Origin of the sequence: Massilia endophytica (assembly GCF_021165955.1) — a bacterium.
Classification (GTDB): domain Bacteria; phylum Pseudomonadota; class Gammaproteobacteria; order Burkholderiales; family Burkholderiaceae_D; genus Rugamonas; species Rugamonas endophytica.
In genome coordinates, this window is record NZ_CP088952.1 from 4,344,634 (window position 1) to 4,459,976 (window position 115,343).

General features: G+C 62.7%; 83 protein-coding genes, 8 tRNA genes, 6 rRNA genes and 1 pseudogene (2 of these 98 only partly in view). 29 read left to right on the forward strand and 69 right to left on the reverse strand.

The window, feature by feature from the left end:
* From astD to LSQ66_RS19920, 6 genes are all read right to left on the reverse strand, one after another.
* On the reverse strand, positions 1–623 hold the start of the coding sequence (gene astD, locus LSQ66_RS19895) for a succinylglutamate-semialdehyde dehydrogenase (protein ID WP_231766917.1). 853 nt of this gene lie to the left of the window's left edge; 623 of the gene's 1,476 nt are visible here — the first part of the coding sequence; the start codon lies at positions 621–623; the stop codon falls past the left edge of the window.
* Positions 616–1,668, reverse strand: a complete 1,053-nt coding sequence (gene astA / locus LSQ66_RS19900) for an arginine N-succinyltransferase (protein ID WP_231766918.1) — start codon at positions 1,666–1,668, stop codon at positions 616–618. The genes astD and astA overlap by 8 nt, the downstream gene beginning before the upstream one ends.
* 28 nt (positions 1,669–1,696) lie before the next feature.
* Positions 1,697–2,722: an arginine N-succinyltransferase gene (locus LSQ66_RS19905; RefSeq protein ID WP_231766919.1), complete on the reverse strand. Its 1,026-nt coding sequence runs from the start codon at positions 2,720–2,722 to the stop codon at positions 1,697–1,699.
* A gap of 66 nt (positions 2,723–2,788) precedes the next feature.
* Positions 2,789–4,033 carry an acetylornithine/succinyldiaminopimelate transaminase gene (locus tag LSQ66_RS19910; RefSeq protein ID WP_231766920.1) on the reverse strand — a complete coding sequence of 415 codons (1,245 nt, stop codon included), beginning with the start codon at positions 4,031–4,033 and terminating at the stop codon, positions 2,789–2,791.
* Positions 4,034–4,204: 171 nt separating this feature from the next.
* Positions 4,205–5,146: a GlxA family transcriptional regulator gene (locus LSQ66_RS19915; RefSeq protein ID WP_231766921.1), complete on the reverse strand. Its 942-nt coding sequence runs from the start codon at positions 5,144–5,146 to the stop codon at positions 4,205–4,207.
* A gap of 18 nt (positions 5,147–5,164) precedes the next feature.
* Positions 5,165–6,082, reverse strand: a complete 918-nt coding sequence (locus LSQ66_RS19920; protein WP_231766922.1) for a DMT family transporter — start codon at positions 6,080–6,082, stop codon at positions 5,165–5,167.
* 83 nt (positions 6,083–6,165) lie between these two features.
* Here LSQ66_RS19920 and LSQ66_RS19925 point away from each other — a divergent pair, with 83 nt between their 5' ends.
* From LSQ66_RS19925 to LSQ66_RS19940, 4 genes are all read left to right on the forward strand, one after another.
* Positions 6,166–6,600 (forward strand): MarR family winged helix-turn-helix transcriptional regulator, encoded by a 435-nt coding sequence (locus LSQ66_RS19925; RefSeq protein WP_231770162.1) that lies wholly within the window; start codon positions 6,166–6,168, stop codon positions 6,598–6,600.
* A 23-nt stretch (positions 6,601–6,623) separates the two neighbouring features.
* On the forward strand, positions 6,624–6,908 hold the full coding sequence (locus LSQ66_RS19930; protein WP_231766923.1) for a hypothetical protein: 285 nt from the start codon (positions 6,624–6,626) through the stop codon (positions 6,906–6,908).
* Positions 6,909–6,992: 84 nt separating this feature from the next.
* Positions 6,993–7,829 (forward strand): HDOD domain-containing protein, encoded by an 837-nt coding sequence (locus LSQ66_RS19935; protein WP_231766924.1) that lies wholly within the window; start codon positions 6,993–6,995, stop codon positions 7,827–7,829.
* Between the two features lie 52 nt (positions 7,830–7,881).
* Positions 7,882–8,796 carry an alpha/beta hydrolase gene (locus tag LSQ66_RS19940; protein ID WP_231766925.1) on the forward strand — a complete coding sequence of 305 codons (915 nt, stop codon included), beginning with the start codon at positions 7,882–7,884 and terminating at the stop codon, positions 8,794–8,796.
* Here the strand turns inward: LSQ66_RS19940 and LSQ66_RS24750 are convergent.
* The 3 genes from LSQ66_RS24750 to LSQ66_RS19950 form a co-directional block, all read right to left on the reverse strand.
* Positions 8,789–8,917: a hypothetical protein gene (locus LSQ66_RS24750; protein WP_269449107.1), complete on the reverse strand. Its 129-nt coding sequence runs from the start codon at positions 8,915–8,917 to the stop codon at positions 8,789–8,791. The two genes, LSQ66_RS19940 and LSQ66_RS24750, sit on opposite strands and share 8 nt — an antisense overlap.
* Before the next feature lie 134 nt (positions 8,918–9,051).
* On the reverse strand, positions 9,052–9,669 hold the full coding sequence (locus LSQ66_RS19945) for a glutathione S-transferase family protein (RefSeq protein WP_231766926.1): 618 nt from the start codon (positions 9,667–9,669) through the stop codon (positions 9,052–9,054).
* Positions 9,670–9,731: 62 nt separating this feature from the next.
* Complete coding sequence (locus LSQ66_RS19950; protein WP_231766927.1) at positions 9,732–10,424, reverse strand: helix-turn-helix transcriptional regulator; 693 nt, start codon at positions 10,422–10,424, stop codon at positions 9,732–9,734.
* A 96-nt stretch (positions 10,425–10,520) separates the two neighbouring features.
* Between LSQ66_RS19950 and LSQ66_RS19955 the strand changes: the two genes are divergently transcribed.
* Positions 10,521–11,027 carry a gluconokinase gene (locus LSQ66_RS19955; protein ID WP_231766928.1) on the forward strand — a complete coding sequence of 169 codons (507 nt, stop codon included), beginning with the start codon at positions 10,521–10,523 and terminating at the stop codon, positions 11,025–11,027.
* A 48-nt stretch (positions 11,028–11,075) separates the two neighbouring features.
* Here the strand turns inward: LSQ66_RS19955 and secF are convergent, their stop codons facing one another.
* The 5 genes from secF to queA all read right to left on the reverse strand — a co-directional run bounded on the left by secF (position 11,076) and on the right by queA (position 16,656).
* Positions 11,076–12,098 carry a protein translocase subunit SecF gene (gene secF, locus LSQ66_RS19960; protein WP_231766929.1) on the reverse strand — a complete coding sequence of 341 codons (1,023 nt, stop codon included), beginning with the start codon at positions 12,096–12,098 and terminating at the stop codon, positions 11,076–11,078.
* 25 nt (positions 12,099–12,123) lie between these two features.
* Positions 12,124–13,983, reverse strand: a complete 1,860-nt coding sequence (gene secD, locus LSQ66_RS19965; protein WP_231766930.1) for a protein translocase subunit SecD — start codon at positions 13,981–13,983, stop codon at positions 12,124–12,126.
* Positions 13,984–14,047: 64 nt separating this feature from the next.
* The gene (gene yajC / locus LSQ66_RS19970) at positions 14,048–14,326 is read right to left on the reverse strand and encodes a preprotein translocase subunit YajC (protein WP_231770163.1); all 279 of its coding nucleotides are present in this window, start codon (positions 14,324–14,326) and stop codon (positions 14,048–14,050) included.
* 149 nt (positions 14,327–14,475) lie between these two features.
* The gene (tgt, locus tag LSQ66_RS19975; protein ID WP_231766931.1) at positions 14,476–15,615 is read right to left on the reverse strand and encodes a tRNA guanosine(34) transglycosylase Tgt; all 1,140 of its coding nucleotides are present in this window, start codon (positions 15,613–15,615) and stop codon (positions 14,476–14,478) included.
* A 15-nt stretch (positions 15,616–15,630) separates the two neighbouring features.
* Positions 15,631–16,656 carry a tRNA preQ1(34) S-adenosylmethionine ribosyltransferase-isomerase QueA gene (gene queA / locus LSQ66_RS19980; RefSeq protein WP_231766932.1) on the reverse strand — a complete coding sequence of 342 codons (1,026 nt, stop codon included), beginning with the start codon at positions 16,654–16,656 and terminating at the stop codon, positions 15,631–15,633.
* A gap of 68 nt (positions 16,657–16,724) precedes the next feature.
* On the opposite strand from queA, the gene recG reads away from it, so the two are divergent.
* Positions 16,725–18,785 (forward strand): ATP-dependent DNA helicase RecG, encoded by a 2,061-nt coding sequence (gene recG / locus LSQ66_RS19985; protein WP_231766933.1) that lies wholly within the window; start codon positions 16,725–16,727, stop codon positions 18,783–18,785.
* 1 nt (position 18,786) lies between these two features.
* Here the strand turns inward: recG and LSQ66_RS24755 are convergent, their stop codons facing one another.
* The 6 genes from LSQ66_RS24755 to LSQ66_RS20010 all read right to left on the reverse strand — a co-directional run bounded on the left by LSQ66_RS24755 (position 18,787) and on the right by LSQ66_RS20010 (position 23,855).
* The gene (locus LSQ66_RS24755) at positions 18,787–18,918 is read right to left on the reverse strand and encodes a hypothetical protein (protein ID WP_269449185.1); all 132 of its coding nucleotides are present in this window, start codon (positions 18,916–18,918) and stop codon (positions 18,787–18,789) included.
* Positions 18,915–20,132 (reverse strand): MFS transporter, encoded by a 1,218-nt coding sequence (locus LSQ66_RS19990; protein WP_231766934.1) that lies wholly within the window; start codon positions 20,130–20,132, stop codon positions 18,915–18,917. The genes LSQ66_RS24755 and LSQ66_RS19990 overlap by 4 nt, the downstream gene beginning before the upstream one ends.
* Positions 20,133–20,198: 66 nt before the next feature.
* The gene (locus tag LSQ66_RS19995) at positions 20,199–21,191 is read right to left on the reverse strand and encodes a Gfo/Idh/MocA family protein (protein WP_231766935.1); all 993 of its coding nucleotides are present in this window, start codon (positions 21,189–21,191) and stop codon (positions 20,199–20,201) included.
* A 30-nt stretch (positions 21,192–21,221) separates the two neighbouring features.
* Positions 21,222–22,019, reverse strand: a complete 798-nt coding sequence (locus tag LSQ66_RS20000) for a DUF3025 domain-containing protein (RefSeq protein ID WP_231766936.1) — start codon at positions 22,017–22,019, stop codon at positions 21,222–21,224.
* Between the two features lie 9 nt (positions 22,020–22,028).
* A complete protein-coding gene (gene pyrC, locus LSQ66_RS20005) occupies positions 22,029–23,078 on the reverse strand; it encodes a dihydroorotase (RefSeq protein WP_231766937.1) in 1,050 nt (349 codons plus the stop codon).
* A gap of 51 nt (positions 23,079–23,129) precedes the next feature.
* Positions 23,130–23,855: an amino acid ABC transporter ATP-binding protein gene (locus LSQ66_RS20010; RefSeq protein ID WP_231766938.1), complete on the reverse strand. Its 726-nt coding sequence runs from the start codon at positions 23,853–23,855 to the stop codon at positions 23,130–23,132.
* Between the two features lie 176 nt (positions 23,856–24,031).
* On the opposite strand from LSQ66_RS20010, the gene LSQ66_RS20015 reads away from it, so the two are divergent.
* Positions 24,032–25,297: a dicarboxylate/amino acid:cation symporter gene (locus LSQ66_RS20015; protein WP_231766939.1), complete on the forward strand. Its 1,266-nt coding sequence runs from the start codon at positions 24,032–24,034 to the stop codon at positions 25,295–25,297.
* A gap of 118 nt (positions 25,298–25,415) precedes the next feature.
* On the opposite strand, the gene LSQ66_RS20020 is transcribed toward LSQ66_RS20015, so the two are convergent.
* Positions 25,416–27,239, reverse strand: coding sequence for an ABCB family ABC transporter ATP-binding protein/permease (locus LSQ66_RS20020; protein ID WP_231766940.1), 1,824 nt, complete (start codon positions 27,237–27,239; stop codon positions 25,416–25,418).
* A 56-nt stretch (positions 27,240–27,295) separates the two neighbouring features.
* On the opposite strand from LSQ66_RS20020, the gene LSQ66_RS20025 reads away from it, so the two are divergent.
* Both LSQ66_RS20025 and LSQ66_RS20030 read left to right on the forward strand, forming a co-directional pair.
* Positions 27,296–27,736, forward strand: a complete 441-nt coding sequence (locus LSQ66_RS20025) for an acyl-CoA thioesterase (RefSeq protein WP_231770164.1) — start codon at positions 27,296–27,298, stop codon at positions 27,734–27,736.
* Positions 27,737–27,739: 3 nt separating this feature from the next.
* Entirely contained in the window at positions 27,740–29,293 is a 1,554-nt protein-coding gene (locus LSQ66_RS20030; protein WP_231766941.1) for an alkaline phosphatase D family protein, read from the forward strand.
* Here the strand turns inward: LSQ66_RS20030 and LSQ66_RS20035 are convergent, their stop codons facing one another.
* The 4 genes from LSQ66_RS20035 to LSQ66_RS20050 form a co-directional block, all read right to left on the reverse strand.
* Complete coding sequence (locus tag LSQ66_RS20035; protein ID WP_231766942.1) at positions 29,294–30,964, reverse strand: long-chain-fatty-acid--CoA ligase; 1,671 nt, start codon at positions 30,962–30,964, stop codon at positions 29,294–29,296. It abuts the gene before it with no gap.
* 13 nt (positions 30,965–30,977) lie between these two features.
* Complete coding sequence (locus tag LSQ66_RS20040; RefSeq protein WP_231766943.1) at positions 30,978–32,666, reverse strand: long-chain-fatty-acid--CoA ligase; 1,689 nt, start codon at positions 32,664–32,666, stop codon at positions 30,978–30,980.
* 162 nt (positions 32,667–32,828) lie between these two features.
* The gene (locus tag LSQ66_RS20045) at positions 32,829–33,893 is read right to left on the reverse strand and encodes an aminopeptidase (protein WP_231766944.1); all 1,065 of its coding nucleotides are present in this window, start codon (positions 33,891–33,893) and stop codon (positions 32,829–32,831) included.
* Positions 33,894–33,968: 75 nt separating this feature from the next.
* Complete coding sequence (locus tag LSQ66_RS20050) at positions 33,969–36,044, reverse strand: molybdopterin-containing oxidoreductase family protein (RefSeq protein ID WP_231766945.1); 2,076 nt, start codon at positions 36,042–36,044, stop codon at positions 33,969–33,971.
* Between the two features lie 126 nt (positions 36,045–36,170).
* Between LSQ66_RS20050 and LSQ66_RS20055 the strand changes: the two genes are divergently transcribed.
* Positions 36,171–37,385, forward strand: coding sequence for a M20 aminoacylase family protein (locus LSQ66_RS20055; protein WP_231766946.1), 1,215 nt, complete (start codon positions 36,171–36,173; stop codon positions 37,383–37,385).
* Here LSQ66_RS20055 and LSQ66_RS20060 read toward each other — a convergent pair.
* A complete protein-coding gene (locus LSQ66_RS20060) occupies positions 37,289–38,470 on the reverse strand; it encodes a hypothetical protein (protein ID WP_231766947.1) in 1,182 nt (393 codons plus the stop codon). The genes LSQ66_RS20055 and LSQ66_RS20060 overlap by 97 nt on opposite strands.
* Positions 38,471–38,477: 7 nt before the next feature.
* On the reverse strand, positions 38,478–39,383 hold the full coding sequence (locus LSQ66_RS20065) for an NAD(P)-dependent oxidoreductase (RefSeq protein ID WP_269449108.1): 906 nt from the start codon (positions 39,381–39,383) through the stop codon (positions 38,478–38,480).
* Between the two features lie 141 nt (positions 39,384–39,524).
* Here LSQ66_RS20065 and LSQ66_RS20070 point away from each other — a divergent pair, with 141 nt between their 5' ends.
* Positions 39,525–40,070 carry an acyloxyacyl hydrolase gene (locus LSQ66_RS20070; RefSeq protein ID WP_307730230.1) on the forward strand — a complete coding sequence of 182 codons (546 nt, stop codon included), beginning with the start codon at positions 39,525–39,527 and terminating at the stop codon, positions 40,068–40,070.
* Positions 40,071–40,150: 80 nt separating this feature from the next.
* Here LSQ66_RS20070 and rrf (LSQ66_RS20075) read toward each other — a convergent pair.
* The 5 genes from rrf (LSQ66_RS20075) to LSQ66_RS20095 all read right to left on the reverse strand — a co-directional run bounded on the left by rrf (LSQ66_RS20075) (position 40,151) and on the right by LSQ66_RS20095 (position 45,165).
* Positions 40,151–40,263: ribosomal RNA gene (rrf, locus tag LSQ66_RS20075) — 5S ribosomal RNA — on the reverse strand.
* Between the two features lie 103 nt (positions 40,264–40,366).
* A 23S ribosomal RNA gene (locus LSQ66_RS20080) occupies positions 40,367–43,240 on the reverse strand.
* A 169-nt stretch (positions 43,241–43,409) separates the two neighbouring features.
* A tRNA-Ala gene (locus tag LSQ66_RS20085) sits at positions 43,410–43,485 on the reverse strand.
* Positions 43,486–43,494: 9 nt separating this feature from the next.
* A tRNA-Ile gene (locus LSQ66_RS20090) sits at positions 43,495–43,571 on the reverse strand.
* Between the two features lie 63 nt (positions 43,572–43,634).
* Positions 43,635–45,165: ribosomal RNA gene (locus LSQ66_RS20095) — 16S ribosomal RNA — on the reverse strand.
* The 16S, 23S and 5S rRNA genes sit together here with 2 tRNA genes alongside, the layout of an rRNA operon.
* Before the next feature lie 365 nt (positions 45,166–45,530).
* Here LSQ66_RS20095 and LSQ66_RS20100 point away from each other — a divergent pair.
* The gene (locus tag LSQ66_RS20100) at positions 45,531–47,630 is read left to right on the forward strand and encodes a TonB-dependent receptor family protein (protein ID WP_307730231.1); all 2,100 of its coding nucleotides are present in this window, start codon (positions 45,531–45,533) and stop codon (positions 47,628–47,630) included.
* On the opposite strand, the gene rtcA is transcribed toward LSQ66_RS20100, so the two are convergent.
* The 9 genes from rtcA to LSQ66_RS20145 form a co-directional block, all read right to left on the reverse strand.
* Positions 47,608–48,636, reverse strand: a complete 1,029-nt coding sequence (gene rtcA, locus LSQ66_RS20105) for an RNA 3'-terminal phosphate cyclase (RefSeq protein WP_231766950.1) — start codon at positions 48,634–48,636, stop codon at positions 47,608–47,610. The genes LSQ66_RS20100 and rtcA overlap by 23 nt on opposite strands.
* Positions 48,637–48,639: 3 nt before the next feature.
* Complete coding sequence (locus LSQ66_RS20110) at positions 48,640–49,875, reverse strand: RtcB family protein (protein ID WP_231766951.1); 1,236 nt, start codon at positions 49,873–49,875, stop codon at positions 48,640–48,642.
* A gap of 43 nt (positions 49,876–49,918) precedes the next feature.
* The gene (locus tag LSQ66_RS20115) at positions 49,919–50,509 is read right to left on the reverse strand and encodes a Crp/Fnr family transcriptional regulator (RefSeq protein ID WP_231766952.1); all 591 of its coding nucleotides are present in this window, start codon (positions 50,507–50,509) and stop codon (positions 49,919–49,921) included.
* The gene (locus LSQ66_RS20120; RefSeq protein ID WP_231766953.1) at positions 50,499–50,981 is read right to left on the reverse strand and encodes an aspartate carbamoyltransferase; all 483 of its coding nucleotides are present in this window, start codon (positions 50,979–50,981) and stop codon (positions 50,499–50,501) included. Before LSQ66_RS20120 ends, LSQ66_RS20115 begins: the two co-directional genes overlap by 11 nt.
* 125 nt (positions 50,982–51,106) lie before the next feature.
* A 5S ribosomal RNA gene (rrf, locus tag LSQ66_RS20125) occupies positions 51,107–51,219 on the reverse strand.
* 103 nt (positions 51,220–51,322) lie between these two features.
* Positions 51,323–54,196, reverse strand: a 23S ribosomal RNA gene (locus LSQ66_RS20130).
* 171 nt (positions 54,197–54,367) lie between these two features.
* Positions 54,368–54,443, reverse strand: a tRNA-Ala gene (locus LSQ66_RS20135).
* Between the two features lie 9 nt (positions 54,444–54,452).
* Positions 54,453–54,529: transfer RNA gene (locus LSQ66_RS20140), tRNA-Ile, on the reverse strand.
* 63 nt (positions 54,530–54,592) lie between these two features.
* Positions 54,593–56,123: ribosomal RNA gene (locus LSQ66_RS20145) — 16S ribosomal RNA — on the reverse strand.
* A 320-nt stretch (positions 56,124–56,443) separates the two neighbouring features.
* On the opposite strand from LSQ66_RS20145, the gene LSQ66_RS20150 reads away from it, so the two are divergent.
* The 9 genes from LSQ66_RS20150 to LSQ66_RS20190 all read left to right on the forward strand — a co-directional run bounded on the left by LSQ66_RS20150 (position 56,444) and on the right by LSQ66_RS20190 (position 64,889).
* A complete protein-coding gene (locus LSQ66_RS20150; protein WP_231766954.1) occupies positions 56,444–57,907 on the forward strand; it encodes a B12-binding domain-containing radical SAM protein in 1,464 nt (487 codons plus the stop codon).
* Positions 57,908–57,963: 56 nt separating this feature from the next.
* Entirely contained in the window at positions 57,964–59,091 is a 1,128-nt protein-coding gene (locus LSQ66_RS20155; RefSeq protein ID WP_231766955.1) for an MlaE family ABC transporter permease, read from the forward strand.
* Complete coding sequence (locus tag LSQ66_RS20160; RefSeq protein WP_231766956.1) at positions 59,091–59,927, forward strand: ABC transporter ATP-binding protein; 837 nt, start codon at positions 59,091–59,093, stop codon at positions 59,925–59,927. Before LSQ66_RS20155 ends, LSQ66_RS20160 begins: the two co-directional genes overlap by 1 nt.
* 10 nt (positions 59,928–59,937) lie before the next feature.
* A complete protein-coding gene (locus LSQ66_RS20165; protein ID WP_231766957.1) occupies positions 59,938–60,876 on the forward strand; it encodes an MlaD family protein in 939 nt (312 codons plus the stop codon).
* Between the two features lie 8 nt (positions 60,877–60,884).
* Complete coding sequence (locus LSQ66_RS20170) at positions 60,885–61,499, forward strand: ABC-type transport auxiliary lipoprotein family protein (protein WP_231766958.1); 615 nt, start codon at positions 60,885–60,887, stop codon at positions 61,497–61,499.
* A gap of 3 nt (positions 61,500–61,502) precedes the next feature.
* The gene (locus LSQ66_RS20175; RefSeq protein WP_231766959.1) at positions 61,503–62,642 is read left to right on the forward strand and encodes a VanZ family protein; all 1,140 of its coding nucleotides are present in this window, start codon (positions 61,503–61,505) and stop codon (positions 62,640–62,642) included.
* Positions 62,643–62,688: 46 nt separating this feature from the next.
* Entirely contained in the window at positions 62,689–63,012 is a 324-nt protein-coding gene (locus LSQ66_RS20180; protein ID WP_231766960.1) for a (2Fe-2S) ferredoxin domain-containing protein, read from the forward strand.
* Positions 63,012–63,671 carry an alpha/beta hydrolase gene (locus LSQ66_RS20185; RefSeq protein WP_231770166.1) on the forward strand — a complete coding sequence of 220 codons (660 nt, stop codon included), beginning with the start codon at positions 63,012–63,014 and terminating at the stop codon, positions 63,669–63,671. The genes LSQ66_RS20180 and LSQ66_RS20185 overlap by 1 nt, the downstream gene beginning before the upstream one ends.
* Positions 63,672–63,743: 72 nt before the next feature.
* Positions 63,744–64,889, forward strand: coding sequence for a D-alanyl-D-alanine carboxypeptidase family protein (locus LSQ66_RS20190; RefSeq protein ID WP_231766961.1), 1,146 nt, complete (start codon positions 63,744–63,746; stop codon positions 64,887–64,889).
* 191 nt (positions 64,890–65,080) lie between these two features.
* Here LSQ66_RS20190 and LSQ66_RS20195 read toward each other — a convergent pair.
* The 14 genes from LSQ66_RS20195 to LSQ66_RS20260 all read right to left on the reverse strand — a co-directional run bounded on the left by LSQ66_RS20195 (position 65,081) and on the right by LSQ66_RS20260 (position 80,304).
* Positions 65,081–66,441 (reverse strand): IS3 family transposase gene (locus LSQ66_RS20195; RefSeq protein ID WP_231765893.1). Its coding sequence is split into 2 segments (ribosomal slippage): positions 65,081–65,959 and positions 65,962–66,441, totalling 1,359 coding nucleotides; the frame shifts between segments, so codons are not numbered across the junction.
* Between the two features lie 77 nt (positions 66,442–66,518).
* Positions 66,519–70,751, reverse strand: coding sequence for a DNA-directed RNA polymerase subunit beta' (rpoC, locus tag LSQ66_RS20200; RefSeq protein ID WP_231766962.1), 4,233 nt, complete (start codon positions 70,749–70,751; stop codon positions 66,519–66,521).
* A 68-nt stretch (positions 70,752–70,819) separates the two neighbouring features.
* A complete protein-coding gene (gene rpoB / locus LSQ66_RS20205) occupies positions 70,820–74,929 on the reverse strand; it encodes a DNA-directed RNA polymerase subunit beta (protein ID WP_231766963.1) in 4,110 nt (1,369 codons plus the stop codon).
* 221 nt (positions 74,930–75,150) lie between these two features.
* On the reverse strand, positions 75,151–75,531 hold the full coding sequence (rplL, locus tag LSQ66_RS20210; protein WP_231766964.1) for a 50S ribosomal protein L7/L12: 381 nt from the start codon (positions 75,529–75,531) through the stop codon (positions 75,151–75,153).
* A gap of 61 nt (positions 75,532–75,592) precedes the next feature.
* The gene (gene rplJ / locus LSQ66_RS20215; protein WP_231766965.1) at positions 75,593–76,096 is read right to left on the reverse strand and encodes a 50S ribosomal protein L10; all 504 of its coding nucleotides are present in this window, start codon (positions 76,094–76,096) and stop codon (positions 75,593–75,595) included.
* A 245-nt stretch (positions 76,097–76,341) separates the two neighbouring features.
* Positions 76,342–77,037, reverse strand: a complete 696-nt coding sequence (gene rplA / locus LSQ66_RS20220) for a 50S ribosomal protein L1 (protein ID WP_231766966.1) — start codon at positions 77,035–77,037, stop codon at positions 76,342–76,344.
* A 2-nt stretch (positions 77,038–77,039) separates the two neighbouring features.
* The gene (rplK, locus tag LSQ66_RS20225; RefSeq protein ID WP_231766967.1) at positions 77,040–77,471 is read right to left on the reverse strand and encodes a 50S ribosomal protein L11; all 432 of its coding nucleotides are present in this window, start codon (positions 77,469–77,471) and stop codon (positions 77,040–77,042) included.
* Between the two features lie 90 nt (positions 77,472–77,561).
* Entirely contained in the window at positions 77,562–78,161 is a 600-nt protein-coding gene (gene nusG, locus LSQ66_RS20230; RefSeq protein WP_231766968.1) for a transcription termination/antitermination protein NusG, read from the reverse strand.
* The gene (gene secE, locus LSQ66_RS20235; RefSeq protein ID WP_231766969.1) at positions 78,161–78,544 is read right to left on the reverse strand and encodes a preprotein translocase subunit SecE; all 384 of its coding nucleotides are present in this window, start codon (positions 78,542–78,544) and stop codon (positions 78,161–78,163) included. Before secE ends, nusG begins: the two co-directional genes overlap by 1 nt.
* A 36-nt stretch (positions 78,545–78,580) precedes the next feature.
* A tRNA-Trp gene (locus LSQ66_RS20240) sits at positions 78,581–78,656 on the reverse strand.
* A 72-nt stretch (positions 78,657–78,728) separates the two neighbouring features.
* Positions 78,729–79,919, reverse strand: a complete 1,191-nt coding sequence (tuf, locus tag LSQ66_RS20245; RefSeq protein WP_231766970.1) for an elongation factor Tu — start codon at positions 79,917–79,919, stop codon at positions 78,729–78,731.
* Between the two features lie 80 nt (positions 79,920–79,999).
* A tRNA-Thr gene (locus LSQ66_RS20250) sits at positions 80,000–80,074 on the reverse strand.
* A gap of 27 nt (positions 80,075–80,101) precedes the next feature.
* Positions 80,102–80,175: transfer RNA gene (locus LSQ66_RS20255), tRNA-Gly, on the reverse strand.
* A 43-nt stretch (positions 80,176–80,218) separates the two neighbouring features.
* Positions 80,219–80,304: transfer RNA gene (locus LSQ66_RS20260), tRNA-Tyr, on the reverse strand.
* Positions 80,305–80,514: 210 nt separating this feature from the next.
* On the opposite strand from LSQ66_RS20260, the gene LSQ66_RS20265 reads away from it, so the two are divergent.
* Complete coding sequence (locus LSQ66_RS20265) at positions 80,515–83,775, forward strand: EAL domain-containing protein (RefSeq protein ID WP_231766971.1); 3,261 nt, start codon at positions 80,515–80,517, stop codon at positions 83,773–83,775.
* Between the two features lie 4 nt (positions 83,776–83,779).
* On the opposite strand, the gene LSQ66_RS20270 is transcribed toward LSQ66_RS20265, so the two are convergent.
* Positions 83,780–85,318, reverse strand: coding sequence for a tetratricopeptide repeat protein (locus LSQ66_RS20270; RefSeq protein ID WP_231766972.1), 1,539 nt, complete (start codon positions 85,316–85,318; stop codon positions 83,780–83,782).
* A gap of 78 nt (positions 85,319–85,396) precedes the next feature.
* Between LSQ66_RS20270 and LSQ66_RS20275 the strand changes: the two genes are divergently transcribed.
* Entirely contained in the window at positions 85,397–85,825 is a 429-nt protein-coding gene (locus tag LSQ66_RS20275; protein WP_231766973.1) for a VOC family protein, read from the forward strand.
* A gap of 615 nt (positions 85,826–86,440) precedes the next feature.
* Here LSQ66_RS20275 and LSQ66_RS20280 read toward each other — a convergent pair.
* The 6 genes and pseudogenes from LSQ66_RS20280 to LSQ66_RS24865 all read right to left on the reverse strand — a co-directional run.
* Positions 86,441–86,677: a hypothetical protein gene (locus LSQ66_RS20280; RefSeq protein WP_231766974.1), complete on the reverse strand. Its 237-nt coding sequence runs from the start codon at positions 86,675–86,677 to the stop codon at positions 86,441–86,443.
* 1 nt (position 86,678) lies between these two features.
* Positions 86,679–87,500 carry an IS3 family transposase gene (locus LSQ66_RS20285; protein WP_231766975.1) on the reverse strand — a complete coding sequence of 274 codons (822 nt, stop codon included), beginning with the start codon at positions 87,498–87,500 and terminating at the stop codon, positions 86,679–86,681.
* Positions 87,497–87,829, reverse strand: a complete 333-nt coding sequence (locus LSQ66_RS20290; RefSeq protein WP_267871889.1) for a transposase — start codon at positions 87,827–87,829, stop codon at positions 87,497–87,499. The genes LSQ66_RS20285 and LSQ66_RS20290 overlap by 4 nt, the downstream gene beginning before the upstream one ends.
* A 262-nt stretch (positions 87,830–88,091) precedes the next feature.
* Positions 88,092–88,556: an Imm26 family immunity protein gene (locus tag LSQ66_RS20295; RefSeq protein ID WP_231766976.1), complete on the reverse strand. Its 465-nt coding sequence runs from the start codon at positions 88,554–88,556 to the stop codon at positions 88,092–88,094.
* Positions 88,557–88,566: 10 nt separating this feature from the next.
* Complete coding sequence (locus tag LSQ66_RS20300; protein ID WP_231766977.1) at positions 88,567–91,293, reverse strand: RHS repeat domain-containing protein; 2,727 nt, start codon at positions 91,291–91,293, stop codon at positions 88,567–88,569.
* Between the two features lie 66 nt (positions 91,294–91,359).
* Positions 91,360–91,608, reverse strand: a pseudogene (locus tag LSQ66_RS24865) (DUF7668 domain-containing protein); the annotation flags it as partial.
* A 64-nt stretch (positions 91,609–91,672) separates the two neighbouring features.
* Between LSQ66_RS24865 and LSQ66_RS20305 the strand changes: the two are divergent.
* Positions 91,673–92,823 (forward strand): IS3 family transposase gene (locus LSQ66_RS20305; RefSeq protein WP_231766978.1). Its coding sequence is split into 2 segments (ribosomal slippage): positions 91,673–91,913 and positions 91,913–92,823, totalling 1,152 coding nucleotides; the frame shifts between segments, so codons are not numbered across the junction.
* A gap of 528 nt (positions 92,824–93,351) precedes the next feature.
* Here LSQ66_RS20305 and LSQ66_RS20310 read toward each other — a convergent pair.
* The 4 genes from LSQ66_RS20310 to LSQ66_RS20325 form a co-directional block, all read right to left on the reverse strand.
* The gene (locus LSQ66_RS20310) at positions 93,352–103,041 is read right to left on the reverse strand and encodes an FG-GAP-like repeat-containing protein (RefSeq protein WP_231766979.1); all 9,690 of its coding nucleotides are present in this window, start codon (positions 103,039–103,041) and stop codon (positions 93,352–93,354) included.
* A gap of 357 nt (positions 103,042–103,398) precedes the next feature.
* Positions 103,399–104,913: an HDOD domain-containing protein gene (locus LSQ66_RS20315; RefSeq protein ID WP_231766980.1), complete on the reverse strand. Its 1,515-nt coding sequence runs from the start codon at positions 104,911–104,913 to the stop codon at positions 103,399–103,401.
* A gap of 64 nt (positions 104,914–104,977) precedes the next feature.
* Positions 104,978–106,624, reverse strand: coding sequence for a response regulator (locus LSQ66_RS20320; protein WP_231766981.1), 1,647 nt, complete (start codon positions 106,622–106,624; stop codon positions 104,978–104,980).
* A 25-nt stretch (positions 106,625–106,649) separates the two neighbouring features.
* Positions 106,650–108,218 carry a DUF3369 domain-containing protein gene (locus tag LSQ66_RS20325; RefSeq protein WP_231766982.1) on the reverse strand — a complete coding sequence of 523 codons (1,569 nt, stop codon included), beginning with the start codon at positions 108,216–108,218 and terminating at the stop codon, positions 106,650–106,652.
* 153 nt (positions 108,219–108,371) lie between these two features.
* On the opposite strand from LSQ66_RS20325, the gene LSQ66_RS20330 reads away from it, so the two are divergent.
* Positions 108,372–108,845: a chemotaxis protein CheW gene (locus LSQ66_RS20330; RefSeq protein WP_407659541.1), complete on the forward strand. Its 474-nt coding sequence runs from the start codon at positions 108,372–108,374 to the stop codon at positions 108,843–108,845.
* On the opposite strand, the gene LSQ66_RS20335 is transcribed toward LSQ66_RS20330, so the two are convergent.
* Both LSQ66_RS20335 and LSQ66_RS20340 read right to left on the reverse strand, forming a co-directional pair.
* The gene (locus tag LSQ66_RS20335; RefSeq protein ID WP_231766984.1) at positions 108,842–109,822 is read right to left on the reverse strand and encodes a J domain-containing protein; all 981 of its coding nucleotides are present in this window, start codon (positions 109,820–109,822) and stop codon (positions 108,842–108,844) included. The two genes, LSQ66_RS20330 and LSQ66_RS20335, sit on opposite strands and share 4 nt — an antisense overlap.
* A 113-nt stretch (positions 109,823–109,935) precedes the next feature.
* Positions 109,936–111,081 carry a class I SAM-dependent methyltransferase gene (locus LSQ66_RS20340; protein WP_231766985.1) on the reverse strand — a complete coding sequence of 382 codons (1,146 nt, stop codon included), beginning with the start codon at positions 111,079–111,081 and terminating at the stop codon, positions 109,936–109,938.
* Positions 111,082–111,123: 42 nt separating this feature from the next.
* On the opposite strand from LSQ66_RS20340, the gene LSQ66_RS20345 reads away from it, so the two are divergent.
* The 4 genes from LSQ66_RS20345 to LSQ66_RS20360 all read left to right on the forward strand — a co-directional run bounded on the left by LSQ66_RS20345 (position 111,124) and on the right by LSQ66_RS20360 (position 114,499).
* Positions 111,124–111,918 (forward strand): SDR family oxidoreductase, encoded by a 795-nt coding sequence (locus LSQ66_RS20345; RefSeq protein ID WP_231766986.1) that lies wholly within the window; start codon positions 111,124–111,126, stop codon positions 111,916–111,918.
* 23 nt (positions 111,919–111,941) lie between these two features.
* Positions 111,942–112,340, forward strand: a complete 399-nt coding sequence (locus tag LSQ66_RS20350) for a dihydroneopterin aldolase (protein ID WP_231766987.1) — start codon at positions 111,942–111,944, stop codon at positions 112,338–112,340.
* Positions 112,337–113,236 (forward strand): tRNA 2-thiocytidine(32) synthetase TtcA, encoded by a 900-nt coding sequence (gene ttcA, locus LSQ66_RS20355; RefSeq protein ID WP_231766988.1) that lies wholly within the window; start codon positions 112,337–112,339, stop codon positions 113,234–113,236. Before LSQ66_RS20350 ends, ttcA begins: the two co-directional genes overlap by 4 nt.
* An 81-nt stretch (positions 113,237–113,317) precedes the next feature.
* Positions 113,318–114,499, forward strand: coding sequence for a helix-turn-helix transcriptional regulator (locus tag LSQ66_RS20360; RefSeq protein ID WP_231766989.1), 1,182 nt, complete (start codon positions 113,318–113,320; stop codon positions 114,497–114,499).
* Here LSQ66_RS20360 and LSQ66_RS20365 read toward each other — a convergent pair.
* Positions 114,483–115,343: the final stretch of a M14 family metallopeptidase gene (locus tag LSQ66_RS20365; RefSeq protein WP_231766990.1), read on the reverse strand. The gene runs 906 nt beyond the window's last position; the window shows 861 of its 1,767 coding nt (coding positions 907–1,767); the start codon falls outside the window, past its right edge — the gene reads right to left on this strand; it ends in the stop codon at positions 114,483–114,485. The genes LSQ66_RS20360 and LSQ66_RS20365 overlap by 17 nt on opposite strands.

A 115,343-nucleotide genomic window follows, 5' to 3' on the forward strand; every position in this document is an offset into this window, starting at 1 on the left:
GTTTCGCGGCCGCCGTTGACCAGGTTGATGACGCCGGCAGGCACGCCCGCCTTTTCCCACAGCTGCACCGTTTTCACGGCGGTGCGCGGGGCGTATTCGCTCGGCTTGAACACCACCGTGTTACCGGCGATAAGGGCAGGCACGATATGGCCGTTCGGCAGGTGGCCGGGGAAGTTGTAGGGACCGAAAACAGCGAACACGCCGTGCGGACGGTGGCGCAGCACGGCCTCGCCGTCGGCCACCTTGTTGTGGGTTTCGCCCGTGCGCGCGCCATAGGACTGGATGGAGATATCCACCTTGTTGGCCATGGTGGTCACTTCCGTGCGCGCTTCCCACATCGGCTTGCCCACCTCCTCGGCGATCAGCAGCGCCAGCTCTTCCGCGTTTTCCTTCAGCAGGTCGCGGAATTTCGTGACGATGGCGATGCGCTCCTCCAGCGGACGGTAGGCCCACGCTTCGAAGGCGGCATGGGCGGCTTCGGCGGCCTGCGCCACGTCGGCGGCGGTGGACTCGCGGCTGGCCCAGGTCTGCTTGCCGTTGGCGGGGTTGATGGTCACCAGTTCGGCGCCGCTGCCGGCCTTCCATTGGCCGTTGATGAAATTGCTCAGTGCTTGCTCAGACATTCGCGTTCTTCCTCACGTTGAGTGACAGGGTGCGCACGGTCTCGCCAGGCTGCGTGTGCAGCAGCTTCTGCTCGACGGCGCCGAGATCGATCTTGCCGTTCGCGGGCGTGGCCTGCGTAACGATCATGCGGAAATCCTTCAGCGTGGTGTTGGACACCAGCGTCGGTTCGGGATTGGCAGGGGCGCAGGCATGCGCCACGTCGGTATCGCGCTCCACCACGGCCAGTTCACTGTCGCGGATGGCGCGCAGTTCGGACACACGGGCCTGCAGCACCGGGCCCGCGTCGAAGATATCGACATAGCCCTCGTAGTGCATGCCCTCCTGCTCCAGCAGGCGGCGCGCAGGCGCCGTGGACAGGTGCACCTTGCCCACCACGTCCTGCGCGGACTGCGGCAGGTAGGCGATGTAGAGCGGCTGGCGCGGCATCAGCTCCGCGATGAAGGACTTCTTGCCCAGCGCCGTCAGGTCGTCCACATGGTGGAAGTCCATCTTGAAGAAGTGGCGGCCCAGGCCTTCGTAGAAGGGCGAGCTGCCGTCTTCGGCCTGGAAGCCGCGCATTTCCGCAATCAGCTTTTGCGTAAACAGGTGCGGGAACTGGGCGATGAACAGGAAGCGGCTCTTCGACAGCAGCTTGCCGTTGTGGCCCTGGCGGTAGTCCGGATGCAGGAAGAGCGAACACAGTTCGCTGCTGCCCGTAAGGTCGTTCGAGAGGTAGAGCGTGTCCATCTTCGTGAACACGTTCAGCTCGCGGCTCGAATGCACCAGGGTGCCGATGCGGTAATTGTAGAAAGGCTCGGTCAGGCCCACGGCGCCCTTGATGGCGCACACGCCCGCGAGGCGGCCATTGCTGGTGTCCTCCATCACGAACATGTAGTCGCGCTGTTCGGGCGGAATGGTTTCGGCGAAGGAGGCGCAGGCCGTTTCGAGGCGCTCGCCCATCATCTTCATGTCGGGCTTGAGCGTGGTCATGCCGGTGCCGACCTGCGTGGCGAGGCTGTACAGGGCATTCAGGTCGTTGGCGTTGATGGCGCGTACAACTAGCATAGGTTTCTCGCGATAAGTGATTGCGGCATCAGATACGTACACAGGTCACGGCGTCGCCCGGCGACACGCGCAGCAGGTCCTGCACATCGGCGCTCAGGCCTATCGAGTCGCCGCCCTCCAGCGCATGGCCGCGTATGGTCACGGCGCGGAAGTTCTGCCCTGTTCCGGCAGCCACCGCATAGGTGACGTCGCCGCCGCGCGCGGGCACGGCGTTCTCCACGCGCAGTTGCATGGAGGACGTGAAGGTGCGCAGCGAGTGCTTGTGGGCCTGCAGGATCGGGCCGCCGTCGAAGATGTCGATGTATTCGTCGGCCTCGAAGCCTTCGGACGTGAGCAGGTTGAAGGCCAGTTCCCCGGATGGATGGATCTGGCCCATCGCTGCCTGCGCATCGCCCGGCAGCAGCGGCACGTAGACGGGATAGTGGGGCATGAGCTCCACGATCAGGGTGCGGTTACGCGCGCCGCCGATGGTGCGCTCGGCATCCAGGAAATCCATCTTGAAGAACTTGCGGCCCAGCGCGTCCCAGAAGGGCGAGCCGCCCTTTTCGTCCGTGACGCCGGCCAGGGGCACGAAGAAACGGTCGCCGAAGCGCTGCGGCGCGCGCACGGCGAACAGCAGGCGCGAACGGGAAAGCAGCGCCGCCTCGGGACCATGCAGCGCCTCCTCGTCCACGTAGAAGCTGGAGAGCTGGGAATAGGCCGTGAGTTCGGAGCACAGGGTCAGCGCGTGTACGCTGTGGCTGATGTTCAGGTCGCGCGAGACCTGCTGGATCACGTCGTTACGGAAGGAGAAGTAGGTGCCGTTGGAACCGGCGGACGCGAAGATGGCGGCGGTGCCGCAGATCTTGCGCGTGGCCAGGGACTCCAGCACGAACAGGTACGATTCCTCGCTTGGGATATCGACCTGGGCCGAGAACGAGGCAATCGAACGCTCGACTGCCTGCGCGATCTTCTCGCGCGTCTTGGGCAAGGTATGGACACCCGGCATGGTCACTGCGGCGAGCGATTCAAGCGCCGCAATATCCCCAAGTTCTACCGGACGGACTACATACATGGGAACTCCTTGTAATAAGAAACGCCCGGTACGCGGACCGGGCGGACAGGCCGGGAGGCGGGCCGCTTACGCAGCCTTGATCATGCCGTCCAGGGCCAGGCGCAGCAGGCGGTCAGCCTCGGCGATCTGGGCGTCGGTCACGATCAGCGCAGGCGCCAGGCGCACCACGTCGGTGCCTGCGATCAGGATCATCAGGCCTTCGGCTTCGGCGGCGCGCTGGATATCCTTGGAGCGGCCCTTGAAGGGCTCCGCCACCACGAGGCCCAGCAGCAGGCCGGCGCCGCGCACGGCGTGGAACACCTGCGGATAATCCTTCACCAGCTGTTCCAGCTTGGCGATCAGGTTCAGGCTTGCTTCCTTCACGCGCGCCAGGAAGGCGGGCTGGTTGATCGTATTCAGCACGGTCAGGGCCACGGTCGCTGCCAGCGGGTTGCCGCCGTAGGTGGTGCCGTGGGTGCCGACGGCCAGGGTCTTGCCCAGTTCATCGGTGGTCAGCATGGCGGCGACAGGGTAGCCGTTGCCCAGGGCCTTGGCCGAGGTCAGGATGTCCGGAGTCACGCCGTAGCCCATGTAGGCGAAGAGCGAACCGGTACGGCCCATGCCGCACTGGACTTCGTCGAAGATCAGCAGGGCGCCGGTCTTGTCGCACAGGGCGCGCAGCTCCTTCAGGAACTCCGGATTGCCCGGCATGACGCCGCCCTCGCCCTGCACGGGCTCCACGATCACGGCGCACACGTCGTCGGTGATGGCGGCGCGCGCGGCTTCGATGTCGTTGTACGGCAGGTGGTCGATCGACGGCGGCAGCGGCTCGAAGCCTTCGGTGTACTTGGACTGGCCGCCCACGGACACGGTAAACAACGTGCGGCCGTGGAAGGAATTCAGGAAGGACACGATGCGCGACTTGTTCGGGCCGAATTTGGTGTGGGCGTGGCGGCGGGCCAGCTTCAGCGCGGCCTCATTGGCTTCGGCGCCGGAATTGCAGAAGAAGGCGCGGTCGGCGAAAGTCGCTTCCGTGATGGCCAGGCCGAGGCGCAGCACCGGCTCGTTGGTGTAGCCGTTACCGAGGTGCCACAGGGTGTTGGCCTGGCGGGTGAGCGCCTCGATCAGGATGGGGTTGCAGTGGCCGAGGGAAGCGACGGCGATACCGGAGGTGAAATCCAGGTAATGCTTGCCGTTCTGGTCCCACAGATCCAGGCCGGATGCTCGGACTGGAACCATGTTTGCCGGTGCATAAGTCGGCACGAGGACTTCATCGAAAGTCTGCCGGGTGACAGGGCGGGTGGTTACAGACGAATCAAGCTTGGCGTTCATTGGCGAATCCCCATCGAAGTAAGAGGTGAGTAGACATTGTAAGAGGCGCGATCCTAAAACTCTTTTGAATCTGCGACAAGGTTTTTCAAAATTGCCTAAAGGTGACTCGGCGTCCCCGTCTGTCCCCAATTAGGAAATGTTTCTTAATTGGGGACAGACCCCTTTAAGAAATTAGCGGGAGGCGAGCTTGCGCTGGCGTTCTTCGCGGGGGGTGTTGCCGAACAGGGCGCCGAAGGCGGTGGAGAAGTGGGAGCCGGAGCTGAAGCCGCACATGAGGCCCACTTGCACAATGGAATGGTTGGTGTCGCGCAGCAGCTGCCGCGCCCGCTGGAGGCGCAGCTCGAGGTAGTAGCGCGAGGGCAGGCTGCCCAGGTATTGCTTGAAGAGCCGCTCCAGCTGGCGGCGCGACAGGCCCACCAGCCCGGCAATGTCGTCCGTCGACAGGGGCTCTTCGATGTTGGCTTCCATTAGCGTTACCGCCTCGGACAGTTTGGGCTGCAAGGCGCCGAAGCGGGCCTGGAGCGCTACCCGCTGCCGCTCTTCGGGGCCGCGCACGCGCTCGATGCAGAGCGCTTCCTTGACCTCGGCCTGCACTCCGGCGCCCAGCAGGGCTTCGATCAGGGTCAGGCTGAAGTCGATGCTGGCGGCGCCGCCGCAGCAGCTGAGGTGGCGGCCGTCCAGGGCGTAGATATTGGGCGTGAGGATGGCGCGCGAGGTGATGTCTTCCGTTTCCGAGTACAGCGACCACGGCAGGGCGATGCGCACGCCGCCCAGCACGCCCGCCTCGGCGAGCCACAGCACCGCGCCGCCCACCCCGCCCCACCAGTCCGCCGAACGCAGGCGTTCGACCAGGGCGCGGCTGAGCTGGGGAGCCAAAGGCGTCTGCTGCTCGTCCGCCGCCAGCAGGGCGATGTGCCACTGGGTGCTGAGGTCGGCCGCGGCCTGGCTGGGGGTGAGAATGTCGAGCTGGAGGCGCTGGCCCGCCAGGCGCTGGGCCAGCCGCAGGGGCTGCGCCAGGCCGGACCAGCCCAGGCTGTCCGCCTCGCCCGCGTTCACCAGCAGGACATGCAGCGTGGGTTCCTGGGCCAGGCGGGAGAGTTCGTCGAAGGACATGCTTGCGGTGTAAGGCGTTTACTCGGGTGCGAGCGAACTCGGGGGCCGCTCGGGGGTGTTCCATTGGCTCACTATCATACCGGAGATCAGCAGGGCCGCGCCGAGCAGGCCCGTCCAGCCCAGGGTTTCGCCCAGCCAGAAATAGGCAAAAATGGCCGCGCAGCCGGGCTCGAAGGCGTAGATCACGGCCGCCTCGTTGGCCGTGGCATGGCTCTGGCCCCAGGTTTGCAGGGAGATGATGGCGGCCGTGGCCACCACGCCCAGGTAGACGAGGTTCACCGAGTACAGCTTCAGCCCCTGCAGGATGTAGGCCCAGTAGTCGGCCCGGTCCTGGGCCACGTCCACCGGCCCGCGCGGCATTTCGCGCAGCAGTATCCAGAGCCCGGCGAAGACGGCCACCGTCATGATCTGGGCCGCCGTCAGGGTCATGAGCCGCTCGGCCTTGCGCGAGAACACTTCCATCACCTTGATGTAGACGCCGAAGCTCAGGGCCGCCAGCAGGGCCAGCGTGTCGCCGCGCCCCCAGGAGAAGCTGCCTTCCCAGCACAGGGCGAAGAGGCCCGCGACGGCCAGCGCCAGCGCCACCACGATGCGGCGGTCCGGCCATTTGCCCATGGCAATGCCCAGCAGGGGGACGACCAGTACGTTCAGGCCGCAGATGAAGGCGTTGCGGTTGGAGGTGGTGAGGGCCAGGCCTTCCACCTGGCACAGGTAGCAGAAGAAGAGCAGCACCCCGGCCAGGAAGCCATAGTGCAAGTCCTTCCACGCGGCGCGGATGACGAAGGGCAGCAGGAGCAGGCTGGCGATGCCGAAGCGGCTCAGCACGATCCAGTTGGCCGAGAGGTAGCCGGTCATGTCCTTCATGGCCGGGAAGGTGGTGCCCCAGACGATGGTGACGATCAACAGGGCAAGGATACCGCGCGCATGGGAGGGCATAGGGCTTCCGACAGTGTGTTATTTCAACAAGATTACGAATGGTAACCGAATGCGGCGGGAGTGCGCGCTATATAATCCTGCCCATGGGCGAACGCTATCTGAAAAGTATCCGCTTGCTGGCCGAGTGCATGCAGGCTTTCGAACGCCTGTCGGGACAGCATGTGCGTGAGTGTGGGCTGACCCACGCGCAGTTCGATATCATAGCCACGCTGGGAAATACGCCCGGCATGCCGTACAAGGAGCTGGGCGAGCGCACGCTGATCACCAAGGGAACGCTCACCGGCGTGATCGAGCGCCTGGAGGAGAAGGGCCTGGTCGAGCGCGAACGCAGCGCGGACGACAAGCGCTCCTTCTTCATCCGCCTCACGCCCCAGGGGGAGAAACTGTTCGCCCAGGTCTTTCCCTATGTGGTGGCGAAGGGCGCTGAACTGTTTGCTTCCGTCCAGGAAACAGAGTTCGCCGCGCTGGAGCGGGAGCTGTCCCATCTCAAGCAGGTACTGGCCCGGGCCGGCGCCTGATTTCTCTTCACTTTAAGGCAACGATGCTAAAAACTTCACTGATCGAAGGCGTAACGCCAGCCCAGTTCGACAAACAGATTGTCGGCAACCTGCTGCTCGAACACGTGGCGCCGGAGGTGGTGCGCAAGGAAAAGCTGCTGATCGGCGTGCGCAACGAGGAAGGCGATATCTACCGCCTGATCGGGGCCACCAAGCACAACAGCTTCACCAACGCCGTCGAGGAGCTGGAAGACATGGAGCTCGTGGACGAGCTGGCTACCCACGAAGGCACGCACGAAGGCTGCGACGCCATCTTCCGCGAGGCCTGAAGCATTGAGGTTTCCAATCGGCAAGTCCGCGCCCGATTAAGAAAGAAATAATGCCTTTCGGCAATAATTGCTTATAATTTCGGGATGGACCGACTGGATATCTTCAAAGTGCTCATCGCCGAGGCGCAGCGCGGCGAGATGGTGTTCCCTGCCAATGTGAACGCCTCTCTGCGCCTGCAGGAAGCGCTGGCCGACCCCGACTGCCACGTGGATCTCGCCGCGCGCCTCATCGCGGCCGATCCCCTGCTGGCCGCGCGCACGGTGGCGATCGCCAATTCCGTCGCCTACAACCGTTCCGGCACCGAAATCTCCAGCGTACGTTCGGCCGTCCAGCGCCTGGGCGTGCGCACCCTGCAAACCCTGGTCGCCGCCCTGCTCGTGCGCCAGATCGGCAGCCGCATCGAAGATTCCTCCCTGCGCGCCCGCGCCGGGCAGCTGTGGGAGCACACGGCCCATACGGCCGCCCTGGCCCAGGTGATTGCGCGCCGCGTCACCCATGTCGATCCCGATACCGCCATGTTCGCGGGCGTGGTGCATGAGGTGGGCGGCTTCTACCTGCTCTCGCGCGCCGAGGAATTCCCCGGCGTGGCGGACGGCGAGCCGGAAGAGTGGGTCATGCACGGCGAAGTGGAGATCGGCCGCCTGGTGCTGGAGCGCCTGATGGTGCCCGAATCGGTACGGCGCGCCGTGGAGGCCATGTGGACCGGCCTGCGCGCCCTGCCGCCCGAAACGCTGGGCGATACCCTGCTGCTGGCGGACGACCTCGCGCCCGTGGCCTCGCCCCTGCATACGCGCTCCGGCGCCACTTCTCCCCTGGCCGCCCGCACCATCGATTTCGTGGTGGGCGACGGCACCCTGCACGAGATCCTCGCCGAGTCGCGCAGCGACGTGCAGTCCCTGTATGCGGTGCTGATGCTTTAACGCGCGGCCCGCTTGGGCGATAATGGCGCTTTTTGCAAAACGCCACGCTCCCATGCCGATTCTCCGTTTTCTTGCAGGCCTCGCGCTTGCGTGTTCCGCCGCTGCTGCCATCGCCCAGGGCAGCATTGCCCTCGAAGGCGCGCCTTATGTGCTGGACGGGACGGAGGTGCGCACCATCCGCGCCAAGGCCCTGCAGCGCGAATACCAGGTCTTCGTGAGCCTGCCGGCTTCCTACGAGAAGAGCGGCCGCAGCTATCCGGTGGTTTTCGTCACGGACGCCAACTACGCATTTCCGCTCACCCGCGCCATCGCGGCGCGTGCGGGCAACCACGGGCGCCAGATCGAGGAGTTCATCCTGGTCGGCCTGTCCTATGCGCGCGGCGATACCCCGACCTACAGCCGCCGCCGCGACTACACGCCCACGCCCACAGCGGACAAGACCGTGACCTCCGACATGCCGGGCCGCGAACCGAAGTACGGCGAGTCGGAAGGCTACCGCCGCTTCATCATCGACGAGGTGCTGCCCTTCATCGCCCAGCGCTACCGCGCGGACATGGCGCGCAAGACGCTGATGACCCATTCCTACGGCTCCCTGCTGGCGCTGGACATCCTGTTCAACGAGCCGGGCGCCTTCGAGAACTATGTGCTCGGCAGCCCTTCCCTCTGGTTCAACAACAAGGTGATGTTCGAGCGCGAGCGCGCCTATGCGGCGAAGAACCGGGACCTGCGCGCCAACGTGTATTTTGCGGTGGGCGGCTACGAGACCCTGCGCCCGGGCCCGCGCTACAACAAGGACGACGACATGGTGCGCGACATGCGCGCCTTCATGCGCAGCCTGCGCTCGCGGAACTACCCGGGCCTGCGCATGGAGGGAGAGGTGATCCGCGACGAGGACCACCTCACGGTGGCCCCCATCATCATCACCCACGGCCTGCGCTGGGCGCTGCCGGGCAAGGATATCAGGTAAGGCTGCTGCGGCCGCAAGGCGGCTGCGCCGGCCGGTACTTGCAGACCAGGCGCATCGGGCAGGGGCGCTGGCAGGCCGCTGCGCCTTGCTGCACCAGGGGGATGACAGGTGGGTTTTGCATCTTCTCTCCGGACAAAAAAAATGCCCGCTCGAGAGCGGGCCAAGTCCAAAACTAGGGATGTCCTGAAAGAGACGGTTCCATAGTAAGCGCAGGACCTGGCGCGCTCTGTGCGCTAGCTAACATAAAGCAAATAATTACCAGACAGGGTTGGTGTGCTGCCAGACGGGCAGCTGCTGCACCCTGGCGAACCAGCGCTGCACGTTCGGATACTGGGTCACCGGCACGCTGGCGCGCTCGGTGTACATCAGGGGCGCGGCCACCGCGTAATCGGCCATGGTCACCGTATCGCCCACCAGCCATTCGCGGTGGGCCAGGTGGCGGTCCAGTACCTCGGCGAGCGGGGCCAGTTCGGCGCTGCCCCGCGCCAGCTCGGCAGCGTCAGGCCCCGTGCCTTCCACGAACTTCTTCCATACGTTCTCCCAGGTAAAGACGGCAATCGCCGTGGCGAAGTGCTGGCTGGCCCAGAACAGCCAGCGGTTCACGTCCGCCTTGGCCTGAGGGTCTTGCGGGCAGGCGGTCTGGCCCGGCGTCAGCTCGGCCATGTACTGCATGATGGCGCAGGACTCCCACAGCACGAAGTCGCCATGCACCAGCACCGGCACCTTGCCGTTGGGGTTCACTTCGGCCAGGCGGCGGCGGTCGTCCGGGCTTCCCAGGTTGATCTCCGTAAGGTCGAGCTTCAGGCCGAGGTGCAGGGCCGTCATCATGACGCGGCGGGAATTGGACGACAGCGGGTGGTGGTAGAGGTGCATTGCCTTCTCCTTCATGCGTTGTTCGATGCATGAATGCTACCGGCAGGCGATGACAGATTCTGTCAGGAGTCGTCGTGAATGCTTTGCTCTTCGCGCCAGCGGCGCAGCAGCTGGTGGCGCGGCACCGGGTAGCGGTCTGCAAGTGTCTCGGCGGTGACGATGCGGTCGACGCGGAAGTGGCGCGTGGCGTCGCGCAGCTCGCACCACGCGGCGAGCACGCGCCGGCCCTCGAAGAAGGCCAGGGCGAAAGGCCAAACGGTGCGCTCGGACTGGTTGCCCTTCTCGTCGCTGTAGCCCAGGCGCAGCTTGCACTGCCGCCGTATTGCTTCGCGCGCAGGCCGCATGAACACTTCGTTGCTGCTTCCGTTCACGCGCACCGGCACCCACAGGCTGGTGTCGGCCATGTGGTCGCGCAGGTCCTTGGGCGTGGCGGTGGCGATCTTGGCGAGGGCGGACGTGGCGGCGCGCGTGAGGGTCTCGTCGCCTTGCTGGTGCACCCAGCGCGCGCCCAGTACCAGGGCTTCCAGTTCGTCGGCATCGAACATGAGCGGCGGCAGGAAGAAGCCGGTGCGCAGCACATAGCCCACGCCCGCCGAGCCCTCCACCGGCGCGCCCAGTTCGGCCAGCGCCTGGATGTCGCGGTAGATGGTGCGTTCGGACACGCCCAGCCGCTCCGCCAGCACAGCCGCGGTGACCGGACGGCGGTTGCCGCGCAGCGCATCCATCAGCTGAAACAGTCGGCCGGTGCGGCTCATGTCGTTCGCTCCCCAGTGAAGAACGCTAGCTTACCATGACGGCAAGATTGACAGGAGGGCCAGGGCGCGATGAAATGGCTGAAAGGAGGATATTCAATGGACGGACAAGGTGGACAACTCTGGGTGGTGATGGGCGTAAGCGGCTGCGGCAAGAGCTCCATCGGCGCGCTGCTGGCGCAGTCGCTGGGCGCGCGCTTTATCGAAGGCGACAGCTTCCACCTGCCCGCCAGCGTGGCGAAGATGACGGCCGGGATTCCGCTGGATGACGCGGACCGCATGCCCTGGCTGGAATTGCTGCAGCAGGAGATCCGCAAGGCGGCCGACGCGGGCGAAGGCCTGGTGCTGGCCTGCTCCTCGCTCAAGCGGCGCTACCGGGATGTGCTGCGCGCGGGCGCCCCTTCGCTGCGCTTCGCCCATCTCGCAGGCAGCCCGGAAGTCATCGCCGTGCGCATGAGCCAGCGCCCCGGCCACTTCATGCCCACCTCCCTGCTCGAGAGCCAGTTCGCCGTCCTCGAACCCCTGCAGCCGGACGAGGCGGGCCTGAGCCTGGACCTGCTCAAGGAACCCCAGGCGATCGTCGCCGACATCCTGAACGGGCGATAAAAAAGGCCGCGCAGCTTTCGCCGGCGGCCTTTTGCGGGGCGCTGCGTCTTAAACGACGGCGCCGTCCGTTTCGTCCTTTTCCTTGACCGGCTTGATCAGGTCTTCACGCTTCACGCCCAGCCACATGGCCACGGCCGCGGCAACGAACACGGAAGAGTAGATACCGAAGCAGATGCCGATGGTCAGTGCTATGGCGAAGAAGTGCAGCGTCGGGCCGCCCAGGAAGAGCATGGACAGCACCATCATCTGCGTGCAGCCGTGGGTGATGATGGTACGCGAGATGGTGGAGGTGATCGCGTTGTCGATCACTTCGTGCACGCTCATCTTGCGCTGCTTGCGGAAGTTCTCGCGGATACGGTCGAAGATAACCACCGACTCGTTCACCGAGTAGCCCAGCACCGCCAGCACGGCGGCCAGCACCGTCAGCGAGAATTCCCACTGGAAGAAGGCGAAGAAGCCGAGAATGATCACCACGTCGTGCAGGTTTGCCACGATGGCGGCGACCGCGAATTTCCATTCGAAGCGGATGGCCAGGTAGATCATCACGCCAACCACCACCATGACAAGGGCGTTCAGGCCGTTCTGCGCCAGTTCCTCGCCCACCTGCGGGCCGACGAATTCCACCTTCTGCAGCTGCACCGACTCGGCGCCCGCCGCGTCAACGCAGCCCAGCTTGGCGATGTGCTCGCCCTTCGGGGTCACGGTGTCGAACTGCTTCGTGCTGCCCTGTTCGGCCTTGCACAGCGCCTCGAAGACCTTGCGCGAGGTGTCGGCGGTGTTCGAGCCTTCGGCGATCGGCAGGCGGATCATGGCGTCGCGCGCCGTGTCGAAACTGGTGACTTCAGGCTGCTCGTAGCCCAGGCTCTCCAGGGTGTGGCGGATGGCCGGCAGGTTGGCTGCCTTCGGGTACTTCACCTCCATCACCGTGCCGCCCTTGAACTCGATGGACAGGTGCAGACCCTTGTGGACCAGGAAGAACACGGCCGCCACGAAGGTCAACGCCGAAACGACGTTGAACACCAGCGCGTGGCGCATGAACGGAATGTCTTTGTGAATGCGGAAAAATTCCATGTGATTCCTCTATCTTCCCTAGCCGTTACTTGGACTGGCCCGGCACCCAGACGGTGCCGATCGACAGCGATTGCAGTTTCTTCTTGCGGCCGTACCACAGGTTGACCACGCCGCGCGATACGAAGACCGCAGAGAACATCGAGGTCAGGATGCCCAGGCAGTGCACCACAGCGAAGCCGCGCACCGCGCCCGAACCGAAGACCAGCAGCGCCAGGCCCACGATCAGGGTGGTGACGTTCGAGTCCAGGATGGTGGCCCATGCGCGGTCGAAGCCCGCCGCAATGGAGGCCTGCGGGGAGGCGCCTGCGCGCAGCTCCTCGCGGATGCGCTCGTTGATCAGCACGTTGGCGTCGATCGCCATACCCAGGGCCAGCGCGATCGCGGCGATACCCGGCAATGTCAGCGTCGCCTGCATCAGCGACAGCAGCGCCACCAGCAGCAGCAGGTTGACGGCCAGCGCCAGCACGCTGAAGAAGCCGAACATCATGTAGTAGGCGATCATGAAGACCGCGATGGCGGCGAAGCCGTACATGGTGGAGTGCAGGCCCTTGGCCACGTTCTCGGCGCCCAGCTGCGGGCCGATGGTGCGCTCTTCCAGGAAGTCCATCGGCGCGTACAGCGCGCCGGCGCGCAGCAGCAGCGCCAGTTCGGTGGAGTTCTCGATGGTGCCCATGCCGGTGATGCGGAAGCGGCTGCCCAGTTCTTCCTGGATGGTGGCCACGGACAGCACTTCAGGCTTGCCCTTCTCGAACAGCACGATGGCCATGCGCTTGCCCACGTTGCCGCGGGTGGCTTCGCGCATCTTGCGGCCGCCGTCGCCGTTCAGGTCCAGCGACACGGCAGGCTGCTGGTTCTCGTCGAAGGTGGCGGTGGCGCTGGCGATGTAGTCGCCGGTCAGGATCACGTCCTTCGACAGCACGACCGGCACGGCCTTGCCGACCGTGAACAGCTCGGAGTTGAAGGGAATGGCGGCGGAGAGCTCGGTGCCGGGGGTGATGGTTTCGTCCACCAGGCGCACTTCCAGGGTGGCGGTGCGGCCGATGATGGACTTGGCGCGCGCCACGTCCTGCACGCCGGGCAGCTGGACCACGATGCGGTCCGGGCCCTGCTGCTGGATGATCGGTTCGGCCACGCCCAGCTCATTGACGCGCTTGGACAGGGTGGCGATGTTCTGCTTCACGCCGTTGTCCAGGGTGTCCTTGAGGGCGGCGGGCTTCATGGTGGCGACCAGTTTCAGGTCGGCGCCGTCGGCGCTGTCGGCCAGGGCCAGGTCGCTCATCTCGGCCAGCGCGTTGCGCGCGGCCTGGCGGGTGGCATCGTCGCGGAACTTGATCACGATGCTGTCGCCCGAACGCTCGATGCCTGCGTGGCGCACGTTCTTGTCGCGCAGCTGGCTGCGCACGGCGGCCTGGTAGCCCTGGATGCGCTTGTTCAGCGCCGCCTTGGTGTCCACCTGCATCAGGAAGTGCACCCCGCCGCGCAGGTCGAGGCCGAGGTACATCGGCAGCGCGCGCATCTTCTGCATCCACTGCGGGGTGTTCGGCATCAGGTTGACGGTGACGATATAGGTGGGGTCGGACGGGTCGGCGTTCAGGCCCTTCTCCAGCGCCAGGCGCGCCTTGAACTGGTCGTCCGTGGTGGCGAAGCGGGCGCGCACCGAGTGGCTCGCGCCCTCATCCAGGGTCACGCCTTCGTTGGCGATGTTCTCGCGCTTGAGCACCGATTCCACCTGGGCCGCAACGGCCGGGGTGACCTTCACGGTCGATTTGCCGCTGGTGATCTGCAATGCGGGGGATTCGCCGAAGTAGTTGGGCGCCGTGTACAGTGCGCCCAGCACCACCACCACGACGATGACGATATATTTCCAGACAGGATAGCGATTCATATTCTTCAGCGTTCAGTAAAAGCCGGATACATAAACGGGCGGCCATGCCGCCCGTGCCGTCGTATTACAGACCCTTCAGCGTGCCCTTCGGCAGCAGCGTGGTGATGGAAGGCTTCTGCACCCAGATCTCAGTGCCGGCTGCCACTTCCAGCGACACATACACGTCGGTCACCTTGGACACCTTGCCCAGGATGCCGCCGGCGGTCACGACTTCGTCGCCCTTCGCCAGGGCGTCCATCATGGCTTTTTGCTCTTTCGCGCGCTTCTGCTGGGGGCGGATCATGAGGAAATACATGACCACGAACATCAGGATCAGCGGCAGGAAGGTGGACAGGTTGCTCATGGTGGCGGCTTCGGCGCCTTGAGCGTATGCGTTGGAAATGAACACGGGTGACTCCAGTTGTGTTTATAAGTGTTAAAAATTAGCGCTGTATTCTAGCACTCGCCGCAGGCCCCAAGATGGGGCCTATATCACTTTTTGCAAGATCCTGCTTAAACGCCCCGCGCCCGGTCGGAGTGGAACTCCTTTACCCAGTCGGGGAAACGGTCTTCGTCCAGGGCCTCGCGCATCTGGCGCATGATATCCAGGTAGTAGTGCAGGTTGTGGATGGTGTTCAGGCGCGCGCCCAGGATCTCCTGCGCCCGGTGCAGGTGGTGCAGGTAAGCGCGGCTGAAGTTCCGGCAGGCGTAGCAGGAGCAGGTGGGGTCCAGCGGCTCCTTGTCATCCTTATAACGTGCGTTCTTGACCTTGATGTCGCCGAAGCGGGTGAAGATCCAGCCGTTGCGGGCGTTCCGGGTGGGCATGACGCAGTCGAACATGTCCACGCCGTTCGACACGCCCGCCACCAGGTCTTCCGGCGTGCCCACGCCCATCAGGTAGTGCGGCTTGTTGGCGGGAAGGCGCGGGCCGACGTGTTCCAGCACGCGCATCATGTCCTCCTTCGGCTCCCCCACGGAGAGGCCGCCGATGGCCAGGCCGGGGAAATCGATCTTTTCCAGCCCTTCCAGCGATTCGTCGCGCAGCTTCTCGAACATGCCGCCCTGGACGATGCCGAACAGCGCGTTCGGGTTTTCGCCGCGCTTGAATTCGTCCATCGAGCGCTGGGCCCAGCGCAGGGACATGCGCATGGATTTCGCCGCTTCGTCCATGGTAGCGGGGCGGCCGTCGATCTCGTAGGGCGTGCACTCGTCGAACTGCATCACGATGTCCGAATTGAGCACGCGCTGGATCTGCATGGAGATTTCGGGCGAGAGGAACAGCTTGTCCCCGTTGATGGGCGAATTGAAATGCACGCCCTCTTCCGTGATTTTGCGCATTTCGCCCAGGGAGAAGACCTGGAAGCCGCCCGAGTCGGTGAGGATGGGTTTATCCCAGCCCATGAAGCCGTGCAGGCCGCCGAACTTCGACATCACGTCGTTGCCGGGGCGGAGCCACAGGTGGAAGGTATTGCCGAGAATGATCTGGGCGCCGATTTCCTTCAGCTCCAGCGGCGACATGGCCTTCACCGAACCGTAGGTGCCCACGGGCATGAAGATGGGCGTCTGCACCTCGCCGTGGTTCAGCTTCACCGTGCCGCGGCGGGCCTTGGTCTTGCCGGTAGTATCGGTCTTGAGTAGCTTGAATTCCAACATTGTTCGATTCCTAAATCAGGCCCGGTTGGGCGTCGTCAGCAGCATGGCGTCGCCATAGCTGAAGAAGCGGTATTCGCTGGCGATGGCGTGGGCGTAGGCGCCGCGGATCTCTTCGAAACCGGCGAAGGCCGACACCAGCATCAGCAGGGTCGATTTCGGCAGGTGGAAGTTGGTGATCAGGCGCGTCACCGTCTTGAACTGGTAGCCGGGGGTGATGAAGAGGGCCGTATCCGCGCTGCCCGCTTTCAGTTCGCCCGTCTGCGAGGCCGACTCCAGGGCGCGAAGGCTGGTGGTGCCCACGGCCACCACGTCGCGGCCTGCCGCGCGGGCCGTCTTCACCGCATCCACCGTCGCCTGCGGCATGGTGTACCACTCGGTGTGCATCTTGTGCTCGGCCAGGTTCTCGGTGCGCACGGGCTGGAAGGTGCCCGCGCCCACGTGCAGGGTGACATAGGCGAACTGCACACCCTTGGCCTTGAGTTTCTCCAGCAGGGCCTCGTCGAAATGCAGGCCAGCCGTCGGTGCGGCGACAGCGCCCGGCACCTTGCCGAAGACCGTCTGGTAGCGCGTTTCGTCGAATTCGCCCGGCGCGTGCTCGATATAGGGCGGCAGGGGCAGGCGGCCGTACTGCTCGATCAGTTCGAACACGTCGGCGCCGAAGTGCAGGGTGTAGAACTCGCCCGCGCGTTCGCCCACCGTGACGTCGAAAGCCTCGGCCAGGCGGATCTTCACGCCGGGGCCGGGCGACTTCGAGGCGCGCACCTGGGCCAGCACCGTGCGCGTGTCCAGCACGCGCTCCACCAGCACTTCCACCTTGCCGCCGCTGTCCTTCACGCCGAAGAAGCGCGCCTTGAGCACGCGGGTGTCGTTCATCACCAGCAGGTCGCCGGGCTGCAGAAGCTCCAGGATGTCGGTGAACTGGCGGTCGATGAGGTGAGCGCCATCGACCTGCAGCAGGCGGGAAGCGCTGCGGTCAGGCAGAGGAAATTGCGCAATGCGCTCGGGCGGCAAGTTAAAATCGAAGTCGGACAGCGAATACATGGAAACACTACACAAACAATTGGGCGAACCCTCTATTTTACGCCATCTGCCCAAAAACACCGCAAACAATGCCTGAACCGAAGCAAAAGAAGCCCGCAGCCACTGTCGAAAGCAAGCTCGCCAAACTCGGGCTGCGCACGGACATGGACCTGGTGCTGCACCTGCCCATGCGCTACGAGGACGAAACCGAGGTCATGACGATCCAGGAGGCCTGCCTGCGCGGCGGCCAGACTTCGCAGGTGGAGGGCGTGGTGACGAAGAACGAAATCGCCTACAAGCCGCGCCGCCAGCTGCTCGTGCACATCGCGGACGAAACGGGCGACCTCCAGCTGCGCTTCATGAATTTCTACGGCAGCCAGGTCAAGCAGCTTTCCGAAGGCGTTCGTGTGCGGGTTCGCGGAGAGCTGAAGCACGGCTTTTTCGGCGCAGAGATGGTGCATCCCGCCTACAAGGTGGTGAACGAGGGCGCGCCCCTGCCCACGTCGCTCACGCCCGTCTACCCTTCCGGCGAAGGCCTTTCCCAGCTGGTGCTTCGGCGTGCCATTGCCGAGGCGATGAAGCGGGTGAACTGGGAAGACACGGTGCCTGCCGCCGTGGTCTCGCACATGCGCCTGGAAGCTTTCGAGCCCAGCGTGCGCCTGCTGCACTACCCGCCGCAGGACGTGGACGAACATGCGCTGGCCGAGCGCAGCCACCCGGCGTGGACGCGGATGAAGTTCGACGAACTGCTGGCCCAGCAGCTGTCCCTGAAGCGGGCGCAGAAGGCGCGGCGCATGAAAGGCTCGCCTGCCCTGAAGAGCGTTGGCGATCTTTCCTCCGCTTTCCAGGCAGCCCTGCCCTTCAAGCTGACGGGCGCCCAGCAGCGCGTGCTGAAGGAGATCCGCGCCGACATCGGCAAACCTTACCCCATGCAGCGGCTGCTGCAGGGCGATGTGGGCAGCGGCAAGACGGTGGTGGCGGCGCTGGCGGCCGCCCAGGCGATCGACAGCGGCTACCAGGCCGCCCTCATGGCCCCCACGGAAATCCTCGCCGACCAGCATTTCCGCAAGATCGCGGCCTGGCTGGAACCACTGGGTGTGAAGGTGGCCTGGCTGACGGGCAGCCTGAAGAAAAAGGACAAGCTGGCCGCGACCGCGCTGGTGGAATCCGGCGAGGCCCGGCTGGTGATCGGCACCCATGCCCTCATCCAGGATACGGTGCAGTTCCCGAAACTGGGCCTCGTGATCGTGGACGAGCAGCACCGCTTCGGCGTTGGCCAGCGCCTCACTCTGCGCAACAAGGGCAGCGACGGCCTGGTGCCGCACCAGCTCATGATGTCCGCCACGCCGATTCCGCGCACCCTGGCGATGACCTATTACGCCGACCTCGAAGTGTCGGTGATCGACGAACTGCCGCCGGGGCGCACGCCCATCGTCACCCGCGCCATCGACCAGAACCGGCGCGACGAGGTGATAGAGCGCGTGCATGCCGCCGCCCTGGAAGGCCGCCAGGTCTACTGGGTCTGTCCCCTGATCGAGGAATCGGAAGCCCTGCAGCTGCAAACCGCGACCGAAACCTATGAAACCCTCGCCGCCGCCCTGCCCGACCTGCGCGTGGGCCTCGTGCACGGCCGCCTCAAGCCTGCGGAGAAGCAGGTGGTCATGGACGCCTTTGCCGCAGGCGAGGTGCATGTGCTGGTGGCCACCACGGTGATCGAGGTGGGCGTGGACGTGCCGAACGCCTCGCTGATGGTGATCGAGCACGCCGAACGTTTCGGCCTCTCCCAGCTGCACCAGCTGCGGGGCCGCGTGGGGCGCGGCTCGGCGGCCAGCGTCTGCCTGCTGCTGTACCAGAGCCCCCTCGGCCCCATTGCGAAGCAGCGCCTAATGACGATGCGGGAAACGACGGACGGCTTCGAGATCGCCCGGCGGGACCTGGAGATCCGCGGCCCCGGCGAATTCCTCGGCGCGCGCCAGTCCGGCCAGGCCATGCTGCGCTTCGCCGACCTGGAAACCGATGGCTGGCTGGTGGAGCAGGCGCGCGATGTGGCGTCTGCCCTGCTGCAGGAGAACAGCCCTGCCGGCAAGGCCATTGTGGAAGCCCACCTCGAACGCTGGCTGGGCGGACGCGAAGAATTCCTGAAGGTCTGAACTACATGCACATGGCGATGCGGTTCCCGAGATCGAACATGAAATCGGGACGCAGATAAGCCAGGAAGGCCAGCGCCAGCACCACGATGGCGGCCAGCCAGCCGGCCGCGCGGAGCAGGCGCCGTTTCATCATGCCGCCTTCAGCTCCGGCCGCGCGAGAGGACGCTCATCCACCGGCAGGTTGGCCAGCCCGGCCATCACGCCGAGCGCGATGGAGATGCCCCACACCACGTCGTAGCTGCCCTGCAGGTCGAATACGTAGCCGCCCAGCCAGACGCCGAGGAAGCTGCCGATCTGGTGGGAGAAGAAGACCACGCCCGCCAGCATGGACATGTGGCCAAGGCCGAACACGCCCGCGATAATGCCGTTCGTGAGCGGCACGGTGGACAGCCACAGAACGCCCATGGCCGCCGCGAAGAGATAAACGGACATCGGGGACAGGGGCGCCAGCAGGAACAGGCCGATCACGACGGAGCGCGCGAAATAGATGAAGGACAGCAGGTAGCGTTTGGGCAGCTTGCCGCCCAGCTGGCCCGCCATGTAGGAGCCGAAGATGTTGAAGAGGCCAATCAGCGCCAGCGCCATCACCGCCACTTTCGGATCGGCGATGCCCTTGTCCTTCAGGTAGGCGGGCAGGTGCACGCCGATGAAGACCACCTGGAAACCGCACACGAAATAGCCCGCCACCAGCAGCAGGAAGGAGCGGTTGCCCACCGCCTCGCTCATCGCCTCGCGGATGCTCTGGTGGTGGCCGCCCTTCTTCTGCACCGCAGGTTCGCGCAGGCGGAAGGACATGGGCACCATGAGGAAGACGACGATGGCGGCCAGCAGGAAGAAGGCGTTCTGCCAGCCAATGGAGGAGATCATGGTCTGCTCCACAGGCATCATGAGGAACTGGCCGAAGGAGCTCGCCGCGCCCGAGATGCCGAAGGCCCACGAGCGCTTTTCAGGCGGAGCCGAACGGCCGATGATGCCGCTCACCGCGCCAAAGGCGGTACAGGCCAGGCCCAGGCCGATGAAGACGCCGGAGCCGATGATAAAGAGCGTGGGCTGCGTGACCACCGCCATCCAGATCAGGCCTGCCATATAGGCGAAGGCGCCGAGCAGCACGACGCGCATGGTGCCAAAGCGGTCCGCCACCATGCCCGCGAAGGGGCCGAAGGCGCCCCACAGCAGGTTCTGGAGCGCCAGCGCCAGCGAATAGGTTTCGCGCGACCAGCCGTTCGCCTGGGAGATAGGCTGGAGCCAGAAGCCGAAGCCGTGCCGCACGCCCATGGCCAGAGTAAGGATCACGCCTGTCGCGAGCAGGACGGTCTTGAGATCGGGAGCGCGTTGGGCAGTGAACATGGCAGTGGGGCCTTGGTGGAAAGTTCCGAGTGTAGCCCAACTGCTTTTTCTCTGCTGGCGGCCGCCTTATTCCGCCAGATCGGCCGGGTAGCGCACGCCGATCTGCCTGCGAATCTCATCCATGACGCCCATCAGCGCCAGCGTTTCGCCCCAGGGCATGACATGGCTTTCGAGCAGGCCTTCGCGCAGGCAGCGGTTCACCTCCAGCACCTCGTAGCTGTAGCCCGCGCCGGTGCGCGGCACGTGCAGGTGGCGGCGCGTGCCGTTGCGCAGCTCGACGGTGATGTCTTCCGTGCTGTGGAACCGGCCGCCCAGGCGGATGAAGCCCTTGTCGCCGCAGATGGTGAACTCGGTCGGCGTGCTGGCGCGCAGGCTGCTGGCGCAGGCGGACATGCCGCCATTCACGTGGCGCAGAACGAAGGATGCCTGTACGTCCACGCCCGTGGGCCCGAGTTCGCCAAGCGCCTGCACTGCGGCGATGTCGCCCAGCACATAGGAAGCAATGGACAGTGGGTAGATGCCGATGTCCAGCAGGGAGCCGCCGCCCAGTTCAGGATTGAACAGGCGGTTCTCCGGCCCGGCTTCCGCCTTGAAGCCGAAATCGGCCTGCACGTTCGAGGGAGTGCCGATTTCGCCGCTGTCCGCGATGCGCCGCACTTCCTGCACCAGCGGCTGGAAGCGCGTCCACATCGCTTCCATCACAAAGAGGTTCTTCTCCCGCGCCAGGGCGAATACTTCTTCCGCCTCGCGCCGGTTGATGGTGAAGGCCTTCTCCACCAGCAGGGCCTTGCCGCCGTGGAGGCACATCAGCGCGTTCTCGTGGTGCATGGAGTGCGGCGTGGCGATATAAATTACGTCCACATCGGGATCGTCCGCAAGCGCCTGGTAGCTGCCGTGGCAGCGCTTCGCGCCGAACTCCTTGCCGAAGGCCGTGGCGCTTTCCACGGTGCGCGAGGCGACCGCCGCGAGCTCCGCATCCGGCACCTCCTTCAGTGCCGTGGCCAGCGCTTTCGCGATCTTGCCCGTTCCGAGAATCCCCCAACGAATCATTTTGCTCATGGCATGCCGTGCTTTCTCCGCTTTGCGGTTTCAGGCCGCCTGCTTCCGTTTGGGACGGAAGACGGCGGTATCTTCATAGAATACCTTGTCCTGCTGCGGCCACCAGCCGGGAATGCCCAGCACGGGCAGCGGCGTGAAGCCCGCGCGCCCCAGGCCTTCTTCGGCCAGGCGGTGCGCGACCGTTTCGTCCAGCCAGGCGCGCTGCGCCTGGTCGTCCATATCGAAATAGCTCGAAGGTGCGCGCACGATGCGGGTATGCGCCGTAATGGCCTTATAGGGCGCGACCAGCTTTTCCATCAATGCGTGGCCAAAGAGGCGTACCTGCGCATCCCGGCCGAACATGCGGGCGCGCTCCACGAAGGCCTCCTGCCACTCGTGGTTGCGCAGGGCCTCTTCCAGCGCGTTCCCCTCCTCGCCCTCGCGCAGCACGAGCAGGGCTGCGTTCTCGTCGAAGATGGTGGCGGCGTCGCGGGCGGGGCCTCGCGACTTGCCGATGCCGTCCTGTGCAATCTGCGTCGCCTGCAGGGCATTCAGCTGGCGCTTGATGCGCGGGAAGCTGAGCCACACCAGGCCATTGAAGAAATCGTGCAGGTTGTCGCGCGTGGGCACTCCGCCCGTGGCGCCAATGAACTCCTCGTAAGCCATGCCCTCGGGCAGCGCGGACTGTGGAACGAAACGCAGCGGCAGACCGCGGTGGTTGCGCAGGTCCAGCGCTTCAGCTTCGGCGCAGAAGGAGTCGATCACGCTGGCGGCATCGAGCCCGATGCGCGACGCGGCGGGCCGCACCGACTCGAACCATGGCTGCGGCCAGTCGATCTCCGCGAACACTTTCCGTCCTCAGGCCATCTTCCAGTTGATGGTTTCGCCCGCGTTCAGCGGCACCAGCGCCTGCTCGCCGAAAGGCAGGGTTTGCGGCAGCGTCCACTGTTCGCGCTTGAGGGTGATCTTGCCTTCGTTTGGCGGCAGGCCATAGAACGCCGGACCATTCAGGCTGGCGAAGGCTTCCAGCTTGTCCAGGGCGCCGGCGCGCTCGAAGGCTTCGGCGTACAGCTCCATCGCGTGCAGGGCGGTATAGCAGCCCGCGCAGCCGCAGGCGGCTTCCTTGGCACCTTGCGCGTGTGGGGCGGAGTCCGTGCCGAGGAAGAAGCGCTCATCGCCGCTGGTGGCGGCCGTGACCAGGGCCAGGCGGTGCTCTTCGCGCTTCAGCACCGGCAGGCAGTAATAGTGGGGGCGGATGCCGCCCTTGAAGATCTCGTTGCGGTTGTACAGCAGGTGGTGGGCGGTGATGGTGGCCGCGATGGGACCGTCCGCCTCCGCTACATACTGCGCCGCATCCTTGGTGGTGATGTGTTCGAAGACGATGTTCAGCGCCGGGAAATCGCGGCGCAGCGGACGCATGACGCGCTCGATGAACACGGCTTCGCGGTCGAACAGGTCGATATCGGGATCGGTCACTTCGCCGTGGACGAGGAAAGGCATGCCCGTTTCCTGCATCGCCTCCAGCACCTTGTAGCAGTTGGCCAGGTCTGTGACGCCCGCGTCGGAATTGGTGGTGGCGCCCGCCGGGTAGAGTTTCACGGCATGGACGAAATCGGTCTCGCTCGCCCGCAGGATCTCTTCAGGCGTGGTGTTGTTGGTGAGATAGAGCGTCATGAGCGGCTCGAACTGCATGCCCTGCGGCAGGGCCGCCAGGATACGGCCGCGGTAAGCCTCGGCAGCGGCCACGGTGGTGACGGGCGGCTTCAGGTTGGGCATGACGATGGCGCGGCCGAACTGGCGCGCGCTGTGCGGCAGCACGCTCGCCATGGTCGCGCCGTCGCGCAGGTGCAGGTGCCAGTCGTCCGGGCGGGTAATGGTCAGGCTGGAGGGGGCTTCAAAGGTAGACATGGCGGCTCTCGATATCGGAATCCCGATATTTTACCTTTTCGCCCCTGCCGCCTAGTGGATGATACGGGCCAGGAAGTCGCGGGCGCGTTCGGAGCGGGGGGCGCCGAAGAACTCGTCCTTGCTGCAGTCTTCGAGGATACGGCCCTTGTCCATGAAGACCACGCGGTTGGCGACCTTGCGGGCGAAGCCCATCTCGTGGGTCACCACCATCATGGTCATGCCTTCCTGGGCCAGGCCGACCATCACGTCCAGCACTTCGTTGATCATTTCGGGGTCGAGCGCCGAGGTGGGTTCGTCGAACAGCATGGCGATGGGGTCCATGGCCAGGGCGCGGGCGATGGCCACGCGCTGCTGCTGGCCGCCCGAAAGCTGGGAGGGGAACTTGTCCTGGTGGGCCAGCAGGCCGACCCGGTCCAGGTATTTCAGGCCACGTTCGGTCGCCTCGTCGCGGCTGCGGCCCAGCACCTTCATCTGGCCCAGGTTCAGGTTGTCGCGTACGGAAAGATGGGGAAAGAGCTCGAAATTCTGGAAGACCATGCCGATGCGGGCGCGCAGGGCGTTCAATTTGGTCTCGGAGGCGCCTACCGAAGCGCCATCCACCACGATTTCGCCTTTCTGGAAGGGCTCAAGGCCGTTGACCGTCTTGATCAGGGTGGACTTGCCGGAGCCGGAGGGGCCGCAGATCACCATCACGTCGCCCTTGGCGACACTGGTGCTGCAATCGGTCAGCACCTGGAACTGCCCATACCATTTGCTTACGTCTTTTATCTCGATCATATCCGTCCAAATCCGCCCGCCAAGCCCTGTGGATGGCCATCCACACTCGCTTGACAGTTCACCATGCCCGCAAGGATACTGCGGAACTTGCTGTTGATTGCCTATTAATTCAACATTCTACCGGCAAACTTGCTCCCGGCGCACTGCAGAGGGACACAATCAGGAGATACGCGTATATGGAAAAGAAAAATCGCCTGACCACTTATATCCTGGTCGGTCTTGCACTCGGGGTTCTGGTTGGTTACCTCGTCAACGTGTCGATGGCTACGCCGGCCAGCTACGCGGACACCATGTCCCTCATCACGACGCTGTTCCTGCGCCTGATCAAGATGATTATAGCGCCGCTGGTGTTCTCCACGCTGGTGGTGGGCATTGCGCGCATGGGCGACGCCGGTGAAGTAGGCCGCGTGGGCATCAAGACGCTGGCCTGGTTCTTCATCGCGTCGGTGATGTCGCTGGCGCTGGGCCTTATCCTGGTTAACATCTTCCGTCCGGGCGACGCCCTGGTGGGCCAGCTGCCCGCGCACGCTGCCGCTTCCGGCCTGGCGACCAGCAGCCTGACGCTCAAGGAGTTCGTCACCCACCTGGTGCCTTCCTCCATCGTGGACGGCATGGCGAAGAACGAGATCCTGCAGATTGTGGTGTTCTCCCTGTTCTTCGGCCTGGGCGCCGCCGCCATCGGCAAGAAAGCCGAGCCGCTGATCGAAGCCGTGGATGGCGTGGCGCACGTGATGCTGAAGGTCACCGGCTATGTAATGAAGTTCGCTCCCTTCGCCGTGTTTGCCGCCGTTTCCGGCACCATCGCCAAGAGCGGCCTGGGCGTGCTGCAGACCTATGGCGTGTTCATGGCCGAGTTCTACTTCGGCATCGTGATCCTGTGGCTGCTCCTGATCGGCGCGGGCTTCATCTTCCTCGGCCGCCGCGTACTGGCGCTGATTACCGAAGTGCGCGGCCCGACGCTGCTGGCCTTCTCCACCGCGTCCAGCGAAGCTGCCTTCCCGAAAACCCTGGAAGGCCTGGAGCGCTTCGGTGTGCGCAACCGCATCGCGGCGTTCGTGCTGCCGATCGGCTATTCCTTCAACCTGGACGGCTCGATGATGTACTGCACCTTCGCCGCCGTCTTCATCGCGCAGGCTTATGGCATCGAGATGTCCCTGGGCCAGCAGATGACCATGATGGCCGTGCTGATGCTCACCTCCAAGGGCATGGCCGGCGTGCCGCGCGCCTCGCTGGTGGTGATCGCCGCAACCCTGTCGCAGTTCAATATCCCTGAAGCGGGCCTCGTTCTGCTGCTCGGTATCGACCACTTCCTGGATATGGCGCGCTCGGCGACCAATGTGATCGGCAACAGCATCGCAACCGCCGTGGTGGCGAAGTGGGAGGGGGAACTGACCACACCCGCCGCACCGAACAAGGAGTTGGCGGAAGCGCCGCTGCCGTAAAAACAAAGGCTCCTTCGGGAGCCTTTTTAGTTGTGGCGCCATGCCGCAGACTGTGGCCGGCGGCGGACTGTGATACCGGGGACAGACCCCATCCGGGGTCTGTCCCCTCTGCCGCGACCTATGCCGCTTCGGCGGATTCGTCTTCGCGGCGCGCCTGCTGGCGCTCCCACATCTGGGCATACAGGCCGCCCGCCGACAGCAGCGATTGATGCGTGCCGCGCTCCACGATGCGGCCGTGGTCGAGCACCAGGATCTGGTGCGCATCGGCCACCGTGGACAGACGGTGTGCTATCACCATCGTGGTGCGGTCGCGCGCAATTTCCTTGAGCTGCGCCTGGATCGCCTGTTCGGACTTGGAATCGAGGGCGGACGTCGCCTCGTCGAAGATGAGGATCGCCGGATTCTTCAGCAGTGTTCGGGCAATCGCCACTCGCTGCTTCTCGCCGCCGGAAAGCTTCAGGCCCCGCTCGCCCACCATGGACTGGTAGCCGTCCGGCAGGCTGTCGATGAAGTCGTGGATGGAGGCCGCCTTCGCCGCTGCGATGATCTCTTCCTTCGAAGCGCCCGGCTTGCCGTATCCAATGTTGTACTCGATGGTGTCGTTGAACAGCACCGTATCCTGCGGCACGATGCCGATGGCGTGGCGCAGCGAGTCCTGCGTCACCTTGCGCAGGTCCTGGCCGTCGATGGTGATCGAACCGCCGTTCACCTCATAGAAACGGTACAGCAGGCGCGAGAGCGTCGACTTGCCCGATCCGCTGTGGCCTACCACCGCCGTGGTGGTGCCCGCGGCAATGGTGAAGTCCACATCGAAGAGGATCTGGCGCTTGGCCTCGTAGCTGAAATCCACGTGCGAGAACTTCACCTGTGCTCCGCTGGTCAGCAGGGGCTTCGCGTCGGGCGAATCAGCCACTTCGCGGTTTTCGTCCAGCAGCGAGAACAGGCGCTCCATGTCCGCCAGGCTTTGCTTGATCTCGCGGTAGATCACGCCCAGGAAGTTCAGCGGAATATACAGCTGGATCATGAAGGAGTTCACCAGCACCAGGTCGCCCAGCGTCATGCTGCCGTCGATGACGCCCTGGGTCGCGCGCCACAGGATCAGGGTGACCGCCGTGGCAATGATGGCCGACTGGCCCGTATTCAGCAGGGAGAGCGAGGTCTGCGACTTCACGGCCGCGCTTTCGAAGCGCTGCAGTCCCTCGTCGTAGCGCTTGGCCTCGTATTCTTCGTTGCCGAAGTATTTCACCGTTTCGTAATTGAGCAGGGAGTCGATGGCCTTGGTGTTGGCCTTCGAGTCCAGATCGTTCATGGTGCGGCGGAAGTGGGTGCGCCAGTTCGTCACCACCACCGTGAACACGATGTAGAGCACCAGGGCCGTGAAGGTGATGACCGAGAACCATATGTCGTAGTGGGTGACGAGATAGCCCAGCACCAGCGTGATCTCCACCAGCGTGGGCAGGATGTTGAACAGCGTATAGGAGATGAGCGAGCCCACGCCGCGCGTGCCCCGTTCGATATCGCGCGTCATGCCGCCCGTCTGCCGGTTCAGGTGAAAGCGCAGGGACAGCGAATGCAGGTGGCGGAAGACTTTCAGCGCAATGGTACGCACCGCGCGCTGGGTCACGCGGGCGAACAGGAATTCGCGCAGTTCCGTGAACACGGTGGTGGACAGGCGCAGCGCACCGTAGGCGACCAGCAGCGCCAAAGGCAGCACGAGCAGGGCATGGGGGTTGCCCGGCTTGATGGTCATGGCGTCCACCAGGTGCTTGAGCACGACGGGCACGCCCACGTTGGCCAGCTTGGCGCCGACCAGGGCTACCATGGCGGCCATCACGCGCCATTTGTAGACCCAGAGATAGGGCAGAAGGGTTTTCAGCGTAGCGAGGTCGCCGCGCCCGGATGGCAGGTCGGCTGGCGCGGCAGAGTAGGCGGAACGGCGCATGGGAACGGGATAGCAGTTACAATTTGGCCCATTGTAGCCCTTCAAGAGAATTCATGATGACCACGCCAGAGAACACGCCAATCGCCACCGAGAACCGCGGCCTGCCGCCGGGAAAGATGCCGGAACTGCGCGTGATGCCCGCTCCGGCCGACGCCAATGTCTATGGCGACGTGTTTGGCGGCTGGATCATGGCCCAGGTGGACATTGCGGGCTCCCTGCCCGCCACCCGCCGCGCCAACGGCCGCGTGGCCACGATTGCCGTGAATTCCTTCCTGTTCAAGAACCCCGTCTTTGTGGGCGACCTGCTCTCCTTCTATGCGGATATCGTCAAGGTGGGCAACACCTCGATCACGGTGAACGTCGAGGTGTATGCTGAACGCAACCGCCTGCAGGCCGTCACCGTCAAGGTGACGGAAGCGACGCTTACCTATGTAGCGACGGGCCCGGACCGCAAGCCGCGCCCCGTTCCGCCCCTCGAATCGCTGCTCCAGAACTAGGGCATGCAGCGCCGCGTCCTGCTGCTCAACACCTTGCGGCTCGCCGGACTGGCAGCCGTGGGCGCAGGCCTGGTTCTGCCTGCGCGTTCGGCGCCGCGCGGCAACGGAAAATACCCCTTCGTCCTTGGCGTAGCCTCGGGCTCCCCCCTGCCCGATTCCGTGGTGCTGTGGACGCGCATCCTGTACGACCCGCTGAACGCGGCCGCCATGCCGGAAACCGCCTTCACCGTGCGCTGGGAAGTGGCCGAGGATGAAGCCTTCCGCAATATCGCCGCGCACGGAACGGCGAACGCCCTGCCCGCGCTGGCGCACAGCGTGCACGTGGACGTGAAAGGCCTGCGGCCGGGCCGCTGGTACTGGTACCGCTTCATGCTTGACGATGCGGTAAGCCCGGTGGGCCGCACGCGCACGGCGCCGGGAACGCTGGAGATGCCGGGCGCACTGAAGCTCGCCGTCGCGTCCTGCCAGCACTGGGAGTTCGGCTACTACGCCGCCCACCGCCACATTGCCGCGGCGGCGCCCGACCTGGTGGCATTCCTCGGCGATTACATCTACGAATGGGGCGCCTATCAGCTGGAGCATCCGCAGCGCGCGGTGCGCCGCGACGAGAGCTTTACCCTGGCCGACTACCGCGCGCGCTATGCGCAGTACAAGAGCGACCCGGATTTGCAGGCCGCGCACCTCGCCGCGCCCTGGATCGTGACCTGGGACGACCATGAAGTGGCCAACGATTACGGCGGCCTGCGCGACGAGCTGCTGTCGCCGGACTTCGCGGCGCGCCGCGCAGCAGCCTACCAGGCATGGTACGAGCACCAGCCTGTGCGCCTGCCCGCCGCGGGAGGCTTCGACGACGTGCGCATCTACCAGCGCTACGACTGGGGCAGGCTGGCGCGCTTCCACGTTCTGGACAACCGCCAGTACCGCTCGCCCCAGGCCTGCCCGCGGCCAGGACGCGGCGGCTCCGCCTCCGTCTACCGGGCGGCCTGCGCCGCGCTGGCCGACCCGGAACGCACCATGCTCGGGCCACATCAGGAGAGCTGGCTGGCGGACGGCCTGAAGACGGCGCGCACGCGCTGGAATTTCATCGCCCAGCAGACCCTGATGGCGCAGTCCTCCCAGGTGCCCCTGCGCCAGGCAACGGACGGCCGCTTCTGGACCGATGGCTGGGATGGCTATCCCGCCGCCCGCCAGCGCCTGCTCGACACGCTTCGCAGCAGCAAGGCAGCCAATCCCATCGTTCTCTCGGGCGACGTGCACACTTTCTACGCGGCGGAACTGGGCGCGCAGGATGCTCCTGCCGTTGCAACGGAGTTCTGCGGAACCTCCATCACCTCCAGTTCGCGCCCGCAGTCCCGCACCGAGGAGTACCTGAAGATCAACCCTCACATCAAGTACGGCCGCAGCGACCGGCGCGGCTTCATGCTGATGGATATCCGTCCCGAGCGGACGATGGTGCTGTTCCAGGGCCTGGAGAACGTCAGAAAAAAAGCCAGCGGCATCGGCACGCTGGCTTCCTTCGCGGTGGACGCGGGCAAACCCGGCTTCGTCCTCTCCTGACTACGCTGCCTTCTTCTCGTCGCGCAGCTGGCGGCGGATGATCTTGCCGACGTTGGACTTCGGCAGGTCGTCGCGGAACTCGATGTACTTCGGCTTCTTGTAGGCCGTGAGTTCGTGCTTGCAGAAGTCCAGCAGCTGTTCGGCGGTGAGTTGCGGGTCCTTGCGCACGACGAAGAGCTTCACCGCCTCGCCGGACACATTGTCCGGCACGCCGATGCAGGCCACTTCCAGCACGCCCGGATGGGCCGCCACCACGCCTTCCACTTCGTTCGGGTACACGTTGAAGCCGGACACGATGATCATGTCCTTCTTGCGGTCCACGATGCGGGTGTAGCCCCTTTCGTCCATCACGCCCACGTCGCCCGTCTTGAAGAAGCCGTCCGGCGTCATGGACTTGGCCGTTTCCTCGGGGCGCTGCCAGTAGCCCTGCATCACCTGCGGGCCGCGGATCGCAATCTCGCCCGCGGTTCCGAGCGGCACTTCCTTGCCGTCGTCGTCCAGGATGCACACTTCAGTGGACGGAATCGGCAGGCCGATGGTGCCCGTGAACTCGCGGATATCCACGCGGTTGGCGGTGGCCACCGGCGAGGTCTCGGACAGGCCGTAGCCTTCGATGATCGGCGTGCCGGTAATCTTCAGCCACTTGTCCGCCACCGCCTTCTGCACGGCCATGCCGCCGCCGTTGCAGACCTTGTAGCTGGAGAAGTCCAGCTTGGCGAATTCCGGATTATTGAGCAGCGCGTTGTACAGCGTATTCACGGCCGGGAAGACGGTGACGCGGTACTTGGCCAGTTCCTTCACGAAGCCTGGAATGTCGCGCGGGTTCGGAATGAGCACATTCAGCCCGCCCAGGCGCATGCCCATGAAGGCGCTGATGGTGAGCGAATAGATGTGGTACAGCGGCAGGGCGCACACGAACACCACCTGCTCTTCCTGTGGCGCCATGTTCAGCCAGGCCTCGTTCTGCAGCACGTTGGCGATCACATTCCGGTGCAGCAGCACGGCGCCTTTCGACACGCCCGTGGTGCCGCCCGTGTACTGCAGGAAGGCGATATCGTCGTGATTCTGCTTGGCCGGGTTGAGCGAGAGGCGGCCGCCTTCGGCCATCACCTGCTTGAACGACACCGCATTCGGCAGCGAGAAGGGCGGCACCATCTTCTTCACCTTGCGCACCACCATGTTCACGATGGCGCCTTTCACGGCGCCAAGCAGGTCGCCCATGGTGGCCACGATCACGTGCTTCACCTGCGTTTCGGCCAGCACTTCCTGCACCGTGTGCGCGAAGTTCTCCAGCACGATGATGGCTTCGGCGCCGGAGTCCTTCAGCTGGTGCTCCAGCTCGCGCGGCGTGTAGAGGGGGTTCACGTTCACCACCACATAGCCCGCGCGCAGCACGCCCGCCATGGCGACGGGGTACTGGAGTACGTTCGGCAGCATGATCGCCACGCGCGCGCCCTGCGGCAGGCCTTTGCCCTGCAGCCAGGCGCCGAACTTCTGCGACATCTGGTCCACTTCGCCGAAGGTGAGGAACTTGTCCATGCAGACGTAGGCCTTCTTGTCGGCATACTTGCGGAACGACTCTTCCAGCAGGTGCGTCACGGAGCGGTACTGCGTGCTGTCGATCTCCGCAGGAACGCCTTCGGGGTAGGATTTCAACCAGATTTTTTCCATCTTCTTGCCTCGTCTATGCAGCCTTCTTGTCGCCGGGCTTGACCTCGTCGCGCAGCACGCGGCGCAGGATCTTGCCCACATTGGTTTTCGGGAGTTCGTCGCGGAACTCGATGTATTTCGGTTTCTTGTAGCCGGTGAGGTTCTCTTTGCAGTAAGCCATGAGCGCCTCCTGCGTGAGGTTCGGGTCCTTGCGCACCACGAAGACTTTCACGGCCTCGCCGGAGTGCTCGTCCGGCACACCGATGCAGGCGCATTCCAGCACGCCGGGGTGCGCAGCGATCACCGCTTCCAGCTCGTTGGGGTACACATTGAAGCCCGAGACCAGGATCATGTCCTTCTTGCGGTCCACAATCTTCACGAAGCCGTCCGCATCCATCACGCCCACGTCGCCGGACTTGAAGTAGCCGTCCGGGGTCATGACCTTGGCCGTTTCGTCCGGACGGTTCCAGTAGCCGGCCATCACCTGCGGACCGCGGATGGCGATCTCGCCGGCCTGGCCGAGAGGCAGCTCGTTGCCGTCGTCGTCCAGGATGGTCAGGTCGGTGGACGGCAGGGGAAGCCCGATGGTGCCGGTGAAGCCCTTGTTGGTGACCCGGTTGCAGCTCGCCACGGGGGCTGTCTCGGACAGGCCGTAGCCTTCGATGATGCCGACACCCGTCACCTTCAGCCACTTGTCGTTGACCGCCTGCTGCACGGCCATGCCGCCGCCCAGGCAAAGCTTCAGGTGCGAGAAGTCCAGCTCCGCGAAATCGGGATGGTTCACCAGCGCGTTGTACAGCGTGTTCACCGCGGGCAGGATATTGAACTTGTACTTGGTGAGCTCACGGATAAAGCCGCCAATATCGCGCGGGTTCGGAATCAGGACATTCGTGGCCCCGCTGCGCATGCCCCACATTGCGCAAACCGTGAGGGCGAAGATGTGATACAGCGGCAGCGCACACACGATGACGGCGTTGTCCAGCTGCCCCATGACCGGCACCGACCATGCCTCCACCTGCAACAGGTTCGCAATCACATTGCGGTGGGTGAGCGAGGCGCCCTTGGAAATGCCTGTGGTGCCGCCCGTGTACTGGAGGAAGGCCACATCCTCGTTCTTCAGCTCCACCGGCGTGAGCTTCATGCTTTTCGCGTGGCCCAGGGCCTCCTTGAAGCGCACCGCATTCGGCAGCGAGAACGCAGGCACCATCTTCTTCACATGGCGCACCACGAGGTTGACGATGACGCCCTTGGCCCCGCCCAGCATTTCGCCCATGCTGGCCACGATGATGTGCTTGACCGAGGTGCGGCTCAGCACCTGCTCCAGCGTGGTTGCGAAGTTCTCGAGGATGATAATGGCTTCCGCGCCCGAGTCCACCAGCTGGTGTTCCAGCTCGCGCGCCGTGTACAGCGGATTCACGTTCACCACCGTGTAGCCCGCACGCAGGATGGCGGCGATGGCCACCGGGTACTGCAGCACGTTCGGCATCATGATCGCCACGCGCGCGCCCGGCTTCATGCCGCGGCTCTGGAGCCAGGCGCCCATGCGCCTGGAGTGCTCGTCGAGTTCGCGGTAACTCAGGAACTTGTCCATGCAGACGAAGGCGTTACGGTCCGCATATTTTTGGAAGGATTCTTCCAGCAGATGCACCAGCGAGCGATATTGGTTGGGGTCGATGTCCGCGGGCACGCCGGGTGGGTAGGACTTCAGCCAAATTTTATCCATCTGCGCCTCTTGTCTCGTTATCGTTGTGGTGGGGCGCCGGCAAAAAAACGAACGCCCGTACTATCTGCAGATGATGATGCTATCGGCAGGGAGTCCAGTATGCAAGCGCTTTTGATAATTTGGAACGCCTCTTCTATTAAGAAGCGTTGCTGCAACGCAGCATCAATGCGCGCCGGCGGTCTCGCTGGGGCGTTCGGCGACGGTGGTGTCGGGGGCGGGCGGGGCCAGGCGCGCCAGCTGGGTAAGGCGCTCGTGCCGCTCGACTGAAGGCAGGTTGCTCATGCTTTGCACCGCAGCATAGAAATGCGGAAAATCCTTCTGCTGTACCAGCAGCGCGCGGAAGCCGGGCAGCAGGTCGTTGTAGGTGGCCACGGCGGCCAGGTGGGCGTTGGTGAGCTTTTCGGCGAAGAAGCGGTCGTAGCCCGCGTAGCCGCCCCAGCTCACCTTCAGTTCCTTGTACTCCGCCTGCAGGGAGGCGAAGATGCGCGCCTTGCCTTCGCGCTTGCGTTTCACGCTCTGCTTGCTCGCATAGAGCTCGGCCAGCATCTGGCGGTGCTTCACCAGCAGGTTCAGGAAGTCCTTGCGGCGGGCGCTGTAGCGGGCATAGGCCTCGCGCATGGGCGGGTCGCCGTACAGCTCCAGCCAGCGGTTCACGCCCGCCTCCTCGACGGCCGTGGCAAAGGCTTCGTTGAAGCGCGAGTCGCCCTGGATGTAGACCACCTGGTGCGCCAGCTCATGGAAGACCATGCGCGCCAGTTCAGCGTCGGAATAGTTGATGAAGGTGGAGAGCAAGGGGTCGCTGAACCAGCCCAGGGTGGAGTAGGCGGGCACGCCGCCCATCTGCACGTCGTTGCCTTCGGCACGCAGCTCTTCGGCGTAGGCCGCCGCGTCGTCCTTGTTGTAGTAGCCCTTGTAGCTCACGCAGCCCGCAATGGGGAAGCACCACTGGATGGGATGCAGCGAGAGCTCCGGCGTCGCCACCACATTCCACAGCACGAAAGGACGGTTGAGGGCCGCGTAGTTCTTGTAGCTCGCGTTGTCCGGCAGGCCCAGTTCCTTCACAGCGAAGCGGCGGATCATGCGCGCCTTTTCCAGGCGGGCCTTGAGTTTGAGATCGGTGGCGGGATCGCCCAGCCAATCCTCAATCGGACGGGTGTCCGACCACAGCGAGTACTGGCCTTGCGCGGCCTGGAAGTAATACTTGAATTGTGCGCAACCTGCCAGCATCAGGACGCAAGCCGCCCCCGCCAGCAGGTATCTGGCCCTTATTTTTAAAGGGACAATGTTGCGCATACCTCACCTTCAGACCGCTCTTTCCACCTGAACGAGTGTATCGTAAAACGTCGGGGCGCGTCCCATGTCGGTCAGCCGTTGGCTCGTTACCTCATTGGCATTCTTGCCGTCGCGGGCCAGCTTTTTCCACCAGATCGAAAGGCCTACCACGAGGCCCTTCCGGGCCTTGTCCGTCACCCTCGCCTTGCACACGAAGGAGCCGCGATCGTTGAAGATGCGGACCATATCGCCGTGGTTCACGCCACGTGTTGCCGCGTCATCAGGATTGATGTCGAGCCAAGGTTCGCCTTCCGCCGCGCGCAGGCTTTGCACGTTGACAAAGGTGGAGTTCAGGAAGTTGCGTTGCGGCGGAGATATCATCGCAAGCGGGTATTTTGCCGCCAGATCGGGGGCAGATGCCTGCGATTCGTAGTTCGGAATGTAGGCGGGAAGGGGGTCCAGGCCATCCGCCTTCATTTGTGCCGAATAGAACTCACATTTTCCCGAAGGTGTGGGGAAATTGCCGCATGCAAATGGTGCATCCGGCATGTTCAGCTTCTCCCAGCCCTTGCGCTTCAGGGATTCCCAGTCGAAATGCACGGCACGCTCGTCATCCTTGCGGAAGGCGATGGCTGCCATTTCGTCATCGCTCTCGCGGAAGCAGGAATCGTCCAGCCCCATGCGCGCTGCCAGCAGGCGGAAGATTTCCGTGTTCGGCTTGGCTTCGCCCATGGGCGCGATGGCGGCGTTGTTTGCCATCATGTACAGGTGGCCGTAGGCCAGGTGGACGTCCGTGTGCTCCAGCTGGGTGGTGGCGGGCAGCAGGATATCCGCGTAGTCGGCGGTGTCGGTCTGGAAGTGTTCGAGCACCACGGTGAACAGGTCCTCGCGCGCGAAACCGGCCGCCACCTTCGGCGATTCCGGCGCCACGGCTACGGGATTGGAGTTGTACACGATGACGGCTTCGATTTTCGGGCCGAACTCCGGCGACGCCTCCTTCAGCAGGTCGTCGCCGATGGTGCTCATGTTGATCGTGCGCGGCTGCTTCTTCAGCAGGTCCGGGCGCTGCAGGGCGGGCTTGTTCGAGGGGAAGGTGCCGGAGGCCGAGAGCTGCACGCCGCCAGCCGCATGGCGCCATGCGCCCACCAGCGCCGGGAGGCAGGCAACGTTGCGCACGGCCATGCCGCCGCCGCGCACCCGCTGCACGCCGTAATTCAGGCGGATCGCCACCGGCTCGCCCGCCTTGGCCGTGCTGCCGTAGACGCGCGCCAGCCCCACCACCTCCTCAACGGTGATGCCGCAGGTTTCGGCGGTGCGCTCGGGCGTCCATTCGGCGGCGCGCTCTTTCAGCTCCTCGAAGCCCAGGGTGTAGCGGGCGATATAGTCCTCGTCCAGCAGCTTCTCGGCGATCAGCACATGCATCATGCCCAGGGCCAGGGCGCTGTCCGTGCCGGGCAGCAGGGCGATATGCTGGTGGCATTTCTCCGCCGTCAGCGAACGGTAGGGGTCGATGGCGATGAGACGGGCGCCGCGGCGCTTCGCTTCCTGGGCGCGCATCCAGAAGTGCAGGTTGGAGGCGATGGGGTTGCCGCCCCAGATCAGGATCAGCTTCGCATTCTGGAACTGCTCGATGTCCGTTCCCACGGAGCCGCCGATGGTGTACTTGTAGCCGGTAGCTCCGGCCATGGCGCAGATCGTGCGGTCCAGCAAGGAAGCGCCCAGGGAATGGAAGAAGCGCAGGGACATGGATTCGCCCTGCAGCAGCCCCATGGTGCCCGCGTAGCTGTAGGGCAGGATCGCTTCCGGCCTTTCCTGGGCCAGGGGCTTGAGGCGGGCGGCGATGGTGTCCAGCGCCTCGTCCCAGCTGATGCGTTCGAACTTGCCTTCCCCCTTCTTGCCCACGCGGCGCATGGGGTAGAGCAGGCGGTCCGGCGAGTAGGTGCGCTCGGCGTAGCGCGCCACCTTGGTGCACAGCACACCGGCGGTCGTTGGGTGGTCGGGATCGCCCTTGATCTCGGTGGCAACGCCGTTTTCGACGGTGACGAGGATGGCGCAGGTATCGGGGCAGTCGTGCGGGCAGGCGGCACGGACTTGGGTGCTTGTCATGGCAAATCCGGTAGTTACTTGGAGCAAACCCTTATCGTAAACCATTCCGGCGATCGCGTTGCGGAGCTACAATGGTCTTTCAAAACCCTCACGAGGGGTGCAAGAACAAGAATTGTGGAGAAGCAGATGAAACTAGTTGAACCCATCATTGCGTTTCAATCCGAGCTTGAGGCCATCCGCCGCGACATCCATGCGCACCCTGAGCTCTGCTACGAAGAACAGCGCACCTCCGACGTTGTCGCCGCCAAGCTGACCGAATGGGGCATTCCCGTGGTGCGCGGCCTGGGGCTCACGGGCGTGGTCGGCATCATCAAGAACGGCACGTCCAACCGCGCCATCGGCCTTCGCGCAGACATGGACGCGCTGCCCATGCAGGAAGTGAACACCTTCCCCCACGCCTCGCGCCACAGCGGCAAAATGCACGCCTGCGGGCACGACGGCCACACCGCCATGCTGCTGGGTGCAGCGAAGCACCTGGCGCAGCACCGCAATTTCGACGGCACCGTCTATCTCGTCTTCCAGCCCGCAGAGGAAGGTGGCGGCGGCGCGCGCCGCATGATGCAGGACGGACTCTTCGAGCGATTCCCCATGGAGGCCATCTACGGCATGCACAACTGGCCGGGTATGGAGGCGGGCAAGTTCGGCGTCTGCCCCGGCCCCATGATGGCGTCCTCCAACGAATTCCACGTGAAGGTGAAGGGCAAGGGCGCACATGCGGCGCAGCCGCACAAGGGTGTCGATCCCGTCATGATCGCCGTGCACATCGCACAGGCCTGGCAGACCATTATCACCCGCAACAAGAGCCCTCTCGACACGGCCGTGCTGTCGATCACGCAGATCCACGCCGGCAGCGCCACGAACGTCATTCCGGACGAAGCGGAACTGGTGGGCACCGTACGCACCTTCACCACCGAGGTATTGGACCTGATCGAATCACGCATGCAGGCGCTGGCCGAAAGCCTGGCCGCAGGCTTCGGCGCCGAAGTCGATTTCGTCTTCAAGCGCAACTATCCCCCGCTCGTGAACCACGAGAAGGAAACGGCGTTCGCCGTGGACGTGATGCGTTCCCTGGTCGGCGCCGAGAACGTGGACGCAAACACTGAGCCAACCATGGGCGCAGAGGACTTCGCCTACTTCCTGCAAGAGAAGCCGGGCTGCTACATCTTCATCGGCAACGGCGACAGCGTGGGCGCGCACCGGCACGACGGCCATGGCATGGGCCCCTGCGTGCTGCACAACGCAAGCTACGACTTCAACGACTCGCTGCTGCCCATCGGCGCAAGCCTGTGGGTGCGCATGGCCGAAGCGGCGCTGCCCTTGGCCCCAGCTGGTGGAAGGTAAATCTTCGCTCTCACTTCGTCTTGACGTAGAGCGATCGGATTTGTATGTGCGTTCGCGCCATCGGCCTTATCGGTGGCGCGATTCTCAGCGCGTTTTGCGACATAGACCTTGTCCCCTGCATCAAGAAGGATCAGTAAGGGTTCGGAGCAGCCAGCATCATCGAAAGCAAGTTCGTTTGTAACTCTTCCTGGCAGCCGCTCTTTCAAGCATACGATTGCTGGCATCCCGCCACCGGCGCGGAAAGCCCGAAGCACAGCCTTTCCCACCTTGGCGTTCAACGGATACCACATCATCGAAACTAGTGTGACCATGATCGCTACTACGTAGACCATTGCACTTGCAGGTAAGGCTTCGTGCCTGAAATGAGGCGGCATGAGGATGCGCAAGCCAAGCCCTCTAGTTTGTGGAATTGATACGAACATATGAACGAGTGAGAACGCAAGGAGCGCGCCGAAACCTACCTTCCAGGCCGGTTGTATGTTCAGGCTCGGATAGACGGCTGCTGAAAGCACTAGAAACGAGCAGTAAGAAAAGCCGGATAGTGCGGTTTGGGCGATCATCGTCAGTATGAATCTGGACTTGGTGTCCTTGAACGCACGAACGCTAGAGGCAGTCGCTACTATCCAGCCGAATGCCGCTGCAATCAAGATGCCAGCAGCCCAGTAGATCCAAATGCCCCCACCGAACACGCCTATCAGTAGAAGCAACGCGATTAGCACTAGCGCCATGGGCATCCAAACGCACATTAGATAGCGCTTAAGCCTCGCCCACTCCATTCGAGGCCCACAGTCATGTGCGAGAAAATACTCTTTGGTTACCCGCAAAGGATCATCTATCAATAGCGCCGGCGCCAGCACACCGCCAACGAGAAAGAGCATACCTACTAGTGACGTCGCTCCGACCAATAGCAAGGTACTCGGGAGCACGCTTAGCTCAAGTGGAAATGGAATACCTACGTCGTTGGTATAAGCGAGCAAATAAGCAAAACCACAGATCATCCCTAGTACGCCCGCGAGCTTTAATGCATCTGGCACTGTCGCCAAGCTCTTAGCGATGGGGAAAGGCACCTCCTTGTGCGAATTCATTGTAGGCTTACGGCAACTGGTCCGGCTTGTCGCCTACGCGCTTGCCGGGGTTGAGCTTCTCCAGCGCAAGCAGCGCGGCCGAGTGGTCGGCCATGGGGTGTTCATTGCGGATCGATTCATAGCGTTCGGTGACGAGACTCGTCACCGGCAGCGCGACGCCCGCCGCCGCCGCTGCGGCGAGGATGTTATGCATGTCCTTCAGCTGCGTGGTGACCTGGCCGCCGGGCATGAAGTTCCGGTCCAGCATGCGCTGGCCATGCACTTCCAGCACACGGCTCTCGGCAAAACCGCCGCGTATGGCCTGCCGCACCGCCGCGGCGTCCGCGCCCGCCGACTGCGCCAGGAGCAGCGCTTCCGCGACGATATTGATCGTGCCGCCGACGATCAGCTGATTGCACAGCTTCGCCACCTGTCCGCTGCCAGCGGGGCCGACGCGCGTGACACGCCCCATCGCTTCGAAAATTGGACGGGCGTCCTCGATATCGGTCTCCTCTCCGCCCGCCATGATCGCCAGCGTTCCAGCCTGCGCGCCGCCGACACCGCCCGACACCGGTGCATCCACAAAGCGGCACCCGGCGTGGCCCATGAGGCGCTGTGCAAACTCCTGGGCTTCGGACTGCCTGGTGGAGCTCATGTCGATCCACAAGGCGCCAGGCTTCAGCGCAGGCAGCGCGGCATCGATCACTGCGCCAACGACCGGCCCCGCTTCCAGCATGGAGATGACCACATCCGCATCGCGCACGGCACCCGCCAGCTCCAGTGCCACGGCTGCGCCTGCGGCTTTCAGCGCCTGCGCCTTCGCTGCACTGCGGTTCCAGACGGTGACTGGCACTCCGGCGGAGAGAAGGCGCCGTGCCATGGGGTCTCCCATCAGGCCAATGCCGAGAAAGGCAATCTTCGCGAAGCGTGGCATCCCTTTGTACTCCAGGTTATGAGGTATTGACGGCATTTTAACGTTTTCCTAACCGTCGGCCGAAATTCCGCAAGGCCGCTACAATAGTGGGATTGCCCGAAAGGCATGCAGGATGCACCACAACTTTTTGAGAGAATGCAGATGAAAAAACTGATCGCGGCAATCGCCGCAGTACTGGCGGCCAATGCCGCATTCGCGGCCGATGGCCTGGTGGACGGCGTGTACGGCGAGTTCGGTTCGGCTTCCAAGGTGCGCATGGTGCGCGCCGGCGCCACCAAGGACTGGAAGCCAAGCTGGAGCTGGTTCGATTCGAACGGCACCCACCTGACGGGCTACTGGGACGCCAGCATCGGCGCCTGGGAAGGCCGCCAGTACAAGAACGTACCGGGCGACAAGCAGCACATCGTGGATATCGGGTTCACGCCGGTGTTCCGCTTCGAGAACACGAGCAAGCTGGGCTTCTACGCCGAGATCGGCATCGGCGCCCACCTGCTCTCGCACACCTATAACAACAACGACGACGGCCTCTCCACAGCCTTCCAGTTCGGCGATCACATTGGCATCGGCTACGTGTTCAACAAGAACTGGGAGGTCGCGCTGAAGATGCAGCACTTCTCGAACGGCAGCATCAAGAAGCCGAACAGCGGCGTCGACTACGGCGTGCTGAAGCTGGCCTACCGCTTCTAAACATCAACCCCGCGTAGGCGGGGATTCAGCAATGAAAAAAGCCCGTTGAGCATCAGCTCAACGGGCTTTTTGGTATAACAGCCTGACGATAACCTACTTTCACACTGGTTGCAGCACTATCATCGGCGCAGAGTCGTTTCACGGTCCTGTTCGGGATGGGAAGGGGTGGGACCGACTTGCTATGGTCATCAGGCATGACTTGTACGGCCGCAGCGATGTCGCTGCAGCCTGAATCTGGAAGAAGTAGAGGGTAGTGTTCTCAAACACTGGTAAATGCGCATAACCGTCAAGGTTATAGGGACAAGCCGTACGGGCAATTAGTATCAGTTAGCTTAATGCATTACTGCACTTCCACACCTGACCTATCAACGTCCTGGTCTCGAACGACCCTTCAAGGAGCTCAAGGCTCCGGGAAATCTCATCTTAAGGCAAGTTTCCCGCTTAGATGCTTTCAGCGGTTATCTCTTCCGAACTTAGCTACCCGGCAATGCCACTGGCGTGACAACCGGTACACCAGAGGTTCGTCCACTCCGGTCCTCTCGTACTAGGAGCAGCCCCCTTCAAATTTCCAACGCCCACGGCAGATAGGGACCAAACTGTCTCACGACGTTTTAAACCCAGCTCACGTACCACTTTAAATGGCGAACAGCCATACCCTTGGGACCGGCTACAGCCCCAGGATGTGATGAGCCGACATCGAGGTGCCAAACTCCCCCGTCGATATGAACTCTTGGGAGGAATCAGCCTGTTATCCCCAGAGTACCTTTTATCCGTTGAGCGATGGCCCTTCCATACAGAACCACCGGATCACTATGTCCTACTTTCGTACCTGCTCGACTTGTCGGTCTCGCAGTTAAGCACGCTTATGCCATTGCACTATTAGCACGATGTCCGACCGTACCTAGCGTACCTTCGAACTCCTCCGTTACACTTTAGGAGGAGACCGCCCCAGTCAAACTGCCTACCATGCACTGTCCCCGACCCGGATCACGGGCCAAGGTTAGAACCTCAAACAAACCAGGGTGGTATTTCAAGGTTGGCTCCACGAGAACTGGCGTCCCCGCTTCAAAGCCTCCCACCTATCCTACACAGATTGGTTCAAAGTCCAATGCAAAGCTACAGTAAAGGTTCATGGGGTCTTTCCGTCTAGCCGCGGGTAGATTGCATCATCACAAACACTTCAACTTCGCTGAGTCTCGGGAGGAGACAGTGTGGCCATCGTTACGCCATTCGTGCAGGTCGGAACTTACCCGACAAGGAATTTCGCTACCTTAGGACCGTTATAGTTACGGCCGCCGTTTACTGGGACTTCAATCAAGAGCTTGCACCCCATCATTTAATCTTCCAGCACCGGGCAGGCGTCACACCCTATACGTCCACTTTCGTGTTTGCAGAGTGCTGTGTTTTTATTAAACAGTCGCAGCCACCAGTTTATTGCAACCTTTTCGCCCTTCCACAGTAAAGTGGTCAAGCTACCGAGGCGTACCTTTTCCCGAAGTTACGGTACCAATTTGCCGAGTTCCTTCTCCCGAGTTCTCTCAAGCGCCTTAGAATACTCATCTCGCCCACCTGTGTCGGTTTGCGGTACGGTCTCGTATGACTGAAGCTTAGAGGCTTTTCTTGGAACCACTTCCGATTGCTTCGCGAGACAAGCTCGCTCGTCCCAGTCCCTTGAATTCCGCGCCCGGATTTGCCTAAGCGCCTTCTATGAACCAGAAACTGCCTATTCCAACAGGCAGACAACCTTCCGCGATCCGTCCCCCCATCGCATCATACGACGGTGCAGGAATATTAACCTGCTTCCCATCAGCTACGCATCTCTGCCTCGCCTTAGGGGCCGACTCACCCTGCTCCGATGAACGTTGAACAGGAAACCTTGGGCTTACGGCGTGCGGGCTTTTCACCCGCATTATCGCTACTCATGTCAGCATTCGCACTTCTGATACCTCCAGCATCCTTTACAAGACACCTTCGCAGGCTTACAGAACGCTCTCCTACCATATGCTTGCGCATATCCGCAGCTTCGGTGACTGGCTTAGCCCCGTTACATCTTCCGCGCAGGACGACTCGATCAGTGAGCTATTACGCTTTCTTTAAATGATGGCTGCTTCTAAGCCAACATCCTGACTGTTTTAGCCTTCCCACTTCGTTTTCCACTTAGCCAATCTTTGGGACCTTAGCTGGCGGTCTGGGTTGTTTCCCTCTTGACGCCGGACGTTAGCACCCGACGTCTGTCTCCCAAGCTCGCACTCACCGGTATTCGGAGTTTGCAATGGTTTGGTAAGTCGCGATGACCCCCTAGCCATAACAGTGCTCTACCCCCGGTGGTGATACTTGAGGCACTACCTAAATAGTTTTCGGAGAGAACCAGCTATTTCCAAGTTTGTTTAGCCTTTCACCCCTACCCACAGCTCATCCCCTAATTTTTCAACATTAGTGGGTTCGGTCCTCCAGTGCGTGTTACCGCACCTTCAACCTGGCCATGGGTAGATCACTTGGTTTCGGGTCTACACCCAGCGACTGGCGCCCTGTTCGGACTCGATTTCTCTACGGCTCCCCTATCTGGTTAACCTCGCCACTGAATGTAAGTCGCTGACCCATTATACAAAAGGTACGCCGTCACCCCACGAAGAGGCTCCGACTGTTTGTATGCACACGGTTTCAGGATCTATTTCACTCCCCTCCCGGGGTTCTTTTCGCCTTTCCCTCACGGTACTGGTTCACTATCGGTCGATTACGAGTATTTAGCCTTGGAGGATGGTCCCCCCATCTTCAGACAGGATTTCTCGTGTCCCGCCCTACTTGTCGTACGCTTAGTACCACCGTTCTGATTTCGTGTACGGGGCTATCACCCGCTATGGCGCCTATTTCCAGAGGCTTCCACTATCAGCTCGACTATCACGTACAGGCTCTTCCCATTTCGCTCGCCACTACTTTGGGAATCTCGGTTGATTTCTTTTCCTGCAGCTACTTAGATGTTTCAGTTCGCCGCGTTCGCTTCACACACCTATGTATTCAGTGTGAGATGACCTAAAAGGCCGGGTTTCCCCATTCGGAAATCTTCGGATCAAAGCTTGTTTGTCAGCTCCCCGAAGCTTATCGCAGACTTCTACGTCCTTCATCGCCTGTAATCGCCAAGGCATCCGCCATGTGCACTTATTCACTTGTCCCTATAACCTTGACGGCTATAGTTCAAGCATTTACTACTGTGTTTGATGAGTTTTACTACTACCCTAAGTACACACATTGCTGTGTGCGCTTAATAAAACTTTACTTCTTCCAGATTGTTAAAGAACGAGTACTACTTTTATCTAAGGTTCGGACCTTACATAAAAGCAGTGGTGGAGGATGACGGGATCGAACCGACGACCCCCTGCTTGCAAAGCAGGTGCTCTCCCAGCTGAGCTAATCCCCCGCGTGTACTTGGTGGGTCTGGTTGGGCTCGAACCAACGACCCCCGCGTTATCAACACGGTGCTCTAACCAGCTGAGCTACAGACCCGCGCTCGTTTCTTCTTCTACTAACAGCCGATAAGTGTGAACGTTTGAGTCCGTGCGACTCTAGAAAGGAGGTGATCCAGCCGCACCTTCCGATACGGCTACCTTGTTACGACTTCACCCCAGTCACGAATCCTACCGTGGTAAGCGCCCCCCTTACGGTTAAGCTACCTACTTCTGGTAAAACCCGCTCCCATGGTGTGACGGGCGGTGTGTACAAGACCCGGGAACGTATTCACCGCGACATGCTGATCCGCGATTACTAGCGATTCCAACTTCATGCAGTCGAGTTGCAGACTACAATCCGGACTACGATACACTTTCTGGGATTTGCTCCCCCTCGCGGGTTGGCGGCCCTCTGTATGTACCATTGTATGACGTGTGAAGCCCTACCCATAAGGGCCATGAGGACTTGACGTCATCCCCACCTTCCTCCGGTTTGTCACCGGCAGTCTCATTAGAGTGCCCTTTCGTAGCAACTAATGACAAGGGTTGCGCTCGTTGCGGGACTTAACCCAACATCTCACGACACGAGCTGACGACAGCCATGCAGCACCTGTGTGCAGGTTCTCTTTCGAGCACCCCCGGATCTCTCCAGGGTTCCTGCCATGTCAAGGGTAGGTAAGGTTTTTCGCGTTGCATCGAATTAATCCACATCATCCACCGCTTGTGCGGGTCCCCGTCAATTCCTTTGAGTTTTAATCTTGCGACCGTACTCCCCAGGCGGTCTACTTCACGCGTTAGCTGCGTTACCAAGTCAATTAAGACCCGACAACTAGTAGACATCGTTTAGGGCGTGGACTACCAGGGTATCTAATCCTGTTTGCTCCCCACGCTTTCGTGCATGAGCGTCAATCTTAGCCCAGGGGGCTGCCTTCGCCATCGGTGTTCCTCCACATCTCTACGCATTTCACTGCTACACGTGGAATTCTACCCCCCTCTGCCAGATTCCAGCCTTGCAGTCTCCATTGCCATTCCCAGGTTAAGCCCGGGGATTTCACAACAGACTTACAAAACCGCCTGCGCACGCTTTACGCCCAGTAATTCCGATTAACGCTTGCACCCTACGTATTACCGCGGCTGCTGGCACGTAGTTAGCCGGTGCTTATTCTTCAGGTACCGTCATTAGCCCCAGATATTAGCTAGGACCGTTTCTTCCCTGACAAAAGAGCTTTACAACCCGAAGGCCTTCTTCACTCACGCGGCATTGCTGGATCAGGGTTGCCCCCATTGTCCAAAATTCCCCACTGCTGCCTCCCGTAGGAGTCTGGGCCGTGTCTCAGTCCCAGTGTGGCTGGTCGTCCTCTCAGACCAGCTACTGATCGTCGCCTTGGTGAGCCTTTACCTCACCAACTAGCTAATCAGATATCGGCCGCTCCAGGAGCACGAGGCCCGAAGGTCCCCCGCTTTCATCCTTGGATCGTATGCGGTATTAGCGTAACTTTCGCTACGTTATCCCCCACTCTTGGGTACGTTCCGATACATTACTCACCCGTTCGCCACTCGCCGCCAGGCCGAAGCCCGCGCTGCCGTTCGACTTGCATGTGTAAAGCATGCCGCCAGCGTTCAATCTGAGCCAGGATCAAACTCTTCAGTTCAATCTCTGTTTTCCAGTGTTTCCACTGGGGTCATTCACTCAAAATACTGACATATTTCTTGTGAACGTTTGAATCTATTATTTGAGCATCGAAGCCTAAGCTCCGTGCACTTCTTCAAACGCCCACACTTATCGACTGTTAATTTTTAAAGATCCTGCTGTTCCGATGAAGCGTTTTGTTCATCAGCAGAGAGGCGAGATTATGAAGCGTTTCGCGTACTCCGTCAACCCCTCTCATCCGCTTTGCTGCTAGTGCAGCGCGGCAGGGACAGAACTATAGCAAACGGAATGCGCGTCCGCAAGGTCTGCGACGCAACTTTGCTCGGGCCTGTATAGTGGATGCCAAATTATCTATGGGAAAAATTCGTGCAGCATTGCCTTAAAACCCTTGCCGCGCTGTGCGCGGCGGCGGCTGGCGCCGCCCAGGCGCAGCAGGACCTGGCAGGTGTCGTGGTCGTCACCGCCAACCGCAACGAACACGCCAGCATCAATGTCCCCGCCGCGATCGACGTGATCGGCGCCGCGCGTATCCGCGAAGGGCAGATGCGGGTCAACGCCTCCGAATCGCTGGCCGCCGTGCCCGGCCTGGTGGTGCAGAACCGCCAGAACTACGCCCAGGACCTGCAGATTTCCTCGCGCGGCTTCGGCGCCCGTTCCGCTTTCGGCGTGCGGGGCGTGCGCCTGATCGCCGACGGCATTCCCGCCACCATGCCCGATGGGCAGGGCCAGGCCGCAACCTTCAATCTGGACCGCGCGCAACGGATCGAAGTCCTGCGCGGGCCCTTCTCGGCGCTTTACGGCAATCACGCGGGCGGCGTGGTGCAGCTGTTCACGGAAGAAGGCAAGGCGCCCGCCTCGGTCGAGGTGTCGGCGATGGGCGGCAGCGACGGCATGCGCAAGACCGATGTCAGCGCCCAGGGCCGCGAGGGACGCTTCGGCTATGTGCTCGACGCCTCGCGCTTCGAAACCGACGGCTATCGCGAACACAGCGCGGCCCGGCGCGAGCAGCAGTACGCGAAGCTGAGCTTCGAGCCTTCAACGCATAGCAAGGTGACCCTTGTGGCGAGCGGACTGCGGCAGAAGAATACGCAGGACCCGCTGGGCGTGCAGTGGGCGACTTTCCTGCACGATCCCCGTGCTGGCGAGATCGATCCCGCGGATACCGCATCTCCCAAGCGCAGCTTCGCGGAGCGCTACAACACGCGCAAGAGCATCGACCATCAACAGATCGGAGCGACATACGACCTGCACTTCGGCGAAAACCGCCTGCGCGTACTGGCCTACGGCGGTAACCGCGAAGTGATCCAGTACCAGTCGTTCTCGCGCGCATTCCAGGCTCCGCCTTCGCACTCGGGCGGCGTCGTGGACTTCGACCGCGAATTCCATGGCGCAGGTATCAGCTGGCTGGATGTGCACCGCTTTGCCGATGGCGTGCTGCGCACCACCGTGGGCGCCGACTTCGACCGCTCAAGCGACGACCGCACCGGATACGAGAACTTCGTCGGCACGCAACTGGGCGTACGCGGGGCGCTGCGCCGCGACGAGCGCGATGTGGTGTCGAATGCCGATCCCTACGTGCAGACGGAATGGCAAAGCGGCGCCTGGCAGCTGACCGCTGGCCTGCGCCACAGCCGCGTGAAAGTGGAGGTGGACGACCACTTCCTCGGCAACGGCAACGACAGCGGCGGAATGACCTTTGTGCGCAGGACGCCCGTCGCCGGGGTTACCTACAAGGCCGCGCCGACCCTGAACATCTACGCCAGCGCCGCACGCGGCTTCGAAACGCCAACGCTGAATGAGCTGTTCTACTCGGGAGCAGGTACAGGCTTCAATTTCGGCCTGCGCCCCGCGCGCAGTACGCATGTGGAGCTGGGAGCAAAAATGCAGCTCGCCCCGCATACCCGCATCGATTTCGCTGCCTTCGAAGTGCGCACACGCGACGAGCTCGTGGTGGACGTGTCGAGCGGAGGGCGTACCAGCTACCGCAATGCCAGCAAGACGCTGCGACAGGGCTTTGAGCTCTCCGCCGATTCCAGCTGGAGCTACGGCTTCAGCTCCCGCCTTGCGCTGACTACGCTGCGCGCAGTCTACGACCAGGCTTTCGGCAACGTGCGCGAGGGGAACCGGCTCCCCGGCGTCCCGCGTGGTACGGCGTACGCCGAACTGGCATGGAAGGATTCGGAAGGCCGATTCGGCGCCGCGCTCGAAGCGCTGGCCAATGCGAAGGTCTATGTCGAGGACGGCAACAGCGAGAAGCCCGCACCGGGCTATGGGGTAGTGAATTTCCGCGTGAACGCCGCACAGGGCATGGGCGGCTGGACCATCCGCGAGTTCGCCCGGCTGAACAACCTGCTGGACAAAACTTACGTTGGCTCGGTGATTGTGGGCGATGCGAGCAAGCGCTATTACGAAGCCGCACCCGGCCGCAACTGGCAGGCGGGCGTCACTGCGCAGTATTCGTTCTGACGGTGCAGGTGCTGAACTTCTCGCCCTGCTCGAAGGTAATCGAGACCGGCAGGAAGTGCGCGATCACCTCGGCATTCGTGATGGCGTGCTGCGATACGTGGTCGAGGGTGTAGCGCCCACCGCCAGCCAGCGCCATCGGCAGCATGAGCTGGTCGCCCAGGTGCTCCCCCACCGCAGCGCCCGAAGCGAGGTAACGCTGCGCTTCGAGCAGCGCATTTCCGGCAATCGCTTCGGCGCGCGCCGATTTCTCGCCGACGCCTGAGAATACCTCCGTCGCGTTCTCGCCCTCCAAGGTGATGAGGACGGCGTTGCCCGGCCCCTGGGTGTGTTCCAGCGCGTGCGCATGCAGCTGGGATGCGGGCCAGCCCAGCCCCTCGCCGATACAGGCCAGCTCGCGCTGCGCGACCGACAAGGGCAGCCGCGCCACGAATGCTTCCGAATACGCCTTGCACATGGCGCCCGGTTCCATCAATTCGATCTGGCGCAGGCGCGTGCAGGGCCACACCGCGGCGCAGACTTCACCTCCGCCGGCGGGATAGAAGCCGAAGCGCTCGATCTCGATGTCCACGTTCGCGCCCATCTGCTCGATCACCCTGCGGTAGGCGCGCTGAAGGAACTGCGCGGGCGGGGCCTTGGGGTTATGCGTGCCACCGCTGACGGTGACGACCGAGGGCACATCCGCATACAGCAAGGCGGGTATCAGCGTTTGAAGAACAAGCGTGGAGCTGCCCGCAGTGCCTATGGAGAATTCGTACACGCCGCCCTTGACGCAGTGGGGCGTGAACTCCAGCGTGGTCGAGCCGACTTCGGCGTCCGAGACCTGGGCCGCGCAGACCGTGGCGGCGGCGCGCAAAGCGGCCAGGTGCTGGCGCATCAAGCCGCGCTTGGGACGGTTGGCGCGGATATTGATGATTCTGAACGGCCGCCCGGTAATCATCGACAGCGTCAGCGATGAGCGCAGAATCTGGCCGCCACCTTCCCCCGTCGATCCATCGAGCTCGATCATCGTTCAGCCTTTTACGCAAACGACCTGCTTGAGCGTGTGCACCACCTCCACGAGGTCGCGCTGCGCTTCCATCACCTTGTCGATATCCTTGTAGGCCATCGGGATCTCGTCGATCACGGCGGCATCCTTGCGGCATTCGACGCCTTGCGTGGCGCGGACCTGGTCTTCCAGCGAGAAGCGGCGCTTGGCCTCGTTGCGGCTCATGGTGCGGCCGGCGCCATGGCTGCAGCTCTGGAAGCTCTCTTCATTGCCCTTGCCGCGCACGATGTAGCTCTTCGCGCCCATCGAGCCAGGAATGATGCCCAGTTCTCCCTTGCGCGCCGATACAGCGCCCTTGCGCGTCACCAGCACCTCCCTGCCGAAGTGCGTTTCCTTCTGCACGTAGTTGTGGTGGCAGTTCACGGCTTCGACATGCGTTTCAAAAGGCTTCCTGATCACGGTGCGCACGGCGGCGATCAGGTTCTGCATCATCACCTCGCGGTTGATGCGCGCGAACTTCTGCGCCCAGCCCACCGCCTGCACGTAGTCGTCGTAGTGCTGGGTGCCTTCCTTGAGATAAGCCAGGTCCTGGTCGGGCAGGTTCGCGATGTGCGTGCGCATGTCCTGCTTGGCCTGCTCGATGAAGTGGGAGCCGATGGCGTTGCCCACACCGCGCGAACCCGAGTGGAGCATGAACCACACGGCGCCTTCCTCGTCGAGGCATACCTCGATGAAGTGGTTGCCCGTTCCGAGCGTGCCGAGATGCTTGTAGTTGTTGGTGTGGCGGAGCTTGGGCGTTTTGAGGCAGATCTCGTCGAATTCGTTCTTCAGCGTCATCCACGCGGCATCGACAGCGGAAGGAGGGTTCTCCCAGGAGCCCGCGTCGCGGCCCTTGAAGCTGCGGGTCTTCGGCGAGAGCCCGTGCGGGATCGCCTTCTCGATGGCGCTGCGCAGGGGACCAAGGTTGTCCGGCAGGTCATTGGCGGTGAGCGTGGTTTTCGCAGCCATCATGCCGCAGCCGATATCGACACCCACCGCCGCGGGAATGACGGCGCCCAGCGTTGGAATCACGCTGCCGATGGTGGAGCCCTTGCCCAGGTGCACGTCCGGCATGACCGCAATGTGCTTGTAGATGAAGGGCATCTTCGCCGTGCTCGCCAGCTGTGCCTTCGCCTCCTGCTCGACAGGTACGCCACGCGTCCACATTTTCACGGGACTGCCGCCAGGCACGTCCAGTGTCTCGAAATCCTCAGTCTTCATGGCTGGCATTATCTGCCAACTCGCAGAAGGCCCGCGCACACGATCAGAGAAACCGGATGGTGCGCCCCTCGCGTTCGATCACGCCTGCCTTCGCGAGATTGGCGAGGCAGCGGTAATAGACCTCGTGTGCGAGCCCAAGCTCGCTCGCGACATGCAGCAAAGGATGTGCAAAGGTCAGCGCCGACGCACCCGCCGGCAGCGACAGGCGCAGGTGCTGCAAGGTACGCTCCTGGGCGCTGCGGATATTGCGCAGTTCGGCGAGCGTACGCGCCCGGTGCAGCTGGCGCGTTACGCGCTCGAGGAATAGCAAGGAAAGGCTGGCGTCCGCCGCCATGCGCTGCAGGAGGACGGCCTTGCTGAGCACCCGCAGTCCGCATGCGCCGTGCGTTACGGCGTTGCAGTGATAGCGTTCCGTGAACAAGGCTCCCTCGGCGAAGAATTCGCCGGGGCCGGCGGTGTGCAGTGTGATGAGCTGCCCATCCTCGAGGTGGCGCAGGAGGCGTACGTGGCCACTCTCCAGAAAGTAGACCTGCTGCGCGGGGGCTCCTTGCAGGAATACCGAGGCGCCGTCCGGCAGCGACAGGTGGCTTGCCGCCACCGATTCAAGCAGCGCGGCCGGCGTCTCAGTGCCCATGGTGCGCGTGCCCGGAAGTGGCATCGCTTCCGTGATCGCTCAACTGCGCGTCGAACCACGCGTGGAGCGCTGCCTGCAAGGCTGCGTCCTTTGTCGAGTACGTGATCTGGGCGCCATTGGCCAGCGGCGCATACTTTATCGATACCGCGCCTGGAGGAGCTGCCTTCAGCCTGGCCAGGCCAGGCATCCCATCGCCATGCAGTGCCGATGGGCCCGAAAAGTCTCCTGCCGAGAAAGCGGCGGCGATGTGCCTGAGATGTACCTGCACAAGGTCGCGCTGGTTCGTCTCCGACAGGTTCTTTACGAGGACCTTCTGCACGCCGCCATCCGGCGTTTTCGTGAACACGTGCGTGGTGGCGTGCAGGGAAAAAGGCATCACCAGGGGCCCGCGAGCGCGAACTTCCTGTTCGCGCGTCTGGGCCAGGGCGCCGTGCGCAGCAAGCGCACCGATAAGCAGGGCAATGAGTTTCATGACTTTCCTTCGAGTGATAGAGCAGCGAACTCTAACGCTCGGCAGCGAGGAAAAATATGACTGAAATCATAGCCCCAAAAAGAAAAAGCCCGCTAGATCTTCTAGCGGGCTTTCTCGGTATAACAGCCTGACGATAACCTACTTTCACACTGGTTGCAGCACTATCATCGGCGCAGAGTCGTTTCACGGTCCTGTTCGGGATGGGAAGGGGTGGGACCGACTTGCTATGGTCATCAGGCATGACTTGTACGGCTGCAGCGATGTCGCTGCAGCCTGAATCTGGAAGAAGTAGAGGGTAGTGTTCTCAAACACTGGTAAATGCGCATAACCGTCAAGGTTATAGGGACAAGCCGTACGGGCAATTAGTATCAGTTAGCTTAATGCATTACTGCACTTCCACACCTGACCTATCAACGTCCTGGTCTCGAACGACCCTTCAAGGAGCTCAAGGCTCCGGGAAATCTCATCTTAAGGCAAGTTTCCCGCTTAGATGCTTTCAGCGGTTATCTCTTCCGAACTTAGCTACCCGGCAATGCCACTGGCGTGACAACCGGTACACCAGAGGTTCGTCCACTCCGGTCCTCTCGTACTAGGAGCAGCCCCCTTCAAATTTCCAACGCCCACGGCAGATAGGGACCAAACTGTCTCACGACGTTTTAAACCCAGCTCACGTACCACTTTAAATGGCGAACAGCCATACCCTTGGGACCGGCTACAGCCCCAGGATGTGATGAGCCGACATCGAGGTGCCAAACTCCCCCGTCGATATGAACTCTTGGGAGGAATCAGCCTGTTATCCCCAGAGTACCTTTTATCCGTTGAGCGATGGCCCTTCCATACAGAACCACCGGATCACTATGTCCTACTTTCGTACCTGCTCGACTTGTCGGTCTCGCAGTTAAGCACGCTTATGCCATTGCACTATTAGCACGATGTCCGACCGTACCTAGCGTACCTTCGAACTCCTCCGTTACACTTTAGGAGGAGACCGCCCCAGTCAAACTGCCTACCATGCACTGTCCCCGACCCGGATCACGGGCCAAGGTTAGAACCTCAAACAAACCAGGGTGGTATTTCAAGGTTGGCTCCACGAGAACTGGCGTCCCCGCTTCAAAGCCTCCCACCTATCCTACACAGATTGGTTCAAAGTCCAATGCAAAGCTACAGTAAAGGTTCATGGGGTCTTTCCGTCTAGCCGCGGGTAGATTGCATCATCACAAACACTTCAACTTCGCTGAGTCTCGGGAGGAGACAGTGTGGCCATCGTTACGCCATTCGTGCAGGTCGGAACTTACCCGACAAGGAATTTCGCTACCTTAGGACCGTTATAGTTACGGCCGCCGTTTACTGGGACTTCAATCAAGAGCTTGCACCCCATCATTTAATCTTCCAGCACCGGGCAGGCGTCACACCCTATACGTCCACTTTCGTGTTTGCAGAGTGCTGTGTTTTTATTAAACAGTCGCAGCCACCAGTTTATTGCAACCTTTTCGCCCTTCCACAGTAAAGTGGTCAAGCTACCGAGGCGTACCTTTTCCCGAAGTTACGGTACCAATTTGCCGAGTTCCTTCTCCCGAGTTCTCTCAAGCGCCTTAGAATACTCATCTCGCCCACCTGTGTCGGTTTGCGGTACGGTCTCGTATGACTGAAGCTTAGAGGCTTTTCTTGGAACCACTTCCGATTGCTTCGCGAGACAAGCTCGCTCGTCCCAGTCCCTTGAATTACGCGCCCGGATTTGCCTAAGCGCCTTCTATGAACCAGAAACTGACTATTCCAACAGTCAGACAACCTTCCGCGATCCGTCCCCCCATCGCATCATACGACGGTGCAGGAATATTAACCTGCTTCCCATCAGCTACGCATCTCTGCCTCGCCTTAGGGGCCGACTCACCCTGCTCCGATGAACGTTGAACAGGAAACCTTGGGCTTACGGCGTGCGGGCTTTTCACCCGCATTATCGCTACTCATGTCAGCATTCGCACTTCTGATACCTCCAGCATCCTTTACAAGACACCTTCGCAGGCTTACAGAACGCTCTCCTACCATATCCTTACGGATATCCGCAGCTTCGGTGACTGGCTTAGCCCCGTTACATCTTCCGCGCAGGACGACTCGATCAGTGAGCTATTACGCTTTCTTTAAATGATGGCTGCTTCTAAGCCAACATCCTGACTGTTTTAGCCTTCCCACTTCGTTTTCCACTTAGCCAATCTTTGGGACCTTAGCTGGCGGTCTGGGTTGTTTCCCTCTTGACGCCGGACGTTAGCACCCGACGTCTGTCTCCCAAGCTCGCACTCACCGGTATTCGGAGTTTGCAATGGTTTGGTAAGTCGCGATGACCCCCTAGCCATAACAGTGCTCTACCCCCGGTGGTGATACTTGAGGCACTACCTAAATAGTTTTCGGAGAGAACCAGCTATTTCCAAGTTTGTTTAGCCTTTCACCCCTACCCACAGCTCATCCCCTAATTTTTCAACATTAGTGGGTTCGGTCCTCCAGTGCGTGTTACCGCACCTTCAACCTGGCCATGGGTAGATCACTTGGTTTCGGGTCTACACCCAGCGACTGGCGCCCTGTTCGGACTCGATTTCTCTACGGCTCCCCTATCTGGTTAACCTCGCCACTGAATGTAAGTCGCTGACCCATTATACAAAAGGTACGCCGTCACCCCACGAAGAGGCTCCGACTGTTTGTATGCACACGGTTTCAGGATCTATTTCACTCCCCTCCCGGGGTTCTTTTCGCCTTTCCCTCACGGTACTGGTTCACTATCGGTCGATTACGAGTATTTAGCCTTGGAGGATGGTCCCCCCATCTTCAGACAGGATTTCTCGTGTCCCGCCCTACTTGTCGTACGCTTAGTACCACCGTTCTGATTTCGTGTACGGGGCTATCACCCGCTATGGCCCACATTTCCAGGTGGTTCCACTATCAGCTCGACTATCACGTACAGGCTCTTCCCATTTCGCTCGCCACTACTTTGGGAATCTCGGTTGATTTCTTTTCCTGCAGCTACTTAGATGTTTCAGTTCGCCGCGTTCGCTTCGTTAGCCTATGTATTCAGCTAACGATGACCTAAAAGGCCGGGTTTCCCCATTCGGAAATCTTCGGATCAATGCTTGTTTGTCAGCTCCCCGAAGCTTATCGCAGACTTCTACGTCCTTCATCGCCTGTAATCGCCAAGGCATCCGCCATGTGCACTTATTCACTTGTCCCTATAACCTTGACGGCTATCGGTATCAAGCATTTACTACTGTGTTTGATGAGTTTTACTACTACCCTAAGTAAGTATCTTTCGATACTCGCTTAATAAAACTTTACTTCTTCCAGATTGTTAAAGAACGAGAACTACACTTACCAAAAACACTGGTTTTTCGTAAATGCAGTGGTGGAGGATGACGGGATCGAACCGACGACCCCCTGCTTGCAAAGCAGGTGCTCTCCCAGCTGAGCTAATCCCCCGTATGTACTTGGTGGGTCTGGTTGGGCTCGAACCAACGACCCCCGCGTTATCAACACGGTGCTCTAACCAGCTGAGCTACAGACCCGCGCTCGTTTCTTCTTCTACTAACAGCCGATAAGTGTGAACGTTTGAGTCCGTGCGACTCTAGAAAGGAGGTGATCCAGCCGCACCTTCCGATACGGCTACCTTGTTACGACTTCACCCCAGTCACGAATCCTACCGTGGTAAGCGCCCCCCTTGCGGTTAAGCTACCTACTTCTGGTAAAACCCGCTCCCATGGTGTGACGGGCGGTGTGTACAAGACCCGGGAACGTATTCACCGCGACATGCTGATCCGCGATTACTAGCGATTCCAACTTCATGCAGTCGAGTTGCAGACTACAATCCGGACTACGATACACTTTCTGGGATTTGCTCCCCCTCGCGGGTTGGCGGCCCTCTGTATGTACCATTGTATGACGTGTGAAGCCCTACCCATAAGGGCCATGAGGACTTGACGTCATCCCCACCTTCCTCCGGTTTGTCACCGGCAGTCTCATTAGAGTGCCCTTTCGTAGCAACTAATGACAAGGGTTGCGCTCGTTGCGGGACTTAACCCAACATCTCACGACACGAGCTGACGACAGCCATGCAGCACCTGTGTGCAGGTTCTCTTTCGAGCACCCCCGGATCTCTCCAGGGTTCCTGCCATGTCAAGGGTAGGTAAGGTTTTTCGCGTTGCATCGAATTAATCCACATCATCCACCGCTTGTGCGGGTCCCCGTCAATTCCTTTGAGTTTTAATCTTGCGACCGTACTCCCCAGGCGGTCTACTTCACGCGTTAGCTGCGTTACCAAGTCAATTAAGACCCGACAACTAGTAGACATCGTTTAGGGCGTGGACTACCAGGGTATCTAATCCTGTTTGCTCCCCACGCTTTCGTGCATGAGCGTCAATCTTAGCCCAGGGGGCTGCCTTCGCCATCGGTGTTCCTCCACATCTCTACGCATTTCACTGCTACACGTGGAATTCTACCCCCCTCTGCCAGATTCCAGCCTTGCAGTCTCCATTGCCATTCCCAGGTTAAGCCCGGGGATTTCACAACAGACTTACAAAACCGCCTGCGCACGCTTTACGCCCAGTAATTCCGATTAACGCTTGCACCCTACGTATTACCGCGGCTGCTGGCACGTAGTTAGCCGGTGCTTATTCTTCAGGTACCGTCATTAGCCGTGGATATTAGCCACAGCCGTTTCTTCCCTGACAAAAGAGCTTTACAACCCGAAGGCCTTCTTCACTCACGCGGCATTGCTGGATCAGGGTTGCCCCCATTGTCCAAAATTCCCCACTGCTGCCTCCCGTAGGAGTCTGGGCCGTGTCTCAGTCCCAGTGTGGCTGGTCGTCCTCTCAGACCAGCTACTGATCGTCGCCTTGGTGAGCCTTTACCTCACCAACTAGCTAATCAGATATCGGCCGCTCCAGGAGCACGAGGCCCGAAGGTCCCCCGCTTTCATCCTTGGATCGTATGCGGTATTAGCGTAACTTTCGCTACGTTATCCCCCACTCTTGGGTACGTTCCGATACATTACTCACCCGTTCGCCACTCGCCGCCAGGCCGAAGCCCGCGCTGCCGTTCGACTTGCATGTGTAAAGCATGCCGCCAGCGTTCAATCTGAGCCAGGATCAAACTCTTCAGTTCAATCTCTGTTTTCCAATGTTTCCATTGGGGTCATTCACTCAAAATACTGACATATTTCTTGTGAACGTTTGAATCTATTATTTGAGCATCGGAGCCTAAGCTCCGTGCACTTCTTCAAACGCCCACACTTATCGACTGTTAATTTTTAAAGATCCTGCTGTTCCGATGAAGCGTTTTGTTCATCAGCAGAGAGGCGAGATTATCCGCTGTTTCATCCAGCTCGTCAACCCCTCTTCGTTCGCTTCGCTGCGTGTGCTGCGTTGCGAGGGACAGAACTATAGCGAACCGGTGGCCGCAGCGCAAGGGTAAAATGTGAATTTATGACGATCCTGCTCTCGACGCTCAACGCCCGCTACACCCATGCATCCCTGGGCCTGCGCTACCTGCTGGCCAATATGGGGGAGCTGGCGCCCCAGACACGCATCCAGGAATTCGTGATCGGGGCGAAGACGACGGAGCTGGTGGAACGCATCCTGGCGCACCAGCCGCGCATCGTGGGATTCGGCGTCTATATCTGGAACGTTGAGGAAACGGCCCGCCTGGTGGCCACTCTCAAGCGCGTGGCGCCGCAGCTGGTGATCGTGCTGGGCGGACCGGAGGTCTCCCACGAGACCGGCGAGCAGGAGATCGTGCGGCTGGCGGACTATGTGGTGACCGGCTGGGGCGACGTGACCTTCTCCAAGCTGTGCGGCGAAATCCTGAACGGCCCCAAACCCCTGATGAAGGTACACGCAGGCGTGCAGCCGCCCATGGCGGACATTGCCATGCCCTATTCCCTCTACTCGGATGAGGACATCGCCCACCGCACCCTGTATGTGGAGGCATCGCGCGGCTGCCCCTTCAAGTGCGAGTTCTGCCTGTCGGCGCTGGACAAGACGGCGTGGCCATTCAATATCGATACCTTCCTGGCCGAGATGGAGTCGCTGCATGCGCGCGGCGCACGCCTGTTCAAGTTCGTGGACCGCACCTTCAACCTGAACATCAAGACCAGTTTGAAGATCATGCAGTTCTTCCTCGATAAGCTGGCGGCGAATCCGGACGATCCGGTCTACGCCCACTTCGAGCTGGTGCCTGACCACCTGCCGGATGCGCTGAAGGAAGGCATCGCCAAGTTCCCGCCGGGGACCTTGCAGTTCGAGATCGGCATCCAGAGCTTCAACCCGGCGGTGCAGGGCCACATCAGCCGCAAGCAGGACAACCAGAAGGCGGCCGACAATATCCGCTGGCTGTGCGAGCACTCCAATGTGCACATGCACGTGGACCTGATCGCAGGCCTGCCCGGAGAAACCGTGGAGAGCTTCGCCGAGGGCTTCGACAAGCTGTGGGCCCTCGGCCCGCACGAGATCCAGTTCGGCATCCTGAAGCGCCTGCGCGGCACGCCGATCATCCGCCATACCGAGGAATTCGGCATGGTGTACGACCCGCACCCGCCGTACACCATTCTCGCCAACCGCGATATTGGCTTCCCCACCATGCAGCGCCTGGTGCGTTTCGCGCGCTACTGGGACCTGGTGGCAAACTCCGGCCGCTTCACGCACACCACGCCCGTGCTCCTGGGCGACCGTCCCTTCCACCGCTTCATGGCGCTCTCGGACTGGCTGTATGCGAACACGGATGCGACGCACCGCATTGCGCTCGACCGGCTGGCAGCCCTGATCGGCCGCTATCTGGAGGAACAGGGCGAAGATGCCGAAGCATTGCTTGCGCTGGACGGCCATGGCGTCCGCAAGAAGGCCGCGGCCACCGCACTGCCGCAGCGCCAGGCGCGCCACCTTGCCGCCTGAGCACTGTTGGGGGCGATCCTGTAGCGAAGAGAACAATTCTCACTTACACTGGCGACATGCCTATTGCAGAAGAGCCAACCTTGACAATCAGTTCCGGCGAAACGCCGGAATCGACCGTGACCGCCAAAGGCACCTGGCAGGTTCACGCACTGGCTCATCGCAAAACCATCAAGGCCATTTCTTCCACGCTGAACCGGCTGCACGGCAAGCAGGTGCACTGGGACCTGAGCGCCATCGACAGCCTCGATCACATGGGCGCCCAGCTGCTCTGGCAAGCCTGGGACTACAAGCGCCCCGCTTCGCTCAAGCTGGCGGACGGCCAGAACGAATTCTTCAATCGCCTGGAAGCGACGGGCAAGCTGGAACTCCCGCGCACCCGCGCCGCACACATGGGGTGGATCACCACGCTGGGCGCTGGCGTGTTGCACTTCGTGGAGCACATGCAGGGCTTTATCAGCCTGATCGGGCAGGTCACGCAGGACATGTGGCGCTTCCTGAAGAACCCTATCCGCGGACCGTGGCGGGAGATCTCCGCGAACATCTTCCACGCGGGCTTCCAGGCCCTCGGCATCACCGCGCTCGTGGGATTCCTGATCGGCGTGGTGCTTTCCTATCTCTCCGCGCAGCAGCTGCGCAACTTCGGCGGCGACATCTATCTCGTGAACCTGCTGGGCATGAGCATCATCCGCGAACTGGGGCCGCTGCTGGCGGCCATCCTGGTCGCGGGCCGCTCGGGGTCGTCGATCACGGCGCAGCTGGGCGTGATGCGCGTGACCGAGGAACTGGATGCGATGCTCGTGATGGGCATCTCGCACGGTTTCCGCCTGATCCTGCCGAAAGTGGTCGCGCTTGCGATCTCCATGCCGCTGCTCGTGATCTGGACCGACGCCATGGCCCTGATCGGAGGCATGGCTGCGGCCAAGGTGGAGCTGAATCTCTCCGCGCGCTACTTCATCCAGAAGCTGCCGGATGCGGTGCCGCTGGCGAACTACATGATCGGCCTGGGCAAGGGCGGCGTGTTCGGCATGCTGATCGCGCTCGTGTCCTGCCATTTCGGCCTGCGCATCCAGCCCAATACGGAGAGCCTGGGGCGCGGCACGACGACTTCGGTGGTGACTGCCATTACGGTGGTGATCCTGGCCGATGCGGTGTTCGCCATCGTCTTCAACGGGGTGGGCTACTAATGAGCGACGAGACCCAGTCCAAGGAGGAATGCGGCTGCCCCGATACGCCGGGCGAGCTGACACTGGACGGCAGCGTGCCGGTGGTGGAGATCACGAATCTCCAGACGAAGTTCGGCCGCACCGTCGTCCACAACGAGCTGAATCTCAAGATCGAGCAGGGCGAGATCATGTCCATCGTGGGCGGCTCGGGCACGGGCAAGACGGTACTGCTGCGGCAGATGCTCGGACTGGAGCGCCCGACGAAGGGCTGCGTGCGCGTGTTCGGCGAGGACATCACGCAGGCCAAGGCGGACCAGCTGCAGCTGCTGCGCAACCACTGGGGCATGCTGTTCCAGCAGGGCGCGCTGTATTCCGCGCTGACGGTATTCGAGAATATCGCCCAGCCGATGCGCGAGTTGCGCGTGCTGCCGCACGATCTGATCCGCGATGCTGTGCTATTAAAGATGAACATGGTGGGCCTGGGTCCCGAGCACGCGAACAAGATGCCTTCCGACCTCTCGGGCGGCATGATCAAGCGCGTGGCGCTGGCGCGGGCGCTGGCCCTGGAGCCGAAGCTGCTGTTCCTGGACGAACCGACGGCGGGCCTGGACCCGGACCGGTCCGAAAGCTTCGTTTCGCTGATCAAGTCCCTGCACCGGGAGCTGGGGCTGACGGTGGTGATGGTGACGCACGACCTGGATACGCTGTTCGCGCTGTCCACGCGCATCGCCGTGCTGGCCGAGAAACACGTGATTGCGGTGGGACCGACGCGTGAGGTGATCCGCGTGGACCATCCGTTCATCAAGGAGTTCTTCCTGGGCGACCGCGGCAAGCGCGCACTGGAAGCCCTCGAATAAAGGAGCAGGTATGGAGAATCGATCACACGCATTCATGACGGGCATCTTCACGATATCGCTGCTGGTGGCGGCGGTGTTCTTCGGCATCTGGTTCAACCGCGACCGCGTGCAGTATGACCCCTACCTGATTGCGACCACCCTCGCCGTACCGGGCCTGAATCCGCAGGCGGCAGTGCGCTACCGCGGGCTGGAAGTGGGCAAGGTGGACGAGATCGACTTCGATCCGAAGGCGGCAGGCCAGATCCTCGTCCACCTGAGCATCGATCCCGCCACGCCCATTACCCGCACCACCTTCGCCACCCTCGGCTACCAGGGCGTGACCGGCATCGCCTATATCCAGCTGGACGACGAATCCGTCGGCTCGCCTGCCCTGGGCACCAGCAAGAAGAATCCAAGCCGCATTCCGCTGCGCCCCGGCCTGTTCGACCAGCTGGAGAAGCGCGGCAAGGCGATCCTGGAGCAGGCGGAGAACGTCACAGGAAAACTGAATACCCTGCTCAGCCCCGAGAACCAGAAGACCATGCTCTCCGCTTTCTCGGACGTGAGCGAAACCGCGCGCGAATACCGCGAGCTCCCCAAGCAGCTGGGTCCAACCCTCGACAAGCTGCCCGCGCTGGCGGAACAGACCGACCGCGCCGTGCGCTCCGTAAACGAACTGGCCGACAGCGCAACCCAGCTTTCGCGTTCGCTGCAGGGCCCGGACGGCGCCGTCACACGCATCACGGCGGCAGTGGACCGCGCGGCCACATCCGTGGAAGCCGTCACTTCCGGCGTGGAGCTCGAAGCCCTGCCAAGCATTACCGGACTGACCGACGAAACCAAATCCTCGATGCGCGCCGTACGCCGCACGATGAACACCCTGAACGAACGCCCGCAAAGCATTCTGTTCGGCGCACCGCAGGTTGCGCCGGGACCGGGCGAACCTGGCTTCACTGCACCGGCCAAATAAGGACTGCCATGACGACACTGATGCTCCGTTCCCTGTCCCTCCTTGCCTGCGCAGCGCTGTTTGCAGGCTGCGCCGCCACGAAAGGCCCGGCATCGACCACCTTCGATTTCGGCCCCCTCACGGCGCCCGCCGCCGCGGCCGCGCCGGCGAACTATCCCGTGATCGTGGTGTCCGACGTCACCGGACCGGCCGTGCTGGACACCCAGCGCATGTACTACCGCCTGATGTATGCGGACGCCCAGCAATCGCGCCCCTATGCCTACAACCAGTGGGCCGCCAACCCCATGCAGCTGCTCACCCAGCGCCTGAAGGCGCGCATGGCGCAGGCAGGCGTGAAGGTGCTGAATACCACGGACGCCAGTGGCGGCACGCCGCTGCTGCGCCTGGAAGCTGACGAGTTCTCGCAAAATTTCGATAGCCAGACGGCGAGCAGCGCCAGCATCACCTTGCGCGCTTCGATCTTCAAGGCGCACAAGCTGATCGACCAGCGCACCTTCTCGCGCCACACGCCCGCGCCGAGCGCTGACGCGCCGGGCGGAGCGCGCGCACTGGCCGCCACCGCCGACGCCATCGCGGCCGACCTGCTGGCCTGGCTGGCCACCCTGCCCGCGCAGCCGCAGTAAACGATGGAGCAGCCAGTACCCGCCAGCGCCGCGCCGCCGCGCAAAGGGTCGCCCGTTGCGCGCGCCGCGCTGCTGGCCTATCTGCTGCTGATAGTCTACGCAAGCTGGTATCCCTTCTCGGGCTGGCATAGCCAAGGTCTCTCGCCGCTTATCTTCCTCGAACACACGTCCATGCCGCGCTACTGGACGCTGTTCGATGCAGTGATCAATGTGATCGGCTATATCCCCTTCGGCATGCTGCTGGCGTATGCCATGCATCCACGCGTGCGCGGCATCTGGGCTTTCCTGCTCGTGGCCATTACGGGCGCGCTGACCTCGGGCCTGATGGAGGCGGTGCAGACCTATCTTCCAAGCCGCGTATCGTCCAACCTCGATTTCTATACCAACGCCATCGGCTGCGCCATCGGCGGCCTGGCCGGGGTGCTGAGCGCACGCAAGCTGCTCGACACCAGCCATCTCTACCGCCTGCGCCAGCGCTGGTTCGCCCAGCACGCCAGCCAGGGCCTCGTGCTGCTGGCCCTGTGGCCGCTGGCCCAGATCTATCCGCAATCCTTCCTGTTCGGGCTGGGCGAACTCCTGCCCATCCTGTCCGAATGGCTGAGCAGCCTACTGGAAATGGACATCGACCTCGCCTCCTATGTGCGGCCGGACATGGAACTGACAGTGGAGCAGTACTGGCTGTCCGAAACCATTGTGACGGCCTGCGGCATGGTAGGCGCGGCCCTGACCCTGCTGTGCCTGATGCGCCATCCTGCCCCGCGCGCCCTGCTGGTGATGTGCCTGATCGGCGCGGCCGTGGTCACCCGCTCGCTGGCAACGGCGCTTCTGTTCTCCCCGGAGAACGCCTTCACCTGGATTACACCCGGCGCCCAGGGCGGCTTCCTCATCGGCGCTATCATGCTCGCAGGCCTGGCCTTCGCGCCGCAGAAGGCGCAGCGGCGGCTGGCGGCTGCCACCATCCTGCTCAGCCTGCTTATCGTGAACACGACGCCGGTCAATCCCTATTTCAGCGCGACGCTGCAATCATGGGTGCAGGGCAAGTTCCTGAACTTCAACGGCGCGGCCCAGTTCCTGTCCGTCACCTGGCCCTTCGTGGCGCTCTGGTTCCTGTGGCTGCCCTCCCATAAACTCAATAAGGGCTGATCACGGGTATCATTACGCCTTGCACTGAGTTTCAACGGACATGAGCATGAGCGACACTCCCTATTTCAAGCATCACGTGTTCTTTTGCATGAACCACCGTGATGACGGCCGCGAGAGCTGCGGCCCGCGCGGCGCCGAGCAGGCACAGAAGCACGCCAAGAAGCGCTGCAAGCAACTGGACCTGAACGGCGCGGGCAAGGTGCGCATCAACCAGGCTGGCTGCCTGGACCGCTGCGAGCACGGCCCCGTCATGGTGGTCTACCCCGAGGGCGTCTGGTACACCTATGTGGACACCAGCGATATCGACGAAATCATTGACCAGCACCTCGTGAACGGACAGCCGGTGGAAAGGCTGAAGATCAAGGAATGATGAACAAGAATACCAAGCACTTTACGATGCAGGGCAACGCAGGCCTGATGGAAGGCCTGCTGGACAAGCCGACCGAGGGCGCGCCGCGCGGCATCGCCCTCGTGGCCCACCCTCACCCGCTGTACGGCGGCACCATGGAAAACAAGGTCACCCAGACCCTGGCGCGCGCCTTCGTGTCGCTGGGCTATGTGGTGGCGCGCATCAACTTCCGCGGCGTGGGCCAGTCGGAAGGCGTGCATGACCGCGGCCACGGCGAAACGGACGATATGGAACTGCTGTACCGACACATGACGGAGCAGTATCCCGGCCTGCCGGTGGCGCTCTCGGGCTTTTCCTTCGGCACTTATGTGCAGTCCCAGCTGCAGAAGCGCCTCACGGCGGCGGGCACCCCTGCCGAGCGCCTGGTGCTGGTGGGCAGCGCGGCGGGCAAGTGGGAAATGGCCGACGTTCCCGCCAATACGATCCTGATCCACGGCGAAAATGACGACACGATTCCCCTGCAGGCCGTGTTCGACTGGGCCCGTCCGCAGGATATCCCCGTGCTCGTGATTCCCGGCGCCGACCACTTTTTCCACCGCAAGCTCGGCCATATCAAGAGCTGGGTGATTGCGCTGTGGCAGGGCGGTTCGCAACAAAAGGACGACGCCGACGCGGAATAAGTGCCTATAATGTCCGGGCCGCCGGGCACACGCGCCCGGCGGCTGCTTCCTTCACTATCCAATCCAGACCCAATGAAAAAGCTGCTTGCTGCACTGGTTTCCAGTGTGCTGATTCTTTCCACCGCTTTCGCACAAACCATTCCCGCCCCCACGATCGCCGCCCGCTCCTGGCTGCTGCTGGACGCCACCAGCAATCAGGTGATCGCGTCGCAGGACCCGAACATGCGGGTCGAGCCTGCCTCGCTGACCAAGATCATGACGGCCTACGTGACCTTCACCGCCCTGCGCGACAAGAAGCTGACCCTGGACCAGAAGGTCAACGTGTCGGTGCGCGCCTGGAAGGTGGACGCGAGCAGCTCCAAGATGTTCATCGACCCCGCCGTGCCGGTGTCGATCAGCGACCTGCTGTATGGCCTGATGGTGCAGTCCGGTAACGACGCGGCCGTGGCCCTGGCCGAGGCGGTTGCGGGCGACGAGGCGACCTTCGTGACCCTGATGAACCGGGAAGCCCAGCGCATGGGCATGGCGAACACGCACTTCGCCAATCCGCACGGCCTGCCCAGCCCGGAGAACTACACCACGGCCACCGACCTGGCGACCCTGGCGCGCAACGTGATCAAGGACTTCCCGGAGTTCTACAAGATCGACTCGGTGAAGAGCTTCACCTACAACAAGATCACCCAGCAGAACCGCAACCGCCTGCTGTGGCTGGACCCGACGGTGGACGGCATGAAGACGGGCCACACCGAGGCGGCCGGCTACTGCATGGTGGCGTCCGCCCGCCGCCCGAACGGCAATGGCGAGCGCCGCCTGATCTCGGTGGTGATGGGCACGACGTCCGACGCGGTGCGCACCGCCGAGAGCCAGAAGCTGCTGAACTGGGGCTTCCAGAACTTCGATACCGTGAAGCTTTACACCAAGGGCCAGGCCATCGACACGCCGCAGGTGTGGAAGGGCTCGAAGAACAACCTGAAGATCGGCTTCCGCCAGGATGTGCTGGTGACCGTGCCGAAGGGCGTGGCCGCGAAAATGAAGCCCGTGCTGGAACGCAAGGACCCGCTGGTGGCGCCGATTGCCGAGGGCAGCAACGTCGGCAGGCTGAAGATGATGGTGGACGGCAAGCCGCTGCTGGAGCTGCCGGTGGTGGCCCTGGAGCCGGTGGACCAGGCATCCATCTTCGGCCGGGCATGGGATTCGATCAGGCTCTGGCTGCAGTGATCCATTACAGAGGGGACAGACCTGAACAGGGTCTGTCCCCGGTACCGTAGTCCGCCACCGAACATAGTCCGCTGACCGTGTTCGGTGGCGGACCAGGTTTTCGGGGTCAGACCCCGTCCGGGGTCTGACCCCTCTGCCAACAAAAACAAAAGCCCGCTTGTGAACTGACCCCAAAGAGTTGGACAGTTTAGTTAGGCAGCCAAGGGCTGAGTCCGGAATTGTACCGGGCTCAGCCCTTTTAGTTTGAGCTTGATGCGGTCATGGTTGTAGTAATGGATGTAGCGCTTCAGCCCAGCCCTGAGTTCCTCGACGCTGTTGAACTTATTGAGGTAGAAGAACTCGGTCTTCAACACCGCGAAAAAGCTCTCCATCGCCGCGTTATCGAGGCAGTTTCCCTTCCGCGACATGCTTTGCACCAGCTCGCGTTGGTGGAGCTGACGCTGGTAGGCGGGCATACGATATTGCCACCCCTGGTCGGAATGAAGCATCGGTTTGTCGTTGGGGCCGAGTTTCGCCAGTGCCTGCTTCAGCATTGAGCTGACCAATTCGAACTTGGGACGCTCGGCGGTTTCGAAGGCGACGATTTCGCCGTTGTAGAGATCGAGCACAGGCGAAAGATACAGCTTCCTGCCGGCCACATTGAACTCGGTCACATCGGTAACCCACTTCTGGTTGGCGGCATCGGCCTGGAACTGGCGGTTCAGCTCGTTCGATGCAGCACGCCCCACCTCGCCCCTGAATGATCGGTATTTCTTGGGTCGAACCAGCGATTTCAGTCCCAGCGTTCCCATCAAGCGCTGTACTTTTTTATGGTTGACCAGCAGACCCAGCTGACGCACCGCGGCAGTGACGCGGCGATAGCCATAACGTCCCTGGTGACGATTAAATATCGTCTTGATCTGCTCTTTAACCTGCGCGTGCTTGTCGCCGCCTTGAAGCACTTTCTGCTGGTAGTAGAAGGTGCTGCGCGGCAGCTTTGCCAGCTTCAACAATCCGGCAATTGGATACTGCTGCCTTAGTTCCTGCACTACTTGCGCTTTTTGGCGGGAGTCGCCTTCTGCTGTGCTTGAACCAAGGCTCGCAACTTTTTTAGATATGCCACCTCCATGCGGAGATGGTTTACCTCCGCCAGCAGCTCCTCGCGGGTGCGCGTGTCATCGTTGGGGGAATCTTCTGTTTTTTCCGTTGCGGTTGCCATCTTGCTCGGTTTTCCTCGTTGGCCGGGCTGCAGGGCATCCAGCCCGCCATTTTCGTAACTACGCCCCCAAGCAGCCAGAATGCCAGGATTGCGGATATTGAACTGAGCGGCCGTCTGACCGTATGAAAGTTCATTTTCCCACATGTGCCGCAAGACTGAGAGCTTGAACTCGGCACTGTAGTGGCTGAACTTCTTCTTGAGTCCTCCGACACCATGGGCCCGGAACGACTCCACCCAGCGTCGCACCATCCCATATGCGACCCTATGCTCTTGCGCGATCGTCCTGTAACCGGCCCCGCCGCGCAGGTACTGCTGAACTACCGCTAGCTTGAACTTCTCATCGTACTTCGTCATGAAAAAACCCCAAAAGTTGGTGTCCAACTCTTGGGGTTCAGTTCACGAGGGCGCCGTTTTCGTTGGGGCGGAAGCTGTTACGCTTCGCCGTTGTCCTGCGAGGAGGTTTCGATCGCTTCGACATCCGCACCGCTCATGGCTGCGCGCTCGGCTTGCAGCAGGGCGTTGCGCTCTTCGGCTTCCCACACTTCCTTCTCGCGGCGGGCGCGGTGGAAGGCCAGGCCGGTACCGCCAGGGATCAGGCGGCCGACGATGACGTTTTCCTTCAGGCCGCGCAGACCGTCGCGCTTGCCCATAATCGCCGCTTCCGTCAGCACGCGGGTCGTTTCCTGGAACGAGGCCGCGGAGATGAAGGAGTCGGTCGACAGCGAGGCCTTGGTGATGCCCAGCAGGACGTTCTCGTAGGTCGCTGGCAGCTTGCCCAGCGCGACAACCTTGTCGTTCTCTTCCAGCAGCTCGGAACGCTCCACCTGCTCGCCGACGATGTAGTCGGTGTCGCCGGCATTGGTGATCTGAACACGGCGCAGCATCTGGCGAACGATCACCTCGATGTGCTTGTCGTTGATCTTCACACCCTGCAGACGGTACACGTCCTGCACTTCGTCCACGATGTAGCGGGCCAGCGCTTCGATGCCCAGCAGGCGCAGGATGTCCTGAGGATCGGCCGGGCCGTCCACGATCATCTCGCCCTTGTTCACCACCTGGCCATCGTGCACCAGCACCTGCTTGTCCTTCGTGATCAGGAACTCGTGCTTGTTGCCGTCCATGTCGGTGATTTCCAGGCGCTGCTTGCCCTTGGTCTCCTTGCCGAAGGCCACCGTACCGGTGACTTCCGCCAGCATGCCCGCGTCTTTCGGCGAACGTGCTTCGAACAGTTCGGCCACGCGCGGCAGACCGCCGGTAATGTCGCGGGTCTTCTGCGATTCGGTCGGGATACGCGCCAGAACCTCACCCACGGACACTTGCTGGCCGTCCTTCACCATGATCAGCGCGCCCACCTGGAAGCCAATGGCCACAGCGTGTTCGGTGCCGGCGATCTTCACTTCCTGGCCGTCGTCGTTCAGCAGTTTCACCTGCGGGCGCATGGTCTTGGTCAGCGAGCCGCGGCGTTTCGCGTCGATCACCACGAGGGTCGACAGGCCGGTCACTTCGTCCACCTGGCGGGCAACGGTCACGCCTTCTTCGACGTTCTCGAAACGCACCGTACCGGCGTACTCGGTGATGATCGGACGGGTCAGCGGGTCCCAGGTCGCCAGCGGCGCGCCTGCTTTCACTGCCATGCCGTCCTTCACGATCAGGGTCGCGCCGTAAGGCACCTTGTGGCGCTCGCGCTCGCGGCCGTGGTCGTCCGTGATCAGCACTTCGCCGGAACGGGAAATGACGATCTGGGCGCCCTTGCCGTTGGTGACGTAGCGCATGGTCGCGGTGAAGCGGATGGTGCCGTTCGACTTGGCTTCCACCGACGATGCCACCGCAGCGCGCGATGCCGCACCACCGATGTGGAAGGTACGCATGGTCAGCTGGGTACCCGGCTCGCCGATGGACTGCGCCGCCACCACGCCCACTGCTTCGCCGGCGTTGACCAGCAGGCCGCGGCCCAGGTCGCGGCCGTAGCACTTGGCGCACAGGCCGTAGCGGGTGTCGCAGGTCAGCGGGGTGCGGACCTTGACTTCGTCCACGCCCATGCGCTCGATCTCTTCCACCATGTCCTCGTCCAGCAGCGTGCCGGCTTCGTACACGGTTTCCTGGGTTTCAGGATTGACCACGTCCTGGCCAGCCACGCGGCCGAGGATACGGTCGCGCAGGGCTTCGATCACTTCACCGCCTTCGACCATCGCCTTCATCAGCGTGCCGTTGGAGGTGCCGCAATCGTCCTCGATCACCACCAGGTCCTGGGTCACGTCCACCAGGCGGCGGGTCAGGTAACCGGAGTTCGCGGTCTTCAGCGCGGTGTCGGCCAGACCCTTACGGGCGCCGTGCGTCGAGATGAAGTACTGCAGAACGTTCAGGCCTTCGCGGAAGTTCGCGGTAATCGGCGTTTCAATGATGGAGCCGTCCGGCTTGGCCATCAGGCCTCGCATACCGGCCAGCTGGCGGATCTGGGCCGCGGAACCGCGGGCGCCCGAGTCGGCCATCATGTAAATCGCGTTGAAGGATTCCTGGGTGGTCTTGCTGCCGTCGCGCTTGACGACGTCTTCCACCTTCAGCTGGTCCATCATGGCCTTGCCGACTTCGTCGGAGGTCTTGCCCCAGATGTCCACCACCTTGTTGTAACGCTCGCCCGCCGTCACCAGACCGGAAGCGTACTGCTGCTCGATCTGCTTGACTTCGGATTCGGCGGTCGCGATCAGGGTCTTCTTCTCGGCCGGCACCAGCATGTCGTCCACGCAGATGGAGATACCGGCGCGGGTCGCCAGGCGGAAGCCGGACTGCATCAGCTGGTCGGCGAACACCACGGTGGCGCGCAGGCCGCACTTGCGGAAGGAGGTGTTGATCAGGCGCGAGATCTCTTTCTTCTTCAGCGGACGGTTCAGCACGCTGAACGGCAGGCCTTTCGGCAGGATCTCGGACAGGATCGCGCGGCCGACGGTGGTTTCATAGCGCGTGACGGTGCGCACGAACTCGCCGGTGGCCGGGTCCTTCGGATTCTCGACGATACGCACGGTGATGCGGGTCGCCAGTTCCACTTCCTTGTTGTCGTAGGCGCGGATGACTTCGGACACGTCCGGGAACATCATGCCTTCGCCCTTGGCGTTGATCGCCTCGCGGGTCGCGTAGTACAGGCCCAGCACGATATCCTGGGACGGCACGATCGACGGTTCGCCGTTGGACGGGAACAGGATGTTGTTCGAAGCCAGCATCAGGGTGCGCGCTTCCATCTGCGCTTCGATCGACAGCGGCACGTGAACGGCCATCTGGTCGCCGTCGAAGTCGGCGTTGAAGGCCGCGCAGACCAGCGGGTGCAGCTGGATGGCCTTGCCTTCGATCAGCACAGGCTCGAAGGCCTGGATGCCCAGACGGTGCAGGGTCGGTGCACGGTTCAGCATGATCGGGTGTTCGCGGATCACGTCTTCCAGGATGTCCCAGACCACCGGCTCCTGCATTTCCACCAGCTTCTTGGCGGCCTTGATGGTGGTCGCGAGACCCATCAGTTCCAGCTTGTTGAAGATGAAGGGCTTGAACAGTTCCAGGGCCATCAGCTTCGGCAGGCCGCACTGGTGCAGCTTGAGCTGCGGGCCCACCACGATGACCGAACGGCCCGAGTAGTCCACGCGCTTGCCCAGCAGGTTCTGGCGGAAGCGGCCGCCCTTGCCCTTGATCATTTCAGCCAGGGACTTCAGCGGACGCTTGTTGGCGCCCGTCATGGCCTTGCCGCGGCGGCCGTTGTCCAGCAGCGAGTCCACCGCTTCCTGCAGCATGCGCTTTTCGTTGCGCGTGATGATCTCCGGAGCACGCAGCTCCATCAGGCGCTTCAGGCGGTTGTTACGGTTGATGACGCGGCGGTACAGGTCGTTCAGGTCGGAGGTCGCGAAGCGGCCGCCATCCAGCGGGACCAGGGGGCGCAGTTCCGGCGGCAGCACCGGCAGCACTTCCATGATCATCCACTCGGGCTTGATGCCGGAACGCTGGAACGCTTCCAGCACTTTCAGGCGCTTGGCGTACTTCTTGATCTTCGCTTCGGACTTCGATTCCTTCAGTTCCACGCGCAGGGTCTCGGCATCGCGGTGGATGTCGATGGAGCGCAGCAGTTCGCGGATGCCTTCAGCGCCCATGTAGGCGGTGAAGTCGTCGCCGTACTCTTCGTACTTGGCGGCGTAGTCGTCTTCCGACATGATCTGGCACTTCTTCAGCGGGGTCATGCCGGGATCGGTCACCACGTAGGCTTCGAAGTACAGCACGCGCTCGATATCGCGCAGGGTCATGTCCAGCACCATGCCCAGGCGGGACGGCAGGGACTTCAGGAACCAGATGTGGGCGGTCGGCGAGGCCAGCTCGATGTGGCCCATGCGCTCGCGGCGCACCTTGGCCAGCGTGACTTCAACGCCGCACTTCTCGCAGATCACGCCGCGGTGCTTCAGGCGCTTGTATTTGCCGCACAGGCATTCGTAGTCCTTGATCGGGCCAAAGATCTTGGCGCAGAACAGGCCATCCCGTTCCGGCTTGAAGGTACGGTAGTTGATGGTTTCCGGCTTCTTGACTTCGCCGTACGACCAGGAACGGATTTTCTCGGGCGAAGCGAGACCGATCTTGATCGCGTCAAAGGTCTCGTTCGTCTGTACTTGCTTGAATAGATCGAGCAGGGCTTTCATGTATCACTCCAGGTAGTGATGAATTCTTCAAATTGCCCCGGCGCCTTGCGCCGGGGCCGCGCGGTGTCTTAGTTGCGTTCCAGGTCGATATCGATACCCAGGGAACGGATCTCTTTCACCAGCACGTTGAACGATTCCGGCATGCCGGCATCGATCACGTGATCGCCCTTGACGAGGTTCTCGTACACCTTGGTACGGCCGTTCACGTCGTCGGACTTCACGGTCAGCATTTCCTGCAGCACGTAGGATGCGCCGTAGGCTTCCAGTGCCCACACCTCCATCTCGCCGAAGCGCTGGCCGCCGAACTGGGCTTTACCGCCCAGAGGCTGCTGCGTCACCAGCGAGTAAGGACCGGTGGAGCGCGCGTGCATCTTGTCGTCGACCAGGTGGTGCAGCTTCAGCATGTGCATCACGCCCACGGTGACCTTGCGCTCGAAGGCTTCGCCGGTGCGGCCGTCGTACATGGTGACCTGGTTCTTCGAATCGGTCATGCCCAGCTTGCTCGCGATCTCGTCCGGATACGCCAGGTCCAGCATGCGGCGGATTTCGGATTCGTGCGCACCGTCGAACACCGGGGTCGCGAACGGCACACCCTTCTTCAGGTTCTGCGCCAGGTTCATGATCTCTTCGTCGCTGAAGTTGGCGATGTCCTCTTTCGCACCGGTCTCGTTGTACACGGTGGTCAGGAACTTGCGCATCTCCGCAACCTTGATCTCCTGCTGCAGCATTTCGCCGATGCGCAGGCCCAGGCCCTTCGCTGCCCAGCCCAGGTGGGTTTCCAGAATCTGGCCCACGTTCATACGGGACGGAACACCCAGCGGGTTCAGCACCACGTCCGCGGGCGTGCCGTCGGCCATGTATGGCATGTCTTCTACCGGCACGATGCGCGAGACCACACCCTTGTTACCGTGGCGGCCTGCCATCTTGTCGCCGGACTGCAGGCGGCGCTTCACGGCCAGGTAGACCTTGACCATCTTCTGCACGCCAGGCTGCAGCTCGTCGCCTTGCGTCAGCTTCTTGCGCTTCTCTTCGAAGGCCAGGTCGAACTGGTGGCGCTTCTCGGCGATGGATTCCTTGATGGCTTCCAGGGCGGTGGCAGCGTCTTCGTCCGCAGGGCGGATGTCGAACCAGTGGAACTTGTCCAGATCGGCCAGGTATTCCTTGGTGATCTTGGCGCCCTTGGCCAGCTTCTTCGGACCGCCGTTCACGACTTTACCGATCAGCATTTTTTCCAGACGCTGGAAGGCGTCGCCTTCCACAATACGCATCTGGTCGTTCAGGTCCAGGCGGTAGCGCTTCAGCTCGTCGTCGATGATCTGCTGGGCGCGCTTGTCGCGCGGGATGCCTTCGCGGGTGAACACCTGCACGTCGATCACGGTGCCGACCATGCCCGAAGGCACGCGCAGCGAGGTGTCTTTCACGTCCGATGCCTTTTCGCCGAAGATGGCGCGCAGCAGCTTCTCTTCCGGGGTCAGCTGGGTTTCGCCCTTCGGCGTCACCTTGCCGACCAGGGTGTCGCCGGCCTGCACTTCGGCGCCGATGTACACGATGCCCGATTCATCCAGGCGCGCCAGCTGGTTTTCGGCCAGGTTCGAGATGTCGCGGGTGATTTCTTCCGCGCCCAGCTTCGTGTCGCGGGCCACCACGGACAGTTCTTCGATGTGGATCGAGGTGTAACGGTCGTCTTTCACGACGTTTTCCGAGATCAGGATCGAGTCCTCGAAGTTCAGGCCGTTCCATGGCATGAAGGCCACGGTCATGTTCTGGCCCAGCGCCAGTTCGCCCAGGTCGGTCGATGCGCCGTCGGCGATCACGTCGCCCTTGGCCACGCGGTCGCCCACTTTCACGATCGGACGCTGGTTGATGTTGGTGTTCTGGTTGGAACGGGTGTACTTGATCAGGTTGTAGATGTCCACGCCGACTTCGCCAGCCTGCGCTTCTTCGTCGTTCACGCGGATCACCACGCGGCCTGCATCGATGTAGTCCACCACGCCGCCGCGCAGGGCCTGCACGGTGGTGCCGGAGTCGACCGCCACGGTGCGCTCGATGCCGGTGCCGACCAGCGCCTTTTCAGGACGCAGGCAGGGCACGGCCTGGCGCTGCATGTTGGCGCCCATCAGTGCACGGTTCGCGTCGTCGTGCTCCAGGAACGGAATCAGCGACGCTGCCACGGACACGATCTGGCCCGGGGCCACGTCCATGTACTGGATGCGCTCGGGCGACACGAGGATGGTCTCGCCCGCTTCACGCGCGGACACCAGTTCGTCGATCAGCTGGCCCTTGTCATTGATCTTGGCGTTTGCCTGGGCAATGATGTAGCGGCCTTCCTCGATGGCGGACAGGTAGTCGATCTTGTCGGTGACGACGCTGTTCTCCACCTTGCGGTAAGGCGTTTCCAGGAAGCCGTACTCGTTCAGGCGGGCATACAGTGCCAGCGAGTTGATCAGGCCGATGTTCGGGCCTTCAGGCGTTTCGATCGGGCACACGCGGCCGTAGTGGGTCGGGTGCACGTCGCGCACCTCGAAGCCGGCGCGTTCGCGCGTCAGGCCGCCCGGGCCCAGTGCGGAAACACGGCGCTTGTGGGTGATCTCGGACAGCGGGTTGGTCTGGTCCATGAACTGCGACAGCTGGGACGAACCGAAGAACTCGCGGATGGCGGCCGAAATCGGCTTGGAGTTGATCAGGTCGTGCGGCATCAGGTTGTCGGCTTCGGCCTGGCCCAGGCGTTCCTTCACGGCGCGCTCCACGCGCACCAGGCCGGCGCGGAACTGGTTCTCCGCCAGTTCGCCCACGCAGCGCACGCGGCGGTTGCCCAGGTGGTCGATGTCGTCCACTTCGCCGCGGCCATTGCGCAGCTCGACGAGGATCTTGATCACGGCCAGGATGTCGTCGTTGGACAGGGTCATGTCGCCGGTCAGCTCGTCGCGGCCCACGCGGCGGTTGAACTTCATGCGGCCCACGGCAGACAGGTCGTAGCGGTCGGCGCTGTAGAACAGGCCGTTGAACAGGGCTTCCACCGACTCTTCGGTAGGCGGTTCGCCAGGACGCATCATGCGGTAGATGGCCACGCGCGCGGCCGTCTGGTCGGCGGTGTCGTCGATGCGCAGGGTCTGCGAGATGTAGGCGCCCTGGTCCAGGTCGTTCGTGTACAGGGTCTGGATGGTGCCGATGTTCGCTTCGCGCAGCTTGCCCAGGGTTTCCTCGGTCAGCTCGTCGTTGGCGTTGGCCACCACTTCGCCCGTTTCCGGATCGACGATGTTCTTGGCCAGCACGCGGCCCAGCAGGTAGTCTTCCGGCACGGAGATGTGCTTGACGCCGGCGCCTTCGATTTCGCGCACGTGCTTGGCGTTGATGCGCTTGTCCTTGGCGACGATGACCTTGCCGTCCTTCGGATTGACGATGTCGAAGCGCGCCACCTCACCGCGCAGGCGTTCGGCCACGAACTCGAGTTCGCCGCCTTCCGAGCGCAGGTTGAAGTTGTCGAAGACGAAGAAGTTCGCCAGGATCTGCTCCGGCGTCATGCCGATGGCCTTCAGCAGGATCGACACCGGCATCTTGCGGCGGCGGTCGACGCGGAAGTACAGGATGTCCTTCGGGTCGAACTCGAAGTCCAGCCAGGAGCCGCGGTAGGGGATGATGCGGGCCGAGAACAGCAGCTTGCCGGACGAGTGCGTCTTGCCGCGGTCGTGCTCGAAGAACACGCCCGGCGAACGGTGCAGCTGCGACACAATGACACGCTCGGTGCCGTTGATCACGAAGGAACCGGTGGTGGTCATCAGGGGCAGTTCGCCCATGTAGACTTCCTGCTCCTTCATTTCCTTCACGACCGGCTTGGTCGGGGATTCCTTGTCCAGGATCACCAGGCGCACTTTGGCGCGCAGCGGGGACGCGAAGGTCAGGCCACGCAGCTGGCACTCTTTCACATCGAAGGCAGGGTCGCCCAGCACGTAGGAGAGGAACTCCAGGCGTGCGAAACCGTTGTGCGAAACGATAGGGAAGATACTGGTGAAGGCCGATTGCAGGCCTTCGTTCTTGCGGGCAGACACCGGAGTGTGTTCCTGCAAGAAGTTTTCGTAAGACTCGAGCTGGGTCGCCAGCAGGAACGGAACGTTGTGGACGTTGGCGCGCTTCGCGAAGGATTTGCGAATGCGTTTCTTCTCAGTAAATGAGTAGTGCATGGACACTCCGTGAGTGACAGGAAAGGATAAAAGCTTCAGATTTCCGCTGTATCCGCTATAGTTCTCTACAGCGGAAATCTCAAGACTCTAGCTTTCAGGCCGGGTACAGCAAACAAATACAGCAGGGACGACAAAGGAGCCAAAGCCGGACCTCCTCCCTTCCGGAAGGAGATCCGCGACTTTGGCTCGGGCGCAAAAGACTACCAGCGCCGGTATTTCAATTACTTCAGGTCGGCCTTGGCGCCAGCTTCTTCCAGCTTCTTCTTGCCGGCTTCAGCGTCAGCTTTCGACAGGGCTTCCTTCACGGTCTTCGGTGCGCCGTCCACCAGGTCCTTGGCTTCTTTCAGGCCCAGACCGGTGATTTCACGCACTGCCTTGATGACGCCCACTTTGTTGGCGCCGACTTCGGACAGGACCAGGTTGAATTCGGTCTGCTCTTCAGCAGCAGCCGCGCCGCCGCCGGCAGCACCGCCAGCAGCCGGAGCTGCCATTGCAGCTGCGGACACGCCGAACTTCTCTTCGAAGGCCTTCACCAGTTCGTTCAGGTCCATCACGGACATTTCGCTCACTGCGTTCAGGATATCGTCTTTGCTAATTGCCATTTGAAACTCCTAATAGATTTATGTGCTACAGAATTGATTACTTGAGAAAAAAGACCAGGGCTTAAGCTGCAGCGCCTTCGGATTCTTTTTTCGCTGCCAGAGCAGCCAGACCACGTGCAAAGCCCGACACCGGAGCCAGCATAACGCCCAACAGCTGCGAGATGAGGACTTCACGGCTTGGAATGCTCGCCAGTGCAGTCACGCCAGCCACGTCGAGCTGCTTGCCTGCATAGTTACCTGCTTTCACGACCAGCTTGTCGTTGGTTTTCGCGAAGTCGGCGAGGACTTTCGCGGCAGCCACGGCGTCGTCCGAGATCGAGTAGATCAGCGGACCGGTCATTGCGTCGGACAGGTTGGCGAATTGCGTACCTTCCACAGAGCGGCGGGCCAGCGTGTTCTTCAGAACACGCAGGTACACGCCCTGGGCACGCGCCTTAGCACGAAGTTGCGTCAAGTGAGCAACCTGGATGCCACGGTACTCGGCCACGACGATCGTTTGCGCAGTTGCTACTTTTGCGGAAACTTCGGCGACGACGGCCTTTTTGTCATTCAGATTGAGACCCACGGTCAACCTCCTTAAATGATGCTTGGCAAATGCCGCACATCGGTTCGAACAACGGCGTCCGAGGTTTAGGAGTCCAATGGACTACGAAACTTGTTCGGGTACACCATCTGCGCTGGGAGCTTTCACTATTAACCCGGTGCCTGCCTGCTGCACTGAGCCCAGCGGTCTTTGATTGCCTGGCAGGGTTGCCCCTGCCAGCCCAAAGATGCGCCCGGCTAATGTTCCGCCGGGACTTGATTCTTTACTTAGGCAGCCAGGGTTGCCTGATCCACGCGCACGCCCGCGCCCATGGTCGAGGAGATCGACACTTTGCGCAGGTACACGCCTTTGGACGAAGCAGGCTTGGCCTTGTTCAGGGCGTCGATCAGGGCGACCAGGTTGGTCTTCAGATCGGCGTCGCTGAAAGACTTGCGGCCGATGGTGGCGTGGATGATACCGGCCTTGTCGGTACGGTACTGCACCTGGCCGGCCTTGGCGTTCTTCACGGCGCCAGCCACGTCAGGGGTCACGGTGCCAACCTTCGGGTTCGGCATCAGGCCGCGCGGGCCCAGGATCTGGCCCAGGGTACCGACGATACGCATGGTGTCGGGCGAGGCGATCACGATGTCGAACGGCATGTCGCCGGCCTTCACGCGTTCTGCCAGGTCTTCCATGCCGACCACGTCGGCGCCCGCTGCCTTGGCAGCTTCAGCCTTGTCGCCGGTGGCGAACACGGCCACGCGGACGGTCTTGCCGGTGCCTGCTGGCAGCACGACGGAGCCGCGCACCACCTGGTCGGACTTCTTCGGGTCCACGCCCAGCTGGACGGACACGTCGATCGACTCGTTGAACTTGGCGGTGGCCAGTTCCTTGATCAGGGCGACAGCGTTGTCGAAGGCGTACACTTTGGTACGGTCTACTTTAGCCTTGATGGCTTGAGCGCGTTTGGACAGTTTTGCCATGATTAGATGCCCTCAACGGTGATGCCCATGGAACGAGCGGAACCGGCGATGGTACGCACGGCGGCGTCCAGGTCAGCCGCGGTCAGGTCCGGGGTCTTCAGTTTCGCGATTTCTTCCGCTTGTGCGCGGGTCAGCTTGCCAACCTTGTCGGTATGTGGCTTCGGCGAACCTTTTTGCACGCCGGAGTGCTTCTTGATCAGGTAGGTGGCCGGCGGGGTCTTCATCTGGAAGGTGAAGGACTTGTCCGCGAAGGCGGTGATCACCACGGGGATCGGCATGCCGGGTTCCATGCCCTGGGTCTGCGCGTTGAACGCCTTGCAGAATTCCATGATGTTCAGGCCGCGCTGACCGAGCGCAGGGCCGATCGGTGGGGAGGGGTTTGCCTTACCAGCTGGCACTTGCAGCTTGATAAAGCCAATGATTTTCTTTGCCATGATGGCGTTTCCTATCGTTGGATTGAGTAGTAGCGCCCCGCAGTGCGGGGCTCCTCTTGCGGATTAGGCGCTCCGTTCGGCGCTTGCTGCTTAAACTTTTTCGACCTGGCCGAATTCGAGCTCGACGGGGGTGGCGCGGCCGAAGATGGTGACGGAGACGCGGACCTTGGATTTCTCGTAGTTCACTTCTTCCACGTTGCCGTTGAAGTCGGTGAACGGACCGTCCTTGATGCGCACCTGCTCGCCCACTTCGTACAGCACCTTGGGACGCGGCTTCTCCACGCCTTCCTGCATCTGGTGCATGATCTTCTCGATCTCGCGCGCAGGGATGGGGGTGGGCTTGTTCGACTTGCCGCCGATAAAACCGGTGACCTTGCTGGTGTTCTTCACCAGGTGCCAGGTATCGTCGGTCATTTCCATCTCCACCAGCACGTAGCCGGGGAAGAAGCGGCGTTCGGTGACGGACTTCTGGCCGTTCTTGACCTCGACGACTTCCTCGGTCGGCACCAGGATCTGGCCGAACTTGTCCTGCATGCCGGCGCGCTCGACGCGCTCGGTCAGGGCACGCTGCACGCTTTTCTCCATGCCGGAATAAGCATGCACAACGTACCAGCGCTTGTTGTTCACTGGAACGCTGAGCGGCTGTGCCGGGTCTTGGCCCGGCACGTCGTCTTGCACATTTTCGCTCATTATTTTTTCCAACCCAGGATCACGTCGTACAACAGGAATTCCAGCAACTTATCCGTGCCCCACAGGAACACCGCCATCACCACCACGAAGGCGAACACGATCAGCGTGATCTGGGTGGCTTCCTTGCGGGTCGGCCACACCACTTTTTTGGTCTCGCGGACGGATTCCTTGGCAAAATTCAGGAAATCGCGGCCAGTGGTGGAGGTGTATGCGATGCCAGCGCCAATAAGCAAACCACCCACCAGCGCGGCGACGCGCATAATGGATGGTTGACCTGCCAGGTAGAAGAACCCGACGACGCCTGCAATCACCGCAACCACTGCCAGCAGCACCTTGAGCTTGTCGCCCGGCGTGCCAACGGTTTGCACGGATTGATTAGACATTTACTTTTTACTTTCGGTGCCCTGCACCAGATTCGGTGGCAGGGGCGGAGGGCATCGAACCCCCAACCTTCGGTTTTGGAGACCGACGCTCTGCCAATTGAGCTACGCCCCTACGTAAAACTTACAGTGGAATCCGTTATTCTAGCACCCAACGCCGTCGGGTGCTAGTCCTTGGCAAGATTCCTTAGGCGATGATCTTGGCAACCACGCCGGCGCCCACGGTACGGCCGCCTTCGCGGATGGCGAAGCGCAGGCCTTCTTCCATGGCGATCGGGTTGATCAGCTTGACGGTGATCGACACGTTATCGCCAGGCATCACCATTTCCTTGTCGGCTGGCAGCTCGATGGAACCGGTCACGTCCGTGGTACGGAAGTAGAACTGAGGACGGTAGTTGTTGAAGAACGGGGTGTGACGGCCGCCCTCATCCTTCGACAGAACATAGATCTCGCCGGTGAAGTGGTTGTGCGGCTTGATCGAGCCCGGCTTGGCCAGAACCTGGCCGCGCTCCACGTCTTCACGCTTGGTGCCGCGCAGCAGCAGACCGACGTTGTCGCCAGCCTGGCCCTGGTCCAGCAGCTTGCGGAACATTTCCACGCCGGTGCAGGTGGTCTTCACGGTTTCCTTGATGCCGACGATTTCGATCTCTTCGCCGACCTTGATGATGCCGCGCTCGACACGGCCGGTCACCACGGTGCCGCGGCCGGAGATCGAGAACACGTCTTCCACTGGCATCAGGAAGGCGCCGTCCACAGCGCGCTCTGGCGTCGGGATGTAGGAGTCCAGGGCTTCAGCCAGGCGCATGATGGCCTGCTCGCCCAGATCGCCGGTGTCGCCGTCCAGGGCCATACGGGCCGAACCCTTGATGATCGGCAGGTCGTCGCCTGGGAACTCGTACTTGGACAGCAGCTCGCGCACTTCCATTTCCACCAGTTCCAGCAGCTCGGCGTCATCCACCAGGTCGCACTTGTTCAGGAACACGATGATGTAAGGCACGCCAACCTGGCGGGCCAGCAGGATGTGTTCGCGGGTCTGCGGCATGGGGCCGTCAGCGGCGGAGCACACCAGGATCGCGCCGTCCATCTGCGCTGCGCCGGTGATCATGTTCTTGATGTAGTCGGCGTGGCCTGGGCAGTCAACGTGGGCGTAGTGGCGGCCGGCGGTTTCGTACTCGACGTGGGCGGTGTTGATGGTGATGCCGCGTGCTTTTTCTTCCGGAGCAGCGTCGATCTGGTCGTAAGCTTTCGCTTCGCCGCCGAACTTCTTCGACAGAACGGTTGCGATTGCAGCGGTCAGGGTGGTCTTGCCATGGTCAACGTGACCGATGGTGCCAACGTTCACGTGCGGCTTAGTCCGCTCGAACTTTTCTTTTGCCATTTTAGACTCCTAACAATTTGATAAGATTGCTGGGCACGCGCCCGACTGTCAGATGAACTTACTGCTGATACTGCGAATTCTGGTGCCCTTGACGTGGATTGAACACGTGGCCTCTCCCTTACCAAGGGAGTGCTCTACCACTGAGCTACAAGGGCATTTGTACTGCGCGCTGCTAACGAAGCTGGAGCGGGTGAAGGGAATCGAACCCTCGTCTTAAGCTTGGAAGGCTTCAGCTCTACCATTGAGCTACACCCGCGAGGTCCGTTTCACTTCTATATCACTCAGTTTCCTAGCAAACTTGGTGGAGGGGACTGGATTCGAACCAGTGTACTCATAAGAGGGCAGATTTACAGTCTGCTGCCTTTAACCACTCGGCCACCCCTCCGCGAGGAACCGCAGAGTATGAAGCACCTACAAAAAACTGTCAAGAGCTCAAGCCCAAAAGTACAGGCTGTGCGTCCGACCGTTCGCTTCGGGGCGGAATTGTAACGGCTGCATCAACAAAAGTGCAAGTGTTGTTTTTAGGTTGCATGAAAACTCCGCTTTGTGCTCGACAATAGCTTTTCGACCACGCATTCTCCTCGCCGGAATCTTCATGACCGAAACGCCCCGCCGGCCATCCGGACTCAGCCCGCTTCTCGCCAACGCCGTCCTCCTGGCCGCCTACCTGGCGACGGGCGAACTGGGCTTGCAGCTGGCCCTGGCTCCCGGCTATGCCACGCCCCTCTTCCTTCCCGCCGGGATCGCCCTGGCTGTCCTGGTCAGCTGGGGTCCGCGGCTGCTGCCGGGGGTGGCCCTGGGCGCCCTGCTGCTGAACCTGGTGCCCCTGGCGCGCGGCCCGCTGGCCCTGCCCGACTTCGCCCACGTGGTGGCGGCCTGCTCGGCCGCCTGCGGCGCCACCCTTCAGGCCTACGTGGCCATGCACGCCTTCAACCGCTGGATACGGCCCGCCATCGGCTCGGGGCGCGACGTGCTGCGCTTTCTGCTGCTGGCGCCCCTGCTCTCGCTCACCAGCAGCACCTTTTCGCTGTGCGGCATCGCCCTCTCGGGCGTGTTGAGCACGACCGAGTTCGCGGCCAACTGGCTGGCCTGGTGGCTGGGCGACTCCATCGGCATGCTGCTGGCCGCGCCCCTGGTATGGGTGCTGATCGGCCAGCCGCGCGAGCTGTGGCGCCGGCGGCGCTGGGTGGTGGGCCTGCCGCTGGCCCTGCTGATGGCCGTCTTCGTCGGCATCTTCCTCCAGGTGGAGAAATGGGAGTCGTCCCAGCAGATGCAGACCTTCAACCTCAAGTCGCAGCAGGCGAGCGACCTGCTGCAGGCCAAGCTCAACGAACACGAGCGTTTCCTCTACGCCATGTCGCGCGCGATCAGCGGGCATGGCGAGCACATGAACGCCAAGGATTTCAGCAATGTCGCCAGCGGCTACCTGGACCGGCGCGACGAGCTGCTGTCGATGAGCTGGCTGCGCCCCGTCGCGCGCGAGGACAGGGCCGCCCTGGAGACTTGGGCGCGGGCCAACGTGCAGACCAACTTCCAGATCAAGCAGATCACGCCGGACCGCCACCTGCTGCCCGCGCCCGAGCGCGAGCGCTACATGACGGCCATCTTCATCGAACCGGCCGACCGCCGCCAGCACTGGGGCCTGGACCTGCTGAGCGAACCGACGCGCGCCGCGATGATCGAGAGCGCCGTGCGCAGCGGCCAGCCCACGGCGAGCGCGCCCCTGCGCCTGCTCAGCAGCAAGCCTGCGCCGGGCGTGCTGGTAGCCCAGTCCGTTGCCGTCGCGCCGGGCGAGCCGCCGCTGGGCGTGCTGCTCATCGCCCTGCAGAACGACAGCTACCTGCTGCAGGTGCTCAAGCAGATCGGCTTCCCGCACATGCTGGCGCGCCTGGTGGACCTGGACGCCCAGCAGGACGCCACCCTGTTCGACCAGCTGGCCGGCCCGCCCGGCGAACACGACTTCAAGCAGGAACTGCGCTTCGGCGGCCGCCGCTACGAGCTCACCCTCGCGCCCACGGAAGCCTACCTGGCCCAGCACCGCGGCTGGCAAAGCTGGACGGTGCTGACCTCGGGCCTGCTGCTCACCGGCCTGCTGGGCGGCCTGCTGCTCATGATCAGCGGCGAGCGCGCCGAAGTGCAGGCCCAGGTGGAAGACGCCACCGCCCGCCTGCAGGAAAGGGAGGCGCGCCTGCAGGCCATTCTCGACAATGCGGCCGACGCCATCCTCACCATAGACGCGGAAGGCCGTCTGGTCGCGGGCAACGCGGCGGCGGGCCGCCTCTTCGGCTACCGCCAGGACCAGATCCCCGGCCTGCCCCTGCAGGACCTGCTCCCCGTGGCGCAGGGCGAAACACCGTCCCAGCTGCTGCGCAGCATCGCCAGCGGCGAGAGCCACGAGCACGAAGCGACCGGCTGGCGCAGCGACGGCGCGCCCTTCCCGCTGGCCGTGTCCGTCAGCGAAGTGGTGCTGCCGCGCGAGAACCTGTTCGTTGCCATCCTGCACGACCTGACCGAGCAGCACCGCGCCCAGGAGCGCATCTACCGCCTGGCCCACCACGACCCGCTGACGGGCCTGGACAACCGCCTCTCCCTCAACCTGCGCCTGGACCAGCTGCTGGCGCAGACGCGCCGCGCCCAGGGCACGGCGGCCGTGATGTTCCTTGACCTGGACCACTTCAAGAAGATCAACGACACGCACGGCCACCAGACGGGCGACCTGCTGCTGGTGGCCGTGGCCAACCGCCTGCGCGAACTGCTGCGCGAGGTGGACACCATCGCCCGCCTGGGCGGCGACGAATTCATCGTCGTCACCAGCGGCACCGTCACGCCGGACGAGACCAGCGCCATCGCGATACGCATCGTCGAAGCCCTGAGCGCGCCCTATCTGCTGCAAGGAAAGACCGTGCACAGCGGCGCCAGCGTGGGCGTGGCGATGTTCCCCATGGACGGCGAGGACGGCAACACCCTGCTGCGCAACGCCGACACCGCCATGTACGCCGCCAAGAGCCGGGGCCGCAACAACTTCCAGTTCTTCTCCGCCGCCATGAACACGGCCACGCACGAACGCCTGATGCTGGAGAACCGCCTGTGGCAGGCGCTGGAGAAGGAGGAATTCGAAATCTACCTGCAGGCCCAGATCGACCTCGACACGCAGACCGTGATCGGCGCCGAAGCCCTGCTGCGCTGGCACCATCCCGAGCTGGGCCTGGTGAGTCCGGACCGCTTCATCCCCATTGCCGAGGAATCGGGCCTGATCCTGCCGCTGGGCGACTGGGTGCTGCAGCACGCGGTGCACCTGCTGGACCGCTGGAGCGGCATGGGCCTGGGCCACCTGCGCCTGGCCGTGAACCTCTCGGCCCGCCAGTGCCACGGCAGCGCCCTGCTGCCCCAGCTCGACCGCCTGGTGGCCGACAGCGGCATCGATCCCTCGCTGCTGGAAATGGAGATCACGGAATCGGCGGCCATGCAGGACCCCGAGCGCAGCCGCGCCCTGTTGAAGGAGTTGCGCACGCGCGGCATCAAGGTCGCCATCGACGACTTCGGCACCGGCTACTCATCGCTGAGCTACCTGAAGCTGTTCGAAATCGACCGCATCAAGATCGACCGCGGCTTCGTGAAGGACATCGAGAGCGACCCGAACGACGCGGTGATCGTCGCCGCCACCATCGGCCTCGCGCATTCGCTGGGCCTGGACGTGATTGCGGAAGGCGTGGAAACGCAGGCCCAGTCCGACTTCCTGCGCAACAAGCACTGCAAGGAAGCGCAAGGTTACCTGTTCGCCCGCCCCGTGCCCGTGCACGAGTTCGAACGCATGGCCCTCAAGGTGCCGCCCTCCGAAGAGGCGGCACTGGCTTGAGGAATCACTTCGACGCCGGCGCCCCGAGCGTCTTCAGGTGGCGCTCCGCGTTGCTGTTGGAAGGGTCCAGCTGCAGCGAGCGGCGATAGTTCTCGATGGCGAGCGCCTTGTCGCCATTGGCCTCGTAGGCTTCCGCCAGGCTGTCGTAGGCATTGCCGCTTTCCGGATAGCGTGCCGTCACCAGCTTAAAGACAGAGATGGCCGCCAGCTTGTTGCCGCTGCTTAGCAGCTTGTAGCCCCAGTTGTTCAATACCGGCTCAGCCACCTCGAATTTTGCATCGCGCTTGCGCATGGCGGCATATACCTCTTCCACGTTCTGGAAGCCGGTCTTGCCTGCTTCGAAGGCCAGGTTCTCCAGCGTAGGCGCGGCGCCTTGCGACATGTTTCTTGCCACCGACAGCAGGTGCGCCGGCACGCCGTTCTGCTTCGGCGTATTGTTCAGGAAGGCCTTCCCCTCCTCCTTCCCTTGCAGATAGGCGTCAAGGAACTGAAGCACATAGCGCGCCATCCAGCTGTGCGCCTTCTGCACTTCGGCGGGCTCGTATTCGTGATAGCGGTTCGCCCCGACGAAGCGCAGCGCCTCCGACGAAAATGCGAAATGGTCCATCGGATAGAAGGTTACGTTGTACAGGTCCGAGTACTTCATCTCGTTGAGGAAGCTGGTCACGGGCTTGCCGCGCTTGGCCAGGTCTTCCATCGAACGGGGGCGCTGCGCCAGGAACAGCATGGGAATGGCGACACGCGAAGGCTGCACATACTTGGCCTGCTCGATCAATTCCGGCCAGTAGCGCACCGAGCCATCAAGATTGACCAAGGCCTTCACGCGGCTGTCGCGCGCCGCAACGAACACATTGGAGATGCCGCCCCAACTGAAACCGGCGACAGCCAGCTTGCCCATGTCCGCCTGCGGCAAGCGGTGCGCGTAAGCGATCAGGAAGGCGATATCGGCCGCCTGGGCTTCGATGCCTTCGAGGTTGTCCGTCATGCTGCGCGTGTACGCGCCCATACTCGGGCTGGCGACCACGACGTAGCCGTGGCTCGCGAGGTATTCGCACAGGTCGGCGTTCTCGGCGGAACCGGCACTGAAACTGGGCGCATAGATCACGACAGGGAACTTGCCCGCCGCCGCCTTGGCATCACGCACTGCCCACATTGGGCGCGCCTGTTCGGTCTTCATCTGCTCGATGCCGATATCGCCGCCGCTTGCCAGGCGCTTCTCGGCTTCTGTCCTGATTTCCCCGGCGCTGAGCCCGAAGCGTTCTTCCGTGATGCTGAGAGCGGAGTAGTCGCCGTAGGTCAGGCGCCGGCCGCCTTTCTCGGCGGGATACCAGATCACCGTTTGCATCGGCCGCGCGGTTTCCCCGCTCACCGGCTTGCCCGTCACCACATCGTAGCGCCCGCGATAGGAGCGCGAATAGTCGTACTGCTCGACCACGCGCAGGCCCACACCGTGCGGCCCCGGCGCGGGATCGAAGGTAAAGTTGGAAGCGGCCTGGCTCAGGCTGGCAAGGGAAAACAGGAAAGCGGCAAGCAGAATACGCACGGACGAAGTTCCCTCTCAGAAAAAAAGACCAGTGTATAGGCATTATCGAAAAAATAATACCCAGACAAGGAGCATAGTGTGGAAACCAATGAGATCCATCGCGGACGCCTGATCGACCATATCCAGCTGGTGGTGCGGGACCTGCCCGCTTCGCAGGCTTTTTACTCGGCCATTTTCGAGGTGCTGAAGGTGCCGATGGGCGGCACGGGTGACGGCTATTTCTGGGCCGATGAGCTCTTCGTTTCAACGAAGGACAGCGAAGCTGCCCAAGGCGTGCTGACCGGCCGCCACCACCTGGCCTTCCAGGCGCACGACCGGGCGATGGTGGATGCCTTCTACAAGGCGGCGCTGGCGAATGGCGGCAAGGATAACGGCGGGCCCGGCGAGCGGCCCTATCACCCCGGCTACTACGCGGCGTTCGTTCTGGACCCGGACGGCAACAATATTGAGTCCGTCTTCCATGGCGAGGCGCAGCGCAGCGCGCCTTCCGTGCGCATCACCTTTTGATTTGCTTCGCAGGCCCCCGCCCAGGCGCCCGGTGTTGGCGTTGAACTGCTGCGATACCGCCAGGCCGTTGCCCAGGGTCCAGCCCGTCATGCGGCCTGCCGCATCCTGGCCGGTGCCCGTCCACACGGCCTGCCCGGCGCGTTCGATCCTGGCCAGCTGGCCCCAGGCGTTGTAGCGCCGCTCGTAGGCCTTGGCCGCATCGGTGCCACGCTGGTGCTCCTCGCGCAGCAGGCGGCCCCAGATGTCGTTGACCGTGCGCCGCTTGGACTGCCGGTGGTCAGGTCGACTCACGACAGATTAGTCTTAGCCACAAGGCCGAAAACACGTCGTTGCGGTCGTATATGATCGTCAGCTAACTACGACGGTTCGCGCGGTCGCGCATCCCGGTGGAGACCAGGTCCGCCTTGTATTGGCTTAGCAGCGCATTTGCGCCCTTTGCATAACTAATCCTGCAATCGCCAATGCTCCAAGATCGGTTGGATGGACTCGTCAGTCAACTTTACCTTTTCGAGGATCATGCGAACAACGTCAACGTTTCTATCTTGGACGGCCTTGTCAAAGTCATTCATCAAACCGCTGAGATAGAGGCGCTCATTTACGGTCATGCCAGCATATTTAGTTCCCATTCACGCCCCCCTTAACGATTAAGAATCCAGAGGTCAATTCCAGCTGCCCCCACACGTCGCGCGTTTCGCTGAGCCCGAAGTTCTTCGGGTTCTTGATCTTGTGCTTGAAGCCTTCCCAAGTATGGGTGGTGGTCTGCTCCGCGCCCAGTTCGTCCAGGGTCTTCACCTGCAGCGGACGGTCCAGCGCATCGTAGGTGGTTGTAATGACCCAGCGGTTCCTGCTCAACTTAAGCCGCTAATCTAAACGCCTCAGCGGGTGTTTTCATGCCCAGCGCCTGATGCGGGCGCCGGTTGTTGTAGAAGCCAATCCAGTCGGCGATGACCCGGCTGGCGTTCTGCAAACTTTCGAAGCGGTGCCGATGTACGCACTGCTCCTTCAGCGTCCTGATGACGCGCTCCACCATGCCATTCTGCTCGGGGCAGTGAGGCGTGATGAATTCCTGGCGCAGGCCATAGCTGCGCACCAATCTGGTGTAGCTGCGGCTGGTGAAAACCAAGCCGTTGTCCGACCTTAACAAGAATGGCGCTGTAACTTTGCCCAGGGTGCCATAGCGGGCAATAAGGGCCTGTTCCAAGGCCGCCTCCGCCGTTTTAGCCTTGCCGGAGCGGGAAAGATGCCAGCCCAGTAGTTCACGGGTATGGCAATCGATCACCAAAGCCAGCACTGACCACCCATCGCGCCCAGCCCAGACGCGGCACATGTCGGTCGCCCAGCGCTGGTCCGGAGCCGTCGCCACCGAAGGCAAGGCCTGCACACGCGGACGAAAGCCGATCGGCCGCTTCTTCACTTGCCAGCCACGTAGTTGGAAGATGCGTTGCACGGTGTTCTTGTTGAAGCCCAGCAGGGCCGCCACGGTGCGATAGCCGAACGATGGCTCCTCGTTGATCATGGCCTTGATTGGTTCGGCAAAGCGCGGCTGCACCTTCGGCGCCGCCTTGACGGACTTGTAGTACACCGTCCGGCGCGGCATGTCGAACCACTGGCACAGCTTATTGATCGAAACTTTGAATCCGTCTTCTGCTAGTCCCTGGCGGATCGTTTCGATCACTTCTCTTCCTCGCCCAGCAGGGACGCCAGCTTTTTTCTGGCACGCAGTTCCAGCATCGCCTCACCGTAGGCTTCCTGAAGCTCTTTGATCTGGCGTTCGTACTGCTCGCGGACGTCGAGCGGTTTTGCCCGCAAGGCGTTCTCCATGCCCCGCTTGGCTTCATCCACCCACTCTTCGATCTCCGAAGGCGGCATATCAAAGGCCCGGCTGGCCTCTGCCACGGTGGTCTTACCTTGAATGATTTCAGTGACCAGCGCCGCTTTGCGCTTCGCCGTCCAACGTTTTACTTCCTCTTCCATGACCATGCTCACGTGATGTCCTTTCTGTATTATCACCTGAGCAGGAATTCACTGGGTCATTACACATACTCAATCAAGCGCAACGTGCCTTCGTAGCCCCGCTGAAGGTGATCCGCCCCCAATCTAGTAGAAATCAGGCGTCTTCACAAACGGCTTAATAGTGTATTCGAGGACGTTCTTCATTAAAGGATTGGCTGCAACCCTTTCTGCGACCGCACGCTCCACCACCTCACCGAAGCTCGCTGCTGCAGGACCGCTGGCGAGTTCTATCCTGATCATCCGACCACTGAACTCATTCCGCTATCCCAAGTTGTTTTCGTATCGCCGTAACATATTTGTTAGGTCGGCCAGAAAAATAGTCGTCCAGTCGCTCCTCAATATGGAATGAAAACCATGTTGATAAAACTTCTAGCCCGTCAATTTCCCGAATGTTTATCGGAACCTCCTCGCCAGCACAGTAAAGAAAGCATTGCTCGGAGCCAATAGGCTTGTGTAGATATCTCCCCGGTTTAGCATAGTCCCCATGTAACGGTACGTTTCCAAGGACAGTCCACTTACCCGTTCGAGGGGCATCTCTTGCTACCGGCACACGAAAGGCGATCCCGCGGTCCAGCAAATCTTCCGGCATGACAGGCGTAGAAGCCCTGAAGTCGAAAAAAGAAAAATCGCCTCCAACACAAACTAAACCGAACGCGAAGCCTCCTGTGCGCAGAGGAATGGCATACACGTCGCCTGGGAAAAAGTTTTTCTTTGCCATATTATTTTATTTAAAACCCGAGCCGTTTTCGAGATGGCGAATTATCCGGTAAAGGCCCGAATTTACTAATCGCCGCCTCAATATAAACCGGCCTCAAGGGGTTGAAGTCGGCCACACCGTTGATCATGTTGCGCGCAGTGCCCCCTACGCTTTTCGCTCCACCATAAAAATCAATGAGTTGTTGCTCGCGTCCCCGAATTGGCACGCGAGAATCTGACCATCTATCGACTACGGGTGGCGCGAACCCTTCTTTGTTCAGATGGTCTTGCTGACGCCCACGTTCAAGCACCAATGTTTCTGGATCGCCGACGCCACTAGTCCTTCCTGAGTACACCTCGCCAGTTACCGGGTGGACCCGAGTATACGTCACATAGATGTACCGGTCTTCGGCTCGTGCTTCACTTCCGCTAATCGAGCCGACGATAAGAACCGTCGCCGCTCCGGCAGCGGCAGATCCCGCACCAGTTCCCACGCCACCAGCGCCCCCTAGTCCGGGTAATGTCGCACCTCCTGGAGCAATCGCGGCGGTACTAACTGTACCGATTACGCCGGTAGCCGCAATCACGTTGCCGTTAGCGGGTCTTTCCTGCGCCCGTCCAGGGTCCTTCGTACCAACCGATGCCCCGTTTTCCTTGGTCGATTCACCGTTCTCTGCGCGCGCACCCTTGTTTGCGGAACTCGGACCACACAAATTCAGCATTTGGCACAGGAAGCCCTTGTTCTCCTTCGGCCCCTCGCCTGCGAAGCCCGTCGGGTCCGTCAGATTCGTCGGGTTGTTCCACACATAGCTGTAGCGATTATAGCTTTGCGAGTGCAGCGGGTCCTGGATGATCGGGTCGGCGCTCATGAAGCGCGCCACCAGCGGGTCATACACGCGACCGTTCATGTGCACCAGGTCGAGCTGGTCCAGCATTTCATGGCCCGTGAAGCCCTTGTTGTCCTTGTCGCCGTCCAGGCTGTCCGGCGTGGCCACGCTCACGCGGTCGCGCCGCTTGCCCCAGCTGTCGTAGGCCAGGCTTTCCATCACCACGCCCGTGCCGTCCGTAATCGCCACCACGCTGCCCAGGCGGTCCTGGTGGGTGTAGAGGAGCGTGCTCGTGCCGCTCTTCTCGATCTCCACGCCAATGCCGTTCGGCAGGTAGGTCTTGACCGTCGTGCTCGTGCCGGCCTCCACCTCCATGGCGCCCGCGTACCACAGCGTCACGCCGTCCGAACGCACCTGCTTCACGCGCTGGTGGTCGGCGCCGTAGTAGAAGGTGCTGCTCGCGCCGCCCTTGCTGATCTGGATCGGCATGTCGAAGGAGTTCCACGTCACCGTCCGGCCTGCGCCCGAGGTCATGTTGCCGTTGAAGTCGTAATTAAAGCTGCCCACACCGGGAATGTTCGACACGGCGTGCGGACGCCCCGCGCCCGGCAGCGGGTACTCGTAGTTGCCCGTGCCCACGCCCGTCTTGCTCAGCATGTTGCCCAGCTCGTCGTACGTGAACACCTGCAGCGGCTGCTGCTGCATCGTGCCCAGGTTGGTGATCTGGGAATTCTTCAGCCGGTTCAGGCTGTCGTACTGGAAGTCTTCCGCAAAGCCCACCGTGCCCCAGCGCTGCGAACGCTGGGAAACATTGCCCAGCACGTCGTAGTGGTAGTCCTCGGTCAGCACATTGCCCACGGCCCCAGTGCCGAGGCGCCCGGTGTTGGCGTTGAACTGCTGCGATACGGCCAGGCCGTTACCCAGGGTCCAGCCCGTCATGCGGCCTGCCGCATCCTGGCCCGTGCCCGTCCACACGGCCTGCCCGGCGCGTTCGATCCGGGCCAGCTGGCCCCAGGCGTTGTAGCGGCGCTCGTAGGCCTTGGCCGCATCGGTGCCACGCTGGTGCTCCTCGCGCAGCAGGCGGCCCCAGATGTCGTAGACGTGCTTGCTGGTGTAGTTCGTGTCCAGGCTGGTCGTGGTCGTGTCAGGCCGCCCCTTCGAGTCGTAGGTATGGCGCTGCCAGAAGTCGACCGAGGTGATGCCCGCCAGGGTGCGCGATTCCACCAGCTTGCCGCAGCTGCGGTAGCTGCTGCAGCTGCCCTGCCCTGCCAGCGCGTCATAGGTCCAGCTTGCCGTCATGTCGCCCGAAACGCGGCTGGTCATGCGGCCCAGCTTGTCGTACTGCATGAGCGTGGCCTGGCCTGCCGCCAGCTCATTAGGGCTGACCTGCTTCCAGGTTTGGCCCACGGCGTCCACACTGTAGTTCGTCGCGCCCAGGTCGGGGTCGGTCAGCTTCGTGCGGCGGCCCCAACGGTCGTAGCTCACGGTGACCACGTTGCCCTTCGAATCGGTCGTCTTGGCCAGGTTGCCGAAGGCGTCGAAGAGGAAGGCCGTCACTTTCAGGTCCGCGTCCGCCGTTTGGGCCAGCTTGCCCCACACGTCGCGCGTTTCGCTGACCTCGAAGTTCTTCGGGTTCCTGATCTTGTGCTTGAACCCTTCCCAGGTATGGGTCGTGGTCTGCTCGGCGCCCAGTTCGTCCAGGGACTTCACCTGCAGCGGACGGTCCAGCGCATCGTAGGTGGTCTGGCTGCGCAGGATGGCGCCGCTCGGGTTGTCCACCAGCGCGCCGGCGCCGTCGCTAAAGCGCGGCCAGTAGACTTTGCTGAGGCGGCCCGCCGTGTCGTAGCTGCTGTCCGTGACGATGGTGCGGCCATCGTAGCCCCAGGTGAAGGTGCGCACCGCCTGGCCGGCGCGGTCGGCAAACACCAGCACGGGAACGGCTGCACGTACGTCGCCTGCCTGCTTGGTATCGCGAATGCTCAGTAGGTTGTCAAGCTCGACATCAATTCTGTCATCCCGTTGAATCAACGTACACTCAAGTGTCAGATCGGAACACCCTTCCTCAACCGTCCAAAGATGAACGTTTACCGACCATGTAGGGAATTTCTTCCCGCTGACCTCGATAGCGTCAACTGCTTCGAACGCTGATTCCGGTGGCATTGTTAACGTCCTTCCATAGTCAGCGATAGCCTTCCGAAGCATATCGGCTGACAGTCGAACTCCATTTGAACGTGTTTCCTCAGATATAAAATCTGAATCGCCACCATACCACTAGACACTCCTGAGCCATAATTTAGGCAAAGGAGTCATCATGAGCGGAAAGCGGTACACGGAAGAATTCAAGGTTGCGGCGGTCAAGCAGGTGCTGGATCGCGGGCATCCAGCAGCGCAGGTGGCTGAGCGCCTCGGCGTGAGCATTCACAGCATCTACGCTTGGATCAAGCGCTACGGCGTTCCCGAGGCCGAGCGCAAGGCCAACGACGCCCAGACAGAGGAAATGCGGCGTCTGAAGGCCGAACTGAAACGCGTCACCGAGGAGCGCGATATTTTGCGAAAGGCCGCGGCGTACTTTGCCAAGACGTCCGGGTAAGGTACGCCTTCATTCGCGAGCACCAGGCCGTGCATTCAGTCCGGCGGCTGTGCAAGATGGTCAAGGTTCACCCCAGCGGCTATTACGCTTGGTGCATCACTGCCGAAAGTCCGCGTGAGAAAGAGAACCGACGGCTGCTTGGCCATATCAAGCAGTCTTGGCTGGAGAGCGGCGCGGTCTACGGTTACCGCAAGGTCTACGATGACTTGCAGGAGCTTGGTGAGCAATGCGGGATCAACCGAGTTCATCGCCTGATGCGATCTGAGGGCATACGTTCTCAAACGGGCTACGCCAAGCGGAAGTCGAAGCGCGGCGGCCCACCATCGGTCGTCGCACCCAACCACCTGCAACGGGAGTTCGATGTTACTGAACCAAACAAGGTGTGGGTCACCGATATCACCTACCTGCGAACCTGTGAGGGATGGCTCTACCTGGCAGTTGTCTTGGACCTGTTCTCTCGTCAGGTAATCGGATGGTCGATGAGTTCACGGATCGACCGCGAGCTGGCGATGAGCGCTTTGCTGATGGCTGTATGGCGCCGACAACCGACTGAAGAGGTTATGGTCCACTCAGATCAGGGGAGCCAATTTAGCAGCTACGATTGGCGCGACTTCCTGGCGGCACATGGCCTCGTGCAAAGCATGAGCCGACGAGGCAATTGTCACGACAATGCCGTGGCTGAGAGCTTTTTCCAGTTGCTAAAGCGCGAGCGAATACGGCGCAAGACCTATTCGACCCGCGACGAGGCCAGGCAGGATGTCTTCGACTACATTGAGATGTTCTACAATCCAAAGCGTCGCCATGGATTCAGCGAAAGGCTTTCGCCGATCGAATTCGAAAAGCGGCATTCTCTACGGCTGCAGAGTGTCTAGAGAAATGATGGCGATTCAACCCCCGCCAACCAACAGCTGAATCACCTGTCGCAAAGCGTCTACACAACGGTCATTAAGTTTAGTCATGGCTTATCGATTTCCAGGATCAGCGCAGCGGCTGGCGGCCAAGCATAACTGAAGATTAGACTCGTCGGTACTACGTCCAGTCAACAACCCTCCGAGGTATTCTCCGCTGCTGGCACAAATACTTCCACATTATTGAACCCCGCGGATGCAAGCGCAGTACGTAGTTCGTCAGGCTTTCGGTCGCGTAGCTGAATGAATATGCTCTCAATCCGACCTTGGGAATCACGAGCAGCCGTAACCTTAAGCCCACTTCCAACAAAAACATCCATGCCCAAATAGGACTCGGTCGCATGGATGTCAAATGAGTCTTGAAGCACTGCGATCAAATTTTCCGGTAGTCGCTCTGCGGACTCAAACTCCCAACCAATGTCAGTCAAACACTTCGTCACCGGTGACGGCAGAAGAAATGCGGCTAGATATGGTTTCTTCACAACTCGCTCCTTACGGCCTATATACATCAACCGGAATGCCAGTGATGCCGGCACGAATCGCAGCCTGGACTCGGTGATGTCCATCCGAGATTACGACACGACCATCAGCTCGCACAACTGCGCTGACTGGCTGGCTTGCATCATATCCATTTGCTCTCATGTCTTTTTCCAGACGCTTAATCACCGATCCTGACATCTCATTCTTAGACTGTTGCGAGATAAGATTCTTCGGATTCATATTCACAAGAATCGACTCGCCATTGGCAAGCGCTGCCACGTTAGCTTCGGCACTTGATGCCGCAGCTTTCGCCCCCAATCCAGCAGTGCCTCTACCAGAGGGAGTGCCATCGGCTACTCCTTGTACCTCCGCCCCGAATCCAAGGAGTGCCAATGTCGCCTGTCCGAGTTTCGTGCCGATTAACCAACCGCCACCCAGAGGCGCCGCGCCCGCCATAACACAAGCTGCCTCATTACCCACACATGCCGCAGATTGAGTAACGAGCCTGTTTGGACTCGATAGCATGGCCTCCCGAATTAAGTCATTCCGATTCGTACCTGCTGACTTTTCCTGTGCCTTGCCAGAGTCCTTGGTAACTACTGCCGAACCGTTTTCCTTTGTCGACTCGCCATTCTCAGTCCGGGCGCCCTTGCTTGCGGCACTTGGGCCGCACCAGCCAAGCAATCGGCAAACGATGCTCTGGTTGTTTCCCTGTGCCGTTTCGCCCACGAACCCCGTCGGGTCCGTCAGATTCGTCGGGTTGTTCCACACATAGCTGTAGCGATTATAGCTTTGCGAATGCAGCGGGTCCTGGATGATCGGGTCGGCGCTCATGAAGCGCGCCACCAGCGGGTCGTACACCCGCCCGTTCATGTGCACCAGGTCGAGCTGGTCCAGCATTTCGTGGCCCGTGAAGCCCTTGTTGTCCTTGTCGCCGTCCAGGCTGTCCGGCGTGGCCACGCTCACCCTGTCGCGCCGCTTGCCCCAGCTGTCGTAGGCCAGGCTTTCCACCACCGCGCCCGTGCCATCCGTGATCGCCACCACGCTGCCCAGGCGGTCCTGGTGCGTGTAGAGCAGCGTACTCGTGCCGCTCTTCTCGATTTCCACGCCAATGCCGTTCGGCAGGTAGGTCTTGACCGTCGTGCTCGTGCCGGCCTCCACCTCCATTGCGCCCGCATACCACAGCGTCACGCCATCCGAGCGCACCTGCTTCACGCGCTGGTGGTCGGCGCCGTAGTAGAAGGTGCTGCTCGCGCCGCCCTTGCTGATCTGCACCGGCATGTCGAAGGAGTTCCACGTCACCGTCCGGCCTGCGCCCGAGGTCATGTTGCCGTTGAAGTCGTAATTAAAGCTGCCCACACCGGGAATGTTCGACACGGCGTGCGGACGCCCCGCGCCCGGCAGCGGGTACTCGTAGTTGCCCGTGCCCACGCCCGTCTTGCTCAGCATGTTGCCCAGCTCGTCGTACGTGAACACCTGCAGCGGCTGCTGCTGCATCGTGCCCAGGTTGGTGATCTGGGAATTCTTCAGCCGGTTCAGGCTGTCGTACTGGAAGTCTTCCGCAAAGCCCACCGTGCCCCAGCGCTGCGAACGCTGGGAAACATTGCCCAGCACGTCGTAGTGGTAGTCCTCGGTCAGCACATTGCCCACGGCCCCAGTGCCGAGGCGCCCGGTGTTGGCGTTGAACTGCTGCGATACGGCCAGGCCGTTACCCAGGGTCCAGCCCGTCATGCGGCCTGCCGCATCCTGGCCCGTGCCCGTCCACACGGCCTGCCCGGCGCGTTCGATCCGGGCCAGCTGGCCCCAGGCGTTGTAGCGCCGCTCGTAGGCCTTGGCCGCATCGGTGCCACGCTGGTGTTCTTCACGCAGCAGGCGGCCCCAGATGTCGTAGACGTGCTTGCTGGTGTAGTTCGTGTCCAGGCTGGTCGTGGTCGTGTCAGGCCGCCCCTTCGAGTCGTAGGTGTGGCGCTGCCAGAAGTCGACCGAGGTGCTGCCCGCCAGGGTGCGCGATTCCACCAGCTTGCCGCAGCTGCGGTAGCTGCTGCAGCTGCCCTGCCCTGCCAGCGCGTCATAGGTCCAGCTTGCCGTCATGTCGCCCGAAACGCGGCTGGTCATGCGGCCCAGCTTGTCGTACTGCATGAGCGTGGCCTGGCCTGCCGCCAGCTCATTGGGGCTGACCTGCTTCCAGGTCTGGCCCACGGCGTCTACACTGTAGTTGGTCGTGCCCAGGTCGGGGTCGGTCAGCTTCGTGCGGCGGCCCCAGCGGTCGTAGCTCACGGTGACCACGTTGCCCTTCGAATCGGTCGTCTTCGCCAGGTTGCCGAAGGCGTCGAAGAGGAAGGCCGTCACTTTCAGGTCCGCGTCCGCCGTCTGGGCCAGCTTGCCCCACACGTCGCGCGTTTCGCTGACCTCGAAGTTCTTCGGGTTCCTGATCTTGTGCTTGAAGCCTTCCCAGGTATGGGTGGTGGTCTGCTCGGCGCCCAGTTCGTCCAGGGTCTTCACCTGCAGCGGACGGTCCAGCGCATCGTAGGTGGTCTGGCTGCGCAGGACCGCGCCGCTCGGGTTATCCACCAGCGCGCCGGCGCCGTCGTTAAAGCGCGGCCAGTACACCTTGCTGAGGCGGCCTGCCGTGTCGTAGCTGCTGTCGGTGACGATGGTGCGGCCATCGTAGCCCCAGGTGAAGGTGCGCACCGCCTGGCCTGCGCGGTCGGCGAACACCAGCACGGGAACGGCTGCGCGTACGTCGCCTGCCTGCTTGGTATCGCGAATGCTCACCATGCCCGCGCCTGCAGGGCAGTTGCTGTTGCATTTCTTGACGCTCGTTTCCGTGACCGTGCCATCAGGCGCCGTCACTGTCAGCACGCGGCCGAATGCATCGGTAGTACTGGTCGTGATGAGACCGTTGGCATCGGTTACGCTGGTCGGCAAGCCGGTGCGCGCATCGTGCTGGCGTTGTTCCGTGTGGCCTTGCGCGTTCGTCACGCTGGCCGGGAAACGGCCGTTCGCGGTGTAGTTCACCGTTGTGGTCCGCTCCTGCGGCGCGCCGCCGTTCGGGTCGGTCCAGCTGAGAATGGTCTTGCCTACCAGGCCGAAGGAAGCCGTGCTGCGGTCGTAGGTGGTGGTCAGCTTTTCGCTGACGTCGCCATCCCGCACTTCCTGGTTCAGGCGGCCCAGGCTGTCGTAGCTGTAGCTCGTCAACCGCGATATCTGGTTGTAGTTGTTAGTGCGGGTTTCAGTGCGGTCCTTCAGCTCGCCAATGCGCCAGTCGGTCTCGTTGGCGGGGTAATAGGTCATTACCGTGTCCGCGGTCCAGCCAGCGGTATTGCTGTCGCTCTTGCTGGTCACTGACATATTGGTCACATTGCCCCAGCTGTCGGGGGCGGCCGTCACCGTAATGCTCGTGCCCAGGTCGTTGTTGCCCGGGTCGCGCTGGACAACCGTGGAGCGGTACAGGTAAGGAAGGCGCGTCTGGCCGCCGCCGGCCAGCGCAATGGCATTGGACTGCCATTCGTTGGTGACGCTGCGCAGCACCACTCCGCCCAGCTTCTGGCGGCTGGCGCATTCCGCGCCAATGTGCGGGAAGGTCAGGCAAGGCCAGCTCGTGGTGGCGATGCCCCGCTCCATGTCGGTGCGCACGATCTCGGCGAAGCCAAGGCTGCCCCGGCCGTTCGCATCGGCCGCCAGGCGTGCGTAGCTGTAGGTCGTGACGCGTTCGCCCGCCATGCCAGCCGTGCGGCGCACGCTCTTCACCAGCGGACGGCTCGGATAAGTCAGTTTGCCCACCAGGTTCTGGCCATCGTCGCGCGCCACTGTGCTGCGGTAGACGGCGCTGTCGTTCGGCAAGGCGTACTCGATGGTGTCCGTGCCGCCCAGGCCGTTGGTTACCGTGATCAGCTTGTCCAGCGCCTGGCCAGGCAGGGCCTGGTTCGCGGCGCCGTGGATCACCCACTGGCCATTGCCCAGATGGGTGGCAATATCCGTCTTGCCGTCGCCGTTGAAGTCGCCCAGGAAGGCCGAGCGCTCCACCATGGCGCCCGATGCGCCGCTGTAGATCAGGCGCTGGCTTGGTGCATAGAATTGGGGGCCCGTCCAGGCCTCGCAGCTCTGGTACAGCGGCAGGTCTGCCGGATTGCCCGCCGTGTTGGCGCCGATACGGCACAGCTGGTATTTGTCCCCTTGGATATTCGAGGTTTCCCAGCTATCGCTGATAGGCCGCAGCACGTCGACCACGCCGTCGCCATCGAAGTCTCCCACCGTCAGGGAGAGGTAGTGCCGAGCGGTCTCCGGGACGCCGCCCACGGGCAGCATGCGGCAGTCGCCGTTGCCATCGCCCTTGGACAGGCAGAGCCAGCCTTGGCCGCTGCTGATCGAACCGTCGATATTCAAGGTAACGGAACCCAGCACCAGATCGCTGTAGCCGTCGGCGTTCAGGTCGCCCACCATGGTGCCCTGCGGCAGTTGCGGGGCAATGGCTGTTTGATTGTTCGGATAGGTCAGCCAATAGCCATGCACGCGCACGGCGCCCACTTCGGGTTCTCCGGTGCCGATCACGCCCAGGTCCTGCGGGCCCAGGTCGTCATTGCCACAGTACCAGTCCGGCGCCGAGCCATCCCCCATCTGCTTCCATTCGCACTTCGGCACAATCATGCGGTCCACGCGGCCGTCACCGTCGATATCGGCAAAGCCGCTCGGGCCGAACGGTTCCACGTCGCCGCCTTCAAAGCCCAGGCTCTTCTGGTTGCTGCTGCCCGTGACCTCCGTGCAGCTGAAAGCCGCCCCGGTGGAGAGGCATTCCCAGGCACGATAGACCTGGCCTGGCGCTTGGGTGCGCAGATAGAGGTCATCCCGGCCGTCGGCATTGAAATCGCGCACGAGGCGCAGCTTGGCATCCACCGCCAGCGCATTGCCGGGATCGACGGCCGTGCCGGTGCTGCTCGCCGTCAATGGCACGGGTGCGCAGTTGTACTGGTCGCCGGTGCGCTGGCTGGCGCGGCACAGCTTCAGTGTGCCGCCGCTGTCCGTCACCAGCAGGTCGGGCAAGCCGTCGCCGTCGAAGTCGGCGGCTTCGAGCACGGCCCTGATGTTGCCCGCCAGGGAGAGCGGCGACTTGGCGGTCCAGCTGCCGTTCGCAGCCGACTCGTACAGCCGCTGCTGGCTGGTGGTGCCGTCGCGGTAGCGCTCCATCAGGTCGGTCAGGCCGTCGCCATTGAAGTCGGCGGCAACGATGGTGTCGAAGCGGCGGTTGTTCGAGCCCGCGCTCAACTGCTGAAGATCGGGACCGGTACGCGGGCTGCCCAGCGCAACGAAGCTGCGCGGCGCATTCGGATCGCGTTCGCCCCAGCTAAAGCTGGTCGCTGGCAGGCAGCCGCTGGCATCGCAGGCCTCTACCGACTTCAGCAGGCTGCGCCCGCTGCTGGCACTCAGCGCATGGCTCAGGTTGTAGGTGAGCGCGGTGACCCATGCGCCCTGGCTGCTGTTCGAGGTATCTACCCTCGTCTGAATGCTCGTGAGCAGGTTGCGCTCGTCGGTGCGGCTGCCGGCCAAGTAGGAGACCCGGCGGTCAGTGCGCAGTTCATAATGGAACAGAACCTGGGCGAAATGCGGCGTGCCGTGCACTGGGTTGGCGCCCCAGCTGATGCTCTTCGGCGTGCTTTCGCCAGTGGCGGCATCTTCGTTATAGTCGTAGGCAACCGTGTTGCCGCTGCGGTCATTGCTGCGGCTGATATACCAGCGGCGCGCCAGGCCATCGCTGCGGCCCGCCGCGTCGACATGGCTGTTCGCCGTATCGCCGTAGTAGCTGGTCCGCCCGTCCTTCGTTTCCACCTTGAAGCCGAGCTTGCCATCGGCGCCCAAGGCCGTGACGCGAGTGAAGGACTCGACCTCCGTGCGGTAGACCGCGCCGGACGCCCAATAGGCTGCATCGTTTGAGCTGGAGCCGTTAGCCAGGATCAGGCGCTGGCCGTCCAGGCAGAGGCGGTCGACCGGCTGCGCGGCGCCATCAAGGAAGCGCACGCCATCGCCTTTGCCATCGGTGGCGATCACCTTGCCGCAGCGCTCGATGCGCGATATGCCTGCAATGCTCCAGCCAAGGCCGGCCAGGCCGCTTGTGCTGTTGCCGTCGTAGTTCAGGCTCAGGGACGGCACCATGCCGAGAATGCCCGGCGGCAGCTGCAACGGCAGGCTGTAGCCGCTGCTGCCGTCGCTGTTGGCCACAACTTGCCCTGGCAGGGTGCCGCCTATGCCGTTACCCAGCTGCGGCACGTCGACAATGATGGGCACCGGCGTGGCATTGTTGTTCGCCGCAACAGTCACCGTATTGGTGGCCGAGGCGCCCACTTCCGTGCCTGCGCCGTCGTAGCTGCGCGCCTGCAGCGAGTACGAACCCTCGGCGGCCGGCGTCCAGCTGTACTGCCAGCTGCCGCCGGACAGGGTAGCGCTGCCCAGCAGCGTGCCGTTGGCGAAGAATTTCACCGACTGCACCGTGCCTTCCACCGTCGCCGTCAGTTGCTGCGGCGCGCCGCTGGTGAGGGTGGCGCCATTGGCGGGGCTGGTGAGGACCGGGTTCAGGCTCAGGCCCGTTACCACGGTGAATTCGCGCACGAGGCTGGTAATCGTGGTGTTCCCCGCGCGGACCTTGGCGTACACGGCATATGGCGCCGTGCGCACGGCCAGGCCGGATTTCGACGCGGAATACATGCCGGGCGTACCTTCGGCGGCGGCAGTGACCCACTGGCCGTCCACATTGAAGGCCACTTCGTCGTAGCTGCCGCTGCCGTTGGTGATCTGCATGCGCATGAACACCGGGTTCGGGCTGGCCACCTGGTCGCCGTTCTGCGGCGTGGTCATGGCCACGCGCATGGCGCCGGGCATGGTGCAGCTGTTGTCGGCGCACGGCAGGGTCACGGTCTGGCTGTGGTCCGGCAGTTCGGCCCACACGTAGAGAGCGCGGCCCGCGTACTGGCCGATATAAGGGGCGAGGTCGACCACGAAGTGGTGGCTGTTCGAAGGCGTGATGCAGGCGCTGCGCACCGCCGCATCATCGCGTTCCGTGGAAACGTTCGCCACGCCCTGCGTGAGCAAGGTGCCGCCCGCGTCGGGGGTGGGCGCGTCCAGCATCACCTTGAAGGGCAGGCCTGCGGGATTTTGCACCTGGCATACGTAGCCGAAGAGCTCGGGGTTGCCGCTGGCGTTGCTGCGGATGCCCGAAACGGCGCCTTGCAGGTCGCTGTTGGTGATGCTCACCGTCACCGGCGGCGAGTCGGTGGCCACGCCGTTCACGTCGGTCGCGCGCAGCTTGAAGTTGTACAACCCGGCAGGCAGGAACTGGAAGGTGCTCCAGGTCAGGGGCGAACCATTTCCTGATTTGCTGTTCGCCGGTGTAAGGCCATAACCATGGCCACTGTCCTTGAACAGTTCCAGCTTGGCCATGCCCGCGGTGCTGCTTGCGCTAGCCTTCAAGGTAATCTGCGCGGTGTCCGTGCCGGTGACGCGCACATTGCTCGGGCTTGCGCTGAGCGTGACAGCGGTCGGCCCTGCCCCGGTGCTGACCGTGATGGGCACGTTCGCGGACTTTTCGCCAAACCAGCTATCGCCTTCGCGCAGCATCTGCCACTGGAAGTCGTACGTGCCGGGCTGGAACGGTGCGGTCACATCGAAGGTGAAGTCGGCGCTTTCGCCGGTGGCCACGCTGGTGGGCAGGTACACGCGGCCCGCCCAGGTACGGTTGTCCTGCGGGTTCTGGGAACCCAGGCGGAACATGTCGGCGTCGGTCCAGGTGGTCGTACCGTTATTGAGCATGCGCACCGTGACCCGGTACGGCTGGCCCGCCCGCATCGTGGACGGCACCGTCTGCGAAACGAACTGGGCGCTCTTGCCTGCAACAGCCTGGGATACGTTGATCGTGCGGGTGGCGGAATAGCCCTGCTTGCCTGCCGTGGAGGTGGCCCGCAGCTGGACGGTATAGCTTCCTGGCGCCAGGCTTAGTACGCGCGAAATGGTCGTGCTTGTGGAGGTGGCCACCACCACGCCATTCTGCAGCAGTTCGATGCTGGAGAGCGTGGTGCCGCTCGCCGGGAAGGCTGTGCCACCGACCGATACGTTGGCGGTGCTGGCGGTCACCAGGCCCACATTCGAGGCAGGTTCAACCAACGTTACGGAAGGCAGGGTCTGGTCGACGACGTTGACCGTCACCGAAGCCTGCGAACCCACCGTGCCGATGGAGTCGATGGCCGCCGCGCCCAGCGTATGGCTGCCAGGCGTCAGCTGCACGGTCTTGCTGGCCGAGGCGCCAGCCACCGCCGCGCCGGACGCAGCACCGTCCACATAGAACTGAATGCTGGAAACTGCATAGCCCGAGGTGCTGCTGCCGCTAGCGGAGATCGTGACCCCGACCGTATTGCCGGACACCACATTGTGCGTGGAGCCGTTGCCCGGTGCGGTGATGGTGGCAACCGGAGGTGGCGGCGTCACCGTCACAGTCACCGCGGGCGTGGTCGCGTACTCATTCAACGCATTGGTCGCGCGCAGGGCGAGGCTGTGAGAGCCTATGGCCAGCGCGCGCGTGCTCGAGTATGAGGTGGTGCTCGTTTTTGTGTCGACCACGGCGCCATTGTCCAGCAGCTCGATCTTGGTGATCGCCGATCCGCCCACGGCGGTGGCGCTGCCGGAGACCAGCTGGCTGGCGGTAGTGCCGGAGGCAGTTACCGTCCTGTCGCTTGCCGGGGAGCTCATGCTCACCGTCGGCTTCGGCGCCACGACGTTGACGGTGCGGTATACGCTCTTCGTCTGGCCCCGGCTGTCCGTCATCTGCAGCTCGATGGTATGGCTGCCGATAGCCAGCGACTTGCTGGCCGAAATGCTGGTCGAGGTGGTGGTGCCGAAGGCTACGCCCCCCTCCAGAAGCCTCAGGGAACTGACGGAGGCGCCGGTCCCGGGCGCTCCGCTGCCGCTGAAGCTGACGGTGGCCGCGCCGTTGCTCGCCGTGTAGGTGGCGCCTTCGGATGGGCTGCTGAAGGTGGCGGTGGGCTGCGGGTAGGTAACGACCACCGGAACGTTCGTGCTGTAGCCGCCGAACCATTCCACGAAGTCCTGCACCATGCGCCACTGGAAATTGTAGGTGCCTGCCGTCGATGGCGCCGTGACCGTGAAGCTGAAGGTGCGCGAAGCACCGGGTGCGACCGTGGAGCTCAGGGCAACACGGTTGGCGCGCCAGATTGCGTTGTCCTGGGGGTTCTGCGAGCCCAGGCCGTGCGGCTGGCTGCCTCCGGGGGACCAGGTCGTGGTGCCGGTGTTCTGCATGGTGACCGACACCGAGTAGCTCTGCCCGGCGATCATGGTGCTCGGCACGCTTTGCGAAACGAAGCTGGCATTGTTGACCGGGGCCGCCTGCGACGTCACTGTGATTGTGAAGGGCTGCGTGTCCGTTGTTTCGTCAAACTCGGCCAACGTGGCGCGCAGCCGGATCTGGTGCGTCCCAACCGGCAGTGCGGCCGTCAGTGTGGGGGTCCGCTGCGTGTTGATGTAGTTCCCATTGATGTCGGTCCGTGTGGTGAACTGCTGCGATGCGAGCACGGTTCCGCTGGCATTGATGATCTCCAGCCGGTAAACGGTATCGTAAGGCAGGGCCGATTTGACCGTTCCCGTAAATCCTACCGTCAGCGTGCCGCCCGCAGGTACTGTGCCGCTGGTAACGGTTGGAGCCACGCCCGTAAAGGTCGCATTGGCAAACGCGAGAGTGCAATAGCACTGCAACACCAGCCAGCAAACGAGTAGGGAGAAACGGCGAAGAAACGTAGAAAACTGCGGCAGAGACCACTGAGTCATATCGGGACGCGCTTGCGACGGCGGAAAATATTGGTTGAGCAACAAATTTGCAAAGCCGCAATTCTGCCTCAGCAGTTGCTACCAAAAGTTCACACAAAGTCACATGGCAAATAAATATTATCTCGATACAACACTTTCAGCGCTCCGCGCGCGGGTTGACAGCCGCAGCGGAAGCGAACGGATTGACTATCAAATGAGAAGTAAGGCGGCATTCAGACGCCGCTTCAATGGCAGGCTCTAACTGCCGCCCAACGCCAGCAGTACCTGGCCCTTGAGGGCGCGGATCAGCGAGGCTTCGTCCGGCGGCACGCCTTCGGGAGCGGGCACGCTGCGGTCGGCGTAGAAGAGGCCCAGGCGCTTGCCGTCCACGACCAGCGGCAGCACGATGAAGCTGCGCGCGTCCGGCAGCAGCCTGCGGTGCCAGTCGGGCAGCAGGGCCTGGATCTTGGCCGCGCTCGCGTCCGAGATCATGAGGTCGGCGTCGTTGCTCATGGCGAGGTGGAAGAGGTCTTCGCCCTCGGCGCCGAAGCAGAAGCCAATCTGGCGGCGGCCGTAGTCTTCGCCGAAGGCGATGCGGGCGCGGTACTGGCCGCTCTGCACGTCCTTCAGGCAGACCGTGGCGAAGCGGAAGCCCATGCCGCGGTACAGCGTGTCGAGCACCACGTGGATCAGCTCGTTGACCTTGGCCCTTCCCGCCACGCGCAGGGAGGTGACTTCCTGCACGCCCGCCAGCAGGCGGTCGCGCGCGTCGAAGGGTTTGCCGCTTGGGTGCGCGCCGCCTGTCTGCTGGATGCCTGTGTCCATGGTGGCCGATGCCAGCACGTCCGGCAGGCCCGGCGCTTCGGGCTCGGCGCCGGCCTGGGGCGCAAGCTGCATGCTGTCCAGCAGGCTGGCCATGCTCTTGCGCACGCTGGCGAAGAGGGTCGCCATCTGCTCCCGGCCGAGGTTCAGGGCGTCGCCGTAGCGCTGGCGCATGGCCTGCAGCTCGTCCGGCCGGGGGCCGCCCTTGCGCAGCAGGGGCCGCGCCACGTCGTTGCCGAAGGAGACCACCTGGCGCGTCCATTCATCCTTGTCGCGCGCGGGCTTGAGCGGCCCGGGCGGCAATGGCGCAAGCGAGCGCACGATCACTTCGGGGATGCGCCATTCGCGCAGGATGGCGGCCGACAGGCTGTCGTAGCTGCTGCCCAGGATGTATTGCGAGGCCTGGGCCTGCGTGTACTCGCCGCTGGCCACCAGCTGCTCGATCTCGCGGAAGCGCTCATGCTCGCGCGAGGCCACCAGCAGCGGGCCGATATTGCGGAACAGCGCGCCAATCGAAGCTTCCTCGGCCCCGGCGAAGGGCCCGCTGCGCGAGGCCTCGCGCCCCGCCAGGCTGGCGCAGAGCGAGGCTTCGAGTTCCACCCGCACGCTTTGCGCATGCTTGCTGTTGTCGAGGGTGTCCACCAGCAGCATGGCCAGCGCCGTGGTCTTCACGCTGTCGAAACCGAGCAGGGAGATGGCGCGCGAAATGGTGGTTACGGGCGTGCCGGAGGCGGTGCGGTATTGCGGCGTGTTCGCCAGGCGCAGCACGCGCTGCGTGAGCGCCACGTCGGACAGCACGTAGTAGGCAAGGCTGTTGGTGCCCTGGTCTTCGGAATCCACCAGTTCCACCACGCGCGCCACGGCGCCGCCCAGGGCGAACAGTCCCTCATCGCCCGTGAGCTTTTTCAGCAGGTTTCCCCTGACCGGCCGGGGCTCCAAATTTATTGCCATTTAACAACGACCGTTAGAATAATTACAGGCAACCATTGTAGCCCTTGCGGGATGAAAGCTGGCGTTATATTCGCCGCCTGCGCAAGGGCGCCGTGCGGCGGCCGGGACGGATGTTGTATTTGCGGAGCAGCTCTTCGTAGAGGCCGCTCAGGGCATTGAGTTTGGGATTGACGGGGTCGAGGCGGCGCACATTGGCGATCATTTCGAGGGCGGCAACGCCGAGGTGGTCTTCCCAGCCGTTGTGCTCCAGGCACTTGAGCACGGCCACGGAGGCATTGAACACCACCTGGGGATTGTCCGGCAGGCGGGCGACGGCTTCCAGCATGATCTCCACCGCGCCCTGGAAGTCGCCCGCTTTCGCGCGCTCGGCGCCGGCGGCCACCATGCGCGCCACGTCCATGCGGCTTTCCGCGGCCAGGCGCTGCGCCATCTCGCCGTGGCCCGCTTCGTCCAGCGTGTCCACGGCGCGGGCCAGGCCCTGGCTGCCGCTGACGTTGCGCATGACCTCGCGCACCACCTCTTCGGCCACCTCCTCCTTGCCTGCGCTCAAGGCGGCCAGCGCCAGCGCCATCTTCAGCTCGTTCGACACGGCCGGCGCCGTGCGCACGCCCGTGATGGCGGCGGCCACGGACTGTTCCAGGCGCTCCTTGTCGCCCGTGTAGTCGTGCAGCATGGCCGAGGCAATGGCGCTGCACACTTCGCGGTTGGGGGCGCTGAGCAGGGCCTTGTCCAGGTCGCGGATCACGGAAGCGGCCTGCAGCGGGTCGCCCTTGCGCACCAGGGTCTGCACCAGGCGGGCGTGGTCTTCGGGGTCGCGGAATTCGGAGAAGCGGGCGCGGTTGACGACCTGGCGCAGGGCCTTTTCCGCCGTGTCGATATCGCCCGATTCCAGCGCCACCTCGCCCAGGCGCCGCAGGCGGCGGATGGCGTGCGGCGACAGGGCCACGGCGTCGCTCAGCACGGCCTTGGCCTGCTCCAGCCGCCCTTCCGCTTCATGCGTGCGGGCCAGCCAGTCGTAGGCGTCGAGGAAGCGCCGGTTGTGGCTCAGCAGGTCTTCCAGCATGCCGCGCGCGTCTTCCGTATGCCCCTGCATGAAGAGCGTCTTGGCCTGGCCCAGGCGGGCCCAGTGGATGGCCTTGCTATCCCACAGCTCGGCATAGATGGGCGCCGCGCGCGAGGGCTCGCCCAGCATCAGGTAGTTCTCCGCCCGCAGGCGCATGAAGTCGGCGGCGAAGCGGCCCGCCTCCTGCTCCTGGCAGAAGTCGATGGCGGCGCGGTGGTCGCCCAGCTCCATGAGCTCGTGCACGGGCAGCAGGGCGTCGCGCTTTTCCAGTGCGCGCTCGATGCGCTCGCGCATGCTTTCGGCCGTGAAGGGCTTGAGGATGTAGTCGTTCGGCTGCAGCTCGGCCACGCCGATCACCTTGCTGAACTGGCCCTCGCCCGTCACCATGAAGAACATGGCCGAGGGCTGCATGAGGCGGTGGTGCCGCAGGTCTTCGAGGAGCTGCTGGCCGTCCTGGCCGCCGTCCAGCTCATATTCGCAAAGGATGAGGTCGTATGGCCGGGTGTTCAGCGCGCGGATGGCCTGGGTGGAATTGACCACGTCGTCGATCTTGCTCATGCCAAAGAGGCTGAGCATGTTGTGCAGGCTGTTGCGCATGCCTGCGTGGGGTTCGACGATGAGCGCGCTAAGGCTCTTGAGTTCGGTCATGGTACGAAAAGGGCCGGCGTTTCCTTCACGCTCCGAAGTCGGGGTCGCGCGCCACCACGTCGGCCAGCGCCAGCACCACTTCGGGATCGAACTGCGTACCGCTGCGCTCGCGGATATAGGCCATGACATCCGGATGCGGCCACGGGTCCTTGTAGGTGCGCTCGTGCAGCAGGGAATCGAACACGTCCACCACGGCCACGATGCGGGCCGACAGGGGAATCTCCCGCCCCTTCAGGCCGTTCGGATAGCCGCGGCCGTCAAAATGCTCGTGGTGGGCGCCGGCGATTTCCGCGCCATAGGTCAGGTAGCTGGGCCCGTCCACCATTTTGGCAGCGCGTTCCAGCACGGTGCGGCCCACGTTGGCGTGGTCCTGCATCACCGTCTTTTCCTCGGGCGTGTGGGGGCCGGGCTTGAGCAGGATGGCGTCCGGCGTCGCCACCTTGCCCACGTCGTGCAGGATGCTGGCCAGGCCGATCATGTCCAGCAGTTGCGGCGTGAGCTCGTCCTGGTAGACGCCGCGTTCCTTCATGCGCTCGGCAATGGCGGTGGACAGGCGCTGCACGCGGCGCACATGGCCGCCCACGCCGCCGTCGCGGAATTCGGCCAGGTCGGCCAGGGCCACCACGGTGGCTTCCTGCGCCTTGCGCAGCTGGCCGTAGACGTAGAGGTTGTCGAAGGCGGCGGCGATGCGCTCGCAGAACACCTCCAGCAGGTCGCGCTGGATCTGGGCCAGGGGCCAGGGCGGCGTGACGGAGATGGCGACGTCGCGCTTTTCCTGCGTATGGATGAAGAGCACGTTGGCCGGGTGTTCGAACTGGCTCTTCTTGGTGGCGAAGGCCTTGGCGATGGTGGGCCAGAGCGAGTGATCGGTGGGCATGTGCTCGCCTTCGGCCAGGGGCGAGTAGTTGCCCGTGGCGGCCACGACGGTGGTGTCGCCCGTGTCCTGCTGCATGAGGCAGAGCACGCCGTCCGCGCCCACGTCGAGAATGGCGGATACCTGGTTCAGCACGCCGGAGGCGAACTCGCGCAGGGAGTGGATCTGGTAGAGGTTGGTGGCGCCCGCCAGGATCTTGCCCAGGCCCACGCGGCTGCGTTCGAGCATGTTCAGGCTCTCGTAGGCGCGCAGGGCGGAAATGACGGTGGTGAAGAGCTTCTGGGTGGTGAGCTCGGTCTTCGCCTTGTAGTCGTTGATGTCGTACTCGATGATCACGCGCTGCTCGGGCGCCTGGCCCGGCTGGCCGGTGCGCAGCACCACGCGCACGATGGCGTTGTGCAGCTCCTCGCGGATGCGGCGCGCCAGCAGCAGGCCCGCGTCATCCGTCTCCATCACCACGTCCAGCAGCACGAGGGCGATGTCCGGCGTTTCGCTCAGGATCTTGAAGCCTTCGCGCGCGCTGTAGGCGGAGAACAGCTCCAGCTCGCGGCCCTTGAAGGAGACATTGCGCAGGGCCAGGCGGGTGACGGCGTGCACGTCCTGGTCGTCGTCCACGATCAGCACGCGCCACAGGCGCTGCTCAGGGGGCATGGAATCGCCTGGCTGCTCCTCCTCTTCCTCAAGCAGCCAATCGTCCTCGCTGCCAGCCGGTTCCGTCATACACTCTCCTCTTGCGAAGGGCACATTGTTGGTTCTCAGCATAATCAGTATTTATCATCATGACAATCAAAAACTGCTGCTACCAGAGGGCAAGTCTGGTACGCTGTTGCGACATTCTCATTCAAGGGATCGACCGCTATGCAAGAAACGCAAGTGCAAGACGCCGGCGCAGACGGCTTGGGCCGTGAGTTCCTCGCCTTCACCCTGGGCAAGGAAGAGTACGGCATCGACATCCTGAAGGTGCAGGAGATCCGCGGCTACGAGGCCGTGACGCGCATTGCCAACGCACCCGAATTCATCAAGGGCGTGATCAACCTGCGCGGCATCATCATTCCCGTGGTGGACATGCGCATCAAGTTCCGCCTGGGCGAGCCCGTCTATGACCAGTTCACGGTGGTCATCATCCTGAACATCAAGGGCCGCGTAGTGGGCATGGTGGTGGACAGCGTGTCCGACGTGACGACCCTGACGCCGGACCAGATCAAGCCCGCCCCGGAAATGGGCACGGCCTTCAGCACCGAGTACATGATCGGCCTGGGCACGGTGGGTGAAAGGATGCTGATCCTGATGGACATCGACAAGCTGATGTCCAGCGCAGAAATGGGCCTGATGGATTCCCTGGCTTAAGAAGCGTCCGCGCGGCGGCGGCCGGAGCAACTGCCCTTGCCGCTGCCCAGGTCGATGTTCTGGTAGCGGATTTCGTACTTGCCGTTGACCAGGTTGTCGACCACCAGCTTGTCGTGCGGCTGCACGAAGACATAGCGCACGTTCGAGCGCCTGTCCATGTCGTAGACCTTGATGAAGACCGGCGAGGCATTGCTGGAATTGTCCAGGGTAAGCGACATGTCCTCCCCCTTGTTCCCGACAGGATAGCCGTCCACATAGCCGGACTGGCCGGGCCATGGCTCGCCATTCGGCGCCACCAGCGTGGGCATGTCGCTCTCGCAGTCGCCGCTGGCCCCGGGCAGGATGACCTGCGACAGGGCCATGACCTTGATCGGCGCGGGACGCGAAGGGTCGGCTTCCACCGCCATGGTCTTGCCGCCCGCCCAGCCGTCGTGCGCTTCGCCCGCCTCGCGCTCCACGCGGGGATAGCTGCGGGTGGCGGCGCTCGCCGTGAGTTCGCCGCCGGGCGGCTTGCCGCCCCAGGCCGCGGCCAGCACGGTGGAGACCTGGCGCGGCTCCGTCACCGTCATCACCCCGGCCACCCAGCCTGCCGCCAGGCAGCTGCCCGCCGTGGCCCACCAGCGCCAGTTGCGCAGCATGGCCCGCGGACGGCGCACGGCGTGCACCTGTTCCGGCCAGGCCTGCACAGGCGATTCCGCCTGATGGCGGTGGGCGTCGTCGTTACGGGTGCTCTCCAGCCACTCGATCTCGAATTCTTCCTGGGCGATCCACTCGTCGTGCTCCTTGCGCCGCACCGGGTCGGACAGGGTGCCGTAGGCGGTGTTCACGATGGCCATGATGCGCGCAGCCTTCTCGTCACCGGGATTTTTGTCCGGGTGGTATTTCTGGCTGAGCGCCTTGTAGGCGGCACGCACGACCTCCTGCGGGGCGCCGCGCGACACCTTCAGGTTGTCATAGTGAGTGTGTATCTTTCCCATCGTTCCAATATTGTCAGCCGCGCGCCACGACGGGGTTGCGCGCCAGATCAATCATGATAGCCGAAGTTTCGGGAAGATTTGTGTCCGAATAGCCAGGAAAAGTGGCATTAATTCTACAAACGGTGGCTGCGGTCCGCCGCCAGCAGGGACGCGGGCAGGGACACGCCCTTCCCCACCACCAGCACCTTGAACAATTCCCCCATCTCCGCCGGGGATACCAGCTTTTGCAGGGCGTTCGCCTGGGGCAGGTAGGCCTTCACATCCGACGGGTCGGTGCGCAGCAGCAGTTCGCCGATGCCCGCCCCCAGCAGGAAGGCTGCCTGGCTCATATAGGCCAGCACCTCGGCGCCCGCATCCTGGGCCGCCAGGGCCATGGCGGTGAAGTCCACATGGGCAGTAATGTCCTGCAGGCCGGGGAAGTAGAAGGGGTCCGGGTGGGCATGGTGGCGGTAATGGCACATGAGGGTGCCCGTGTTCCGGTCCGCGAAATAGTATTCGTGGGCCGGGAAGCCGTAGTCGAGCAGGATCGCCGCCCCGGCGCGGCTGCGGGCCAGCATGGCGCCGAGGGTGGCCATGAAGCCGCAGGCCGTGGCGTGCAGCTCCGTGGTGTAGCCCTGTTCCAGCTGCTCCCCCTGCGGGATCTGGCGTTCGGCCTGCGCCTGCAGGGCGGCATCCGGGGCGCCGTCCTCGAAGGCGAAACGGCCGTCGCGGATGGTGACCATCTGTTCGCGCCAGCCGTCCGCCCGCTTCACCGCCAGCTGCACGGGCATGGCGTCCAGCACCTCGTTGCCGATCACGAGGCCATCCCAGGTATCGGGGAAGCCGTCCAGCCACTGCACCTGGGGGAACTCGCGCAGGGCTTCCTGCTGGCGGGCGCGCAGCTCGCCGGAAAGCTCCACGATGGCATAGGTTTCCAGCGCCACGCCGTTCGCCGCCAGCTCCGCGAGGATGTCGCGCGCCAGCTTGCCGGTGCCGGCGCCGAATTCCAGGATGCGCGGCCCCGTTTGAGGGATAATAGCGGCGGCCACCCGCGCCAGCGCGGCCCCGAACAGGGAAGTGAGTTCGGGCGCCGTTGTAAAATCGCCATCCTTGCCCAGTTTGGCGGCGCCGCCGCTGTAGTAGCCGAGCTGCGGCGCATACAGCGCCCGCTCCATGAAACGGGCAAAGGACATGGGACCGCGTTCGATTTCGGCGGCAATCTGCTTCTGGAGAGCGTGGGACGCGGCAAGCGCGTCGCTGGAAGGTGCTGGGAGAGACATCCCGGCATTGTAGCGAATACGCGCCTGATAGACAGACCATCGATGACAAGCACACCTCACATACCGCAAGCTGCCGGAGAGCGCGCCCCTGTTGCGCTGGTAACGGGCGCGGGCCGCCGCCTGGGCCGCGCCATCGCCCTCGGCATGGCGCGCGCAGGCTGGGATATCGCCCTGCACTACCGCAGCGCGCAGCAGGAAGCGCAGCAGGCGGCCGAAGAGATCCGCGCCCTCGGGCGGCGCGCCGTGACGCTGCATGCGGAACTGTCCGACGAAGCCATGGTGCGCGGCCTGCTGCCCGCCGCCGTGAAGGAGCTGGGCGCGGTGGACTGCGTCGTGAACAACGCCTCCCTGTTCGACTACGACGGCGCAGCGGATTTTTCCATGGCCCGCCTGGACGCCCACATGCGCTGCAACGTGGGCGCGCCACTGCTGCTGGCCCAGGCCCTGCACGCGGCCACACCGGAGGGCGGGCAGGCGGTGGTGGTGAACCTGCTGGACCAGAAGCTGTACAATCTCAATCCCGATTTTCTCTCGTACACCCTGTCGAAAGCGGCGCTGGACACGGCCACCACCATGCTGGCCCAGGCCCTCGCGCCAAAGCTCAGGGTAGTGGGCGTGGCGCCGGGCATTACGCTGGTGTCCGGCGACCAGAGCGAGCAAGGCTTCGCCAAGGCGCACACGCGCACCCCACTGGGCCGCTCCAGCACTCCCGAGGATATCGTGCAGGCGGTGCTGTATGCCGCCACGGCGCGCGCCGTCACCGGCACCACCTTGCTGGTCGATGGCGGCCAGCACCTGCAGGCATCGCCGCGCGACGTGATGTTCCTCACCCAATAACGTAATCGAAAAGGTCTTCCACCATGCTGTCCGCCCTGCTCCACCCCCGCCTGCAAGACTGCCGCCGGCTCTTCCTGCGCGACTACGAAGTACAAATCAATATCGGCGTGCACGACTTCGAGAAGAAGGGTGAGCAGCGCGTGCTGATCAATGTGGACCTGTACATTCCGCTGGCCGTCTCCACGCCGAACGCGGACGAACTGCACGAAGTGGTGGACTACGACTTCATGCGCGAGACCATCGCGCGGCGCATGGCGCTGGGCCATGTGCACCTGCAGGAGACGCTGTGCGACGACGTGGTGAAGTCCATGCTCTCCCACCCGCTGGTGCGCGCCGCGCGCGTGTCGACCATGAAGCCCGATGTCTATCCCGACTGCGAAGGCGTGGGCGTTGAAGTATTCCGCATCAAGGACGAAGCATGAATGCCGTAATCGACAAGGCCGCCGAGAAGCAGGCCTTTGAAAACAACAAGCTGCACAAGCGCCTGTGCCGCCTGGTGGGCCAGGCCATTGGCGATTTCAACATGATCGAGGAAGGCGACAAGGTCATGGTCTGCCTCTCCGGCGGCAAGGACAGCTACGCCCTGCTCGATATCCTGATGACGCTGCGCGAGCGCGCGCCCATCAACTTCGAGATCGTGGCCGTGAACCTGGACCAGAAGCAGCCCAACTTCCCGGCCGATGTGCTGCCAGCCTACCTGGAGAAGCTGGGCGTGCCCTATCACATCGAGAACCAGGACACCTACAGCATCGTCAAGCGCCTGATCCCGGAAGGGAAGACCACCTGCTCCCTGTGCTCGCGCCTGCGCCGCGGCATCCTGTACCGCGTGGCCGACGAACTGGGCGCGACCAAGATCGCCCTGGGCCACCACCGCGACGACATCCTCGAGACCTTCTTCCTCAACATGTTCTTCGGCGGGAAGATCAAGGGCATGCCCGCCAAGCTGCAGTCGGACGACGGCAAACACGTGGTGATCCGCCCCCTGGCCTATGTGAAGGAAGAGGACACGGAGCGCTACGCGGAAGTGAAGGGCTTCCCCATCATCCCCTGCGACCTGTGCGGCTCGCAGGAGAACCTGCAGCGCAAGCAGATCAAGGCCATGCTGCGCGAATGGGAGAAGAAGCACCCGGGCCGCGTGGAGAATACCTTCTCCGCCCTCTCCACCGTGGTGCCCTCGCACCTGATGGACCGCGAGCTGTTCGGCTTTGCGGACCTGAAGGCGGACGGCGTCGCCAGCCCGCTAGGCGACATCGCGTTCGACGAGGAGCCTTGCGCCCCGCCCGCGCAGACGGTCACGCTGAACCTGCACCGCGACTAAGAAGCGTTGCACTTTTGCAACCGGCAGAGGCCGGCAAGTGGGTAACATTGTGCCTCTCGGAATTCACAATGGAGAAGTACGGTGGACCTGTCGCAGCAACGCTTCGAATCGATCATCGAGCGCATTTATGCGACGCTGGATAATGCGGACGGCTGGCGCGCCGTCCTTGAAGACATCAACGATGCCTTCGGCACGCGCGCGGTGCACATGCTTGCCTTCGACGGCAGCAACGGCGCCCTCTCCTACAGCGAGGGCGCGGACATGGCGCCGCAGATCGACATGGAATATATCCAGAAATTCCAGTTCGCCGATCCGCGCGTGCAGCTCCTGCGCGAGCAGAAGGAAAGCGAGTGGGTGCACTGCCACGAGTGGTTCGACGACGCCTTCGTCGCGAGCAGCCCCTTCTACCAGGAATTCCTGATCCCGCACGGCGCGCGCTACCTCTCCGCCTGCAAGCTCGTTCAGAACGAACGCGCCACCATCCTGCTCGCCTGGCTGTGCCGCCCGGAGGACGGCCCCCTGTCAGCCGAGGCCCTGGCTTTCGCGGAACGGCTGCGCCCTCACCTGAGCCGCGCCTGCCGCGTGGGCCTCGATCATTTCGTGTACTCGGCCCAGGCCCTGGTGGGCAACGCCCTGGTGAACAAGCTGCACCAGCCCGTGGTGCTGCTCACCATGAGCGGCGAAGTGGTGCAGGCCAACCAGGCTGCCGACAGCCTGTTCCGGCGCACGCCCCTGGTGCAGGTGTCGAACGGACGCCTCGTTCTGCCGGAACGCTACCGGGAAATGTTCGCTGCGCATTGCGCGCAGCTCGAAAACGAGGTGCGCTTCGGCAGCGCGGAGGCGCCCACGGCCAATCTCCAGTCCCTGCGCATCGAGAGCGAGAAGGGTACGGCGCCGGACATGGTCTACGCCTTCTTCTCCATGCTGCTGCCGGAACGCGTGATGGGCTCCTTCGGGCTGCGTCCCCTGGTCATGCTTTTCCTCTATCACCCGGGTTCCGCCCAGGTGATCGATTCCAGCCTGCTGACCGCGGCCTTCGGCCTCTCTCATGCCGAATGCCGCATCGCCACCATGCTGGCCGACGGCATGCAGCTGAAGACCATTGCGGACACGCTGGGCGTGCAGTACGACACCGTGCGCAAGCAGCTGCTGTCGATCTTCCAGAAGACCTCCACCAACCGCCAGCCGGAGCTGGTGCGCCTGCTGCTGCACATGCCTGCGGCAACCGTGCAGCGCGCGCAGGCGCTCAGCGCAGATTTGTAAGCGCCGTGCGCACCACGGGATAGAGCTGGAAGCGCTCGTCCCAGGAGTCGTGGCGGCGGGCGAAGAATTCCAGGCGCGCGCGGGCGCTCTTCGCAAAGGCGGGGTCGCTGTCGAGCCTTGCCTTGAAGGCGGCGGCGAGGGAGGGATCGGCCGCCAGCTGCTCGCGCGCCACCTCCTCTGCCACATACTCCTCCATGTATTCCTTGCGCTCGAAGGCGTTGTTGAACATGCCCCAGGCCAGCAGCGAATCGGCGCCGCGCGGCTCCAGCATCGTCATCACCAGGCGCGCCTTCGGCTGGGCGATCGGCACGAAGAGGGCGCCCTTGCCGAACTCGCGCTGCTCGGCCTTCCATGCGCCTTCCACCGAAATCATCTGGCGCCCTTCGAAGGAGGCTGGCGTCAGGCGCGACTTCTCGGCGCGGAAGGTCTCCACCTCGATGCGGCCGGGAGCCGACTGCAGGGTGCGGAAGCTCACGCCATGCTGCTTCAGCTTCTCGCCAACGGCGGCGGCATACGCTGCGGGCACGATGTAGCCGCCCTCCGGGGCCTTGACCTGGAAGTCCGGCACCACCTCGTCGCGCAGCGGCACGGTCCACAGCTGCGGCTTGCTCTCGTCGTAGCGCGTCCACAGGGCGCCCGAGATGTCGGACGGCGTGCGGGTGTATTCATAGCCCGCGAACCCGATCATCTGCGTCCTGTCCGTGGTGCGGTAGCTGAGCGGGAAGTCCTTGCCGGCCATGGCAGCCGAGCGCGCATCCGCCTCGCGCGCCAGCTTCGACCACTCGGCGCCATGCTGCGCCACCTGGTCCAGCAGGGACACGATGGTGTTGCGCGTGATGCGCAC

Bases quoted from the DNA above. Each gene is read 5' to 3' on its own strand.
- LSQ66_RS20020 (WP_231766940.1), bottom strand. From the start codon at position 27,239: ATGCGCCGTTCCGCCTACTCTGCCGCGCCAGCCGACCTGCCATCCGGG.
- LSQ66_RS20015 (WP_231766939.1), top strand. From the start codon at position 24,032: ATGGAAAAGAAAAATCGCCTGACCACTTATATCCTGGTCGGTCTTGCA.
- LSQ66_RS20010 (WP_231766938.1), bottom strand. From the start codon at position 23,855: ATGATCGAGATAAAAGACGTAAGCAAATGGTATGGGCAGTTCCAGGTG.
- LSQ66_RS20040 (WP_231766943.1), bottom strand. From the start codon at position 32,666: ATGGATAAAATTTGGCTGAAGTCCTACCCACCCGGCGTGCCCGCGGAC.
- LSQ66_RS20115 (WP_231766952.1), bottom strand. From the start codon at position 50,509: ATGGGCACTGAGACGCCGGCCGCGCTGCTTGAATCGGTGGCGGCAAGC.
- LSQ66_RS20160 (WP_231766956.1), top strand. From the start codon at position 59,091: ATGAGCGACGAGACCCAGTCCAAGGAGGAATGCGGCTGCCCCGATACG.
- secD (WP_231766930.1), bottom strand. From the start codon at position 13,983: ATGAATCGCTATCCTGTCTGGAAATATATCGTCATCGTCGTGGTGGTG.
- LSQ66_RS20185 (WP_231770166.1), top strand. From the start codon at position 63,012: ATGAACAAGAATACCAAGCACTTTACGATGCAGGGCAACGCAGGCCTG.
- rplK (WP_231766967.1), bottom strand. From the start codon at position 77,471: ATGGCAAAGAAAATCATTGGCTTTATCAAGCTGCAAGTGCCAGCTGGT.
- LSQ66_RS20340 (WP_231766985.1), bottom strand. From the start codon at position 111,081: ATGTCTCTCCCAGCACCTTCCAGCGACGCGCTTGCCGCGTCCCACGCT.
- LSQ66_RS20120 (WP_231766953.1), bottom strand. From the start codon at position 50,981: ATGAAACTCATTGCCCTGCTTATCGGTGCGCTTGCTGCGCACGGCGCC.
- LSQ66_RS20030 (WP_231766941.1), top strand. From the start codon at position 27,740: ATGCAGCGCCGCGTCCTGCTGCTCAACACCTTGCGGCTCGCCGGACTG.
- LSQ66_RS20265 (WP_231766971.1), top strand. From the start codon at position 80,515: ATGACCGAAACGCCCCGCCGGCCATCCGGACTCAGCCCGCTTCTCGCC.
- LSQ66_RS19945 (WP_231766926.1), bottom strand. From the start codon at position 9,669: ATGCACCTCTACCACCACCCGCTGTCGTCCAATTCCCGCCGCGTCATG.
- LSQ66_RS19910 (WP_231766920.1), bottom strand. From the start codon at position 4,033: ATGAACGCCAAGCTTGATTCGTCTGTAACCACCCGCCCTGTCACCCGG.
- LSQ66_RS20065 (WP_269449108.1), bottom strand. From the start codon at position 39,383: ATGCCACGCTTCGCGAAGATTGCCTTTCTCGGCATTGGCCTGATGGGA.
- LSQ66_RS19950 (WP_231766927.1), bottom strand. From the start codon at position 10,424: ATGAGCCGCACCGGCCGACTGTTTCAGCTGATGGATGCGCTGCGCGGC.
- rpoB (WP_231766963.1), bottom strand. From the start codon at position 74,929: ATGCACTACTCATTTACTGAGAAGAAACGCATTCGCAAATCCTTCGCG.
- LSQ66_RS20025 (WP_231770164.1), top strand. From the start codon at position 27,296: ATGACCACGCCAGAGAACACGCCAATCGCCACCGAGAACCGCGGCCTG.
- LSQ66_RS20345 (WP_231766986.1), top strand. From the start codon at position 111,124: ATGACAAGCACACCTCACATACCGCAAGCTGCCGGAGAGCGCGCCCCT.
- LSQ66_RS19925 (WP_231770162.1), top strand. From the start codon at position 6,166: ATGGGCGAACGCTATCTGAAAAGTATCCGCTTGCTGGCCGAGTGCATG.
- LSQ66_RS20170 (WP_231766958.1), top strand. From the start codon at position 60,885: ATGACGACACTGATGCTCCGTTCCCTGTCCCTCCTTGCCTGCGCAGCG.
- LSQ66_RS20335 (WP_231766984.1), bottom strand. From the start codon at position 109,822: ATGGGAAAGATACACACTCACTATGACAACCTGAAGGTGTCGCGCGGC.
- LSQ66_RS20150 (WP_231766954.1), top strand. From the start codon at position 56,444: ATGACGATCCTGCTCTCGACGCTCAACGCCCGCTACACCCATGCATCC.
- LSQ66_RS20175 (WP_231766959.1), top strand. From the start codon at position 61,503: ATGGAGCAGCCAGTACCCGCCAGCGCCGCGCCGCCGCGCAAAGGGTCG.
- secF (WP_231766929.1), bottom strand. From the start codon at position 12,098: ATGGAATTTTTCCGCATTCACAAAGACATTCCGTTCATGCGCCACGCG.
- rtcA (WP_231766950.1), bottom strand. From the start codon at position 48,636: ATGATCGAGCTCGATGGATCGACGGGGGAAGGTGGCGGCCAGATTCTG.
- astA (WP_231766918.1), bottom strand. From the start codon at position 1,668: ATGCTAGTTGTACGCGCCATCAACGCCAACGACCTGAATGCCCTGTAC.
- LSQ66_RS19995 (WP_231766935.1), bottom strand. From the start codon at position 21,191: ATGAGCAAAATGATTCGTTGGGGGATTCTCGGAACGGGCAAGATCGCG.
- LSQ66_RS20045 (WP_231766944.1), bottom strand. From the start codon at position 33,893: ATGCTGGCAGGTTGCGCACAATTCAAGTATTACTTCCAGGCCGCGCAA.
- LSQ66_RS20050 (WP_231766945.1), bottom strand. From the start codon at position 36,044: ATGACAAGCACCCAAGTCCGTGCCGCCTGCCCGCACGACTGCCCCGAT.
- LSQ66_RS20165 (WP_231766957.1), top strand. From the start codon at position 59,938: ATGGAGAATCGATCACACGCATTCATGACGGGCATCTTCACGATATCG.
- LSQ66_RS20315 (WP_231766980.1), bottom strand. From the start codon at position 104,913: ATGGCAATAAATTTGGAGCCCCGGCCGGTCAGGGGAAACCTGCTGAAA.
- LSQ66_RS19905 (WP_231766919.1), bottom strand. From the start codon at position 2,722: ATGTATGTAGTCCGTCCGGTAGAACTTGGGGATATTGCGGCGCTTGAA.
- LSQ66_RS20070 (WP_307730230.1), top strand. From the start codon at position 39,525: ATGAAAAAACTGATCGCGGCAATCGCCGCAGTACTGGCGGCCAATGCC.
- LSQ66_RS20295 (WP_231766976.1), bottom strand. From the start codon at position 88,556: ATGGCAAAGAAAAACTTTTTCCCAGGCGACGTGTATGCCATTCCTCTG.
- LSQ66_RS19940 (WP_231766925.1), top strand. From the start codon at position 7,882: ATGCCGATTCTCCGTTTTCTTGCAGGCCTCGCGCTTGCGTGTTCCGCC.
- LSQ66_RS19935 (WP_231766924.1), top strand. From the start codon at position 6,993: ATGGACCGACTGGATATCTTCAAAGTGCTCATCGCCGAGGCGCAGCGC.
- pyrC (WP_231766937.1), bottom strand. From the start codon at position 23,078: ATGTCTACCTTTGAAGCCCCCTCCAGCCTGACCATTACCCGCCCGGAC.
- recG (WP_231766933.1), top strand. From the start codon at position 16,725: ATGCCTGAACCGAAGCAAAAGAAGCCCGCAGCCACTGTCGAAAGCAAG.
- tuf (WP_231766970.1), bottom strand. From the start codon at position 79,919: ATGGCAAAAGAAAAGTTCGAGCGGACTAAGCCGCACGTGAACGTTGGC.
- queA (WP_231766932.1), bottom strand. From the start codon at position 16,656: ATGTATTCGCTGTCCGACTTCGATTTTAACTTGCCGCCCGAGCGCATT.
- LSQ66_RS20190 (WP_231766961.1), top strand. From the start codon at position 63,744: ATGAAAAAGCTGCTTGCTGCACTGGTTTCCAGTGTGCTGATTCTTTCC.
- LSQ66_RS20325 (WP_231766982.1), bottom strand. From the start codon at position 108,218: ATGACGGAACCGGCTGGCAGCGAGGACGATTGGCTGCTTGAGGAAGAG.
- LSQ66_RS20035 (WP_231766942.1), bottom strand. From the start codon at position 30,964: ATGGAAAAAATCTGGTTGAAATCCTACCCCGAAGGCGTTCCTGCGGAG.
- LSQ66_RS20060 (WP_231766947.1), bottom strand. From the start codon at position 38,470: ATGAATTCGCACAAGGAGGTGCCTTTCCCCATCGCTAAGAGCTTGGCG.
- LSQ66_RS19930 (WP_231766923.1), top strand. From the start codon at position 6,624: ATGCTAAAAACTTCACTGATCGAAGGCGTAACGCCAGCCCAGTTCGAC.
- LSQ66_RS20180 (WP_231766960.1), top strand. From the start codon at position 62,689: ATGAGCGACACTCCCTATTTCAAGCATCACGTGTTCTTTTGCATGAAC.
- LSQ66_RS19915 (WP_231766921.1), bottom strand. From the start codon at position 5,146: ATGTCCTTCGACGAACTCTCCCGCCTGGCCCAGGAACCCACGCTGCAT.
- LSQ66_RS20320 (WP_231766981.1), bottom strand. From the start codon at position 106,624: ATGACCGAACTCAAGAGCCTTAGCGCGCTCATCGTCGAACCCCACGCA.
- secE (WP_231766969.1), bottom strand. From the start codon at position 78,544: ATGTCTAATCAATCCGTGCAAACCGTTGGCACGCCGGGCGACAAGCTC.
- tgt (WP_231766931.1), bottom strand. From the start codon at position 15,615: ATGTTGGAATTCAAGCTACTCAAGACCGATACTACCGGCAAGACCAAG.
- rplL (WP_231766964.1), bottom strand. From the start codon at position 75,531: ATGGCAATTAGCAAAGACGATATCCTGAACGCAGTGAGCGAAATGTCC.
- LSQ66_RS20110 (WP_231766951.1), bottom strand. From the start codon at position 49,875: ATGAAGACTGAGGATTTCGAGACACTGGACGTGCCTGGCGGCAGTCCC.
- LSQ66_RS20155 (WP_231766955.1), top strand. From the start codon at position 57,964: ATGCCTATTGCAGAAGAGCCAACCTTGACAATCAGTTCCGGCGAAACG.
- LSQ66_RS19955 (WP_231766928.1), top strand. From the start codon at position 10,521: ATGGACGGACAAGGTGGACAACTCTGGGTGGTGATGGGCGTAAGCGGC.
- LSQ66_RS19920 (WP_231766922.1), bottom strand. From the start codon at position 6,082: ATGCCCTCCCATGCGCGCGGTATCCTTGCCCTGTTGATCGTCACCATC.
- LSQ66_RS20350 (WP_231766987.1), top strand. From the start codon at position 111,942: ATGCTGTCCGCCCTGCTCCACCCCCGCCTGCAAGACTGCCGCCGGCTC.
- rplA (WP_231766966.1), bottom strand. From the start codon at position 77,037: ATGGCAAAACTGTCCAAACGCGCTCAAGCCATCAAGGCTAAAGTAGAC.
- rpoC (WP_231766962.1), bottom strand. From the start codon at position 70,751: ATGAAAGCCCTGCTCGATCTATTCAAGCAAGTACAGACGAACGAGACC.
- LSQ66_RS24755 (WP_269449185.1), bottom strand. From the start codon at position 18,918: ATGATGAAACGGCGCCTGCTCCGCGCGGCCGGCTGGCTGGCCGCCATC.
- LSQ66_RS19990 (WP_231766934.1), bottom strand. From the start codon at position 20,132: ATGTTCACTGCCCAACGCGCTCCCGATCTCAAGACCGTCCTGCTCGCG.
- ttcA (WP_231766988.1), top strand. From the start codon at position 112,337: ATGAATGCCGTAATCGACAAGGCCGCCGAGAAGCAGGCCTTTGAAAAC.
- nusG (WP_231766968.1), bottom strand. From the start codon at position 78,161: ATGAGCGAAAATGTGCAAGACGACGTGCCGGGCCAAGACCCGGCACAG.
- LSQ66_RS20055 (WP_231766946.1), top strand. From the start codon at position 36,171: ATGAAACTAGTTGAACCCATCATTGCGTTTCAATCCGAGCTTGAGGCC.
- LSQ66_RS24750 (WP_269449107.1), bottom strand. From the start codon at position 8,917: ATGCAAAACCCACCTGTCATCCCCCTGGTGCAGCAAGGCGCAGCGGCC.
- yajC (WP_231770163.1), bottom strand. From the start codon at position 14,326: ATGAGCAACCTGTCCACCTTCCTGCCGCTGATCCTGATGTTCGTGGTC.